The organism is Dictyobacter formicarum, assembly GCF_016587435.1.
In genome coordinates, this window is sequence record NZ_BNJJ01000016.1 from 1 (window position 1) to 115,343 (window position 115,343).

General features: G+C 51.2%; 79 protein-coding genes, 1 pseudogene and 1 riboswitch (1 of these 81 running past the window's edge). Of the genes and pseudogenes, 45 read left to right on the plus strand and 35 right to left on the minus strand.

Going from position 1 to position 115,343, the window contains the following annotated elements; all coding sequences use genetic code 11:
* From JMI88_RS25435 to JMI88_RS25455, 5 genes are all read right to left on the minus strand, one after another.
* Positions 1-816, minus strand: an 816-nt coding sequence (locus tag JMI88_RS25435; protein WP_201364769.1) for a hypothetical protein, incomplete at its 3' end; no start/stop codon positions are given.
* A 192-nt stretch (positions 817-1,008) separates the two neighbouring features.
* On the minus strand, positions 1,009-3,102 hold the full coding sequence (locus JMI88_RS25440; RefSeq protein WP_201364770.1) for a serine/threonine-protein kinase: 2,094 nt from the start codon (positions 3,100-3,102) through the stop codon (positions 1,009-1,011).
* A 113-nt stretch (positions 3,103-3,215) separates the two neighbouring features.
* Positions 3,216-5,579: a serine/threonine protein kinase gene (locus JMI88_RS25445; RefSeq protein WP_201364771.1), complete on the minus strand. Its 2,364-nt coding sequence runs from the start codon at positions 5,577-5,579 to the stop codon at positions 3,216-3,218.
* A gap of 713 nt (positions 5,580-6,292) precedes the next feature.
* A complete protein-coding gene (locus JMI88_RS25450) occupies positions 6,293-8,992 on the minus strand; it encodes a DEAD/DEAH box helicase (RefSeq protein WP_201364772.1) in 2,700 nt (899 codons plus the stop codon).
* Positions 8,993-9,078: 86 nt separating this feature from the next.
* Positions 9,079-10,050: a threonine ammonia-lyase gene (locus JMI88_RS25455; protein WP_201364773.1), complete on the minus strand. Its 972-nt coding sequence runs from the start codon at positions 10,048-10,050 to the stop codon at positions 9,079-9,081.
* Between the two features lie 606 nt (positions 10,051-10,656).
* Here JMI88_RS25455 and JMI88_RS25460 point away from each other — a divergent pair.
* A complete protein-coding gene (locus JMI88_RS25460) occupies positions 10,657-12,024 on the plus strand; it encodes a glycine--tRNA ligase (RefSeq protein WP_201364774.1) in 1,368 nt (455 codons plus the stop codon).
* A 321-nt stretch (positions 12,025-12,345) separates the two neighbouring features.
* Positions 12,346-13,359, plus strand: a complete 1,014-nt coding sequence (locus JMI88_RS25465; protein ID WP_201364775.1) for an endonuclease/exonuclease/phosphatase family protein — start codon at positions 12,346-12,348, stop codon at positions 13,357-13,359.
* Positions 13,360-13,734: 375 nt separating this feature from the next.
* Here JMI88_RS25465 and JMI88_RS25470 read toward each other — a convergent pair whose 3' ends face one another.
* A complete protein-coding gene (locus JMI88_RS25470) occupies positions 13,735-16,374 on the minus strand; it encodes a protein kinase domain-containing protein (RefSeq protein ID WP_201364776.1) in 2,640 nt (879 codons plus the stop codon).
* Between the two features lie 290 nt (positions 16,375-16,664).
* Here JMI88_RS25470 and JMI88_RS25475 point away from each other — a divergent pair, with 290 nt between their 5' ends.
* Together JMI88_RS25475 and JMI88_RS25480 are read left to right on the plus strand one after the other, a co-directional pair.
* Positions 16,665-18,650 (plus strand): DUF790 family protein, encoded by a 1,986-nt coding sequence (locus tag JMI88_RS25475; protein ID WP_201364777.1) that lies wholly within the window; start codon positions 16,665-16,667, stop codon positions 18,648-18,650.
* 241 nt (positions 18,651-18,891) lie between these two features.
* A complete protein-coding gene (locus tag JMI88_RS25480) occupies positions 18,892-19,689 on the plus strand; it encodes a hypothetical protein (RefSeq protein WP_201364778.1) in 798 nt (265 codons plus the stop codon).
* A gap of 125 nt (positions 19,690-19,814) precedes the next feature.
* Here the strand turns inward: JMI88_RS25480 and JMI88_RS25485 are convergent, their stop codons facing one another.
* Entirely contained in the window at positions 19,815-20,108 is a 294-nt protein-coding gene (locus JMI88_RS25485) for a hypothetical protein (RefSeq protein ID WP_201364779.1), read from the minus strand.
* A gap of 505 nt (positions 20,109-20,613) precedes the next feature.
* Here JMI88_RS25485 and JMI88_RS25490 point away from each other — a divergent pair.
* A complete protein-coding gene (locus tag JMI88_RS25490) occupies positions 20,614-21,897 on the plus strand; it encodes an AI-2E family transporter (RefSeq protein ID WP_201364780.1) in 1,284 nt (427 codons plus the stop codon).
* A gap of 487 nt (positions 21,898-22,384) precedes the next feature.
* Here the strand turns inward: JMI88_RS25490 and JMI88_RS25495 are convergent, their stop codons facing one another.
* Positions 22,385-23,044 (minus strand): potassium channel family protein, encoded by a 660-nt coding sequence (locus tag JMI88_RS25495; RefSeq protein WP_201364781.1) that lies wholly within the window; start codon positions 23,042-23,044, stop codon positions 22,385-22,387.
* Between the two features lie 183 nt (positions 23,045-23,227).
* Positions 23,228-23,659 carry a potassium channel family protein gene (locus tag JMI88_RS25500; RefSeq protein ID WP_201364782.1) on the minus strand — a complete coding sequence of 144 codons (432 nt, stop codon included), beginning with the start codon at positions 23,657-23,659 and terminating at the stop codon, positions 23,228-23,230.
* Positions 23,660-23,818: 159 nt separating this feature from the next.
* Here JMI88_RS25500 and JMI88_RS25505 point away from each other — a divergent pair, with 159 nt between their 5' ends.
* The 13 genes from JMI88_RS25505 (at position 23,819) to asd (ending at position 42,421) form a co-directional block, all read left to right on the plus strand.
* Positions 23,819-24,889 carry a lipid II:glycine glycyltransferase FemX gene (locus JMI88_RS25505; protein ID WP_201364783.1) on the plus strand — a complete coding sequence of 357 codons (1,071 nt, stop codon included), beginning with the start codon at positions 23,819-23,821 and terminating at the stop codon, positions 24,887-24,889.
* 383 nt (positions 24,890-25,272) lie between these two features.
* Entirely contained in the window at positions 25,273-26,496 is a 1,224-nt protein-coding gene (locus JMI88_RS25510) for a TolB family protein (RefSeq protein WP_201364784.1), read from the plus strand.
* A 63-nt stretch (positions 26,497-26,559) separates the two neighbouring features.
* Positions 26,560-27,840: a peptidoglycan DD-metalloendopeptidase family protein gene (locus JMI88_RS25515; protein WP_201364785.1), complete on the plus strand. Its 1,281-nt coding sequence runs from the start codon at positions 26,560-26,562 to the stop codon at positions 27,838-27,840.
* Positions 27,841-28,069: 229 nt separating this feature from the next.
* Positions 28,070-29,494 carry a sensor histidine kinase gene (locus JMI88_RS25520; RefSeq protein WP_201364786.1) on the plus strand — a complete coding sequence of 475 codons (1,425 nt, stop codon included), beginning with the start codon at positions 28,070-28,072 and terminating at the stop codon, positions 29,492-29,494.
* 205 nt (positions 29,495-29,699) lie between these two features.
* Complete coding sequence (locus tag JMI88_RS25525; RefSeq protein WP_201364787.1) at positions 29,700-29,969, plus strand: PLDc N-terminal domain-containing protein; 270 nt, start codon at positions 29,700-29,702, stop codon at positions 29,967-29,969.
* A 260-nt stretch (positions 29,970-30,229) separates the two neighbouring features.
* Positions 30,230-31,561 carry an acyltransferase family protein gene (locus JMI88_RS25530; RefSeq protein ID WP_201364788.1) on the plus strand — a complete coding sequence of 444 codons (1,332 nt, stop codon included), beginning with the start codon at positions 30,230-30,232 and terminating at the stop codon, positions 31,559-31,561.
* Between the two features lie 124 nt (positions 31,562-31,685).
* Entirely contained in the window at positions 31,686-32,852 is a 1,167-nt protein-coding gene (locus tag JMI88_RS25535) for a thiolase family protein (RefSeq protein WP_373323980.1), read from the plus strand.
* Between the two features lie 176 nt (positions 32,853-33,028).
* The gene (locus JMI88_RS25540) at positions 33,029-33,988 is read left to right on the plus strand and encodes an aldo/keto reductase (RefSeq protein WP_201364790.1); all 960 of its coding nucleotides are present in this window, start codon (positions 33,029-33,031) and stop codon (positions 33,986-33,988) included.
* Positions 33,989-34,889: 901 nt separating this feature from the next.
* Entirely contained in the window at positions 34,890-36,275 is a 1,386-nt protein-coding gene (locus JMI88_RS25545) for an acyltransferase family protein (protein WP_201364791.1), read from the plus strand.
* 357 nt (positions 36,276-36,632) lie between these two features.
* A riboswitch (SAM riboswitch) is annotated at positions 36,633-36,750 on the plus strand.
* 438 nt (positions 36,751-37,188) lie between these two features.
* Complete coding sequence (gene metX, locus JMI88_RS25550) at positions 37,189-38,334, plus strand: homoserine O-acetyltransferase MetX (protein WP_201364792.1); 1,146 nt, start codon at positions 37,189-37,191, stop codon at positions 38,332-38,334.
* Between the two features lie 20 nt (positions 38,335-38,354).
* Positions 38,355-39,683: a homocysteine synthase gene (locus JMI88_RS25555; protein WP_201364793.1), complete on the plus strand. Its 1,329-nt coding sequence runs from the start codon at positions 38,355-38,357 to the stop codon at positions 39,681-39,683.
* 88 nt (positions 39,684-39,771) lie between these two features.
* Positions 39,772-41,253 carry an aspartate kinase gene (locus JMI88_RS25560; protein WP_201364794.1) on the plus strand — a complete coding sequence of 494 codons (1,482 nt, stop codon included), beginning with the start codon at positions 39,772-39,774 and terminating at the stop codon, positions 41,251-41,253.
* A gap of 97 nt (positions 41,254-41,350) precedes the next feature.
* Entirely contained in the window at positions 41,351-42,421 is a 1,071-nt protein-coding gene (gene asd, locus JMI88_RS25565; RefSeq protein WP_201364795.1) for an aspartate-semialdehyde dehydrogenase, read from the plus strand.
* A gap of 62 nt (positions 42,422-42,483) precedes the next feature.
* On the opposite strand, the gene JMI88_RS40225 is transcribed toward asd, so the two are convergent.
* From JMI88_RS40225 to JMI88_RS25580, 4 genes are all read right to left on the minus strand, one after another.
* Positions 42,484-42,612, minus strand: coding sequence for a hypothetical protein (locus tag JMI88_RS40225; RefSeq protein WP_268906023.1), 129 nt, complete (start codon positions 42,610-42,612; stop codon positions 42,484-42,486).
* 50 nt (positions 42,613-42,662) lie between these two features.
* The gene (locus JMI88_RS40230; RefSeq protein ID WP_201364796.1) at positions 42,663-42,989 is read right to left on the minus strand and encodes a DUF2207 family protein; all 327 of its coding nucleotides are present in this window, start codon (positions 42,987-42,989) and stop codon (positions 42,663-42,665) included.
* Complete coding sequence (locus tag JMI88_RS25575) at positions 42,974-44,293, minus strand: DUF2207 domain-containing protein (RefSeq protein ID WP_201364797.1); 1,320 nt, start codon at positions 44,291-44,293, stop codon at positions 42,974-42,976. The genes JMI88_RS40230 and JMI88_RS25575 overlap by 16 nt, the downstream gene beginning before the upstream one ends.
* A gap of 223 nt (positions 44,294-44,516) precedes the next feature.
* Positions 44,517-45,815, minus strand: coding sequence for a S53 family peptidase (locus tag JMI88_RS25580; RefSeq protein WP_201364798.1), 1,299 nt, complete (start codon positions 45,813-45,815; stop codon positions 44,517-44,519).
* A 388-nt stretch (positions 45,816-46,203) separates the two neighbouring features.
* Here JMI88_RS25580 and JMI88_RS25585 point away from each other — a divergent pair, with 388 nt between their 5' ends.
* The 3 genes from JMI88_RS25585 to JMI88_RS25595 all read left to right on the plus strand — a co-directional run bounded on the left by JMI88_RS25585 (position 46,204) and on the right by JMI88_RS25595 (position 49,957).
* Complete coding sequence (locus JMI88_RS25585) at positions 46,204-47,289, plus strand: CHAP domain-containing protein (protein ID WP_201364799.1); 1,086 nt, start codon at positions 46,204-46,206, stop codon at positions 47,287-47,289.
* Between the two features lie 535 nt (positions 47,290-47,824).
* Positions 47,825-48,775, plus strand: coding sequence for a CHAP domain-containing protein (locus JMI88_RS25590; protein ID WP_201364800.1), 951 nt, complete (start codon positions 47,825-47,827; stop codon positions 48,773-48,775).
* A 225-nt stretch (positions 48,776-49,000) separates the two neighbouring features.
* On the plus strand, positions 49,001-49,957 hold the full coding sequence (locus tag JMI88_RS25595) for a CHAP domain-containing protein (RefSeq protein WP_201364801.1): 957 nt from the start codon (positions 49,001-49,003) through the stop codon (positions 49,955-49,957).
* Between the two features lie 56 nt (positions 49,958-50,013).
* Here the strand turns inward: JMI88_RS25595 and JMI88_RS25600 are convergent, their stop codons facing one another.
* A complete protein-coding gene (locus JMI88_RS25600; RefSeq protein WP_201364802.1) occupies positions 50,014-50,352 on the minus strand; it encodes a DUF5522 domain-containing protein in 339 nt (112 codons plus the stop codon).
* Positions 50,353-50,466: 114 nt separating this feature from the next.
* Positions 50,467-51,387: an eIF2B alpha/beta/delta subunit family protein gene (locus JMI88_RS25605; protein WP_201364803.1), complete on the minus strand. Its 921-nt coding sequence runs from the start codon at positions 51,385-51,387 to the stop codon at positions 50,467-50,469.
* 283 nt (positions 51,388-51,670) lie between these two features.
* Between JMI88_RS25605 and pdxR the strand changes: the two genes are divergently transcribed.
* From pdxR to JMI88_RS25620, 3 genes are all read left to right on the plus strand, one after another.
* Entirely contained in the window at positions 51,671-53,254 is a 1,584-nt protein-coding gene (pdxR, locus tag JMI88_RS25610) for a MocR-like pyridoxine biosynthesis transcription factor PdxR (protein WP_201364804.1), read from the plus strand.
* Positions 53,255-53,437: 183 nt separating this feature from the next.
* Positions 53,438-55,024 carry a gamma-glutamylcyclotransferase family protein gene (locus tag JMI88_RS25615; RefSeq protein WP_201364805.1) on the plus strand — a complete coding sequence of 529 codons (1,587 nt, stop codon included), beginning with the start codon at positions 53,438-53,440 and terminating at the stop codon, positions 55,022-55,024.
* Between the two features lie 261 nt (positions 55,025-55,285).
* Positions 55,286-55,582 (plus strand): GYD domain-containing protein, encoded by a 297-nt coding sequence (locus tag JMI88_RS25620; RefSeq protein WP_201364806.1) that lies wholly within the window; start codon positions 55,286-55,288, stop codon positions 55,580-55,582.
* A 62-nt stretch (positions 55,583-55,644) separates the two neighbouring features.
* Here JMI88_RS25620 and JMI88_RS25625 read toward each other — a convergent pair whose 3' ends face one another.
* Positions 55,645-56,676: a gluconeogenesis factor YvcK family protein gene (locus JMI88_RS25625; RefSeq protein ID WP_201364807.1), complete on the minus strand. Its 1,032-nt coding sequence runs from the start codon at positions 56,674-56,676 to the stop codon at positions 55,645-55,647.
* 839 nt (positions 56,677-57,515) lie between these two features.
* On the opposite strand from JMI88_RS25625, the gene JMI88_RS25630 reads away from it, so the two are divergent.
* Complete coding sequence (locus JMI88_RS25630; protein ID WP_201364808.1) at positions 57,516-58,652, plus strand: tetratricopeptide repeat protein; 1,137 nt, start codon at positions 57,516-57,518, stop codon at positions 58,650-58,652.
* 107 nt (positions 58,653-58,759) lie between these two features.
* Here JMI88_RS25630 and JMI88_RS25635 read toward each other — a convergent pair whose 3' ends face one another.
* Together JMI88_RS25635 and JMI88_RS25640 are read right to left on the minus strand one after the other, a co-directional pair.
* Positions 58,760-59,725: an aromatic ring-hydroxylating dioxygenase subunit alpha gene (locus JMI88_RS25635; RefSeq protein WP_201364809.1), complete on the minus strand. Its 966-nt coding sequence runs from the start codon at positions 59,723-59,725 to the stop codon at positions 58,760-58,762.
* A 177-nt stretch (positions 59,726-59,902) separates the two neighbouring features.
* Complete coding sequence (locus JMI88_RS25640; RefSeq protein WP_201364810.1) at positions 59,903-60,757, minus strand: hypothetical protein; 855 nt, start codon at positions 60,755-60,757, stop codon at positions 59,903-59,905.
* 225 nt (positions 60,758-60,982) lie between these two features.
* On the opposite strand from JMI88_RS25640, the gene JMI88_RS25645 reads away from it, so the two are divergent.
* The gene (locus JMI88_RS25645; RefSeq protein ID WP_201364811.1) at positions 60,983-62,368 is read left to right on the plus strand and encodes a calcium:cation antiporter; all 1,386 of its coding nucleotides are present in this window, start codon (positions 60,983-60,985) and stop codon (positions 62,366-62,368) included.
* Between the two features lie 224 nt (positions 62,369-62,592).
* Here the strand turns inward: JMI88_RS25645 and JMI88_RS25650 are convergent, their stop codons facing one another.
* Entirely contained in the window at positions 62,593-64,872 is a 2,280-nt protein-coding gene (locus tag JMI88_RS25650; protein ID WP_201364812.1) for an inactive serine/threonine-protein kinase VRK3, read from the minus strand.
* 456 nt (positions 64,873-65,328) lie between these two features.
* Between JMI88_RS25650 and JMI88_RS25655 the strand changes: the two genes are divergently transcribed.
* The 7 genes from JMI88_RS25655 (at position 65,329) to JMI88_RS25685 (ending at position 73,915) form a co-directional block, all read left to right on the plus strand.
* Positions 65,329-65,853, plus strand: coding sequence for an NADH-quinone oxidoreductase subunit J family protein (locus JMI88_RS25655; RefSeq protein ID WP_201364813.1), 525 nt, complete (start codon positions 65,329-65,331; stop codon positions 65,851-65,853).
* Positions 65,854-65,858: 5 nt separating this feature from the next.
* Positions 65,859-66,182, plus strand: a complete 324-nt coding sequence (nuoK, locus tag JMI88_RS25660) for an NADH-quinone oxidoreductase subunit NuoK (RefSeq protein WP_201364814.1) — start codon at positions 65,859-65,861, stop codon at positions 66,180-66,182.
* Positions 66,183-66,189: 7 nt separating this feature from the next.
* Positions 66,190-68,340, plus strand: coding sequence for an NADH-quinone oxidoreductase subunit L (gene nuoL / locus JMI88_RS25665; protein ID WP_201364815.1), 2,151 nt, complete (start codon positions 66,190-66,192; stop codon positions 68,338-68,340).
* A 13-nt stretch (positions 68,341-68,353) separates the two neighbouring features.
* Positions 68,354-69,961, plus strand: coding sequence for a complex I subunit 4 family protein (locus JMI88_RS25670; RefSeq protein WP_201364816.1), 1,608 nt, complete (start codon positions 68,354-68,356; stop codon positions 69,959-69,961).
* 77 nt (positions 69,962-70,038) lie between these two features.
* Positions 70,039-71,532 (plus strand): NADH-quinone oxidoreductase subunit N, encoded by a 1,494-nt coding sequence (locus tag JMI88_RS25675; RefSeq protein ID WP_201364817.1) that lies wholly within the window; start codon positions 70,039-70,041, stop codon positions 71,530-71,532.
* Between the two features lie 277 nt (positions 71,533-71,809).
* Positions 71,810-73,165 (plus strand): FAD-binding oxidoreductase, encoded by a 1,356-nt coding sequence (locus JMI88_RS25680; RefSeq protein WP_201364818.1) that lies wholly within the window; start codon positions 71,810-71,812, stop codon positions 73,163-73,165.
* Between the two features lie 15 nt (positions 73,166-73,180).
* On the plus strand, positions 73,181-73,915 hold the full coding sequence (locus JMI88_RS25685) for an SDR family oxidoreductase (RefSeq protein ID WP_201364819.1): 735 nt from the start codon (positions 73,181-73,183) through the stop codon (positions 73,913-73,915).
* An 85-nt stretch (positions 73,916-74,000) separates the two neighbouring features.
* Here the strand turns inward: JMI88_RS25685 and JMI88_RS25690 are convergent, their stop codons facing one another.
* The 5 genes from JMI88_RS25690 to JMI88_RS25710 form a co-directional block, all read right to left on the minus strand.
* Positions 74,001-74,963, minus strand: a complete 963-nt coding sequence (locus JMI88_RS25690) for a hypothetical protein (protein WP_201364820.1) — start codon at positions 74,961-74,963, stop codon at positions 74,001-74,003.
* Between the two features lie 130 nt (positions 74,964-75,093).
* Complete coding sequence (rlmB, locus tag JMI88_RS25695) at positions 75,094-75,846, minus strand: 23S rRNA (guanosine(2251)-2'-O)-methyltransferase RlmB (RefSeq protein ID WP_201364821.1); 753 nt, start codon at positions 75,844-75,846, stop codon at positions 75,094-75,096.
* Between the two features lie 160 nt (positions 75,847-76,006).
* Positions 76,007-76,702: a hypothetical protein gene (locus JMI88_RS25700; protein ID WP_201364822.1), complete on the minus strand. Its 696-nt coding sequence runs from the start codon at positions 76,700-76,702 to the stop codon at positions 76,007-76,009.
* 196 nt (positions 76,703-76,898) lie between these two features.
* A complete protein-coding gene (locus JMI88_RS25705) occupies positions 76,899-78,662 on the minus strand; it encodes an ATP-binding cassette domain-containing protein (RefSeq protein ID WP_201364823.1) in 1,764 nt (587 codons plus the stop codon).
* A complete protein-coding gene (locus tag JMI88_RS25710; RefSeq protein ID WP_201364824.1) occupies positions 78,659-80,413 on the minus strand; it encodes an ABC transporter ATP-binding protein in 1,755 nt (584 codons plus the stop codon). The genes JMI88_RS25705 and JMI88_RS25710 overlap by 4 nt, the downstream gene beginning before the upstream one ends.
* A gap of 675 nt (positions 80,414-81,088) precedes the next feature.
* On the opposite strand from JMI88_RS25710, the gene mscL reads away from it, so the two are divergent.
* Both mscL and JMI88_RS25720 read left to right on the plus strand, forming a co-directional pair.
* Positions 81,089-81,616: a large conductance mechanosensitive channel protein MscL gene (mscL, locus tag JMI88_RS25715; protein ID WP_236023071.1), complete on the plus strand. Its 528-nt coding sequence runs from the start codon at positions 81,089-81,091 to the stop codon at positions 81,614-81,616.
* Between the two features lie 245 nt (positions 81,617-81,861).
* Positions 81,862-82,395 (plus strand): adenine phosphoribosyltransferase, encoded by a 534-nt coding sequence (locus JMI88_RS25720; RefSeq protein WP_201364825.1) that lies wholly within the window; start codon positions 81,862-81,864, stop codon positions 82,393-82,395.
* Positions 82,396-82,464: 69 nt separating this feature from the next.
* Here the strand turns inward: JMI88_RS25720 and JMI88_RS25725 are convergent, their stop codons facing one another.
* A complete protein-coding gene (locus JMI88_RS25725; protein WP_201364826.1) occupies positions 82,465-83,040 on the minus strand; it encodes a nitroreductase family protein in 576 nt (191 codons plus the stop codon).
* A 318-nt stretch (positions 83,041-83,358) separates the two neighbouring features.
* Between JMI88_RS25725 and JMI88_RS25730 the strand changes: the two genes are divergently transcribed.
* Both JMI88_RS25730 and JMI88_RS25735 read left to right on the plus strand, forming a co-directional pair.
* A complete protein-coding gene (locus JMI88_RS25730) occupies positions 83,359-83,766 on the plus strand; it encodes a WD40 repeat domain-containing protein (protein WP_201364827.1) in 408 nt (135 codons plus the stop codon).
* 117 nt (positions 83,767-83,883) lie between these two features.
* On the plus strand, positions 83,884-84,981 hold the full coding sequence (locus JMI88_RS25735) for a lipid II:glycine glycyltransferase FemX (protein ID WP_201364828.1): 1,098 nt from the start codon (positions 83,884-83,886) through the stop codon (positions 84,979-84,981).
* A gap of 104 nt (positions 84,982-85,085) precedes the next feature.
* On the opposite strand, the gene JMI88_RS25740 is transcribed toward JMI88_RS25735, so the two are convergent.
* Genes JMI88_RS25740 through JMI88_RS40235 form a run of 3 tightly spaced genes read right to left on the minus strand, consistent with a single transcriptional unit; the run spans position 85,086 to position 87,909 of the window.
* On the minus strand, positions 85,086-86,369 hold the full coding sequence (locus tag JMI88_RS25740; RefSeq protein ID WP_201364829.1) for an argininosuccinate synthase: 1,284 nt from the start codon (positions 86,367-86,369) through the stop codon (positions 85,086-85,088).
* Between the two features lie 2 nt (positions 86,370-86,371).
* Positions 86,372-87,781 (minus strand): argininosuccinate lyase, encoded by a 1,410-nt coding sequence (gene argH / locus JMI88_RS25745; protein WP_201364830.1) that lies wholly within the window; start codon positions 87,779-87,781, stop codon positions 86,372-86,374.
* Positions 87,778-87,909, minus strand: coding sequence for a hypothetical protein (locus JMI88_RS40235; protein ID WP_268906024.1), 132 nt, complete (start codon positions 87,907-87,909; stop codon positions 87,778-87,780). Before JMI88_RS40235 ends, argH begins: the two co-directional genes overlap by 4 nt.
* Before the next feature lie 648 nt (positions 87,910-88,557).
* Here JMI88_RS40235 and JMI88_RS25750 point away from each other — a divergent pair.
* From JMI88_RS25750 to hisG, 4 genes and pseudogenes are all read left to right on the plus strand, one after another.
* A complete protein-coding gene (locus JMI88_RS25750) occupies positions 88,558-89,448 on the plus strand; it encodes a mechanosensitive ion channel family protein (protein ID WP_201364831.1) in 891 nt (296 codons plus the stop codon).
* Between the two features lie 177 nt (positions 89,449-89,625).
* A pseudogene (locus tag JMI88_RS25755) lies at positions 89,626-89,838 on the plus strand (nitroreductase family protein); the annotation flags it as partial.
* Between the two features lie 184 nt (positions 89,839-90,022).
* A complete protein-coding gene (locus JMI88_RS25760) occupies positions 90,023-90,592 on the plus strand; it encodes a GtrA family protein (protein WP_201364833.1) in 570 nt (189 codons plus the stop codon).
* A gap of 608 nt (positions 90,593-91,200) precedes the next feature.
* On the plus strand, positions 91,201-92,082 hold the full coding sequence (gene hisG / locus JMI88_RS25765; RefSeq protein WP_201364834.1) for an ATP phosphoribosyltransferase: 882 nt from the start codon (positions 91,201-91,203) through the stop codon (positions 92,080-92,082).
* A 606-nt stretch (positions 92,083-92,688) separates the two neighbouring features.
* On the opposite strand, the gene JMI88_RS25770 is transcribed toward hisG, so the two are convergent.
* From JMI88_RS25770 to JMI88_RS25790, 5 genes are all read right to left on the minus strand, one after another.
* The gene (locus JMI88_RS25770) at positions 92,689-94,053 is read right to left on the minus strand and encodes a phospholipase C (RefSeq protein ID WP_201364835.1); all 1,365 of its coding nucleotides are present in this window, start codon (positions 94,051-94,053) and stop codon (positions 92,689-92,691) included.
* Between the two features lie 367 nt (positions 94,054-94,420).
* Positions 94,421-97,654, minus strand: coding sequence for a carbamoyl-phosphate synthase (glutamine-hydrolyzing) large subunit (gene carB, locus JMI88_RS25775; RefSeq protein ID WP_201364836.1), 3,234 nt, complete (start codon positions 97,652-97,654; stop codon positions 94,421-94,423).
* Positions 97,654-98,739 (minus strand): glutamine-hydrolyzing carbamoyl-phosphate synthase small subunit, encoded by a 1,086-nt coding sequence (gene carA, locus JMI88_RS25780; RefSeq protein ID WP_201364837.1) that lies wholly within the window; start codon positions 98,737-98,739, stop codon positions 97,654-97,656. The genes carB and carA overlap by 1 nt, the downstream gene beginning before the upstream one ends.
* A gap of 110 nt (positions 98,740-98,849) precedes the next feature.
* Positions 98,850-99,902 (minus strand): N-acetylornithine carbamoyltransferase, encoded by a 1,053-nt coding sequence (locus JMI88_RS25785; RefSeq protein WP_201364838.1) that lies wholly within the window; start codon positions 99,900-99,902, stop codon positions 98,850-98,852.
* Between the two features lie 30 nt (positions 99,903-99,932).
* Positions 99,933-100,997: a P-loop NTPase family protein gene (locus JMI88_RS25790; protein WP_201364839.1), complete on the minus strand. Its 1,065-nt coding sequence runs from the start codon at positions 100,995-100,997 to the stop codon at positions 99,933-99,935.
* Between the two features lie 798 nt (positions 100,998-101,795).
* On the opposite strand from JMI88_RS25790, the gene JMI88_RS25795 reads away from it, so the two are divergent.
* Positions 101,796-103,670 (plus strand): hypothetical protein, encoded by a 1,875-nt coding sequence (locus JMI88_RS25795; RefSeq protein WP_201364840.1) that lies wholly within the window; start codon positions 101,796-101,798, stop codon positions 103,668-103,670.
* Between the two features lie 469 nt (positions 103,671-104,139).
* A complete protein-coding gene (locus JMI88_RS25800; protein WP_201364841.1) occupies positions 104,140-105,213 on the plus strand; it encodes a sialidase family protein in 1,074 nt (357 codons plus the stop codon).
* Positions 105,214-105,313: 100 nt separating this feature from the next.
* Here JMI88_RS25800 and ppc read toward each other — a convergent pair whose 3' ends face one another.
* A complete protein-coding gene (gene ppc / locus JMI88_RS25805; protein ID WP_201364842.1) occupies positions 105,314-108,232 on the minus strand; it encodes a phosphoenolpyruvate carboxylase in 2,919 nt (972 codons plus the stop codon).
* Between the two features lie 741 nt (positions 108,233-108,973).
* On the opposite strand from ppc, the gene gltB reads away from it, so the two are divergent.
* Positions 108,974-113,509 carry a glutamate synthase large subunit gene (gltB, locus tag JMI88_RS25810; RefSeq protein ID WP_201364843.1) on the plus strand — a complete coding sequence of 1,512 codons (4,536 nt, stop codon included), beginning with the start codon at positions 108,974-108,976 and terminating at the stop codon, positions 113,507-113,509.
* Between the two features lie 172 nt (positions 113,510-113,681).
* Here gltB and JMI88_RS25815 read toward each other — a convergent pair whose 3' ends face one another.
* Entirely contained in the window at positions 113,682-114,377 is a 696-nt protein-coding gene (locus tag JMI88_RS25815; protein ID WP_201364844.1) for a DUF6062 family protein, read from the minus strand.
* Positions 114,378-114,473: 96 nt separating this feature from the next.
* Between JMI88_RS25815 and JMI88_RS25820 the strand changes: the two genes are divergently transcribed.
* On the plus strand, positions 114,474-115,343 hold the 5' portion of the coding sequence (locus JMI88_RS25820) for a J domain-containing protein (RefSeq protein WP_201364845.1). Its footprint extends 36 nt past the window's final position; the window shows 870 of its 906 coding nt (coding positions 1-870); the start codon lies at positions 114,474-114,476; the stop codon falls past the right edge of the window.

Consider the following 115,343-nt stretch of genomic DNA (forward strand, 5'->3'; position numbering starts at 1 on the left):
GCCCGGTTTGCCGGGGATGGGAATGCGTACGACTTTGACGGCCTGGTTGAGTTTGAGCATACCTGTGTCGCCGCTATATTCGCCCGCTGGATGCATCAGGGTGCCTGTGTTGCCAAGAGCACCAGTTGGGCTGGGCACGAGACTCAGGTTTTGGGTAGCGTCGGAATGCATGCCACTGTTGCCGAGGGCACCAGTCGGACTCCTAAACGTGCCGCTATTGCCAAGGTTCCTGGTGGCGTTAGGATGCATACCACTGGGCGAACCATTAACAGGTGGGTTGGGGCCTGTCTGTATGTTGTTCGCTGGCGTGCCCGCATTGCCCCACTGCTGATTATTGTTCCTGGGGAACATTGGATTATTGAACAGTGAAGAGCCATGGCCTAATTGGCCGCTGGGTGTCCGCTGTGCAGGTTGAGCCGGTGATGAGTGAAAGCCCTGTGCACCTGCTTCATTCCATGGCTGCTGGGCATCCTGAAAGGCCTGCGTCGCCATCTCGTTCCAGGACGATTGCTGTGGTGTTGCAGATAATCCTGGATTGTTCCAGGGCTGCTGCGGTGGCATAAAGGATTGCTGTCCATTTGTTCCCCACGACTGCTGTGACGGGGCAAATGATTGCTCCCCATTATTTACTGCATTATCTGCAGAAAAAGAAGTGTGCATGGGTCCTGTATTTTGCTGCCGCAAACCACGCAGGCTTGTTTTGTGTCCCAGACGGCCATTTGGATTGGCCGACTTTGTATTTTCAGATGGCTCTGTTTCTCGCTCTCCCATCTTTGGGAAAAACGGCGAGTTAAAAGGTCCTTGTTGGTTATTCATAATCTCTCACCGGTAGTAATGGCGTATGTTAACAGTAAATAAAGAAGGTTGCCTTTACATCAACCACTGATTCAGTGGTGATTGGGATATTGTTTATGGTCGTTCCTGTCTGGTTCATCCATTTCCCTGGCATTTGCTTCATTCTGATACTTTATGGCATTTGCTGTCATACAAAAGTAGTTAACTCGCTGGTCAGTAATAGTCTGGTTGTTTAGACCACTGTTGTGTCTTCGTGTATGCGCTCTCACTTTTGAGATCGACTGCTGATGAGCAATCCTGTTCAACTCCTTGCATCCAGTTGTGAATGGGTACATTTAAAGGGTCGCTCAACGGGATAGTTGTCTCAGCCGTGGCTGCGGACCATGTGTTGACGTACGCGGTCACTGCGAACGTACTGTTGTTTGACGATCTGTGATTGCCTGATGCTGGTGTGCTGAAAACTGACTGCATAAAAGTGTATATGATTGATCCTAGAACCAATAGAATGACCACAATGGCCAGCAATGCGGTTTTCTTATAAGTTTTAATCAACGTCGCCAGAGCATCCTGCTGAGAGAGCAATGATCGCGCTTCGGTCAATTTTTGCTTTGCCACCTGAGAGAGCAATGATCGCGCTTCGGTCAATTTTTGCTTTGCCGCTTCCTGTTGATCTGCTAAGAGTGTTCTGGCCTGGCCATGTGTTTTTTCAGGCAACCGGGCCAGCTCATCAGTTGTTGTGGTCCCTATCTGCATACCCGTAACGAGACCGAAGTTCCGTGTAATCCTTTTATTGCCCGCCTCGGATTGACTCTGATCTGGATTGACTGCCAATAGAGGCTGTGGTAGCGTTGGCGCTGTATTCTCAAACTCGCCAGGTTTGCTTGCTCCCTTGTGCAGTTCACGCAGGTTTGTTTTATGCCCCAGCTTTAGACGCGGCGGCATAAACATCTTTCTGGCGTTGGCCCCGATACCATTTTCAGCTTTTCTATCTGCGTATAGGGCAGGTCGTATGTGTTCTGCCACCGGCGGCAAGGGTGTGTGCCGGGGCGAGGATCGCTGGCTGCCCTGCCGGGTTTCCGTTCCAATGGTTGGTGGCAGTGGTGTCAGGCCTCGGTTTGGTGTTTCTGGAACCCCTTCGGTTTGGAGCAGTGAGTCATCACCTGGCAATGCCGCTGGCTGAGCACTAGCTGAAATATCGGCCTCGGTAAAAATGCCAGAGAATGATGGTAACGTCATTCTGGTCTGGGCCACAATATCACGGCGCGCAGTGAGTGACTGGGCGGCTTTTGCAACTGTCTCCTGGGGCGCCTGTTGTATTAATCCTGGTACGGCCTTCATCTGCTCCTGTTGAGGAGTAGCGGCGGCAGGTATTGGACTTTGCCAGACCGGATCAAAGAGTCCACGGCGGCGATTGCCGGCTTCCGCTGATCCGTCGACCTGTACGCCGGCCGCTTCCAGGGCTAGCCGGAAGGCGCTGGCGAGATCGCGTGTCCGCAGATAGCGATCGGCCGGACTTTTAGCCAGGGCGCGCAAAATAACCTGTTCAGCGGCAGGCGGTAAATCAGGGCGATACATCCTGGGTAGCGGTGGTGGCGTATGTAGATGCTGAAGAGCTACCTTCATCGGCGTTTCGCCTTGAAATGGCGGCGTACCCGCTACCATGTGATAAAGTAAAACGCCCAGGGAATAGATATCCGCACGCGCATCCACCACTCCACCCACTACTTGCTCGGGGGCCATGTAGTCTGGCGTCCCCATTGGCATGCCAACCTCGGAAAGCGGATTTTGACTCCTCTGCTTCCCATCTGTAATGATTTTGACCAGGCCGAAATCGGTAAGCAGGAGGCGTTTTTCTGGCGTCATTAAGATATTGGCTGGTTTGATATCGCGGTGAACAACTTTGTGCTCATGCGCAAAATCCAGGGCAGCCGCCATCTGTTCCAGATAGCTCACCACTCGCGTCAACGGTAATCTGCCTTCTGTATCCAATTCATCACGTAATGTTCCACCACTGATATAGGGCATGACAAGATACGCCAACCCATCTAATTCACCATACTCATGGACTGGTGTAATATTCGGATGTTCTAACGAAGCCGCCGCATCGGTTTCTCGCCTGAAGCGTTCCAGAAATGCTTTATGTTGCTGCGGTTTGAGAGTCGTAATGGGTAGAAGAACTTTGACCGCAACCTGGCGGCGCGGACGAGACTGCTGAGCCAGATAAACTGCTCCCATCCCACCCCGTCCAATCACCTTTTGTAGCGTACAGGTGCCAAGCACCTTGCCGCATAACTCTTCTGCGTTCATGAAACTTTACCCCTTTGCCGACCAAAGCTGGCTATTTGGTGTGACTGATCAAAACACCGTCCCAGAGGCTGTCCCCTTTCTGTGAGGTTACAAGACAGTTATAATAGATGGTGTTAATTACTCGTAAGCAAGAGATTTTTAAAGGCTACTTCAGTGCCATCTTTGTTGACGATCATACCCACGGTACCATTTTTATAGGCTCCATCCTGGAAGACTTTAGCTAATTTTTTGCCATTGACGGTGACCGTAAATTTATCACCATTCATCGCGATCGCGATGGTATTGGCCTGTTTGCCCTGGTGGAATTCATTCCCAGTTGGCAATGTGCCGTTTTTTATCTGTGTCCAGGGATCTGGCTGGCTATCGTCATAGCGCCAGAACTGGTACTCTTTCCCTTTTACGTTCACTACTTCAAAGGTATAAAAAGTCGTGTTGAGTTTGCCATTCTTTTGCTGCTGATTAAAGCGCAGGATCATGCCAAAGGTGTTGTTTGGATTATTATCATCACCTTTGATTTCTTGCATGGTTAATTGATACGTCAGCGGGCCATCAAATGTTTTTTGTGGCAGGATGACGCCGTTGCCTTTAGTCCCTTGTACTGAAATATGATATGCGCCATCTTTGAAGGCATAGAGATTGGCGGGCTGGGTGCGCCAGCCGTTGATATTTTTGTTCAGTGGATCGGAAAGCAGCACATTGGTGTTCGCGGCGGCAGGATCATCGCTGGCGGTTGTATTGCCTGAGGCTACCGTGGTCTGTTGCTGGTTATTCTGTGCGTTATGCTGATTTTGTGAGAACCAGAGCCATCCGGCTATGGAAGCCAGAATCACACATATAATGACCAGTGCAATGATGTTTTTCATCCATGGCTTTAGCCCTTGTTTGGCTACCACCGGCTCTGCCGGCTCTTCTGGTTGTCTTTCAAAAGGTAAGATGCCAGTGATATAGTGTCCAGGCTGGCCAGCGACCGGGACCTTCACTACTTTGACCGGTTCATTTAGTTTGAGTGTACCCGTCGAGCCATTTTGTACTGGTGAGATCAGAGTGCCGGTTGGCGTTTTAGGAAAGGCCTGACCCTGAGGCAGGTTATTGGGTGTCTGGGGAGGCTCTTTACCCCAGGCTGCGTGCGGTCCGCTGCCCGTTGCCGCGGTGGCCTGACTTTTGTCGATCGTGGGCATCATACCCGTTCCGACCTGCGGAAATTGACCCGTTTTTGAGAGCAAGCCGTTGCCAGTAGCTCTGGGCGCGCTCACTGAGCCAGGTGCCCCCACCGAGGGTATGGCACCTGAACCTGCCCGCGGAAATTGACCGGCTTTTGAGAGCAGACCACCAGTTGGCTGTTTGCTACTTTCCACGGGCATCATACCAGTGCGACGCAGTAATCCACTGCTCTGGTGCGGTTGCATATGTTCCGCGACTGGCTGCCGGGGAGCCGGATTGATCGCAGACTGATTGAAAAAGCCACCCGTTGGGTTGGCCTGTACATCTGCTTTCGTCACTTTAGGCATCGAAGCCGTCTGGCGCATAGGATCAAACTGCCCTTTGGGAATAGCCAGGCGTGATGCGGTCGAACCGCTCAACAGGCCAGCCCATGTCTGTTCGGGATCAAGCTGGATACCTGAATTGATGACGGCTGAACGAAATGCCCTGGCCATGTCCTGGGCGCGCATATAGCGATCTCCAGGGCGTTTAGCCATCGCGCGGAGCACCACCTGTTCCGCCGCGATAGGCAGATCCGGGCGTAGCATCTGTGGCGAAGGAGGTGGTATCTGCAAATGCTGTGCTGCAATCTGCATAGGCGTCTCGCCCTGGAAGGGGGTTGTCCCGGTAAGCATCTGGAAGAGTATAACTCCCAGCGAGTAAAGGTCGGCACGGGTATCTACCTCTTCACCAATAACCTGTTCCGGGGCCATGTAGTCTGGTGTGCCAACGGGTGCCCCTGCGCCGGTCAGGCGTGCTTGCGGCGTCTGCCCCTCGGCAATAATTTTGACGAGACCAAAATCGGACAGTAAGAGACGACCATCGTTGGTGACCATGATGTTGGCTGGCTTGATATCGCGGTGGATTACGCCATGTTCGTGAGCAAAGTCGAGGGCAGCAGCAAGTTGTTCTAAATAATTGACGGTACGTTGTAACGTCAAAGGCCCTTCGCGTTCCAACTCGTCGCGCAGGGTACCTCCAGACACATAGGGCATTACCAGATACGCAAGGCCACCCTGTTCTCCATATTCATGCACAGGCATAATATTCGGGTGCTCCAGCGAGGCTGCAGCATCAGTTTCGCGGCGAAAACGTTCCAGGAACGCGGCCAGCTGATTGGCATTCAATCGTGTTATCGGTAGAAGTACTTTTACCGCAACCTGACGCCGGGGCCGGGACTGTTGGGCGAGGAACACGGCTCCCATGCCTCCCTGTCCCACCAGCTTTTGGAGTGTGCATGTGCCCAATGCCCTTCCAATCAATGCTTCTGCGTTCATCAAAACTCTACCCCTCTATTACAACTGGCGCTCACTTTGCCAGCCGATACTAAGCTTAACCTTTTCACCCCGCCTTCCCGACATACTTGTACCTTTGTACATATTAGTCAACTTCCATGCGTCTGACAATGAAATGGCAGGGCAAGCATGACCAAAGTAATGCCTATTACTGCGTCAATTTGTGCTTTCGTGCTACTTAGTAGTATTGGATTACATGCAGAATTGTTAGTCTCGCCAGGGATGTAAGACATGTAAACTGTTTCAGTGGATTTCAAGTTGCTGCTGATTGTGCGCGCATGAGCGAGGGGAGTGGCTGGCACCAGCGCCAGCCCGGAGGCGCTGGTGCCTTACAGGTATAGGTTTTTTCAGGGGCAAAGCCCCTGAGGCCCCCTAATGCCGCCCTGCGGACGGCCCGGGGAGAGAAGGAGAGGGGCCGGGGTCGTCCGTAGGTTCGGCCCTTGCGGCCAATACTTTCAACTTAAGAGCCCAAAGCATTGCTTATCGCGTCGATGTGAGCTCAAATGCGCCAGATGTAACGTCTTCATTTTGCTAAAGTTGAAAGTATTGGCCCTTGCGGCCGATTGTGCCTCGCCGGGCGAAAATGTACCCGTAGGCTCGGCCCTTGCGGCCGATTGCCCTTTCCTCCACGTCAATGCCACATCAAACACGATCTGGTTGCCCAGAAATCGGCCACAAGGCCGATTTCTCGCCTGTTAGAGGTCGCCGACAAAGGTGTCCGCGTCTGCGAGCCCCCGCGGGTCGCGATCCTCTTCTGCATCCAGTGGAATCTCTTCGGCTCCTATCTGGACTGCCATTGAGGGGACGGTGCGACTCTGGGCGATAATACCGTGGAGCAGCGATGCTGAAGCCTGGGCCAGCAAGGGGCGCAGACGCTCCATGTGCTCGCGCTGTTGCTGAAGTTGCTCATTTCGCTTCTGCTCATAGTTAGATGTATTGCTCTCACTATAGATGCCCTCGACCATGACCGGCGAGGTTTGCTCCCAGATATCACGGCTGTCCAATACCTGTCCGACCGCAGATTGTAACTGCTGAATGAGATCGATTGTCTGGTTGAGCAACATCATGATGTCGCCTTCGGCCAGGTCGATGCGCTTCATCAGACCACTGAGTGTCATGTTGCGGGCCCAGGAGAGGGCGAGGCCATGAAATTCGGGAACAAATCCGGGTGTGAAGCTGATTCCGGCACGTTCCTCAACGCCTCGTACGTGCTGAATGATATGCCAGAGCTCACGGCGTACCTGGATTAAGCGCGCGTGCATGACATGCCGATTATTCAAGCGTCGATCGTTGTCATACGTGAACCAGCTACATACCTCTGCCAGTTCGGCTGCCGAAAGCTCATCCAGGTGTCCGCTGGTAATCAACTCGACCAGAACGATGCCAGCGGGATGGAATATGTTGCGCAGCAGCCGACCTTTGAGAGTTAGCCGCTCATCCTGGCTAATGTGCCCCATGGCGCGCAGTGCAAAGATTGTCCCGTCCAGTTCGGCGGCACCGGCACGGCTGAGTGGGAAGGCCCCGATTTTCTCGCGCCGTCTCTCCAGCGCACGCTCCGCCTCAACAGAAGCCGCTCCTTTTTTCTTCTTGCCCGATTTGCTGGCCTTCTGATAGCGTTTTTCCAGGCGTTGTAGTTCATTGATCTCCCATAACAGGTAACGCTGGAACTCGCGCAGACTGGAGGCACAGATGCGGCGCAGATGCTGGATATCGTTGGATCGCCAGAGATTGAGCACCGAATTGTAGCGGATCACAAATGAACTGGTAACAGGTAACATGTCACCGGTAATTTTCTGGAAAGATGACTCAAATGGTTCCCAGGGTGAATAAGGAATAATCGCCGCACCGCGTGTATCCATGCCACGGCGACCAGCGCGGCCGGTTAGCTGGCGATACTCGTTGGGCGTTAGCAGCCGCATTTCCTGGCCATCAAATTTGCTCAGGCTTCCCACGATGACCGAGCGCGCAGGCATATTGATGCCCAGCGCCAGCGTATCGGTAGCGAAAACTGCACGCAGCTGTCCACGAGCAAACAGTGTTTCCACCAGCACTTTGAGCCCCGGCAACAAGCCAGCGTGGTGGAAGGCCAGACCACGTGGTAGTAGATTGAGCAGGGCGTGTACCTGTTGCAGGTTGCGATCTTCTTTAGGAAGGTGCTCCAGCCAGATGCTCGTTTCTTCACGAATTAAGGCTTCTTCTTCAGGTGTCGTAAAGTTGTGCAAAGCTGCGCTCATGGCAGCTTCTTCAACTACGCGTCGACCCGGGAGAAAGTAGAGGCAAGGCAACATGTCGTTATCGCGTAGAACCGTAAGGATCTCGCCCGGTTCGGGCGCTTTACGCTGCTGCGGACGGCGCCCACGCGGTTTCTCCTGGTGCGCCACGTCTCCATTTGTCTGTGCTTCACCGCTGGTGCTGGCCTGTGGCCTGCTTTCAGCGCGCTCAACCGTCGGACTGGATGCCTCTTTCACGGCCGCGCGTGGTCGTGAGCGCAGGCGTTCGCGCTCTTTGCGCGAGATACGATGATCCTGTGGTCGCGGCGCACGATTGCGACGACGGCGCTCTTCCCAGATATCGATCTCTAAGTCGCCATCCTCATCCTCATCCGTATCCTCATTTTCATCCTCAAACGTAAAGACACGGTTGCGGCCCAGCATTTGCGCCAGCTTGGCCTCGCCACCTGTGTGAGGAAACTTCTCAACCCGATTGCCATCCGCATCCTGTACCAGGTGCAGTTTGCCATCCAGGAAATAATAGTGTTCCAGTGGGACTGCGCGCTGCTCATGGGTGACAAGCGAGATCGGACGATGGACGCGACTGACCCAGCTAGCCAGGTCTTCGGCGTTGCTGACCGTGGCCGAGAGGCCAACGAGTTGGACATGAGGAGGGGAACAGACGATGGCTTCTTCCCATACCGGGCCGCGCCCTACGTCACTTAGATAGTGTAGCTCGTCAAAAACGACATAGCCTACATCCGCCAGAGTCGAAGGGCCGCTGCTGGCTCCGATATCGCCCCCTTCTTCAAGGAGCATATTACGATAGACCTCGGTTGTCATAATAACAATCGGGGCACGACTGCGCTCAACGATATCGCCGGTTACCAGGCCTACTGCGTCTGCACCATACACCTCACGCAGATCGCGATACTTTTGATTCGAGAGGGCTTTTAAAGGAGTCGTATAGATGACTCGCTGTTTCTTTTGTTGTGCACGCCAGATGGCGTACTCTGCTACAAGGGTCTTGCCTGTCCCTGTAGGTGCCGCAACGAGCACGGATTGTCCGTGCGCGAGCTGATCAATCGCTTCCAGTTGAAATGTGTCAATTGGAAATGTATAACGCGCGGCAAAGGCTTGTATATCAGCCTGTGGGTCGTGCTCGGTCACCACGTATTCTTCCATCTCTTCTTCAATTCATTGCCGACTATTTTTCGCACTATTGTAACACCTCTCTGTGGCCTCTACAAGGTAGCGGATGTCCATACAAGTCAATCAACCTGATCTAGCGCTTGTTTCAGGTGCGCCAGTGAAGTATTGCCACCGGAACAGACAATAGCGACCTTTTTGCCTGCCAGTTCTGCACGCAATTTGTATGCGGCCGCCAGCGTCGAGGCTGCCGCTGCTTCGGCCAGGGTATGCGCTTTCTCGATCATCCAAACCATCGCTTGGGCGATTTCTGCTTCACTCACTAACAGAAAGTCATCCAGATGTTCCCGCAGGATGGCCTGGGGAAGCTCAAAGCCCCGCCCTGTGGCCAGCCCTTCGGCAAAGGTCTGATTCTCGCATGTGACTATGGTGCCCTGGCGCCACGACTCGTAGGCTGCTGGCGAGGCCTGCGCCTGAACTCCAATCACCTGAATGTCGGGATTAATAGCCTTGGCGACGATGCAGGCACCGGCCGCTCCACTGCCTCCTCCTATTGGTACGATAATGCAGTCTATATTCGGTTCATCTTCGAGTATTTCCAGGGTACCAGTTGCGACGCCAGCAATAAGATAGGGTTCATTCCCAGAATGGATATAGCGGTATCCGTGCTGCCGGGTCAGTTCCTCGCAGTACTGTTTGGCCTGGTCAAAATTTGTGCCATGTGCAATGACTTGCGCCCCCATGCCTTTTATTGCTGCTACTTTGCCTGGATTGGCGCCTTCGGGTACAACGATGCGAGCTTGAACGCCAAAGAGCTGTGCCGCATAGGCCACCGATTGCCCATGATTGCCAGTTGAGGCCGAGATCACTCCGCTCCGCCGCTCTTCTGGACTGAGCTGTTGGAGCAGGTGGATACCACCGCGAACCTTAAAGGCTCCCACGGGTTGATAGTTTTCATGTTTGACGTACGTTGTGGTGCCCAGCAATTGATTAAGGGCTGGATAGCTATAGAGTGGCGTACGTGCCAGATATGGCCGGATAGAGCGCTGAGCGGAAAGCACATCTTGCAGGCCGGGAATCTGCATATCCTTCATCTTCTTTTCTCTTTTCTAAAAATGACCCATTTCCTAAATATAGATTATCGTTTATATTGCATGACTATGTGTCTGATTTGCATGCGCTTCCTGATCGCTGAGCATGCGCCCGTCCGCAAGGGAGCGGAATAAAAGAGGCATAAATTTTTGTTGTATATGGTAGTTTGTATCTCTTGCGAGTCACTATATACTGGCATTAGTATAGCGCAAAAAGTGTTATTGTTGTGGATTTTCTCACTTATTCTCAAGCAGGCCCAAGACGGCCGTTTGGGTGGTGTTACTTGCAACTTGCATAGTTCTCCGCTATACTAATCCTCATACAATACAATATCGAAACAATATCGAATGCCTTCCAGTGTTGAGGAAGAAGAGTAATCTGTACTAGATAACAGCGAGCCGGCGATTGGTGTGAGGTCGGCAATCTCAGGCAGGTGAAGGGCGCTTCTGAGTTGGATGCATTGAGAATGAGTGGCTTCACTGTTCTAGTGAAGAAGCAGGGTGGGACCGCGCATGTCGCTGTAAAACATAGTTGCCCCAGGCCTATGTTGGCACATTCGTCCCTGGGCTATAGATGCCTGGGGCTTTTTTTTGCGGAGGAAACCACTCATGACACAAGTTGAAAATCAGCCGGAGGTAAAAGATACCCCTCTGGTCCCTATTGAAAAAATTGTCTCCTTGTCTAAACGCCGCGGCTTTGTTTTTCCCAATTCCGAAATTTATGGCGGCGTGGCGGGCTTCTACGATTTTGGTCCTCTTGGCGTCGAGTTGCGCAACAATATCAAGCGCTACTGGTGGTGGTCAATGGTCCAGAATCATGATAACGTTGTCGGCATTGATGGTGCCACCATCACTCATCCTCGTGTCTGGGAGGCCAGTGGCCACGTTGAGAATTTTGTGGATCGCCTGGTCGATTGTAAAAAATGTAAGCGCCGTTTCCGCACCGATCACCTGGAGCCAGAGAATCTGGAGCAGCATAAGTGTCCCGTCTGTGGTGGCGAATTGACCTCGGAGCCCCGTGTCTTTAATCTACTGATGGAGACCTACCTGGGTGTGGTTGAAGGCGATCGCATGAAGACCTACCTGCGCGGTGAGGCTTGCCAGAACATTTATCTGGATTTTGATAATGTGGTGAAGTCGTCGCGCGTCCAGGTTCCCTTCGGTATCTGCCAGATTGGTAAGGCTTATCGTAACGAGGTTACTCCTGGTAACTTCCTGTTTCGCCAGCGTGAGTTTGAGCAGTGGGACCTCCAGTTCTTTGTTCACCCCAGCGAGATGGACAAGTGGTATGAGTACTGGAAGAATTTCCGCTTCGAGTGGTACAAGGGCATTGTGAACCACAAGGATCGCCTGCGTTTCCGTGAGCATGCCAGCGACGAACTGGCCCACTATGCCAAAAAGGCCTTTGATGTGGAATATAAGACGGTGCTTGGTTGGCAGGAATGGGAAGGTATTCACTGGCGCCAGGACTGGGATCTCTCGCGCCATGCTGAGTACAGTGGCCAGGATTTGCGCTATACCGATCCGCTGACGAAGGAGCGCTATATACCCTGGATCGTTGAGACTTCCGGTGGTGTTGACCGTACCTTCTTGAATCTGTTGCTGGATGCTTATGAGGAAGAACCAGATCCAAATGGTAAAGAGCCTCGTACCGTACTCCGTCTGCATCCCTGGCTGGCTCCTGTGAAGGTTGCGGTGTTGCCTTTGCAGAAGAACAAAGAAGAACTGGTCTCAACCGCGCAGTCTATTCACCATAATCTGCGCCGCTATATGGTGTCGCAGTACGATGATGTGGCCAATATCGGGCGCCGCTATCGCCGTCAGGATGAAATTGGTACGCCATTCTGTGTGACCGTTGATTTCCAGACCCTGGATGATCAGACGGTTACCGTGCGTGAGCGCGATGGCATGACCCAGATCCGCCTGCCGATCAGCGAGTTGACCATGTACCTGTTGGATCGTGTCACCTGGAAGTAGTTGTTGTACTTCCAGAGGAAGCACCTCGCGTTCTACATACAGCAGATCGCGCGTAGGTACCTCAATCGGCCTGATAGAAATGTGCGTTTAACATATAGTGCATCTCTGTCGGGCCGCTTTTTGCGTTGTTGCCTTTTCATATCCATATATTCTTCTCACGAGTAACTCCCAAAGTCCTTGTGGTAATCGCTTTGTTTGTTCAATGTTGTATGCTAATCAGTGTAATAAACGAAAAATTACAACTTATTGAAATGGGCAGAACTGGCCTCAGCTGATATTATTATTGGAGGCTAGTTGTTTCTGATAAAAGGATCAAGTTCAATGACGCGTATCGTTTCATATAATATTCTTGCTGGCGGTTATAGCCTACGAGAAAAAGGTGCGAAAAGGACGGAGCAGCTATTAAAAATCATTCACTCGGCCGACCCAGATATCGTGGGATTGCCTGAGGCGCTTAATCCAATCAAGTTCGCAGGCCCGACGGTAGTTGAAGAGATGGCACAGGTGCTGGGTATGCAGCTGATCAAAGGCGGAGAGACCGGTAGTAGTCGCGATTATCAGACGGCTCTGATGACACGTTTGCCGATTATCTCTGTGAAAAATCATGCACGGCCCGGCATACTGGCACGTCCCCTGTTGGAAGTGTGTGTCGAAGAAAGCTCGGGCCAACAATTAACTATCTTTGTTATCCATTTATCGGCCGCGTTTAATCGCCGCTGGGCCGGCAATCACATCCGTATGCGTGAGGTGCGCGAGATCCTCCATATCCTGGCTCCATTCAGGGCCGAAGGCAAGCCGCACATATTGATAGGCGATTTTAATTCATTGGCGCCCAAAGACGCCTTTACAGCCAGCGCGCTGCTCAAATATGTTATGCGTATGGACACCAGGCGTAAAAACTTGACGCTCAATGATGGGCATCCGCATCTAAATTCTGTGGTACCTCCCAAATTGCGCTTCCTCAATCCTGTTTTACGTACGGTTGCGCATAGCGAGGTGCTTTGTAAATTATTTGACCTGGCCGCCTATTTCTATGCTCCACGTGGCACTATTCGACTCCTGACTGAACACTATATAGATTGTTTCCGCCACTTACATCCTCATGAGGACGGCTTTACCTGTCCGGCTGCTGCCCCGGCAGGCCGTATTGACTACATCTTCGCCGATCCCACGCTGGTCGAACGGTTGCAGATGTGTCGTGTCCTGGTTCGTGGCGAGGATGATTTTCTGGGCGAGCATGCCAGCGATCATCTGGCTGTCGCTGCCGAGTTTGGGTTGAGCGTGGCACCTCAGGTACCATCAACTCCTGTCGATAACGCTATCTCTCACTCCTGAGTTAGAAAATGCTTGAAATGCATGCGTTTCGCGCCTGCGGCCCCTGACGTGCCTTTACAGGTAGAGATTTTTTGTTGTTCTGCTGGCTGATGAGGGGAAACATGACATCGTCTCTTGAACATATTCACGCGTGAGCGAAAAAATCGGGCGCAAGGCCCGAACCTATAAATATCATTATTTTTGATGTGTTTCGATGGTCCATGCGATGGAACCTTCGCAAACATGATAATAATAGGTTCGGGCCTTGCGCCCGATTTTACCCTTGACGAGCGATACCGTTTCCTCGCAGAGAGGATATTCGAGCCCAGGTGCCATGATACAGGGGTGTCGCCCCAAAAAACCTACACTTGAAGGGCGTCAGCGCCTCCAGGCTGGCTATTTGACTGCCTGTAAATCCAGCGCTGCCAGGTATTGGACTTCAACATAGGTCTGGAGCGCACCTGCGGAACCAGGCGTTGGCTTGGGATTTGTGTCCGGTGGAATGGTACGTCCCGTATAGGCATAAGCCGCTAGTTGTTTCAATTGCAGGGCTGCACTGAGATTTTGATTGCCTGCGAGATTGTTGGTTTTTAAGAGCTGTACATCATTCTGGCGCATCTGTTGTAGCCACCCACGCAGATCTTGCAGACCGTTTTTGGCATTTTGAATGCGTTGCAATATGTTTGCATTATTGCCGGCAGACGCTTTCAATGTGTCCAGGTGCTTATCCAGGATATCCAGGTAACCCTGTTGTTTGGGTGAGGAGAGCAGGCCAATGGATGTATGGAGCTGTGGTGGGAGGGCAGCGGGTAGATCTCCACTCTCACGGGCATAGTTGGTGCCATCGATCATCTCAATCAGGCGGGTACTTTGCCGTTGGACCAGGCTATAATCTTTGGCTTGTTGCATCGAATCAACGATGCTGGCCGCCTTATCGTTCATGGATTTGACTGTTTCAAACATATTCACGATAACGGCGGACTTTGGTGGTAGCTCGGGTGTCGAGTAGAGAATATTTTTGATTTCTGCCAGCGTTGCGGCTGCGAAACTGGCCCGGTAGACGATCTGGTTGCCCGGTGTTTTGGGCGCTGACCCTGCAGGTTCGAGGGTGATTTGCATACCCAGAGTATGGGCCAGTAGATTAGAATGGTTGGCATCCCCTCCATACGTGAAATCTATCGCTTTGTTCTGGACTTGCAGTTCTCCCAGTGACACAAATGCCTGCGTATCCATTTGTAACCAGGCATAATAGCTTTTTCCCTGTGCTGGCGCGGCGATATGCTGCATGTTTAAGTGTAGCTGATCATTATGTCCCAGGGCATCATCCTGAAAGAAGAGTGTGCCTGGAACCTGCGTTAACCCGACGGGAGGAATGGTTGGCCGCGTGGCCTGGATTCCTGCTGCTTGTCCGACGTTGTTATGGGTGACTGCGTTGGTGATACCAATGGTGCCAATGATCATTGCAACCAGCAACACCAGCGCAATCGCGACGACATATTTATTTCTGTATACCGGCGCGGCTTTGGTCGGGGCTGTCGGTAGAGGTAATGGCGTCGGTGTTGGATTTGGTGTTTGCATATCAGACGCGGACAATGGTTGATACGGTCTGGCAGCCTCAGGCGCGGCTTGTGACGCCTGGAGATCAGGCAATGATGGCGTGGCTGGTAGCGCTTCCATGTGCGGCATCGAATTACTCCTCCCCATCGCTGATGCGCTATCCGCTGATATTTGCCGCGTCTGGAACAGTTGGTTATCAGGTTTAGATAACGGCCCCGATAAGGTGGATGGCCTGGGAAACTGTGGCTGGTCTGATTGTGTAGCAGGAACGAGGTGGGTGGGAGCCACCACCGGTCGTTGTACCGAGATTGGGCCTGTTACTGAGTACTTGTTGGTGGCTGAATGTTTATTGCTGGGTGTGACAGCAGATAAAGGTCCCGAGTTTGGGAAAACGGCAGACGCAGAAACATTGGGATTGGCATTGAGTGAAATTGGTTGTGCCTTTTCTGCCTGTGCCTGCTGGCGTGCCGAGAGATCCTGCAGGGGACGCATAGATATCGGCGATTCCGGCGTTAACGGCTGCGATACGCCTAGAATAGATTGTGTATTAGGCGGTGTTGTGTTGGCGGAGAGCTGCAATTGTAGTCTGCGCGCGGCTATCTGTTTTACCATCGGGTGGGTCGGCTGTACCGCGCAGGCCTCGGCAATGGCATATGCCAGCAGTGTGGCCTCCGGGAAACGCGTGGTTGGATCTTTGGCCAGGGCACGTAAAATTACCTGGGCCAGGGCTGGAGGAATATTGGCGTTGAGCAGGGTCGGAGGTGCCGGTAGCGCATTGATATGCTGGGACATAACGGCGAATGTATTATCTCCTCGGAATGGAACCGTACCCGTACACAGCTCGTACAGTATAATGCCCAGAGAATAAATATCGCTGGCTTTATTGGCCGGTTGGTTCTGGGCCTGTTCAGGAGATAAATAGTGGGGAGCGCTAAGGTAACTATCATTGCCTGCGATCTGCGTGATGCCGATGTCTGTGAGCATCGGCTCACCAGCGGCGAAACGGCTGCGCTGCTGCTTATGCAGCAAAATATTTGTTGGCTTGATATCACCATGCACAATATCTTGCTGATGAAGATAATCAATGGCAGCCCCCAGACAGGAAAAGAGATAGACGATGTCTGTGGTTGCCGGAAAGATACCGCGTTGCGCTGTTGCCTTGATGTAATCCTTGAGTGTATATCCTTCAATGTAGTCCATTGCAATGAAGGTAGCCGTCTCACGGGCCTCGTTTGAGCGCGAAACCGCGGCCGAGTAGACGCTGACCAGATTCTCGTGGCGCAACGTCGTCAGTACCTTGTTCCCACTAGTCAGGCGATGTAAAAAGTTTGGATCGGCTTGTAGATCACTGTGTAGTAGTTTGATGGCAATATCGCGACGTTGGGCAAAATCATGCGCCTTCCAGATCTCCCCTAAATGCCCGCTGCCGATGTGTTGCAACAGCTCATATTGTCCAATGCGGCGTGGCGATGTGCTCACGGCCCCCTCCTGTTCACCGATAAATGTGATCGGCAAAGTCTATACTATCCCATTAGTACCATAGCAGAGTCAGAACAGATACTCAATTATTTAGGACCATTATCCTACATACCGTTTGATTCCTACTGCTAAAGAATAGGACGTGGAAAGGGCTTTTATTGTAAATGAGCGTCGGCGGAGAGATTAGGGAATCTGGTCAGATTATGGTCTGGTGAGCTGAACTACGCAACCGATGAAATTTCCCGCTATAATAAAGGGCGGTAGACGTCATTTCTAGTCAGGAGTTGTTTGTGCGCTTTAGTTTACAGGATATCAGGAAATCAGTGCAGCGGCGTGGAGGCAAACTGGCTGTGTCGCTCCATTTTTTGCGAGGTGGAGAATGTCAGGATGAGATTGCGCGCCTCATTGCTTACTATGAGCGCTTGCTAGGTCAGCCGCAGCGATCATTCGCACAGGATGAAGCCAGAGCTATAGTCGGAGAGTATCGCCTGGCTTATTGTTTGATGGCTACACTAAGCCACTGGTATAACTGGCGTTCACGCGAGTGGAGCGAAACCGTTGCACGGATGGGCGGTAATGAGGAACTGCTGGCCCTGGGCTCCTCAACCCAGTTACGCCTGGCCCTCTATACCTACATCAATGAGCACTATCATGGATTTTTGCGTGTCGCACAACGCGCGCAGGCGCTTCAAACAGTTGCCAGTCAGTATGCGCTGTCGGCCAGCGACCTGGAATACTTGCTGGTGCTGGATAGCGAGGACGAGGCCCTGTTGGCGCGAGAGGTCGATCACCCTCCGACAGTTCAGGAAGTGACGACGCTATACAACCAATGGACCTTTGAAGCGGCGCTGTTTAATGCTTCCAGCGTACATTTTGTGATCGATGTGATGGCCTTTAATCAGGCTGAGGGCCAGCAGGCTGACCAGCGGACACCTGCAGCGGGTGTCGGTGCAGTTATCAAGCGCCTCTGCTTTCTAGCACGTCGCCTGGGCGTTTATTACGATCTGGAGTACGAGCAGCACTCACAGCCTTCACTGGCTGGACCGGCTACGTTGCCCTTGTTGCACCTGACGTTGTATGGACCCCAGGAAGTAACGGGCGCGCCCCAGCAATATGGTTTACGCTTGGCACGTCTGTGTCGTTTTTTGTTGGGCTATAGCCAGAAGGGGACCATAAAAAAGCCGCAGCTGACGCCGGGAATTGTAGAAGCTGAGGCCCGGGTGCATTTCTTACAGCGCGCGTATACTTTTGCGATGGATGCCAAACTGCTGCAATTGCTGCCACAGACAGGCGAAGTGGTTTCGTCCCAGACCTTGAACGAGCCTTCGCTGCTCTTCGATAGCAGTATTGAGCAAAACTTCTCCGAAGCATTTTTCTCTCTGGCCAGAAACCACGGTGTCGATGGCTGGCAATTAGAACGCGAGCAGGAGCCGTTGTTGCTGGACAATGGGATTTTCCTGCCTGATTTTGCTCTGACTCGTGGCGCGCGGCGGATTTACTTTGAAATTCTAGGCTTCTGGACGCCGGCCTATCGCGAGCGTAAGATCCAGAAATTGCAGTACTTGCGCGGGCGTAAAGATCTGGTTCTGGCCATACCCCAGGAAGCAAGAGAGGCTTTTAGTCCCATTGCTGCCGACTTTCCCGTGGTGTATTATCAGGGGCAGCTATCCGTGATGGATGTATTACAGCTCTTGCAAGAGCGATACGATGATTTCGCGGATCGCCTGAAGCTGCTTGATGTGGCGCAGATCCAGCGCCAGGTCCAGCGACAGGGCTTTATTGCCGAGCGGCAATGCTATGCCCTCCTGCATTGCTATCGTCGCTCTGAACTACTGCAGGCGGTGACCTTATCTGGCGTGTCCGACAAGGCTGATATCTCTTTTGTTTCTGGCCTGGGCTTTTATTCCCATGATTGGCTGATACAACTCAAGCAGTCATTTTTGTCCTGGCTAGAACAGCAACCAGGGTGTGCAATCGGTTGGCATGAAGCTTTGCAGGAGTTGCGCCGACTCTCTCCAGTGCTCCAACAGGCCGAAGATGCAACGCTGGAGACATTGGTAAACCTGTGGGATGAGGTGCATATCCAGCGCACATCTATCTTTGATGTCACTATTGAGTTGCAGACAGGGCATCTAGAGACAACTACTCCTATCTTGTCCGGCACTGCCGAGCCAGTAGAGAAAGAGCCACGCAGGCCAGTGCGCGAACGGCGTGCCGTGGCCAAAAAGCGTTCGACTACACCTCCAGAAATCGTACAAGGGGATTTATGGGGATGACTCCGTCCAGAGCCATCCCATAGCCCTTTTTATCTGCTTATCGCGCCTGCATCCAACGTGCGTTTCTGCCAACCTGCCAGCATTTGAGGCGCTCAAAGACCTGCTATATATACAGATTTTCTGAACTATAGTATTTTTGTTCCAAAATTGGTTGACAGCTCAAAACGTTTCGTGTACTATGGAAGAGAATTAGAACAGAAGTTCAGATCACTGTAAAATTTGATGAGAGGACGGTAGCAATGTGGAGCAGAATTCGTATGTGCGTACAATCAGGCGCGGGTCAGGCCAGCAGAGGCCAGTTAGCCCGGATATTTTCTCTGAAGAATATGATGACATCTGGCCATCATCGCGACCGGCGAGTAGCGTAATACGCTATCGCTGTGACGTGCAGACAGAGACTGGACGTCCGCATGGAGATGAGCAATGGACTGAAGCCCATGTCATTCGCCCCGCAGGAAGAAATGCCGTGCCCGCTCGCCGGACCGCAAGTCATCCTCCCGTACCTGCGGCCAGTCGGCGCCAGGTAGACACTGAAGATGTGGTGGCCTCCACCCAGCGCTCACGTCCTGCCTCCGCTTATCATGAACCTCATCATATGCATTGGACTGTCTATGCTGGCTTTGCTATGATTATCATGATGATGGGATGGATGATTGTGAGCAGCGTTGCCCACTGGTGGCAGGGAGTAGAAGACGACTGGCATTATGGTCGTCCACGGACATTCCAGACCGATCAGGTGGTTGGGCATCATGATTCAACTGCCAATCCCAGCCATTTTATTGCTATGAACCTTAACCGCCATATTCAAGTTATCGAGTTCCAGGGTGGTGATGCAGCGAACGCCAAAGTATATGTTGGGCCTGTTTTAGTGGGCGCGGATCAGGATCTGGCACCTGTGACACTGACGTTTAAAGACGTAAACGCCGACGGCAAATTGGATATGATTGTGAATGTGCAGGAGAGCCATTTTATATTTTTGAATGATGCAGGTCAGTTCCGTTCTCCGCGCACCGGAGAGAATATACAATTTACTACCTGATCAATCCTATGCCGCCTTTTTCTCTTAACTGACCCGTCTGCTCTTTCTAGTTTACACAATTGGCACCAATCTCGCGTATCTACATGCGGATTGGTGCCATATTTTGTGTTTATTTTGCATAAAGGTTAGCGCAATGAATTTTCTAGCACAGGTTCTTTTGCAGACTTTTCTGAGAACGCTACTGCTGCTTGAAGGGACGCTGGCTTCATCTTGGGAAGCTGTGATGGCACGGCCTGTGCGATAGTTGGTGTGATAGCGGAAGGAACCGGCTGCACTGTTGCTGGTGTGCTGGCTTCTATTTGTGGCTCGGCTGGTCGTTTCAATGCTAGATAGGCAAAAACGATGGTCCAGGCCACTAGAAACAGCAGTAAAATAGATAGTAATAGTTCAGTAGGTGTGATTGCTACGTGTATACCCACGGGCACATCCTCTTTCACGTTGCTTCCAATCGAAGCAAGATAAGATTACCGTTTTGTAATAAAACAACAAAAGTAATTTAACGACTTTTTCTGGCACAAGCCCATTGTTCGAGCGGTTAGCCCAGCAATTGGCTCTGCGTCGTCCTAATGGAATGACGACTTATAAATAAAGAAAGTTTCAACATATACATAGGCCTTCAGTGGTGTCCTCTGCTTTATATTGTTTCTCGAATGCCACTTATTTGGCAACTGAACCTTACTTTATGGCTGTTTTTGCGATTTTTTTCTATGCGATTTGGTATGTGACGTTTTTTGATCGTTCTAATACTGTATCTCCTCCTTGCGATGAATAATTAATTAATATTTTTTTATTTTTATGACAGAAATTTCATATTTTTGGCTCACATTTATGCGTGTGGTATGCTTGTCCTTTTGTAGGAAACCTGTCACAATGACACCGAGGGATACTTTGCTGAGGTTTATCAACTATGAAGGTTAAGGGTATATGGATCACATTAATTGGCAGAGGACGCGCGATATACTTCTGAGTATAGTGTGTCTGGGTGTCATATTCTGGGCGGTCTGGATATTACTGGGTCAATTTGTCGAGGCAATTGTGGTTCTCTTACTGTCCATGGCTGTCGCATTTTTGTTAACTCCTATTGTCAACTTTCTGGGAAAATATGGTGTTCCGCGCCTTGTCGCGGCAGTGATTACGTATATTGTTGTCTTAGGAGCAATTGTTGGTCTGGCTTATGAACTGGTGTTCTCACTGGTGCAGCAGATCAATACATTTTCAACGACTATCTCTGATTTTGCCTTCTCTCTTCCTGACACTTTTAAAGTGACCATCAACTCACTGGTAAAGGTGGGTATACCCTATTCGCAGATCCAGGACGCGATCGGGCAGATACAAACGCAGGTTTATGGTTTTGCCACTTCGCTGGCCAGCAATGTAATTTTAATAGTAACCAACGGGGTCAGTGTTTTTCTCAATGTATTGTTAGTAACTGTATTGAGTTTCTATTTAACCCTGGATGGTAAGCGTATCCGTGATAGTTTGATAAGCATCTCTCCCAAATCCTGGCTACCAAATGTACTCCTGTTTGAAGATGCTTTAAACCGCGTCGTAGGAAATTATATTCGTGGGCAATTGACCCTGGCCCTCATTATTGGTGTGGGTACCAGCTTGATCTGCCTGGTCTCAGGATTAGGCAATTATGCCCTGATTTGCGGAGTGCTGGCGTTCTTGTTTGAGACCATTCCGATGGTTGGGCCTGCTCTGGCCTCGATTACGCCTATCCTGCTCTCTCTGCTGCTGGGTGAGCCCCAGTTGGCCCAGCGCACCATCTTGATTATTGTGCTATTCGTTATCATGCAGGCCATAGAGAGCAATGTGCTAGGTCCACGTATAGTTGGCCATGCGGTTGGCCTCCATCCAGTCGCGGCCATCCTCTCTTTACTGGTTGGTGCCAAGCTCTTTGGTGTCTTCGGTGCTCTACTGGCGACTCCTATTGTTGCGGCTGCCTGGGTAGTTGTGGCCAGCATCTATCGTTCGGCCAGGGGCGAGACCGCCGATCAGATTCTAGCGCGTAAACGGGCTCCCTGGTCGCTTCGGCGTCCACATATTATGACGCGAGGAAGGCGTGAGCAAACGAAGGACCAGTTACGTTCACGGATACGTGTGGATGAACGTTTAGAGGATGAGAGCGTTCATGACGGTGGTATGCATCCAGATTATACACCTGCCAATAAAGCCGATGAGCCCGCCTCTGATGGAGCGCGTTGACAGCGCTTACAGGTATAGGTTTTTCAGGGGTTGCGCCCCCGGCATGCTCGCCAACCCCCCAGTCAAGGGGCTCGCCGCCCCTTGCATCCCCGCTCTCCTGGCGCGAATACAAAAAACCTATACCTGTAAGCGCTGACATCCCCTATCTCTTTTTTAGAATGTGTCTGAAGCCCATCCCTATGGGAAGCAAAGCGCCCCCGTACGGGTGGGCGCATGCGCGCCCGAGCCCTTTTTATTTGTTAGTGCAGTATGAGCGCTTTGCGCTCATACTGCACTAACAAATAAAAACCTTTTGAGCGCCGTAGGCGCGTACTGTCAGGGGCCGAAGGCACGAAACGCATGCTTTTCAAACACTCTCTGTGCGCATTGTTTGCACCAACAGAAATATTTACTTTTGAGCTTTGAAAGAGCAAAACGTCATGCAGCGAGTATTCTCCTGCTCGCTGCATGACACATATTAGTATTCACAAGCTATATGGAGGAATCTCTATGCGTTGCCAAAAGTGCGGCGCAGCTCTTCTTCTCCTTCGCGATTGACCAGAGCATAAATCTCATCGTTAGCTTCGATGATTACATCGGCTGTTGGGATGATTGGTTCGTTGCCACGAATAATCAGGGCTATATTACTGCGACGTGGCAGATTAATCTGGCTAAGTGGTTTACCAACCACAGGCGATAGCGATGGTACCACGATCTGGATAATCTCCAGTCCAGCTCGTTTTAGATTCATCAGCAGCACGAATCGCTGACCGGGTAGTTCCGACTCAATCAACGAAAGAATGGCTTTGGTTGGGCTGACCGTTACATCAATACCCAAACGCTGGAATAGCTCCTCGTGTTTAGGATTATTCAGGCGAGCAATGGTGCGGGCAACATTAAAGCGTTTCTTGGCCATCTGGCAAATGACCAGATTATCTTCATCTTCACCGGTGACCGCGATTACCGCATCCGCTCGGCGAGCCCCGGCCTCTTCCATGGTTCTTGCCTCGCAGGCATCTCCCTTAAGTACTGATTGGCCAAGCTCTTCCGATAGAGTCTGAAAACGCCCATTCTCTTTTTCGAGAAGCAGGATTTCGTGACCTTGCTGGAGCAAATACCGTGTGAGGTAGTAGCCGACATCGCCACCCCCCCCGACAATAATATACATGTGTATGCCTCTCTTATTCTCTTCCTGTGTGATAGATTATGGGGTACGCACCACTGCATACTGTAAAATCTGTAAAATGCATTTGGAAACACCGCTTGATCGCGGCTAGCTCCGCTCATTTGGATGAGCGGCAGGCTGTCAATGTGATGCACTAGTTCGTACTCATAGACTGCTGACCCTCCTTTAGCTTCTCTGGGTAGGTGCAGAGGCCTTTGTCCCGATCAGCGCGTCGGCGACAAGGCTTGTGATGACTTGAGTGGGACAGATTGTCCCTAACCCAAGTTCCTCTCTAAAGGTTTGCTCACGGAGGGGATCATAGATGCGGCAAACAACTTTTTTTATGTTAAAGATTTCTTTGGCGATCTGGGCGGCCATAATATTGCGATTATCGCCATTAGTGACGGCCACAAATGCATCAGCTGTTTCCAGACCTGCGCGGCGTAGTGTCTCTTCATCTACACCATTCCCGACGATCTTATCTCCTTTAAACTTGGGGCTCAGGCGTTGAAAGGAGTCACTGCTACTATCGATGATTGATACTGTATGTCCTGCTTCATCCAGTTGTGTGGCAAGTGTTGCACCAACACGACCACATCCCAGGATCACTATGTTCACGGATTGCCTCCTATCGGTCAAATGACCGCTTCTTAGGAATGTTTGGTTGTAACTCAAATATTATAGCATGTAAGGACATTTCTGTTATGGCTAGTTGCTACTATAGTTGAGGACAATGTGGAGTATGATATATAACAATGCCTAAGTGAAAGAGTTGATATGATGGTAACAGAGTCTAAGTCTCAATTTACGTCGGATTCCTTGCGCTACGTATTACGGTCAATGTCCGAGACGCAGAGCGTAGAGTGGGATGCTTTTGTGGAAAATCATCCCAATGGTCATTTTCTGCAAAGCTGGGGTTGGGGTGAGCTGAAGGCCACGGCCGGTTGGTCTCCTTTGCGCCTGGCTTTATATGCTGGCGAGCAGATAGTGGCCGTGACCCAGATATTACGTAAGACAGCGCCTCGTGTACCTTTAGCCCTGGGACACCTGGCATATATTCCGCGCGGTCCAGTATTGGATTGGCAGCAACCCGATCTGGTCCATACCTTTTTTACGCAGCTGGATCGCTATGTGCGCAAGCAGGGAGCCCTGGCCTTGCGCTGGGAGCCAGATGTAGAGGTTGGTAGCGCTGATGGCGAGACTGCGGAACGTTTTACAGGGGCGTGGGGAGCGGCTACGGTGCCAACTGTACAGCCGGGTCGGAGCATTGTTCTGGATCTGGAGCCAGATGAAGAGCGCTTGCTGGCCCAGATGAAGGAGAAGTGGCGCTATAATGTTCGCCTGGGAACGCGTAAGGGGGTGCAGGTGCGCCTGGCAAGCTCGCCCGCAGACGTGGAGGCCTGGTATACATTGCTACAAACCACCGGCGATCGCGATCAATTTGGCATCCACAGCCTGGCTTATTATCAGCGCGTCTGGGAGCTCTATGCGCCCGCGGATAACCTGCGCCTGTTGTTAGCCGAGTACGAAGGTCAATTGCTGGCGGGTATCATGGTTGTCATCATGGCCGGGCAGGCAATCTATCTTTATGGAGCCTCTAGCAATCAGCAGCGGCAACTGATGCCTAATTACGTTTTGCAGTGGGAGGCTATTCGCTGGGCCAAACAACGCGGTGCCCGCCTCTATGACTTCTGGGGCATCCCGGCGAGCGACGCTGAGGACGAAGCCATGGCTGGCGTCTATCGCTTCAAGCGTGGCTGGGGTGGACGTATTGTCCAGTATCCAGGTGGCTATGAACATGTCTACCGGCCACTATTAATGCATATCGCACGCCGTTTCCTCTCATAATACTATAGGAGACTGCCTCTCCACTCTATATTTAACTGTTTTTAATTGTATGGTGCCAAGCATATGTTCTGCGCCATACAATAAAAACAGTCCATTCGACCTTCCCATAAGTCCCGCTTCGCCTGTAGAGTGGGACTTTCCCTGTTCTGCTTTTTTGTTCGGTCGATTGAGATTACATGAGTCATTCCAGGCTTATTCATGCTATGTCTCTGTCATATAATCTCAGGATTTTCCTGCTATCAAGCAGGGGGTGCAGGGGGACGGCAGCCCCACTGCCGGGGTGTGGGCGCCCCCACAAACTCCCCTCCGCTGCAGGCGGCAAAAAGGAGCATTGGAAAGCTCTGCATACAACCTGTTGATCTATTGCAGAATTGGGAATACTTATGAAAAGAAAAATATTGTTACCTTTTCTGATATTGTGCATCGTGACCGTGATTGCTGGAGGCATCACGGTGTGGAAACTCTCTCCATTGCTACAGGCGCCTTCTAGCACCTCTGCCAATGCCTATATCTATTATACCTTGAAGGACCCACGTGGCTTTGTGCTGGCTCGTGCTCCCAAGGGACCCGATGGACAACCGATGAGGAGCCCTCAGCCATTATTACCTCTAGGCAACAACTTTGGGTTAGTCGCATCCGATATGGTGCTCTCTCTGCAATTGTCACCAGATGGTAACTACCTGGCAATCGATGGGAATCGGGATCATGGCGAGCAGGTATGGATGTATGCGGTCCAGGCGAATACCGTTTCGTTTAAGCCGGAAGCTGTGATGGGAAATTTTTTGCGCTGGCTGCCAGGTGGCAATGGACATACCTTTCTCTATCGTCCAATGTTGCCACAGGGACCCGATGCGCCGCTGGATGGTGGCAGCTGGAATCCTGGCCTGTGGACGGTCGATGCCGCTACGGGGGCGCATGTCAATATCGATATTGGTACGGTGTCCGCTAATTTGATCGATGCTGTTCCCTCACCAGATGGCTCGCGCATCGTTTACTCTACCACGACTGGCCTGGGCCAGGGAAGCGACACCTACATGATGCATAGCGATGGCACTGCTCGCACCCATCTTTTTGCTACCACTGGCCTGGAATCTGTGGCGGGCCTGTTTGCCTGGTCTCCCGATGGAAAAAGCATTGCCTACGAACGCCTGGCCGATAGTCCTGCCCCTTTCCTTTCCGCCGGTCTCTGGACTATGAATAGCAGTGGCGGTCAGCAGCAGCGGCTAGCCGATGTAGACGGTGGGCATGGCTATCTCCCCTCCTGGTCGCCAGATGGGCAGAAGCTAGCGTTTGTAGTACGCACGAATACGAACGATCACCGGGCCGATAAATCATATCAAGCTTTACAGTGTGGTATTGGTGTCTTTAATCTACGCACACATCAAGAGCGGCTGGTCGCGACTGCTGCCCAGACGGGCCAGCAGTGGAATATTAATCCGACCTGGTCTGCCCTGAGTGACCGCGTCATTTTCACGGCCATGAACCCAATGAATAACGTGTTAGGTGGCACGCCGCGCTATTGGTCTGCCCAGGTCAATGGATCAGATGGCGAGACGCAAGTAATACCCATATCACCCATTTTCTCGCATGTGGTGGCGTGGGGATAGCAGGTCGTAGTGCTGCGGGAACATGCTCCATGCGCTTCCCTAGTATAAAGAAGATCGATAACTATGAAGTTTCTACACTTTCAAAGATATATATCCCTGCTATGTCTGTTTATTCTATTGATGAGCCTGCCTGTGCTGGCTTCCTGGCAAAAAAATAAAGCCTGGCCTGGTTTTTTGCCAGGAAATAGAGCCGAGGCGGCTCCATTGCAATATCAGCGTGTACTGCCCTTTATGCATCGTCCTTATTATGGCTATCGCACCATTATGCAGCGTACCGTCTCGTTTGTGGATCACGATAAGCCCTGGTATGCCGATGACGGCATCTTTGTACGCTTTGATGGCGTCTCCTGGCGCACCTCAGTCTACGACTGTGTTGCTCGCCTGAGTTGCTATGACGGCCACAACGGCTATGATATGGATATGCGCTTTGAGCCTGTCCTGAGTGTCGCCTCCGGCAGAGTCATTCGGGCCGGTTGGTACAATGCAGTAAATCATAATTCCTCCTTTGGACTATGGGTAGCGATCGATCATGGCAATGGGATTGTCACTTCATATGGACACCTTAGTTCAGTGCTGGTCTCAGATGGAGACCAGATAGGCACCCAGTGGCAGATCGGTACCAGCGGCACGACTGGTGCATCTACGGGTCCGCATTTGCATATGTCGGCCTATTATCTGCCAAATTGGCGGGCAACCGATCCTTTTGGCTGGCGTGGTCGCACGCGTGACCCCAATATCGTGCGCGACAATTACCTCTGGGTAGATGCGCCGGCAACGCATACAGCGGTTCCTTACCTGGGAGGATCTCATGTCTATCCCGGTGCTATCCTGGTAGACGATAGTGGTCCTGGATGGAGTGCAACAGGGGCGTGGCGCAAGAGCTCTTTCTGGACTGATATTCGTGGGAGCTTGCATTGGACCACTACCGGGAGAGCGTTTGCTACGTCTACCTGGCGTCCGATGATCCCTGCCGATGGCTACTATGAAGTTGGTGTCTATGTCGATGATACCCATGCCACGAGTAGCTGGGTTCCTTATACCGTGCATAGCGCCAATCCTGCCAATCCGATGCTACAGGTAAGCCACACCGTTCGCGTCGATGAATCGCATATCGGCATCTTTGGTGGCCCCTTTGGCACGGTTAGCACGGGAACCCAGTGGGTTAGCCTGGGGACCTACTACTTTCGCCGTGGAACGACTGGTGGCGTTGTGCTGAGTAATTTTACTGGCGAGTTTGGTACCGAGGTAGCTGCCGATGGCGTTGAATTTGTGCCCACCAGAGGTATCTATAACACTCCCAGTAGTGGCGCATATATTGGCGGCAACTTTGATGTGCAGCCCTGAGCAATGCACAACATATATGATGTCGCTTTACATCTGGAGTGTAGTCAATCCCTGTAGACTGAACATACTTGATAAGCGGCCTCTGGCTAATGGAGGCTGCTTATCGTTTCTATGGAGCTGAGCATCTCTATTAGTAAGTAGCTGGGAAGTACGCAAATAATAGAGATAATCTAACACCATTATGTGCCATCTGTAGACTATAAATAGGTAAAAAATAAGGAGTAAAACTATGAGCAGAGATGGCAAAGACCGCCAGCATACCGCACATACGAACGGCTCCAGGCTCTCTGTTGATAAAGCGGAACAGGAGGAGGTGGAAGAGGGTAGGGGGCAGTTGGCAGCACAAGAATCATGCTCATATATATCAGACGTGCAGCGAGCGAGGCATGCACTGGAATCACTGGAAGCTCTATCTTTAGCGCTGGTCCAGCAACAGGCTGTTGTTGTTGCCGGAGATAGTCTGACAAGGCTGAATGAGTATGAGAAGGATGGTGAAGAAAGCTCGCTGATGGCGCAATGCAGCGAGTGTATTCGTAAATGCCTGGGTTGCCATTTTGTCATGCTGGCTGAGTTTAAGCAGGAGCATAAGCTATTCACCCCTCTTGGCTGTGCAGGTGATGTTCCAGCGTACGCTCAATACTGGAGCGAGGACGTGCCTGTTGATATGTTGTTTCAGGATATCTCCCAGTTCCAGCGACTGTGTAGAGGCGAGGCGATCGTGCCGGATAGGGCTCATATACCGGCTAGCGAACATGCTATGTATCGCATGATCGTGCCCATGCTGTATCAAGACGATTTGATTGGCATTCTTTTTTTAGATTATGGTCGCGTGCTACTTCCGTTGCCAGATGCTGAAGTGGCGCTCATGCGGTCGCTGAGCCGCATGCTGGCCCTGGTGATACAGCGTGACCGTGAACTGCGAGCGTATGAGGGTATGCTGTGTAGCCTCCAGGCCTCCAATGAAGAATTATTGTGCACTAGCACCATGAAAACCAATTTTATGGCCACCATCAACAACGAATTTCGTACCATCCTGACGGGCATTAGAAAGTGTAGCGAGATTATTCGTGACCAGGAACTTGGTCTGGATACCCTCAAAGAGTTTGCCATGGATATTCATACCGACGCCCGGCGCCTGTTACATATGATCAACGACATGCTCGATTTAGAGCGTATCGAGTCCAGTCAGAGCGACATCTGCCTGGAATGGGTGAATTTGAACACCATTATTGCTGGTGTTGTCAAAAGGATGCGCTTTATTGCACCCCATCATCCTATTGCTCTCAGCCTGGCTATTGCCGTCCCTATTCTGCTTGGGGATCGTGAAAAGCTTACGTTGATGACTTCCCATTTATTAAGCCATGTGATCGAAAGCACACCTAAAGGCAGCCTGGTTACCGTGAGCAGCTATGTGGCTGAGAATATGGTTCGTGTAAGCATCCATAATCAAGCATGGAATTTGTCTGCTCATGGTTTTACGCATCTCTATGTCAGCTCCAGTCAGACTGAACCTGCTCAAAAGAATTCTGACGGCGAGAGTCGCTACGACCTTTCTATCGCTCAACATATTGTGCATATGCACGGGGGCCAGATATGGGTTGAGCGTAGTGCAAAAAATGGCCTGGCTCTACACTTTACCATTTGCTTTGCCTGAATATCGGTGTGACCTGCTTCGCAACATCCAGTTAAGGATATAATCAGGTTTCCTGTTTGCAACAATTTACTTTCTTTGACCGTACTATTATTGATAGCATCTTACAGATAATGCTAATGGAAATAGGCGTAGAGATTCGCATATTGATGTGAATGCATGCCAAAATAATCAAACATACTATGTATGTAACAAGGAGATAAAAAGTATGTCCAGAAGTCGAGGCTGCGCCACAAATTCTATATTGTTTTTAATCATTGTCTTTTTGCCATTAGTTGGACATATTATTGAAACCATCTTTGTCCTTGAAGATGATCACTCCGCTCTGGGTAAAGTTTTCTGGTTACTGATCATCTGGGCTATCCCATTTTTAGGCCCATTCCTCTACCTGGTGTTTGGTCAGCGCCCGGTGAATCGTCCGCGCGTCATGTTTGGCCAGCCGGGCTACAATCCCGATCTCTATCAGCGGCGCTACTAACTCTATAAAACATAATGACGACGGCACTATCTATAACATGGATAGTGCCTTTTGTGTTTATGGGCAGATTCAGCAACCATGCACGTGAGCGTGACTTTTTGACTAACCCATACACCCTGCCTGTTTGACGCTACTCATTTTAGCTGCAATATATGTAAAAGTAACTTATTTCTAATCTATACGCTGCTTAGCTGGACGATCGAGATCAGCGAGCTGCATTTGTTATAAAGAAAGGTTGAATTTTGCAGGATAGAGCAAATATGTCGGTTGTAGCACTTGATAGTCATAGCAGTAGTGTGGAGGTTAGCGAACAGAAGGATAAAGCCAGCTTACAGACTGGTCATAAAAAAAATATCGCGGTGTTAGATGGGGTAAGGGCGTGCGCGATCATAGCTGTTATCATGTTTCATATCAATTTACTAGCCCTGCACAATTTATGGGATCTGCCCGATCACCCTATTGCCAGTGCTCTGGCCACCTTTGGCGGCTCAGGTGTGACGCTTTTCTTTGTCCTCTCGGGTTTTTTGTTATTTATGCCTTATGCTAAAGCCCTGTTGTTTCAGACTGCATGGCCATCATTACGTCAATTTTATCTAAAGCGGGCGCTACGTATTATTCCTGCTTACTACATAGCGCTATTTGTAATTATTTTGTTTTTTCAGCGGCAATATTTACAGCCAGGCAAATGGAAGCAGCTGGCCCTCTTTCTGACATTCTTCATGGATTCATCCCATGGCACTTTTCGGAAATTAAATGGTCCATTCTGGACACTGGCCATTGAATGGCAGTTTTATATGCTGTTGCCCCTGCTGGCACTGGGTTTTCTGCTGCTCGTCCGGCGCCTGCCTGATGCGCCCAGGCAGCGCCTGCGTATGCTGGTTGGTTGCTGTGGGTTAATAATTATCTGGGGTTTAGGACTGCGGCTGCTCGGCAGCACTCCTGAGGCACGTACTCCCACATCTTTTATTGTCAGGCTGGCAGTGTTTGTTCTGTATGGGATCCAGGGAAAGTATCTGGAAAATTTTGCGGTTGGTATGATTATCTGCCTCTGTTATACCTATGCCTGGCATGCTGAGCACAGCGTGGACATTCGCCAGCGTCTGAGACGAGCCAGTCTGCTGCTGGCTGTGATCGGGCTGGGCCTGTTGTTTTTTACCGCTATCTGGCATTTTAATGTGCTGCACATGCGTTTGCCCATCTTCTCCTTTATGAATGTGCTTACTCCTCACTTCGACTGGCTGAATGAAACGGTTATCGCAACAGGTTATGGTGCCTGCGTGATGGCGATCCTTTTCGGACCCACCTGGATGCAACGACCATTCGCCTGGCGACCACTATGCTGGATCGGCTTCATCTCTTATGGTCTCTATATGTGGCATCTACCGCTCCTGGATTTTTTTGACCAGCGGATCATGCCCCATCTGCCTACATCCAATAATGTAGGCACTTATCTACTGTACTGGTGCTGGCTTGTCTTGACTGTGGTGCCCATTGCTGTTGTCTCGTATCGCTTGATTGAGAAGCCCTGTACGCAAATGGGTGCACGCCTCGCCAGCAAGCTTACTCATCATGGATCAGGTAAAGGTGCGTAAGCGCTGCTTGTTCTATCAGCATCTTTGTGGCTTACTATATTAAGCAAGTAATACAAGCGCGAGGACTGTCAGATGGTTATGAGCAGTCAAGGTAAGGAGAAATGCGATGGCGCAAGGCACAACGCTGCGAGAAGCAGTCATTGTCGAAGCTGTACGAACGCCGGTTGGTCGTCGTGGTGGTCAGTTGAAGGATTGGCATCCAGTTGATCTGTTAGCCCATGTATTGTCTCACCTGGTTGAGCGTACGCAGATTGATCCCGCCTTAATTGATGATGTCATTGTTGGTTGCGTGAGCCAGGTTGGGGAGCAGAGTTGGAATATTGCCCGTAACGCTGTGCTGGCGGCTGGTTTCCCGGAATCAGTGCCAGGAACGACGGTGGATCGCCAGTGTGGCTCCAGTCAACAGGCCATTCACTTTGCCGCCCAGGGCATTATCAGTGGCGCCTATGATATTGTTATCGCGGGGGGAGTCGAATCGATGACGCGCGTGCCGATGGGTTCCAGTGCCCAGGGAGTCACCTCTCCATTTGGCTCGCGCATGGAGCAGCGCTATGAGGGCAAGCTGGTACCTCAGGGCATCAGTGCTGAACTGATTGCCCAGAAATGGGAGTTGAGCCGCACTGAGCTGGATGCATTTAGCCTTGAGAGTCATCGGCGGGCCGCCCAGGCAGCCGCCGAAGGCCGCTTCTCTGGACAACTGATACCGGTTCCGGTCGTATCTCCTGAGGGCACCAGGCAGTTGTTTGAGCGCGATGAGGGGATTCGCGTGGATAGCAGCCTGGAGAAGCTGGCAGGCTTGAAAACAGCCTTTAAACCAGATGGTGTGGTGACGGCAGGTAACTCCTCTCAGATCAGCGATGGGGCCGCGGCCACCTTGATTATGGAGCGTGCCACCGCAGAACGACTAGGGCTGCGACCCCGCGCTCGCTTTGTCTCTTTCGCCCTGGCCGCCGATGATCCCATCTTTATGTTGACTGCTCCTATTCCTGCCACCCGCAAGGTACTGGCAAGGTCTGGCTTAACATTGGCTGACATCGATCTGATCGAGATTAACGAGGCCTTTGCCAGTGTTGTCCTGGCCTGGCAGTGTGAAACCGGAGCGGACATGCAAAAGGTCAATGTCAATGGTGGCGCGATCGCCATTGGCCATCCTCTGGGCGCTTCCGGAGCGCGTTTGATGGCTCACCTCTTATGGGAGCTGGAGAGGCAGGGTGGACGCTACGGTTTACAGACTATGTGTGAGGGCGGCGGCATGGCCAATGCCTTGATCATCGAGCGTATCACAGCTTAAAAGCTGTTGAGATGCCATTGTGCGCCGCACAATGGCATCTTTTTTGTTAACCAGCGGGCGTCTGGAACGTGCTAATTGAGTGCCTTACTTCGATGCCAGTCTACCTGTCGTGGATTCATGTAGCGGCATTGGAGTAGGTGTTTTCAGTCTGACCGCTGGCAAAGGAGAATACAGCAATGCGCTATCGAAAATTAGGCCGTACCGGCTTGAAGGTGTCGGCACTATGCCTGGGAACCATGCAGTGGGGGTGGACGGCAGATGAGAATACGGCTTTTGAGGTTATGGATGCCTTTGTCGAAAAAGGCGGCAATTTCCTGGATACTGCTGATTTCTATTCGCGCTGGCTCGCTGGCCATGAAGGTGGAGAATCAGAAACTATCATTGGTCGCTGGTTGCAGTCGCGTCATAAGCGTAGTGAGATTATTGTGACGACTAAAGTATATCAGCCAATGAGCGATGACCCTAATAGCTGTGGACTCTCGCGCAAACGTATTCTAGAAGGCGTAGATGCCTCCTTACGCCGTTTGCAGACCGATTATATAGATCTTTACCTTGCGCATGCCTTCGATGCTGATACTCCCATTGACGAGACCCTGAAGGCCTTTGATGATTTACAGCGCATGGGCAAGGTGCGCTACGTTGGTGCATCCAATTATCCAGCCTGGCGGTTGATGGAGAGCCTGTGGAGCGCAGACGTCCACGATACGGTGCGCTATGATGTGCTGGAGCCACATTATAACCTGGTCCATCGGGCCGAGTTCGAGAGCGAACTCAAATCGATCTGCGAACATTACCAGATCGGAGTCATCCCTTATAGCTCTCTGGCCGGTGGCTTTCTGACTGGCAAGTACACGCGTGGAGAAAATGGTCAGGGTGGGCGTGCCGGCTCGATTGCGAGTAATTATAACTTTGAAGGTGCCTGGCGTACCATTGATGTCGTCAAACGTATTGCCGAGGAGCTTGAAACAACGCCGGCCGCTGTCTCACTGGCCTGGCTGCTTGCCCAACCTATAATCAGTGCCCCGATCATCGGCGCTAACAGTGTCGATCAGTTGATGCACAGCCTGGAAGCCGCCGATATAACGCTGGCCCCCGATCAGATCGCGGCCCTCAACCAGGCCTCCTCCTGGGATTAAACGAGCGATGGAGAGGTAGTACTCTGGCAGGAACAGAGCTACCTCTTTTCTTTTTTCGATTGGTAGTTGTTTTTTCCTTGTATATGGGAAGAGAAACCACTCGCATATCAGCAGTATCCTACCTTACAAGAAATCTTGTGCGAACCACTCTTTTTTCATAGCATAGCAATAGCTTCCTAATTTTTGGGAGTTTCTCATACGAAATGCTAGAAAGATGCTATATTAGTAAAAAAGGTTAAAAGATAAAAACCGTAATCACGATTCTTTGTTTATCTATGTTGGGCAAGGGACGTTTCTCACTATAAGAGTGTCAGATTCCCGTAGCAACCGCATGCACAGTGCATGCGGTTGCGCTCCTCCCGTACTCAAGATATCCTTTCATGGCTGGTGCAGCAGGTGCGCATGCGCACCTGCTGCACCAGCCATGAAAAAGAGCTTGGGGAACGCAGGCGTCCCCACTCTCTTTTTTATGTTGGTGCAAAACGTGCGCACAGCGCACATTTTGCACCAACATAAAAAACCTCTTTTGAGCTCCGCAGGAGCGTAGCGTGAGGCAAAGAGACCACGATGGGCGTGGGAATCAGACACGCTCTCACAGCGTGTCTGATTCTCATGATCATCGCCTGCGGCCTGTATGTGTTTTCGCACCTGCGGTGCTCACAGGTCATTTGTGAGTAGGTGCAACAGGGGCGCATCCGCGCCCCTGTTGCACCTACTCACAAAAAGAACATGGGGACGCCTGCGTTCCCCACGCCTGACGTATGCTGATTCCCAGCGTGCTGGGAATCAGACACGCTGTGAGAAGCAGTGTTCAGCAGTTTTTATCTTTGTTATGAACAAGCGTTAAGAGTTATTTTACGCATTTATATTTATTTATTGTGAAGAGCAAGTGAGGTTAAATTTGGCAGTCAGTCTATCCGCCGATCGTATCCAGGCAACGAGGCCTACAACGGAAAAGCAAGCACCGAAAAAACACAACACCATCCAGGTTCTGGATGGCTTTCGTGCCATTGCGATTTTACTTGTTATCAGCTACCATATCGAGCAAAAAAATCCCAGCTTCATCCACAAATTTCTCCATCCCCAAATTGGGGCGCCCTGGACCTTTGGGACTTCTGGAGTCAATCTTTTCTTCGTTCTCTCGGGTTTTCTTCTTTTCATGCCCTATGCTCGTGCACTTATATTTCAAGCCAAATGGCCTTCTATCCGCCAATTCTACTTACGACGTGCGCTTCGTATCCTTCCTGCATACTATATTGCATTGGCCATCGATGTCGTTGTGTTTCAACCACAATATTTACAACCTGATCACTGGAAACAGTTGTTTCTGTTCCTTATCTTATTCATGGATTCAACAACAACAACTTATCAACAACTCAATGGACCCTTTTGGACCCTGGCCGTCGAATGGCAATTTTACATGTTGCTTCCATTGGTTATGCTGGGATTCTTGTTTGTGCTCAAGCGATTGAAACCCACTCCTCGTTTGCGTCTTGGTGGTGTGCTTGGTCTGTGTTTCCTCCTCATTATCTATGGAATCGTCATGTGCTATATTGGTGGACTCTACGCTCATAAGCCCGGAGAAAACATTATCGCCACGATTGTTCTCGATCTTCTCTATGGTACCAATGGTAAGTACTTTGAAAACTTTGCCATCGGTATGGCCATTAGTGGCTGCTATATCTATGCACAACAGATACAAAGTACCTTCTTTGACCAGTGGATGAAACGTCTCAGTCCACTCATACTTGGTGCAGGTTGCCTCATCCTGTATTTTGCCGCTGTATGGACCTTTCGCATCGCCAATTTATCAAAAGGTGGTGCATTTTTTCTGCGCCTCGCACTATTAGATAATTTCTACAGTGTATGGGCTTCAACTGTGATTGCTCTGGGGTATGGATGCTGTATGTTTGCCCTGCTGTTTGGGCCAAAAATCTTGCGCTCCCCGCTGGAAATCTCGTTTTTGCGAAATTTGGCGTTGATCTCGTATGGGCTCTATATGTGGCATCTCCCTTTTATCATCTTTTTTCACGATCACATCCTACCAACCCTTGGGAACCTTGTAAATGAGCGATACAAATTGTATGCCACCTATTGGATCTGTATGTTCCTGGTAGCCTTTCCCATCGCTATCACGTCCTATATCTTTATCGAGAAACCCTGTATTGCTTTCAGTCATAAAAAGCGAATACAGGATAGAAAGGCACAATTAGAACAAATACCAACCACTCCTATGCTAACAGTACAGATGCAGGAGCAGAGTGCCTCGAGTCTACCATCTAACTGATGGATAGAAGAATCTGTATTGATGTGACTATCCTATAGCGCTACATCTTATGCGAATGAGATATGGGCGTTAGCAATGATATAACTCTCGTATCCTGCTCTCTATTTCCTCACGTTCCAGAGAGGAAGAGGAGCTTGATTGAGCTTAAAATTTCTGGATGATTGCTGCACTCGTGCTTGGGCCTAAAATTTGTGCAAATTTGCCGATATGTGTACTTTGCACACACGATTGTAATGTTTGTGCCCTTGACAGCGTTTGTCTGGCTTGGGTATACTACTCAATAACGTTAAGATACAAATCTCAAACCGAAGCAATAACAAAAGAACATACTATAACTGAATAATGCAGTGATAACTGCTCTCATCAAGAGAGGTGGAGGGATACGGCCCTGTGAAGCCCGGCAACCCGTTTGCAATGCAGCAAGCAGGGTGCCAATTCCGGTGGAACGTGCATCGCATGTTTCGCAAGATGAGGGGAACAGCAATGTAGCGGCCCCCCCCGAGTGAGGGGCTTTTTTGTTACCTGTTTCCTGGAATCTGGTGTACCTTACAATTGAAAAGTAGAATTGCGTTGAAGAGGAAGAGTAAATGTGAATGGGCGGCTACAGAGAGTTGACGGAGATGAGATGTCAGCGCCGTACCGGCATTGAATATGGCCTCTGAGTTGCAGGTTGAACCCTTTTGCGAGGTAGTAGATTGTGCCGTGAGCTACGTTATAGCTGTAGTGTTATATGTGCCATTGGCTGTTGGTATGTGGGAGGTTGGTAGTCAGGGTAGCTAGCAGGCAGGATAACACTCGTAAAGGTTGGCGCCGTGAGGTGTCAATAGATCAGGGTGGTACCGCGAAGACGTTTACCCCTCGCCCCTGCAGGGTGAGGGTTTTTTTGTTCCTTTTTCCAGGAAGGGAGTATTGCATGGTAGCGCAATTAGAATATGTGAATAGAGTAAAGACGCAGACAGAGAATGAAGTGTTGACATTCACCTTTGATCAACTTTTGCTGCAGCGCGGCGGGCGTCTGGCTCCTGTGACGCTGGCGTATGAGACCTGGGGTGAGCTCAATGCCACAGGCGATAATGCGATTTTGGTTGCGCATGCGCTGACCGGTAGTTCACATGCTCATGATGTTGAAGATCCAGAAAATCCCAAAGCTGGTTGGTGGAATCCTCTGATCGGCCCTGGAAAATACTTTGATACTGCGCGCTACTTTGTGATTTGCGCCAATATTATTGGCGGTTGTTATGGGAGTACGGGGCCCTCTTCAAAAAATCCTTTGACGGACCGCCCCTATGGTATGCGCTTCCCCGTGATTACGATTCGCGATATGGTGCGGGCCCAGTATATGCTGATTAAGCATCTGGGCGTGCGGCGGTTGGCGATGGTGGCTGGCGGCTCAATCGGGGGACAACAGGCCCTGGAGTGGGCGGTCGCATATCCCGATCTGGTGGAAAAAGTGGCCGTGATTGCGGCCTCGGCGGCTGTAACGGCCCAGGCCATCGCTTTTAATGAGGTGGCGCGCCAGTCGATTATGGCGGATGCTGCCTGGCAGTGTGGGGATTATCTGCCCAACCAGGGACCCGCGACGGGTCTGTCGATTGCGCGTATGCTGGCGATGATTACGTATCAGAGTGAGGAGTCGATGGAGCAGCGTTTCGCACGCAAGCAGGCGCAACGCGAGCCCGTGACGACTCCCACCTTTTCGCCTGATCTGGGTGGCCGCTTTGATGTTGAAAATTATCTCTATTATCAGGGCGATCAGCTCGCCCGTCGTTTTGATGCCAATAGTTATCTCTATATCAGTCGAGCGATGGATCTTTATGATGTAAGCGAAGGCTATCCTTCTCTCGAAGATGCTCTTGAGCGCATTCAGAGTCAGATGTTATTTGTTGGTATTAGTTCAGATTTTCTCTTCCCGGCGACACATGTGCGCTGGCTAGCAGATAAAGTACAAGCAGTTGGAGGCGATGCACGCTATGTGGAGGTAAATTCTCCCCATGGCCATGATGCGTTCCTGAAGGAATGGGACAAATTAACCGCCGCCCTCCGTCAATTCTCACTATAAAAAAAGGAGAAAGAAATCTCATGGCGTTAAATAGTAATCGAAGCTATGGTTTTGAAACGTTGTCTTTGCATGCTGGACAGGAAACCGCTGATAGTGCGACCGGAGCGCGCGCTGTGCCTATTTATCAGACCTCTTCTTATGTCTTTGATAGCCCTGAACATGCGGCGAATCTATTTGCTTTAAAGCAATTTGGTAATATTTATACTCGTATTATGAATCCTACCCAGGACGCCTTTGAGCGCCGTATCGCTGCTCTGGAAGGTGGCGTTGGTGCACTGGCGGTTTCGTCTGGACAGGCGGCCGAGTCGTTGGCGCTGCTCAATATCGCTGGCGCGGGTGATGAGATTATTTCGTCTGCCAGCTTATATGGTGGTACCTACAATCTGTTCCACTATACTTTTGCTAAGCTCGGCATTAAGGTCCATTTTGTGGATAGCCGCGATCCTGAGAATTTCCGGGGTCTGATCAATGAGCGCACCAAAGCGATTTATGCGGAGACGCTGGGTAATCCACGCCTGGATACCCTGGATATTAGCGCGGTAGCTGATATTGCCCATGAGCATGGCCTGCCTCTGATTATTGATAATACTTTTCCTACCCCTTATCTGGTACAGCCTTTAAAGCATGGCGCTGATATTGTTATTCATTCAGCGACCAAGTTTATTGGTGGACACGGCACATCCATTGGTGGTGTGATTGTGGATGGTGGCAAGTTTGACTGGGCGGCCAGCGGTCGCTTTGCCAGTCTGACCGAGCCCGATCCTTCTTATCATGGTGTGCGCTATGTAGAGGCCGTTGGCCCACTGGCCTATATCATCAAGGCGCGTGTCCAGTTGCTGCGTGATCTGGGTCCGGCCACCACGCCTTTCAATTCCTGGCTCTTCCTGCAGGGTCTGGAGACCTTGCCATTGCGTATGGAGCGCCATAGCCAGAACGCCCTGCGCGTGGCGGAATTCCTGGAGCAGCATCCTGCCGTGAGCTGGGTCTCCTATCCTGGTCTGAAGAGTCATCCCCAGCATGAGCTGGCACTGAAATACTTCACGCATAGTGGTTTCGGCGCTATCCTGGGCTTTGGCATCAAGGGCGGCCTGGAGGCCGGTAAGCAGTTGATTCGCCATATTGAGTTGTTCTCGCACCTGGCTAATGTGGGTGATGCGAAGTCGTTGATTATCCATCCTGCCAGCACCACTCATGCCCAGTTGACGCCTGAAGAGCAGATTGAGACAGGTGTCACACCTGATTTTATCCGCCTCTCAATTGGCCTGGAGACGGTTGATGATCTGATCGAGGATCTGGATCAAGCTCTGAATGCTGCGTTGGCCGATGTCAGTGTCGCTACGAATGCGTAAGTAAATCTCGCTTCAGGGCTGGCTGCTGATTTCGGTATGCGAGGTGATGTGGTCTGTCCTGAAGTCGTGTTGTGAATGGTGGTTTGTTATGGAACAATCTGTCTGTGTCTTAAAATTTGGTGGTACATCGGTCGGTAGCGGAGAGCGTATTCGTCGCGTCGCGTCCATTATTGCTGATACTCTGAATGATCCTACAACCCCGTTTCCCGTTGTCGTGGTCTCGGCTATGTCTGGTGTCACCGACCAGCTATTGCGTATTGCGCGTTTCGCTTGCTCTGGCGAGAGCGAGTCCTGTGACCAGGAACTGAGTGCGCTACGCCAGAAGCATCTGGATGCTGCCAGCCATGTTACCCATGTGGGTGAGGAACACACGCGTTTGCTTGGTGAACTGGAGAGTGCGCTTGAGCAACTGGCCGAGGATGTGCAGATCTTGCGTAACGCCGCGGCTAATAATGATATGGTTCATCTGCGCACGGCAACGGTGGCCTCCTGGGGTGAGCGGCTTTCTATTTTACTGGTTGCGGCTGCTACACGTACGCGCGGAGTGCTTGCGGAACCAGTGCGGAAAGAGGTCATTATTACCAGCCATCCTCCACATGATCCGGCGCAGCCTTTCGGGGTGGTAGAAGGTGCCGATCCACTGGCTGAGGAGACGCGGGTCAATGCCCAGGCACTGATTCATCCGTTGGTGCAGAACGGCGTGGTGCCGATTGCCGCTGGTTTTATGGGGCGAACGATCACAGGCTTTGTCACGACCCTCGGACGCAATGGATCAGATTATTCAGCGTCGGTGATTGGCGCGGCCCTCGATTGCGTGGATATTTCGATTTACACAGACGTTGATGGCGTGTTGACGGCCGATCCTCGCCTGGTTGCCAACACCAGATTGTTGCCACAATTATCATATGCGGAGGCGGCTCGCCTCTCCTGGTTTGGTGCCAAAGTGCTGCACCCGCGTACCCTGATTCCCATTGCTCATCGTAACATACCAGTTCGGGTGCGCAACTCGTTTCGCCCACATATCCGTGGCACGATCATTGGTCCCACCGGGCATACACCGAGTGGCGCAGGTGCGATCACCATCCGGCGCAACCTGGCCTTGATTACGGTGGAGAGCACGGACCTCTTTGGCGCTCCTGAGAATGCTGGACAGGTCTTTGACCTGGCTGCTAAAGCAGGCGCGGCCCCGGCAGCCATTTGTTCTTCTTCTGGCCATCATTTATCCTTTGTAGTAGATGAGAAGGCGGCTGACTCGGTTGTGGCATTATTGCATCATAATATGGATAACTCGCTCTGGCGTGTCTCACTGCGCCGTGGCCTGGCGGCCTGCGCCTGTATTGGTTCAGGTTTTACAAATGATCCGATGAGCTCGGCCCGCGCCATTACTGCCCTGGCCAGTGAGCGCATCCCGGTTATTTCGCAGGGGGCTTCCGAGCAGGGTATTACATTAATTGTAGAGAACCGTTCGAGTGAGCGGGCGCTGCGCTGTCTGCATCGGGATTTGATTGCGCCGGTGATCCCGCTGGTGCGCCATCCAGCAACCGCCAAGGAGGCGCGCCGCCAGGCCTGATATACTTATTTCAGGCAGAATGTTAGGAACTGAGGGACGGGCTTTCGCATGTATGCAGCCCGTCCGTTTTCATAAGAGTCAGTGGAAGAACGAATATATGGAAACATCGCACAAGAAGATTCCAGTGGGCGTGCTGGGGGCGACCGGTATGGTTGGCCAGCGCTTTATCGAATTATTGCAGGAGCATCCCTGGTTTGAATTGGTGGCTCTGGCGGCTTCGGATAAGCACAATGGGCTCCCTTATGCTGAGGTGACTGGCTGGCGTTTGTCTGGTAGCGATATGCCTGCTGCGGCGGCGAACCTACCAGTGGTGTCTTGCCGCCCTGATGCTATGCCCGGCGTCAAAGTGGTATTTTCGGCTTTGCCTGGAGAGATCGCGGGCGAGATTGAAATTGATTTTGCCCGGGCCGGTGTGGCCGTCTTCAGCAACGCCAAGAATCATCGTATGGGGGCTGATGTGCCCTTATTGATACCCGAGGTCAATGCGGGACATATCGCTGCTATTCCTCATCAGCAGAAGCAGCGTGGCTGGTCAGGGTTTATTGTAACGAATGCCAACTGCTCTTCAACGCCGCTGGTGATGGCGCTCAAACCACTACAGCAGGCCTTTGGTGTTAGTAAGGTGCTGGTTACTACCATGCAGGCGATCTCTGGCGCCGGTTATCCTGGCTTACCTTCTTATGACATCCTGGATAACGCTATTCCATATATTGGAGGCGAAGAAGAGAAGGTGGAAAGCGAGACGCTGAAGATGCTGGGCGAATGGCAGGAGGGGCGTGGCTTCGTAGATGCGCCGCTGGTCGTGAGCGCCCACTGCAACCGTGTAGCTACGCGTGAGGGACATCTAGAGTGCGCCAGCATCCAACTGGAGCGTCCGGCCAGTCCTGAGGAGATTATCGCGGCCTGGGAGAATTATGTACCGGAGTCGCAAGCTGCCCGCTTACCCAGTGCGCCCGAACGGGCACTGGTCTATCGCCGTGAAATCGATCGCCCGCAGACCCTGCGCGATCGTGACGCTGGCAATGGCATGACCGTTACCCTGGGCCGTCTGCGCCCCTGTCCGCTTTTTAGCTATAAGTTCGTGATGCTCGGTCACAACACCATCCGTGGCGCGGCCGGTGGCTCTGTGCTAAATGCTGAATGGTGTGTGAGCAAAGGTTTGCTCTAATTTATGTTGTTTTGCAAGCCATGCGTATAGCGCATGGCTTGCAAAACAACAACCATATTGATTTAGCCAGCACCGCTGGAGCCGCCACCGGCCGCTCCGGCGCCGCCGCCAAAGCTGCCGCCGCCAAAATTGCCAGAGCTGCCCCCTCCATAATTAGCGGGCTGGTACGAATGTGTATTTGTAATCACCATTATGCCTGCCATGTGATGATTATAGCTATCGTTGTCATAGCTATCGCTATCTATATTATTGGTTGCAGGTTGATTGAAGCCCAGGAACCATGGGGGAGGGAAGTAATCCCTAGTTGCTGAAATTTCCGTATCCAGCTATTTCCCCAGCCGAAACTGGTGGCGTAGGGCAGATAGCGCGTAAAGATGTCTTGCTTCTGCTGCATCGCGCTGTTTTTTATGCTATTGTTCCGCTGCAGGCTGTGCAGGTAAGAGTTGAATGAACGGCACTGTGCTACGGCTTGTAGACCTTGGGGTGAGAAGTAGCGTAGCGATCTGCGTATCCCCAGGCAGATGATGGCCGCCAGGATAAATCCCAATGGAATCAGACCCAGGGCCACATATACAGATTGGCCGCTACAATTAAGCCGGCGATGGTACCGAACAGGCCAATGGCGAAGAAAACCAGGCTGAGCCGGCCCAGTCCTTTGTGCGCGGGGCTATAGGTGGGCTCTACAAAGCCTCGCTGCTGGTACTCTTCCCGTATCGGCGCATCAAATTTGCCTGCCTGTGCCTGGTAGCGGCTATACACCTTTGAAAAAGGTATGGGCTCTACACCATTGGGCTGCTCTCCAAACAGGCAGCTAATCAAAACGCTTTCATAAGCCGAGAGCTGATCGGGAAGTGATTGTAGCTGCACACTGAAATCGGCTGGCGTCCTGGTTGCGTGGCCTGTTGCCTGCTCATTTTCTAGGATAGTGACAGCACCACGATTGGCCAAATCAAACAGGGATCCCAATGCCTGATTAAAACTCACCTTGCCACGATCAGGCGAGTTTACCAGCGCCCCCGCCACAGCCGGTGATAGATCAGCGGGTGGAGCATTGACGCTACCTGCTCGAACTGCTGGTGTAACTACTTTTGGTTGACTCTTGCGTTTATAGAATAGCATGCCTAGTACACTCAGGATTGTGATGCCAAGCGCACCAAGCAGGCCAGGTGCTAAAAATGTCTGGATCTCCTGTTGGTTGATTTGCCATTGTGGCGCAGTTTTAATCAAGCTGCCAGGCTGGAACTGCATCCCCACCTCTATCGGAGTACTGGCGGTCAAATTGTTAGCATGGTAGATGACGCCGCCAGGCGCAAATGGAATGGTAATGGTTGCAGGCCCCTGAACGACGGCTGGTGAGCCGATCAGGTGCGCATAAGTGGGATAATTGACCATCACTGTAGCTTTTTGGATAGTGTAGCTGTAATCGGTTGGCAGCGCATTCCAATCGAGCAAATTGGCCTTTGGGGTTTGTTGAATAGCTCCCCGGACGTGATATGTCAGCAGGAAGGTATGGGTCGCATCACTTTGTGGTTGAAAATGCCAGGTCACTTTGAGAGGATTGCCCGTTCCTATTTCATAGCTGCCTGCCGTTGTGCCTTGGTCCATAGCCTTGCCATCAATGCTGGCACCAACTACTGAGATGTTGTCTGTCCTATCGGTTGGAATTTCGCGATAGACAAAGCTGAAGGGGCCTCCTACAAAGCGGAAGGTTACGGCTTCAGTGATAAAAAGATCGCCATTATTTTGTATATTAATCGTGACATTAAAGTTATCTGCGGAGTATGTTTTGTCTCCTGCCGCCAGTGCTGGCGGCGCCAGTGTAGCGAGGAATAGCAAGACTAATGGAATTACTACACAGAGCCTGCGGATCATGTGACAACTCCTTATCTGATAGTGCATATATACATAAAAGTTCAATCATAAAAGTTCAACAGCGATATGTTTTTGCGTAAAAATAGTGCCGCATTAAAAATAGTGCCGTATAGTACGACGCTATAAATGGTCGTGATTCAAATATAAAGAGGCGCCAGAGAAAAGCCAGCCCGGCATCAATGATACCGGGCTGGCTTTTCTCTGGCGCAAATGCGACCTGGGTTTATGGGATCTCTTTGATCAGGGCTGGTACCAGGTATTCTGCGTTGGGCGTGCCCAGGCCAGTAACAGCATCCCAACCCGTTACGGCCGGATAGCCTTTGACTTTAGCGGACAGGTTATCGTTATTGCCCTGGGTGATATCGCGAAAGGCCTGCTGATAGTTGCCTGAGGTCGCGATCTTATAGAGGGCCGGATTAATAAAGCCAAGCGGCCGGCCAGCCATCTGATTGGCCAGGGCCATAACCGCGCTCCATACTGGCGAACTGGCACTGGTGCCACCAGCTTGCGTCCAATTGCCGTTGATATAAACAGCCATACCGGTGAAAGGATCGGCTACCGCTGAGACGTCGGGCACGCCGCGTCGATTTTTAAATTGTTCCTGGGTCGCCGGAGGTAACAGTTTCTGGAAGTCAGGCATGCTAAAGAACCGGCTGAAGCCGCCGCCACTGCCTGTCCAGGCCACCTCTTTGAATGTACCATGATCATTGACTAAATTAGTTCCTCCTACGCTGGTAACCCAGGGAGAAGAGGCCGCAAAACTGGTCGTAGGTACATTCGCGATCTTGGTTGCCTGGAGATCTGCATAGTCGGTCGCTCCATTATCACCAGAAGAAGAGAAATAGGTCATACCCTGCTGCGTTGTTCCTTTCTCCAGTAGCTGATCCCAGGCTTTGAGCTCGGCTTGTCCTTTCGCATCCTGAAAGGTTAGTTCTGAGGCACCCCAGCTATGCGAGACAATGTTGCCTAGCTTGTGATCGATGGCGTACTGTTCCAGCTGGCGAAATTCTGGGAGTCCAATGGTACCCTCAATTTCAGCTACGGGGCTGACCAGGAGCACTATGTGGGCGTCAGGAGCCAGAGCATGGATAATTTGTACATCCAGAGTGGTTTCGCTAGCCCAACCAGATTTGTCATGGTGGGGATCATATTCTGGAACATGGAGCGGGGCGATAACCTGTAGATTGACGGGGGGCAGGTTAAAGGTTTGATCAAATACTTTCATATCTTGTTGAATGGTGGGGCTGCCAAAGGAGACGATATCAATTACCGTTTGCCCCTTGCCAGTATAGCCCTTCTCATATAACGATTGGATACCATAGGCCTTGCGCATCGCATTGGGTGTCAGGCAGGTCGGTAATTGTTTGATGCTGGCCGGACAGGCGTCATCCGAAGCATTGCTTGTTGCTACTGTGGAAGTAGATTGTACTCCGTCCCCTAATACTGATTGGGGACTACAGGCTGCCAGCAGCAGGATCATTGAGAACAAAGAGAACAAAAGACGCAGGGTGGTGCGTTTCATCTTAGCTCCTACTTGTACTATGTTGTGTGAATGGCTAGGTCCGTTACGATTCTTACTATATCCTATCATGAATGATGTTTTTTTGACAGCAAACAGGTATCGTAGAAGAAGAGAATAATATGTATTTAGTGTAAAAGATGCCTGATTTTGAAATATAGAATGATCATCATAGAACAAATCATGCTAAAGAATGGAAAGCTATGTTGTGATATATAAAATTATACATCTGCTTTTAGTAATTACTGATGTAGGAGTATTTTCCTATGGAACGAGAAGGCATTTTGTCTTTTGACATTGTATGGGTACAGTTATGATTATAAGTTGAGTACGTCTGGGGTTGGGTCGTATTGTAGTAGTGCAGCTCAGCTGAATTATGAAGGTATTACGTATGTTGTCTTCTGAGCGTTACCATAAGCGTCGAAATAGCTATCGGCAGCGTAGTCGTATAGCTCCATTGGTAAATGAAGCTGTTCCGCATAGTGCTCCCATTGAGCAGTTGCCATTTCCTGAGAATATGCAATTCTTATCTTATGATGCCGTCCATACACCTCCTCTCTTTCCACCCGTAGAGCCGGGTGAGTATGCCGTGCCGGCGAATGAGCCTTTTCAGCATGTAGCTCCAGGAGGGCAGCCATTCCCTTTCGCCACCAGCGCGCCTATCGTACCGCCTGCCGAGAGCCTTTCCAGTTCTATACAGCAGTTTCTGGTCGAGCAAAAAACCGAAAAGATTGCGCTAGCTTCTGTCAAGCCTCAAGTGAGCGCTTCTCCTGCCCTGGTTATTCCAGCCAGGGGCCTCAAAAAAGCTCCATCTGGACAGACTCCATTACGAGGGAGGAGACTGGTTGTACATAGTGCTCTCAGTTTTTTATTGTTATTTTTAGCGCTGGGAGCAACTATGGCTTTGATGCCAGTAGATAATAGTAATGACCACGCGAATAGTAATTTTTCCTTTACTTTCCACATTGCCTCTGTACGCAAAAATGATACGGTCCTGATAACGGCCCAGGCTGCTACAGCGACCGCGGTAACTGTAGACGGCTATGATCCGGGAGGTGGACATATCTATGCAGGCGTTAAAGCGGCTCCTGCCAATATTCATCTTCCTGTTGCTGATTATGGCAGGTTGAGCCAGTTTTTTTACGGCCAATGTACGTATTGGGCCAACATGCGCTATCACCAGATTACCGGCCACTGGATACCCTGGCTGGGCAATGCTTATCAATGGGCTTATCAGGCCCCTGCTTATGGCTGGACAATCTCTGATACTCCTAATCCACAGGGTAAGTCGATCATGGTTTTTAGCCCATATGCTCAGGGAGCTGGTTCTTATGGACATGTGGCGGTAGTGGAAAGTGTCAATGCGGATGGCAGTGTCTTGACCAGCAACTGGAACTGGAATGGGGACTGGGCCACCTTCTCCTTGCGCACCTTCTATCCCGGTCGCGGCATCAGTTTCATCTGGTACCCCAATTAATCACCCAAGAAATGCTGTATACGATTTAGATATATTTTAAACTTGTGCAGAGAAAATACGGCTATCCAGGGGACGCTGACGCCCCTCATTATTTTTTTATGCAGTGGTGCGAGCCGTGCGCCCAGCGCACGGCTCGCACCACTGCATAAACTTTTTTGAGCGCCGTAAGCGCGTACCGTCATAGGTGCTGACGAGGATGTCGGGGATATCATCTCCTTGCCTCAGCTTGAAGGCATGATGTGCATGCATTTCAAACACGCTCAAAGGGTGGTTTTGTGGCGTGTTAAAAAGCCCCAAAGGGACTAAAAATAATGTTCATCTCTATGTAAACGCTTCTCTTGATACTCGGCAAGAGAAGCATTGTGCCATATTAAAAATATTTATATCCAAATGCATGATAGTTATATGGTCCTACAAAAAGTCTGATTAATTGACTGAAGCACTGCCATTTAGGTAAAGTCAGGTTGAGTATTTGAAAAAATCTATTTGGAGCGTCATCTTTTGATGCACCCTTATAAGACTGAAGGTAATGCGTATGTTATTTCGTGATCGTTCCCGTAATGCCGATACTGAGCAACACAATGGCGTTACTCCTCCGGCATCCAGAGGGGGAGGCGCTCCGAGCATGTTGATGGAACAGGAGAGTCTTCCTGACTCAAATACTCCAATGCCTGTTCCGGGTGATGCACAGTCTCCTCTTGTTCCCATGCCTCTCGATACCGACGCAGTCCCTGGTATAGCGCATAAAACAACCGATGCTTTGCGTGGACCAGTGTTTATTCCCTCCACCGGCAAGAAAAGCTCGGGCACGTTGCGCGCTCCGGCTCCTCCACAGGGAAAGCGAACTATGGTGCATATTGGTGTAGCGGTTGCCTTGATTTTTGTTGTAATTGGAGCGTTTGCCGCCGTTCTTCCCACCGGCAATGGTCAGGCCAGCAGTGCCCTGACAAAGATATTTAACCCTGGCACCGATACAAAGACTTCTCATACCAATGATACCGCTCTGATTGCCGCTCAGGCGGCCACAGCCACCGCAGTAACTCAGGATGGTTACGATGCTGGTAACCAGGTTTATGCTGGTGTGCAATCAGCTCCCACCACCAATATCCCTGCTCAAGATCAGGGGAGTTTGAACCGTTTCTTCTACGGTCAATGCACGTATTGGGCCAATATGCGTTATCATCAATTAACTGGTCACTGGGTGCCCTGGCTGGGTAACGCCTATCAATGGGCCTACCAAGCCCCGGCTTATGGTTGGAAAACATCTTCAGTTCCCAATCCAAATGGACCATCGATCATCGTGCTGGCCCCTTACACGCAGGGCGCGGGATCTTACGGTCACGTCGCGGTCGTTGAGACGGGTGTCACTAATCCCTATAATGGCGTCTCAACCAGCAACTGGAACTGGAATGGCAGCTGGGGTGTTACCACCTACGTGACCTTCTATCCTGGCTCTGGTGTGACTTTCATCTGGTTCCCAGGTTAATCGGCAATTTTAAATGAGTGGAGATAGAAATACTCTATCTCCACTTTACTTTTTATGCAGCGATTTTTGAGAAAAAAGTAAAAACTAGATGGGTACATAGTCCTAATACGTATCAATAAATTGACTCAGATAGGTGTAATTAGATAAATTGGAGATGGAAGTCTAGAGAAACGCAATTGATTGCGGCTCTTAAAAGATGTTTTTATCCAAGTGAAGGAAGTATACATGTTTTCGAATGAACACACTGCTACGTCGTCCGACGTAGAACAACTGGATTTTGACGCTCCTGCCCAGCCTAAGGGCGGTGTTGCCACATCCCAGGCCCCAGTTGAGCAGATGCCAACGGCGGTGAAGGAGAGGCAGGCGGGAGAAGCGAAGCCAGTCGCAGTTTCCAGTGCGAAAAAGGAACTTACTTCCCCTCAACGCGGACCAATCTTCATTCCTGGTACTGGCAAAATAAGTTCCGGCACATTGCTACCTCCCAAAGGGAGAAAGGCTGTCATTAATATTGGAGCTACGATCGCCCTGCTGGCGGTTACAATTGGCGCTCTGGCAGCTGTGTTACCGATGAGTTCTGGTTTGGCGAATAGTTGGGGAACAATATTTCATCCAGGCTCTAGCACAGTTATGTCCCAGCAGAATAACACGGCACTGATTGCGGCCCAGGCGGCCACGGCCACCGCAGTAACGCAGGATGGCTTTGAATATAATGGTGCCGGCGGTAAATACTCTTTTGCTGGCGTACAGAATAATTTTACCTTGCCTGATGGCTCACAAACAACTTCTACCGGTACGACCGGCGGTATTTCTTCTAGTACCGGTACCATTGCTGATAGTAGCTTCAACAATCCGTTTACTCCCGGGCAATGTACCTATTGGGCTGACTATGAGTACCATCATTTGACCGGCTACGCGGTTCCCTGGAGCGGCAATGCCTCGGCCTGGGCGGCGAATGCCAGTGCCTATGGCTGGAATGTTTCTTCTCAACCCCATGTGCCCTCAATTATCGTGCTGCAGCCAGGCGCTCAATATGCTGGCTGGGCTGGACACGTAGCTGTGGTTGAGAAAATAAACTCCGATGGCTCGGTGGCTACCACTAACTGGAACGTTGTCGGCTGGGGAGTCTTTTCCTGGAATAACTATCGACCAGGTCCTGGTGTCTCTTTTGTCTGGCACCCATAACCTGTATCTACCTGGTTAAAACTATGAGAGAGGACCAACCATTTGTTGGCCCTCTCTCATTTTTTATGCCCCCATCGTGCTAGCAGTAAGCTATAGTGGGCAATCATTTCTTGATGTCTGGCGATCTCTTCTGGTGAATTATCCTGGTGGAGTGCTTGCTCGTGGTAGGCCAGTAAAGCCTGGGCGCCATGTATCGATTTAGGTGAGACCCGTGTGCGCTTGATGCATTCAGCGGGGAGAGGCTGCCAGTGGGGATTGTTATGCCAGTTGATGTAAGGACAATTTCGGCAGCGGTTGGAGCAACAAAAGCCTCGACGGATAAGATAGCCTCGCGTTGCCACATATAAGCCATTCGCTGTTACCTCCCAATCCCCTTCTTCTTTCCTCAAGTACATGGTTAGACCTTTCCCTGTACCTGCTATGTACGGTTAGCTGGCACAGTTTTGCTGAGAATGCATCACTTGTTGAAGTATTGTAACTGAAAAAACTCGAACAAGGCAAGGTTGTCTCTATGGATGCCACTTTGCCAGCAGGCGTTCGTTGGCTCTGGTGGTGACTGCAATCTCTCGGATACCCCTCCGCTCCAGCAGACCATTCTCGGTAATGATGTGTGTCAGTAGTCGATAGAGCGTATGGTCGAAATAGAAGTTGCGCACCTCGATACCAACTGGAGCAGCGGCAAAGACTTCCTCGGGCTCTTTCTCCTCTAATAGTGCCATATTGCTGTTTATGCGCGCTGGATCATGTTCGTACCAGCGTTTAGGTGAGATCTTGAGTGTCTCACTTAGAACATAAAAAGGGATGCCATGTCCACGAGCGGCCCAGGCCAGCAAGGCGGTACCAGCTTTATTCAGGATATCGCCGTTGACCAGGATACTATCGGCTCCCACCACCACTCCCTGGCATTGCGGTAAGAAAATATCCGCCTGGGCATCGGTAATGATGGTGACGGCAATCCCTTTTTCATGTAAGGCTTGAGCCATAGCACGACCTTCGTAACGAGGACGGCCTTCGAGCACCGTCACGTGTTCGATCTGTTCATGCAGTGCCACTAAGACCTCCAGAACAGTTCCTGAGATACTGCAGGTCATCAGGTGTCCCTTTAAGTATGGGCGGCTATGTTCGGCCATGCGCTTGGTTGCTGTCTCATAGTCGTTTAGTAGCTGTTGGGCCGCCGCGGCCATGGCTTCTAATCCTTCTTCGTGTACCTGGATGACGCGGCCGACCGCGCTGGAGAGGGCTCCCATCGCTGGTCTTGCCTGGACCAATTGCCTGGCACTGATGGCTAATACACGTAAGCGCTCGGATGCAGGACGCTGCTCATCCTGAGCAATATCGCGGAGAATCGTAATCGCTTCTTTGACCAGCCAGCGAGAGCCATGCTCACGATCTGCACACACCTGCTGAATACGTTGTTCAACTGTTTCCATATACAAATTACTTTGCTCTCAGAAAATGATAAAGAGAAAAATTTAACTGATCCTGGTTATCGTTCGTCTTTTTGTAGGTTAGACGATGCGATTTAGTGTAGCATAATCTCCAGCCCCCTGGATACTCCCGACTGGATCGCATCGTTATTTTCAATTCCGCCGCTTCTGACTGTTCCCTTGCCCTGACAATTGGCTGGATGGATGTTGCTCTCAATTGGCTCTTGTGAATTGTCGATTGGATTGGTTACACTGTGAGTATCAACAGCCAATTGGGGGGGGAAATATGGGACAAGATCATGCAAGCCATCAGCCATTACCATTGTTTATGGCATCCATTCGTTCGTTTATTCGTCTTGAGCGGTCAAATGGCACTCCACTATACCGCCAGATCAGTCAGGGATTGCGCGAGGCGATCCTTTCTGGCGAACTGCCCGAGGGCACGCGTCTTCCTCCTGAACGTGCGCTGGCACAGGAACTGGGGGTGAACCGCACGACGGTGATGAATGCTTATAACGATTTGTCTTCTGAGGGCTTGATTGAAGGGCATGTGGGACGAGGGACGTTAGTGAAGCGCAGTTCTTTCCGGCCCGAGGAAGACTACTTTGATCAGACGACGCCTTCCTGGTTGCTGGGCCTGGCGGCAAATGAGAGTGCATTAATCGGGCCCGATGCGCGTGTGGTGAGCGAGCTGACCTCGCTTAAGGAGCGAGAAGAAATTATCTCGCTGGCTCAGGGGACCCCTCCTGTGGATATGTTGCCGGCCGAGTTGATTCAGTCGATTATTGCTGATAGCCTGGACGAAGCGCGACTGAGTGCGCTGGGTTACTGTCCGGTTGATGGTTTATTGAGCCTGCGGCGTAATATCGCTGCCCGCATGCGTAAGCGTGGCGTGCGCGTGGATGTGCAAAATATTTTGATCCTTTCTGGTTCTACACAGGGTCTGGGATTGTTAGGGCGTTTCTTGCTTTCACCTGGTGACGAGGTGGTGGTAGAGGTGCCAACCTATCTGGGTGCGATACAGATGTTTCGGGCGCTAGGTGCGCGCATTATTGGTATTCCCACCGATAGTGAGGGGATGCGTGTGGACTTGCTGGAAGCGATCCTGGCCCGCCGTCAGCCTCGTTTCATCTATACCCTGCCGACCTTCCAAAATCCTACTGGTGTGTTGATGTCCATTGAGCGTCGCCGCCGCTTACTGCAATTGGCGAAGCGCTATCAGGTTCCTATAGTTGAAGATGATGCCTATGGTGAGATCTACTTTGGCGAGGAGTCTCCCCAACCACTTAAAGCTCTGGATAACTATGGCAATGTATTATATTTAAGTACCTATTCGAAGATGCTGGCTCCCGGCTTGCGCGTAGCCTGGCTGGCTGCTCCCGAGCCTGTGATTGAGCGTATGGGCTTATATAAGCAAACCTTTGATCTGAACACTAATGCCATCGGGCAGTGGATTATTGCGGAATTGATTCGCCGCGATCTGCTAGATGAGCATCTGCAGCGGGCACGTCAGTGTTATCAGCGCAAACTGACTTTGATGCTAGACGCTATCGAAACCTATTGGCCGGCAGGCGGGCGCGTCTATCCACCAGCCGGTGGTATGCATCTCTGGTATCGCCTGCCCCAGGATATGCGAGCACGTCATTTGTTGCGTGAAGCGGCCCATGAGCGGGTTGCGTTTGTCAGTGGCGAATTATTTCACGTCGATGGTGGCGGGCACCACTATATACGTTTGAGCTTTGCCTCTCCGGAAGAAAAACATATCACCGAAGGGGTGCGTCGTATTGGCGTTGCTATGAGACGCTTGATGGCTCGTAGGACGCATTCAGAGGAGCAAGACCTCCCCATCGAACGCCTGCCGATGGTTTGACCCATCTGATCCTGACAATGCAGGTATTGCTGGCTCCTGATCATTTTTGTCATCCCGTTTTTTCTTTGCCCCATTAGTCCTATTGATTTGGTGGAGACGGGCATTATGAGTATCTTAGCATGATAGAAGCTGTAATTTTGATTGAACTGGTGGGCATGTGAATGGAAGGAGTTTGCAATCAAGATGGAGCATGAGCAGCATAAAAAAAACAACGAGGCGCAGGAGCAGCAAGAGGAAACGCAGTCGACAACTGTTGAGCAATGTGAGCAATCCGGTGCAGAGGTTGTGCCCGGTGTGCCAATTGTGCGTGGCAATACTCCGCGCCCGCTTTCTTATGAGATGATGATATCATCGGGGGGCCAATATCCAACTGGAATTCGATCCGAGGCCGTACCTGTGCCTCCTTTTCCTGCTAAAGCGCCGTCGGCCCCGCCGCTACCTGAAGAGATTAGCGAGCGCGATACAGAGAAAGCCCTGGCTCCTGCCTCTACCGGCCAATCCAGGCCCGTCGAAGAAGAGCAGGAATTTATCTGGTTATTTGAATATGGCCTGGAAATGGATTCCGCGATTTTAAATAGCCCTGAGCGCCTGGATGGCCTGGCTTTATTGTATGGTCCAGCGGTTCTCAAGGGCTATGCATTAGTGGTTGGCGCCCAACGTATTCATGGTAGCACTGGACCCACAATCGTGGCGATCAGTCCCAGTTTGGAACCCGACGCAGAGGTGTGGGGCGTGTTGTATCGCATCCCACGGCGTGTGTCTGAGCCGAATGGGAATGATCCATCTTTGCTTGATACTATTCATGCCGCGATAACGCCACAAAAATTTTTTAAGGGAGTCCAGGTTGTGGTATATGAGACCTACCGGGAACGTGAGATAACCAGTATTACCTACGTCGCGACTGATGTGGCATATCAGCAATTGCACTTTTCGCTGGCTGAGCAGGGAGATGGCGATCAGGCTTTTATGCAGCGCCTGGCAGTGATCGCGCGCAAGCATAAATTTCCCGAGAGTTATGTTGAGAAATTATTAGGGCCGCGTTTGAATCCAGAGGGCGAACACTTTGTCGGTCAGCGCTCGCGACGCGTCAGCGCCATTAACAGTGCTTCTGAAGAAAGTACCCTGCACAATAGCGCCCTCGGTCAGTATTTATCCCATTCGTCTCAGGTGGCTGGCCTGCATTCCTCGCATGTTTCGGAAGTACGTTCCACACACATACCAACAGATGTGTTACCTGTGCCGGGCAGGGAGACAATGTCCACGGATGAGCATAATACCGAGCCCCTGCCCGTTTTTAAAGAGCCTCTTTTACCCTCGGCAAATCTTATTCCACGCTCATTTATGTCGCAGTCTGCGTTGCAGACCCAGCGCTGGTTAATTACATTTGCTCTCTACCTGGTTTCTCTGTTGCTGATCGTGTTGATGGTAGCAATTATTCAGGGATTGGGCCTGGCCAATGGAATATTTAACCATAACTTTGAGCCTCTGGGTGTGCCCTGGTTGGTGATAATGTATGGACTTCTGGGAGGCTGCATCAGTTGTATTGTGACCCTGGGCCGCCTGCAGATAGATCGCCCACCTACTTTTATTGTCATCACCTGGTTTACACGCCCTTTTATCGGATCGGTGCTGGCGATCTTGAGCTATATTTTATTGACCAGCGGTATATTTGCCTGGAGCGAAAGTATGAGCCGCAATATTGCCTTTTTTTCCCTGATTGGTGCTCTGGCCGGTTTGTGTGAAGGGCGGGTATTTTTTCGGCGCTCATGATAGATTAGCGCAACTTGTTATATGTTTCTGTTCCCGTGTACAATTGGCATAGTCTGTGCTCTTGTCAGTCAGTCACGATCAAGCGTTCCACCTGGAGCAACACTATCTAGCCAATGCCATGTACAGATTGTTTATTACTAACCGGCCTGGTGACATGGCCGGGCGCCGCGACGCCGCACAGAAAGCAACAAGCACCGCAGGCGCGAGGCGTGAGAGCAAGAATCTGCCCGTGGCATTATTAGCTATGTTGGGAGAGGATGTATGCCAACCTACATCAGCTTGATGAATCTATCAGAACAGGGTGTGAAGGAGGCCAAATGTGCTCCCGAGCGCCTGCGAACCTTTGAAGCCGCACTAGAAGAGGCAGGAGGGAAACTCCTCGGTTTTTATCTGGTGATGGGGCAATATGACTACATCGTAGTTATTGAAGCGCCAGACGACCAGACGGCAGCGCACCTGATCCTGAAAACACTCGCCCACGGTAGCTTACGCATTCAAACGATGCGGGCGTTCCCACGCGAAGAGTTTGAATTAATCTCCCATGGATTAGGTTTTTAGATCAGCGATAGCCAGATAGCCTTCAATGTGCTGTCTGGCTGTCACTTATGGTCGTAAATAGCTTAGTCGAGTGTAGTATCAAAAATAGCCTGTACGACGCGCTCGGGATCGTGGCGGGCCAGGGAATCTCCTTCCAGGTTAAAGCGTCCAATGACTACGCTGGGCACCATGCGCTCCAGTTGCTCTTGATCGACTGGAACTGGTTCGCTGCCTTTCTCCCGATAGGCCGTTAAAACTTCTGGCAGAAATGCACCATCATTGAGCAAGACACGGTCTACTCGTGCCCCCAGGTAATGGTGAATTACATTGACAAAATCTGATGCTTTGTAGTGGTCAGTCTCACCATGTTTTGTCATGAGATTACAAATATAGACTTTTTCCGCATCAGACTCGCGTACCGCACGGGCAATCTCTGGTACCAGCAAATTAGGTAAGAGGCTGGTATAGAGGTCTCCAGGACCAATGATGATGGTATCGGCTCGACGAATGGCGCGTACTGCTTGTTGGCAAGCAGGAGCATCTACCGGTACCAGGCGCAAGCGTTGAATGGGTGAAAGTGGACCAGGATGTTTTTCTCCCCGTGTATCTATCTCTGTTTCACTGCATACTATCGTGCCGTCTTCTAGATCAGCGCAGATCGTGGTCTGCGCCAGGGTTACAGGCACTACATTGCCAGCGGTATCCAGCAACTCCTGAGCATCTTCAATAGCCAGCAAGAGATCTTCATTATTGATGTCTTGTAGGCCCTTAAGGATCAGATTACCCAGGCTGTGTCCGCCAACACCACCGACTATGTTGGATTCATTGGGGTCTTCGGATTGTTCAAAGCGGTGCATAAATACTTCTCGCCACAGGGCTCCATTGCGTGCCAGCGCGACCAGCGACATACGTAGATCGCCTAATGGAAGTTGTCTGCGGAACTCGTCCATGAGTCGGCGTGAACTACCACCACTATCCGACATATTGACTACGGCAGTGATATTAAACGGATATTTTTTGAGATGGGAAAGGAGTGAAAATGTTCCTGATCCTCCGCCGATAGTTACAATACGGCGTCCTGCAAATTGGTCTCCTGTGCGAAAATTCCTCGGCACTAGGTTTCTCCTTCGGCTGATTTCAGGTTCTTTATCCACAATATGTTCCTCTACAAAAATACGCATTATGTAAGTGCACAGCACAAGTTTTTTCAATTACACTTGGAGTGCGCACTGTATAATACGTATGGCGCTGTTGTTTTTTCGACATATATTTGATAAGCAAACATTGTATTATAAACAATCGGCGAAAATGATAATGTCAATATTTATCATTTTCAAAACAATGCTCTGTTTTCTTACGACAGTCTATCACGACAATATACCTCATGCAAGAAGTATTCTAGCCTGTCCTCTTCAGGAACTCTTTTAAGTAGGAGTTTCTGGTTACTAATGCAGAATAAATAATACTCATCTATAATCTATGTTGTGCTATTACGCAGCAAATATAGTTGCAAGTCAGCATTTCCTTTTATCTTATTTGAAGGATTTATCCTTCCATAAGTCCTATCTTCTTGTGTAAGGAATAGAACTACGCTATACTGTTGGCAACGGGAATCTCTTCGACACTTTGTGGGCGCGGTGTCGGGGGCGCAAGACTCCCGTTGTATTTTATATATCATCTCATTTTCCCGTGTAATTTTTCTTCTTCCACTCTAATACAATGTATATTCTCTCCTTGAAGGCTAAAGTTTCGATGAAAAATTAATAATCCTCATTTTTTTCTGTCTCTTAATAAGATAAAAATATACCTTTAGGATATTTTATTTTGCATAACGGTAGTTTGTTACACACATTTTCTCAATCCATTGAACAATATATCGCATCATAAGTGATATGTATACCTATGAGATTAGATGTGCTATAATTGCTCTTATTTTTGAGGGAGGAAAGCGCTTGTGACACAGAATGCGGATAACAAGATGTTGCTTTATCGTGCCAGACTCTTGGTGGAAGAGGGTAGATATGAAGCGGCTCTGGACGTATTGATCAATGTGCAGCTTGACAATGAGAAGCAGCGACAAGAAGTAGCGTATCTGCTTGGCTGGTGTTATGTCCAGCGCCAGCAGTGGGAAGATGCGCTTAATACACTTTCACCACTTCTAGTGGGAATGGATGAACGTTTAGCTGTAGAGACACCTCAGGAACGAGAGCGTCATGCGATGGCTTTGCTACGTTTGGGAATGGCTGCTGTGAACCTTTCTACTTATGAGGACGCCTCTCTTCATTTTACGCGCTGTTTGAAGGTGCTGCACGATCGGCGTGTGCATTTACCGGTGGTCCGTATCCATGCGCGCTATTATCTGGCAATGACATGTCTGATGCGTGGGTTGTATACGCTGGCACTTGAGCATTACGAGGAAGCTATACGCCTCTGTAATCATTATGGCAATGAAACCGCGCTACCCGATATTTATTATGGTCTGTGCGATGTCTATCGCTGTACCAACCAACTGCTTGAGTCGTATGCCGCTGGCCAGGAAGCATTGCGTCTATATATGGCGCGTGATGATCAGCAGATGGCGGCCCGCATGCATAATATGCTAGGGCATGTCTGTATGCAACTGGGCAATTATCGTGAGTCTTCTGACCACTATACCGAATCACTGGCGATGGCGACCAGCTATCAGGGGCCTACCCTGGCGATGCTAAACTGTGCTGCTCTGGCTGAAGTACGCCTGGCGGAGAAGCGCTTGACGGAGGCCAGGCGTTATTGTCAGCTGGCCCTGACTACAATGGAGCAGACTGACGATGTGCATATGCAGGGGCGTGTATATCATGTAATCGCCAGGGTGACTTATGAGGCGGCGCGCCAGGAGAAAGGGGCCCAGCACCGCAAGCTGTTAGAGGAGACTGTTTCCTGGTATGAGAAGGCAAAGACCTGCCTTGCTGCAACTCAGGCTTACGCCGATGAGGCTGAGATTTATGGTGGTTGGGCGCAAGTACTGGAAGAATTGGGCCGGGACGCAGAGGCCATCGAATGCTGGCGAGCTGGCTATACTGTGCTACACCAATCGAGAGAAGATGGAAAATAGATTGGCATCGGCTGCGGATATGAGCGCTGTTTAAGCAGATATCTGGCAAACAGGTTAGCTCATATCCTATATGGCTCTTTCAGAAGTGTATGATCAATGGCTGCGCATCAAGCTGTGCCAAAGCTCAATCCCAACTGGCTTAACCATTTGCGGTAGGCAATGGCCGTGCGGTCGGAGCGCAAGTGCAACTCCGCCTGCAAATCCAATGGCAGCAGTTCGGGTCGCTGCGATTCTACAATCGGCACATCTTGCATGGTAATCAGGTTTTGATATTCCTGGATCGCGCTCTCAGTGAGATTGTTGTAATCCACGGCTACATAAGCCCAGGCGTGTGAGAGATGGGGAGCCACTGGCGTGATAGTAAAGAACATGGCAAAGTGGGGGCCTGCCGAAGACTTAACAAAGCCTGCTGTTAGTGGTCGATACACGTGATATGTATAGGAAACATGCGCTCCCTGCCCGCTCCCATCCGGATCGGGTTGCCAGACAGTAATGTTGCTGGCGGTGATCCCATCCTCATGAATTTCCACCTGGTAATCGTTGACTTCAGTGTGCGCAGGATCACCCAGATATGACTGGTGCACAAAAGGAAAGTGCGTAATATCCAGAAAGTTTTCAATGGCTCGGGGGGCGCTGGCTTTATATGTATATGGTCCACAATGGACCTTGCGGTAACTGGCGTCATCCCATTGAGGAAAAAGCGGGATGTCGTTGGCGGGTTCTCCCAGGCAGACCCAGATCCAACCATATTGTTCGCGGGCCTGGTACACTTTGACCCGGGCGCGCTCTGATGGTCGCTGGCTGGGATGTGCCGGGTAACGTATGCATTGACCATCTTGATTGTAAACCCAGCCATGATAGGGGCAAGCCAGCGTCTCGCTCTCTACTTTGCCAAGTGAGAGCCTGGTGCCACGATGTACGCACAAATCCTGCCAGGCGCAAATCTTTCCTCTTACGCGCCAGAGGACCAGGTCTTCTTCCAACAGGCGGACCGCCATGGTCTTTCCTTCCTGGAGTTCTGAGCCCAGGGCGACGACATGCCAGTCGTGCACCAGTACTGGATCATTGAGCATGAAATTCCCTTTCCTTCCTCATAAGGATCGTCAAATAGGTTCGGACGAGCATGCCGGGGCATGACGAGCATGCTGGGGGGCATGATCTCCTCCTTGCCTCCGATTTCTTCCCTCGACGAACGATACCGCTCCTATCGTTTCGGAGCTTGCCTCCAATTTATCTCTCATCGTGGTCGCTTAAGGTTCTGGTTTCAGGCGTACCAGCATGGTGCCCAGCCAGATAATCCAGATCGCGAAGAGGAGAGTAGCAATAGTTGTCAGAGTGCTCTGACCACTGCCAGCGGCGCTGATTACGGCTATCGCGCTGATGCAGAGCATGGCTCCGATGAAGAGTGAAGCATAACCAAAGGCTACCCAGGCTCCTGGCCAGAGATTCTTGCCGGTGCGTGCGATCATGCCACCAAAGAACAGGCAGCCCAGACCAAGCATGCCAGTACCCAGTACATTGGTGATGATGGAAAATATGGGGGCGATCGTGATGACGCTGTTCTGTATGGCGGCCCCTGTGCTGCTGGCGACCAGGATGAAATAGATTGTGCTGGCTGCGGCGCCAATGAGATAAATTGAGAGCCCAATTAAGCCCAGCCAGGCCGCCAGCACAACAAAGCCCTTACCGCGCCAGGGATGCTCTGGCAGTCCATCCCCCTCTTCATCACCTTCGTCGGTGTTTTCTTCGCTATCCGTGTTGCCTTCCAGATTTGTTGCTGCCAGGCGCTCTTCTTCCTCACGCTCCTGCTGTGCCATCAATTCCTGTGCTACAATAATGCGATGCAGATTAAATGGAAACGAAATCAGGAGGAAAAAGGCGCAGAGCAAGAGTGCGCGATAGATCAAAAACGGCAAGCCATGGGCACTGATCCAGGTCAGGTAGGCCGTGTACCGTCCGGAGCCAGTGGCGTCGAGGGCGGCGCTAAAACCAGTGGGACCCAGAATGAGTACCTGGTAGAGCGGTATGACTAATAACAAAAGCAGGCCAGCGATGATGTAATAGATACCATTTGAGCGCAGCCTGGCTAATAAACTACGTTTCATTAGAAAAAACCTTTAATTAGTAAGTAATAAAGACAATGCTTGATACTTTTTTGTCCCCATTGAAAGTATGGCAAAAGTTTACTACTTCTGACAAGGGTCTTCAGAGATCTGTCGGTTTCCTGTCTTTTTATACCCCAACTGGCCAGGACCGCTGTAACTCTACAGCCAGGATGCGCGTATACAACGTATGGATTTTTATATCCAGGATTATTTGGGAGGAACGGAATGCCGCGTTGGTTATACTTTTTATTGATCTTTGCTGTTCTGGCTATTGCTTTTGAGTATTTACCTCTCCATGTGCCTTCATGGCTGCTCTTTGTGATCGCTGCTCTGGGTATCGTTCCACTGGCTGCTTTGATTGGTCAATCGGTAGAAGGGGTGGCAGAGCATACAGGCGAGCGTATTGGTGGCCTCTTGTTTGCTACTTTCGGCAATGCGACCGAGCTTATTATCGGCATTATCTCGCTCAGTAAGGGCCTGGTAGATGTGGTCAGCGCCACGATCATCGGTACGGTGCTGGGTAATCTCCTGCTGGTCTTTGGCGTCGCCGTCTGTATAGGAGGCTTTAAGAATGGCCGTTTGCACTTTGAAACACGGCCGGCCAGTCAGTATGCTTCATTGCTGGCGCTCTCGATTGGTGGCCTGTTGTTGCCCACGATTGCGGAACTCTTTGCGACGCGTGCCAATCAACCTATGGTTGTTGAGCGCGGAGTGTTGCTGTCGGACGTTATTGCGGTGATGTTGTTGATCGGTTATGTTACATCTATTCTCTTCAGTGTATTCCGCCTTGGCGATAAATATCAAGAGGATGAAGCTGAGATTGATCCGCTGGTGGGCGCTCGTTCGGCGGCTGCCATCCTGCGTTTGCTCTCTTACCGCCAGCATGTAGCTCAGAGCTCGGTGGCGGGCAAAAGTGGTGTATTGCGGCGTATCGATGGTACAGTAGATGCGATCGTTGCCCATGAGGCCAAACAGACCGCTGGTGTAGCCGGAGCCGAGCCGACCGAGGCGACAACTACCAGGGATGGTAAAAACCCTTCACTAGAGGCGACGCTCGCTCTCCATAGCAGTGAAGGAAAGCCAGCCGCACCTGCTAAAGAGGAGAAGAAGCCTGCTGAAGATGCTAAGAAGGTACCGTTGTGGCGAAGCTTGCTGTTGCTGGCTCTGGCCACTGTCGGCGTGGCCATCATTTCTGAGATCCTGGTGGGGACGATTGAGCCAATGACCGCGGTATTGCACTGGAATGCTGCCTTTGTGGGCCTGATCTTTATTCCTTTGATTGGTGGCCTACCGGAGTATTTCAATACCATTTCCATGGCTCTGGATAAGCGTATGGGCATGGTACTATCTGCCTCTGCGGGCTCGTCAATTCAGATTGCTCTGCTGATGGCCCCTATCCTGGTGTTGATCAGTATCTTTATGCCGCACCGCCTGGACCTGATCTTTAGCCTGGTTGAACTGGCCGTGCTTGCGCTGGCGGCTTTCCTCTTCAGTGAAATCACTAAAGATGGTGAGTTGGTATGGCTGGAAGGTCTGTTGATGGTTCTGCTGTATGCGATGATGGGCGCGACCCTTTTCTTGTTCGGAAATTCGCCGATTATCCCCGCCTGAACATTCTCTCCCATAGGGAAGAATATCGCTCGTCAAGGGCAAAATCGGGTGCAAGGCCCGAATCTATTGGCATCATGGTTCTTGAAGGTTCCATCGCATGGATCATCAAAACTCACAATGGATGATGACACCAATAGATTCGGGCCTTGCGCCCGATTTCTCGTTCGACGCATGAAAATGTTCGTGAGACGATGTTACCCTATAATGATGAGAGTCAGCCACTCTTATAGAGGAATTGAGAGTACATTATGTCCTTCGCGGCCGCTCTGGACGAGGTGAGAGACGAACAGTTCGATGACAAAGGGTTTTTCATACAGCGGACTGCGATTGTTATCCATGAAGAAGATGTGCAGTCGCTCGCGTCTTCCGCTGGGTCCACTGCTGAGTGCTTGCATCGGCATTGTTACCTCGGCGACATAGCCAGCTCCCGGAATGGTAACGTCGGCCTGCTGCACAATGTAGGCGTAGTTCTGATAGAGGGATGAACGCACCTCGATATGGACCGTTTCGCCCTCGCCTAAGGCGCTCAGTCCACCACTATGCTGATCGCTGTTGTCCTTATGGCGTCCCAGTATATTGACGCGAATGGAGTAGCCCTGGTTGGGTTGGATACGCATCGGCGTTTCAATCAAGGCTGCAGCGGAGGTGCTCTGCTGCGGCTCTCCCAGAATAAAGCGTTGGACCCGTTTCAGCAGCGATTCGTCCGGGTTTCCCTCGACCGTTCCTGTGCTATCGCCGCCCAACAATGGTGTTTTGGGTATATGTAGCTTTGGCAATGACGGCAGGGAACCGGTGATCAAATTCTTCAAGTGTGAAATTGAGGAATCTTTATGTCCGTGCTCGGTCTCATCATCTCTTTCAGCCTGGTCGGTTCTGCTGGTCAGTTCATCATCTGCTGGCTGATCGGCCACAGCGGCCCGAGCAGCCAGGGCTACTGTAATCGAGTCGCTCTTAATCAATACCGTCGACATCTGGGTAATATCCAGGGTAGGTGGAACTTCCGCTGGTTGCTCGTCCGGGTTCGCAGTCGCTGTGCTCTGCTGCTCCTGATCATCCGGCTTAGTAGTGGAGGCGCCCTCTTGATTGGTTGCAGGCTCACTGCTCTCGGACTCCGCAGGTTGTTCTTCTATGCTTATGCTCTCGTCCGTAGCTATGTGCTCATCCGCAGGTAGTTTCTCATCATTTTGCGGTGTAGGTTGGTTGGCTACCTCATCCACTTGAAACTGTCTCTGTTGTGCCGACCCTTTTTCCACTATTGCCTCCCCGGTTGGTATTTCTGGCAACTCTAGCTTATTTGTTTTGATCCTGGATAAGTAGCGCCGGGCCATACGGGCCTGAAGCGGAATCATCGAAATGGTTAGATCATCGGCTTCCGCATTGTCAGCTGCTCTGTTATCTACGTCAATTTTATTATCGGCCATGTGCGAAGAGATAGACATAGCATTTTTCTCATTGCTGGCTGATGTGTCGTTTGGTCCCGGCGAGCGATTGGTGATGGTTTGTGGTAAGAAACGCTGCAATGTTTCTGAAAACTCACTGGCACTTTGATAGCGAAGTTCGCGTTCCATGGCCAGGGATTGCATGACCACCATATCCAGCGCGCTATCGCTGTGTGCATCCAGATCGCGCAATGCCGGTAATGGGCGATGACGGCGTTTATTGGCGTCATCAGGAGTAATGCCAGTCAATAAAAGGTAGAGAATAGTACCCAGGCTGTAGACATCTGATCGTGGTTCGACATCACCCAACAGGACTTCCGGTGCGCAAAACGGAGAAGGATTGGCATGGTTCAATGGCTGGGGAATTAGCTCACGCAGTAGATCAGGTAGCCAGGCAATGACGAGTAGTGGTTCCCCGCTATAGTCATGCTGACTGACCAGGATTGTCTGAGGCTCAATCTGGCCGAGCAGGATTTCTGCGCGATGTAGTTGTTCGAGCGCTCGACTCAGGCGATAGATCCAGGCAATAGCCGTTTGCTCATCTGGTAAGCCAATGCCGCTCTGGAGTATATCTTGCAGGGTTGAGACCCGCAGTTGTGGCGCGCTGTTTTTGTCAGCCTCATCTTTTTTGGCCAGTGCGAATGGCCAGCCAGAGATGACATATAAGTGACCATTAAAGTAGCGAAGATCGACCAGAGGCATTACCGCTGGAATACGCTGGTGGCGTAGCACATCGTATTCATTTTGTACCGCCGCGATAGCCTGGGCTCGCTTCTCATCATCCAGAGCACTGATATCAATATCGTGGATGACAACCGGGCGTTGCTGCTGGGTGTCGATGGCCAGTAAGACCTTTGCTGGATGTTGTCGCCGCAGCAATGAAGTGATACGATAGCGGTCAGTGATATCGGCGTTTTTAGGAGAGGACTTATCTCCGCTATTTTTCTCGACGCGCTCACCACATTGCCCACAGAAAGTTGCTGAAGGCGGCAGTTCTGCATTGCAACGTTTGCATCGTACTATTTCAGGTTGAGTTTGGTCGAGAGATGTATGTGTTAAGCTCATGCCACAATTACGCCCTTTTAAATGAAACTATGTATGCTTACGACAAATTATAGCACACCTGTCGTACTCTCGTGTTACTTCCCGTAAGTTTGTAGGTACGATAGTAGTATACTTGTATCTGGCTATAGTAGTGCTTTTTTGACGAGGGACAGGGATAGCGCAAGGAACGGGTAATTGAAGATAATGCTGACCTGCTATCAAAAGGTGGAGCAATGGAACTTTTTTCCCCTTGTCACCAGCCTCTGGTTTTGTTAGAATCCCAAAGGGACTATGCACGCATTCTATCCTCCCCATTTAGGACATAGGCTTAACTTGTCATGTCCAGGGCGTCGTAGAATGAGATACAATACAATTAGCAGAATAAACCAATGTAAGGATGTGTAATCTTCTCCCTCTGGTTTGAGTCTGAAATTACGATCCAATAATATCTGATATAATCCGGAGGTATGTTTTTTTATGGATTTAGCCACCCTCTTGTTCTGGATCTTCGCCGTGATCCTGGTGGGTGCCGCATTACTGGTGGTGGGGCTTCGCAATATTGTGCATAGCGCTTTGGCTCTGGTTATGGTCTTCGCCATGGCCGCCGGTATTTATGTCTTGCTCAGTGCAGAATTTATTGCTATTGTGCAAATCCTCATCTATGTGGGTGCGGTAACGATTTTGATCTTATTTGCGCTAATGTTAACGCGCATTACAGGACAGACACGAACTAACCCGGCCAATAAGTTATGGCCTGTGGCTGCTGTGATTTGTGCTGCCGTTGGCGCGACGATCATCTACGCGGTGAATACGAGCCAGCATGCTGTAAAAAATGTTGTCAATGCGTCAGAGGTAGCAAAGCAGTTTCCCAACAACGTTGTGCGCATCGGCCAGTTGTTATACAGCCCTCATGATTACAGCTATGTGCTCCCGTTTGAAATTGCATCACTGGTATTGCTGGTTGCAATTGTTGGCGCAATTGTCATTGGCAGAGAGGATTAATGGGGATGCAGCTTACAGTTAATCATTTTGTTGTTCTGGGGGCCGTGCTTTTTTGTATTGGCCTGTATGGCGCCATCACGAAGCGCAATGCCATTGCCGTATTGATGGGTATTGAAATTATGCTGAATGCAGTCAATATCACAATGATCGGTTTTTCGTACTTTAATACTGTCAATGCTTATAAAGAGCTTTTGACTGGACAGATCTTCGCTATTTTCATTATCACTGTTGCTGCGGCCGAAGCTGCGGTTGCACTGGCAATGATTATTGCCATCTATCGCAAACGTGCTACGGTAGATGTTGGCGAGATCGATATGATGAAGTGGTGATCAGAAGATGTTGTATCAATTATCCTGGACAATCTTGTTTGCACCGCTCCTCGCTTTCGCTGTAATCATCTTCGGTACACGGGTATGGGATATGCTGAGCCGGCCTAAGGCGGCTCCTGCTGCTCATGCTGGTGGTCATGGGGACCATGCTGGTAGCCATGAGGTTGAGGTGCAGGGCACCCATGGGGATGAGCATGTCGGACATGGCGAGGATGACGACGAAGATCCCAAGGTTCCGCGTCTTACCGCCGGTGCAAAAGCCAGCGCCTATGTTGCGCTGCTGATTATGTTTGTCGCTTGTCTTTATTCCTGGGTTTTGCTGTTCAGTTCGGCAGCTTCTGCTGATCTGGCTAAGTCTGGTATTACAGTCTTTTCTTATAACTGGTTCAATGCAGGCACTCTGCATTATAATATTACTTTCCACCTGGATCGCCTGGGAATCGCTATGCTGGTGGTGGTGACCACCATTACTTTACTGGTACAATTTTATTCACAAGGCTATATGGAGAACTCGGCAGGGTATGCGCGTTTCTTTGCCTACCTGTCGTTGTTTGCGTTCTCTATGCTTGTGATTGTTTTTGCCCAGAATTTCCTGGTGATCTTCTGTGGTTGGGAACTGGTCGGTTTGAGTTCTTATCTGTTGATCGGCTTCTGGATCAATAAGCGAGCCAAACCTGAGGAACAGCGTCCTTCGCCTGCCAGTGCCGCTCTGCAGTCCTTTGTGATGAACCGTATTGGTGATGTCGGTTTCATCCTCGGTATCATGATCCTTTTTGCCAATACCGGATCTTTCGATTTTGCGACGATTCAGGCACGCATTCCTACCAGCCACCTGGAACATTCCACCTTGCTGGGCGTGGCGATGATTCTGGTGTTCTGTGGCGCTATTGGTAAGTCGGCTCAATTTCCTCTGCATACATGGTTGCCCTCCGCTATGGAAGGTCCTACCCCTGTTAGTGCGCTGATCCACGCGGCCACTATGGTTGCTGCTGGCGTTTACATGGTTGCCCGTACCTTCCCTCTCTTTAGCGCGGCCCCTGCTTTTGCTTTCGAGGTTGTGGCTTCGATTGGTGCGTTTACCGCTTTCTTCGCCGCAACGATTGCGCTGGTACAATCAGACTTCAAACGCGTACTGGCCTTCTCGACCATTAGCCAGCTGGGCTATATGTTTGTGGGTCTGGGCGTGGCTGGCCAGGAGTTTGGCGCTGGCCCTGGTATGTTCCATCTCTTTACACACGCCTTCTTCAAAGCTCTGCTCTTCCTGGGTGCCGGTAGTGTGCTGCACGGTCTGCATCATGCCATGCATAAAGAAGTTCAGGATGTACGTTTGATGGGTGGCCTGGCTACAAAGATGCCAATTACTGCGGCTACATGGTTGATTGCTGTACTGGCCATTTCGGGCTTCCCGTTCATGTCTGGCTTCTATAGTAAAGAAGAAATTATTGGTCTGTCACTGGAGAATGGTCATCCAGTTATCTATGCTTTGGCCCTGATTACCGCTGGCCTGACTGCCTTCTATATGTTGCGCGCCTTCATCCTGGCCTTTGGTGGTAAGGGTGGCAAATTCATGGGTCTGTGGGGTGGTCCGTATCGCGGCTCCGGTGAGGTTCATGAGTCTCCTTTGACCATGACTATTCCGTTGATGCTGCTGGCTATCCCTTCAGTCATTGGTGGTTACTGGACTGATTTTTACCAGTATGTCAACGTTGGTGCGGAGGCTGTGAAGAACTTAAGTATCCCAACCTTGCTGGTGACTCCTGATACCTGGATTGGTGTTGTGGTTTCCCTGGCTGGTCTGGCTGTTGCCTGGGGTATCTACGGTCGTGCCGAACTGGTCAAGATCAGCCAGGTTGTACAGTCAAATGCTGTGCTGCGCACTCTCCATCGCATTCTGCTTAACCGCTACTATGTCGATGACCTGTACAACTGGATCACCAACTATCTCATTGTGGGTGGTGTCTCCAAGCTGGCGCAGTTGTTTGATACCTTTGTTGTGGATGGCATCGTCAATGGTGTGGCACGTGGTGTGACTGACCTGGGTGCTGGTGCTCGTCGCGTGGAGACTGGTCGTGTACAGACGTATATGCTCGGCTTCTTTGGCGGTGTCGCTGTGTTAGCGATAGTCGTAGTTGTCCTGATCACCACAGGCATGAAGTAAAGGATAAGAAAACATGTCGATTTTCTCTTACGATCTCACATGGATTCTCCTGCTGCCCGTGCTTGGTGGATTGGGAGTCTATGTAGTGCCGACGAAAGCAGCGCGCTGGGTGGCGCTGGCTTTCTCTGCGGCAACGTTCGCTCTTTCAATGTTCATTTTCTTCCGTATTCTCAATACCAATGGGATTAACGGATTTGGCGATCTCAACCACCTGGCCGATCAGGTGAAGATGAATTGGATTGATCTGAGGGCTGGCTCGTCTCGCTTTACGGTCCAATACTTTTTAGGGGTGGACGGCCTGAGCCTGCCGATGGTGATCTTGAATGCGTTACTGACGATGCTGGCCGTAATTGGTGGCTGGCAGAAGAAACGTGTCAAAGATTATATGGCCATGATGCTGATCCTGGAAGCCGGTGTGATGGGCGTCTTTATGGCGCTGGATATCTTCCTCTTCTTCCTGATGTGGGAAGTTGAGTTGGCTCCAATGTTTATCCTGATTGGTGTCTGGGGAAGCGAAGCGATAAAACATGGTGTCCCCGGTCGTATCTATTCGGCCTGGAAGTTCCTGCTCTACACGTTCTTTGGTAGCGCGTTTATGCTGGCTGGTTTCATCCTGCTCTACTTCCATGTCGGTAGCTCCGATATGCAGATCCTGTCTCATCACTTGATCGGTGGCAGTACGATGATCCTGGGCATCACTGTTCCCTTCCAGTTGCTGACCTTCCTGCTAGTCTTTATGGCCTTTGCGGTGAAGATTCCGATGTTCCCGTTCCATACATGGTTGCCAGACGCTCACACAGATGCGCCAACCGAGGTCAGCGTGCTGCTGGCTGGCGTGCTGCTGAAAATGGGCGCTTATGGCTTGATCCGTTTCTGCTTTACCCTGTTCCCTGGAGGCCTGCAACAATTCGCGGGCTGGCTGGTCGTGATTGCGGTTATCAATATCCTGTATGGCGCGGCGATCTGTCTCGTGCAGACGGATATGAAGAAGTTGATTGCTTACTCTAGTGTGAGCCACATGGGTATCATTCTGCTGGGCGTGGCCGCTGCGGCTGGCGTGGGCAATCAGTTCTTTACTGGTGCGCTGGCCGGTGGCGATCAGGCATTCCGCCAGGTGGCTTTGACCGGCGCGGCCCTGCAGATGTTTAGCCACGGTATCATTACCGGTATGCTCTTCTTCTGCGTCGGTGTCGTCTACGATCTGGCTCATACGCGTGAGATTGCGATCTTTGGTGGTATTGCCAAACGTATGCCGATGCTGGGCACGCTCTTCACGTTCGCATCCCTGGCTTCACTGGGCTTGCCTGGCCTGGCTGGGTTCGTCGCTGAATATATGGTCTTTACCAGCAGTTTCCGCGTCTGGACCATTCCGACCCTTCTGGCTGTCTTTACCATGATCCTGACCGCTGGTTATCTCCTGTGGATGATCAAGCGTGTCTTCTTTGGGCCATTCAATCAGAAGTGGAACTGGCTCCAGGATGCCTCGCCACGTGAACTCATTCCGTTGTTCGCTCTGGCTGGACTGATTGTGTTTGTTGGTGTTTATCCAGCACCCCTGATTAACGTGATTTCGAGTAGTCTCACGCCGATTGTTCATGCGGCCGTGACCATGATAAAGTAGGAGAGGTCCCCCGAGCAGCCTAGGCGAGCCGTCAGGTCAAAAATTGGGTCGCCTCGCTGTGGGGGTAAGGAGTTATTATGATTCAGCCATCTGATCTCTACCTGCTAGCACCGCAAATTAGTCTGACGCTGTTAGCTCTGGTGGTGATGGCCGTTGATCTTTTTACGAAGAAACGTATTGTCATTGCGGCCACCGCGCTGGTAGGTTTGATCGTGCCTGCGGCTTTTACAATCGCGCAGGTTATTACCTTTAATGGTCCTCAGACCGCATTCTTTAAGATGCTGGTAGTGGATCAATATTCTCTCTTTTTTGAGATCATCTTTTTGATCATCGCCGCCGTCATCATTCTGGCTTCCTATGACTATATTGGGAAGTATGTCCAGGCGGATGGCGAGTTTTATTCGTTGATGCTCCTGTCTGTTGTGGGTATGATGTTTATGGCCAGCACGGGCGAGTTGATTTCGATCTATATCGCTCTGGAACTGACCAGCTTCCCACTGTATATTATGGCGGGCTTAATTCGTTCGGATGCCAAGTCGTCTGAGGCGGCTGTAAAGTATGTCTTGCTGGGCGCTATGTCCTCGGCCATTCTGCTTTATGGTTTTGCTCTGCTGTACGGCTTGACCGGTACGACAGATCTGCAGGGTCTGGCGCATACCTTTAAGAGCTTTAGCGATGGCAACCTGATGGTGATTGTGGCGGATGTGCTGGTGATTGCGGGCTTTGGCTTCAAGATCTCGGCGGTTCCGTTCCATATGTGGGCGCCTGATATCTATGAGGGCGCGCCGACACCGGCGACTGCCTTCTTCTCGGTCGGCTCGAAAGCCGCTGGCTTTGCCGCCCTGATCCGTGTCCTGGTTTATGGTGGTCTGTGGCAGGTGGACCTGGTACCCCTGGTCGCTACCCTTTCAATCGTCGCGATCCTGACCATGACGCTGGGTAACTTTGTGGCCGCGGTACAGACCAACATCAAGCGCATGATGGCTTACTCCAGTATCGCCCAGGCCGGTTACATTCTGGTGGGCGTGATTGGTACCGTGGGCATGGCGTATAAGAATCCTGCGGCTGCCGCTACTGGTACTGCTGCGGTACTCTTCTTTATCCTGGTCTACGTTGTCACCAACCTGGGAGCTTTCTCTGGTATTATCGCCCTGGCTAATTTGACCGGCGGCGAGAAGATCGATGACTTCCGTGGCTTGTGGAGGCGCGCTCCGCTGCTGAGCGTTGGCACCGCCCTGTGTCTGCTCTCACTGGCAGGTATTCCACCTGTGGCCGGCTTCTTCAGTAAAGTGTTCATCTTTACTGCGGCCTGGCAGCTTGGTCAGCCCTGGCTGGTAATCATTGCTCTGCTGAATAGCATCGTCTCAGTAGTCTACTATGGCCGTGTCATCAAAGTAATGTTCTTTGACGAGCCACAGAAAGAGGGTCGCCTGGTTACTTCAATGAGCCTGGCCACCTCGATCACACTGGCATCGGCCGCTTTGCTGGTTCTGACCGTTATCGTGCAGCTGGTGATCAACGCCGCCAATCCTGCGGCCTTCAATCTCTTTGCTTCGCTGGTTGGTCGCTAAACAAGAAGCAAGCAATCGGGCGCGAGGCCCGAACCTACGGAGACGGTATTGTTCGTCGAGGGAAGAAATCGGGCGCGAGGCCCGAACCAATGGGTATCATGGTTCGGGTTTCGCGCCCGATTTCTTGCTTGCTATGTCTATCTTCTGGCCGAGGGCCCCTTACCTATACATTTGGGCTGATTCGTAGCGTGAGTTAGGGCCTATGCGTTATTATGGACGTAAGAACAATTTGAAAGACACTCATTCGCAGTATACTCAATAAGGAATAGATAACGTTATGGGATCCGCAAATAAACAGCCTCAATCCTGGGGGCGCTATCCATTGGTCAAGAATAACCAGGTCGTACCAGTATACTGGCGCGATGAACTGCCAGATCTTAGTACTCTGGACCAATCGATCCTCCCTTATGGCTATGGTCGCAGCTATGGCGATAGCTGCCTGAATGAAAATGGCATCTCTATTGATACAAGTCACCTAAAAAACTTTATTTCTTTTGATACTGAAAAGGGTATTATTCGCTGTGAAGCCGGTGTTTCGCTGGCTGATGTGTTGCAGGTGGCGGTACCTCGTGGCTGGTTCTTGCCGGTAAGCCCAGGTACCAAATTTGTCTCGGTTGGCGGCGCAATCGCTAATGACGTGCATGGTAAAAACCATCATGCCGCCGGCACTTTTGGCTGCCATGTGATCAAGTTTGAGTTAGTGCGCTCAAGTGGTGAGCATCTTATTTGTTCGGCGGAACAGCACAACGAGCTTTTTCGAGCCACGATCGGTGGACTAGGCCTGACCGGCGTGATCCTCTGGGCTGAGTTCCAGTTGAGAAAGATTGTAAACCCCTTCATCGATATGGAGTCGATCCGCTTTGAATCGCTCGACGAATTCTTCGAGCTCTCGGCCGCATCGGATAAAGATTACGACTATACTGTGTCCTGGGTGGATCTCTTGATCGGTGGCGACAAGCTGTGCCGTGGTAAGTTTTCTCGTGGTAACCACAACCAGGACCCTGCTCTGGCGAAGAGATATAAGCCGAAGAAGTTGCCGCTGGCTGTGCCGATCGATTTTCCTTCGTTTGCCCTCAATACTTTTACGGTTAAAGCGTTCAATGAGGCCTATTACCACGTCCAGTTAGAGAAATATGTTAATAAAACCGTGCCCTATGATCCGTTCTTCTATCCACTGGATGCTATCCACAATTGGAATCGTATCTATGGTAAGCGTGGCTTTTTCCAGTATCAGTTTGTGGTACCGTTTGAGAATGGTCGTGAGGCGATGCACAAGTGTATCCACCATATCCAGCAGGCTGGTGAAGGTTCGTTCCTGACCGTTTTGAAGCAGTTCGGTTATATTAAATCGCCCGGTATGCTGTCCTTCCCGCGTCCCGGCATTACGCTGGCCCTCGACTTCTCCAACCATGGTCAGCGCACACGTTCATTTATGAATGAACTGGACCGTATCGTTGAGGATAATGGTGGCGTTCTCTATCCAGCGAAAGATGCGCGCATGAGCCCTGAGTCCTTTAAGAAGTTTTATCCGCAGTGGCAGGAGTTTGAGCAGTACATTGATCCTAAGTTCTCCTCCAGCTTCTGGCGCCGTGTGACCCAGGGAACCGATAGCAACATTCCGACATATATCTAAGAAAGTACGATAAAGATGAGAGTAGCAATTGTGGGGGCCACGTCTGCGCTGGCCCATGAGACAGCCAAGTTTTTTGCCCGCGATGGGGCCGATTTTTTCCTGGTCGGGCGCTCCGCCGATAAGCTGTCGGTGGTGGCAGCCGATTTAAAGGTGCGTGGGGCACAAGCCATTGAGACGTATACGCTGGATCTCAATCAGTTGGAGCACCACGATGAGATGCTGCAGCAGGCGATCGCGACTCTGGGTGGTCTGGATGTGTTGTTGATTGCACATGGTACCCTGGGCGACCAGCGTGCGTGCGAGCTGAGTGTGGCCGAGACGTTGCAGGAACTGAATACCAACGCGCTGAGTGTGATTTCGCTATTGACGTTGAGCGCTAATTACTTCGAGCAGCATAAGCGTGGTACGATCGCGGTTATTTCTTCGGTGGCCGGTGATCGTGGACGCCAGACGAACTATGTCTATGGTACGGCGAAGGCCGCTGTCAGCACTTTCCTGCAGGGCCTGCGTAACCGCCTATCGAAGTCTGGCGTGGCTGTGATTACGATCAAGCCGGGTACTGTCTCTACTCCAATGACCGCGCATATGAAGCAGGGCCTGCTCTTTGCCCAGCCGCAGGCGGTCGGTGAGGGCATATATGAGGCGATCAAGAAGCGCAAAGATGTCGCCTATACCCCTGGCTATTGGCGCATCATCATGCTGGTCATCAAAGCGATTCCCGAGAATATCTTCAAGCGCTTGTCTCTCTAAAGACCCAAACTGGCAACAAAACAGAAGAAGGGCGCGGTGGACATCTTGTCTGCTGCGCCCTTCTTATAGTTGAGAGAAAAAGTTTTTAGCTATGGGTATGTGAGAGGTACATGGTCAGGCCAATGATGACCAGTACCACACCGAGACCGCCTAGCACGAAGATGAGCCAGGTTAAACCGCCGCCTCCACTGGAACTGCCGCTGTTACTCGGTGGTGTGGGAGTAGGTGTGGCTGTGGGCTGGAGCGTGGGGGTAGGTGTGGCTGTGGGTTGCGCTGTTGGCGTGGCCTGCGCGTTGACCGTAATTGCGTTATCTAGATAAGTTTTTAAGTTGGGATCATTCTGGCCGACGACGCTAATACCGTAATTGCCGGCCGGGGTGTTTGCGGGAATAGTCAGGTCCAGCGTAAAGGTACCATTTGCATCTGGCGTAACCTGTCCGCTCACAATGGCATTGCCGCCCTGGCCGGCGGTAATGGCTACATTCAATCCTTGTTGGGGTAGCCAGTTTTGCCCTGTGATGGTTACTTTGTCGCCCGCATTAACCGTTTGATTGGAAGTGGCGACCGTGGGCTGTCCGAGCAGCGTAAACGGCGTGGTAGCCACTGCATTGACGTTGGCCGCATTGGCGCAGACATAATACTTTGCGTTTGGCTGGTTGGCACCATCAGGCCATTTGGCCTGGACCATAAATCCGCCATTTGCATCGGTTTTAGCTGGCTGCTGGGGTTGTAGGGCCGCTACACCTCCATTGCCAGTAGCGCATTGGTTAGGATCTGTTGCGATGGAAAAAGTTACATCGCTATTAGGAGGGAAGCCGGTACCCGTCAATTGAATAACGGTCCCTGGTCGCCCGCTGGGTGTTCCTCCTGTGGGCAGTGCAAGCATTAAACTAGGATTATATGATGGCGTTGCTGTTGGGGTCGGATCATCCTGCACATTATATGGGCTGGCAAATACTGCTGGCTGTGTATAGATACAGGTAAAGAGTGCAAACCCGACCATTCCGCAAAATAAGACAATAAGACACCTGGTGAAAGTTTTGAACACTAGAATTACTCCTGAGAACACAACATTGCATTAAAATAGACGTTGACGGATGAATCGGCGTAACGAGATAAGTCCTTTATAATTTATACGTCTATATTTCCCCTGTTGTTATCGTTTTATGTGCCATGTCTTACTTTTTTCCGTTCCGGGCGGTACGCTGACGTAATGCTTCATATAGGGAGATGCTGCCGGCAACGGCGGCATTGAGCGAATTGACCTGTCCAAACATGGGTAGCTTGATGAGCACATCACAATGTTCGCGTACCAGGCGGCTCAAACCCTTACCTTCATTGCCCACCACGATAGCCAGTGGTCCGGTTAAATTGGCTTGCGTGTAGAGGGTCTTCCCCTCGCCCGCCAGGCCGACGACCCAGATATTCTCTTTTTTGAGCTGGTCGATGACACGGGTCAGGTTGGTCTCCTGCGCAATCAAGATATGCTCGGTGGCTCCCGCCGAAGTTTTGACCACGGTGGCGTTGACTTCCGCTGCCCTGTGTTCTGGGATGATCACGCCATGGACGCCAGCCGCCTCAGCTGTGCGCAGCAAGGAGCCCAGATTATTGACATCTTGAATCGCGTCCAGGATCAGGATAAAGGGGTCTTCTTGTTTCTGTACGGCATGGGCCAGGATATCGTCGGCGCTGGCGTAGGTGCGTTCCTCGACCTGGGCAATGCAGCCCTGGTGGACGGCTCCGTGGCTGATCTGGTCCAGGCGGTGGCGCGGCACGGTTTCGACCGGGACCTGGCGTCGCCTGGCTTCTTTCAAAATGGCAGCGATGGCTGGAGCTTCACGGACCCCCTCTGCCAGCAGCAGGCGTTGAACATGGCGACCGGCCTGTAGTGTCTCTGAAATGGGATTGCGGCCCCATATATATTCGGGCATAGTACCTCTTTATGTATCATGGTGACAGTGAAATATTCCCCCAGAGTATAGCACACCTCTGCGCTGGCCTCTACTGCCTATAGCTAGCATACTAAAAAAACCTCTTGCATGAAAATGCTCATGCAAGAGGCCAGTTCGTTAAGGCGAGCGAAAAAGAAAGTTAGTATTCTTCGCGGTGATGGTGGTGATGGTGTTGGGGATTCTGGTAAGCATTTCCTTCCAGGCGTTCGATCTCGCGTTCTTCCTGTTGCAGCTCGCGGCGCAATTCCTGCTCGCGCTGTCGCTCCTGCTGTAGCTCTTGCTGCATGTACTGCTGATCTTGATATTCCTGTGGATTGCCATAGGGCTGTTGGTATTGAGCATTGCCGTAGGGTTGTTGCTGGAAGCCGTAGGGTTGCTGTTGTTGGAAGCCATTGTTTTGCTGGAAACTATTATAATATGGCTGTTGATTTCCGTTGTCCTGATATTGTTGATGATATGCCAGCATATGCTTGGCGACCAGGCCAGTTAAGGCCACGGCGCTTCCTAGCAGGAAGGGATGGCTGAAGACGCGTTGGAGCAGGTGAGGCTGCTCGTGGCCCATATGCACCAGCCCCTGAGCCATCGACCAGGTATTGTCTGGATTAGCTCCATATTGCGGCGGAATCCGCTGGGCCAGGATTGCACGCTGTTCATAGGGCATCTGCTCAAAGTGCTGCTGATAAATATTCTGTTGCATCTCAGATGGTGCACCCTGAATAAACTGGCGTAAATGGTTGATGGCTTGTATGGGATCAAAGGCATCGAAGTTTCCGGTATCATAGGCCTGGGCGTACTGTTGATACACCTGGTGTTGATTCTGGTCAAATGGCCACATAATATACCTACTCCTTTCTGAATATATCTACTCCGTTATGTATAAAGATGGTCGCCAGGGACCTTGTATTATCTTCCATGCAATTATTTTGTCTGCTTGCTAAATCAGCTATCTCCACCATATGTTACCTCAAAGGTACCACGTTCTCTGTGTAAATGTCAAAAAACCCTGGATGTACTCACTGGTTTTGGTGTTGCTAAGCGTTATTGGCTCCATGCCAGAGATACTGGAGTTCTGCGCTTGTTTCCAGTAGCTCTGCGAGAGTGCCGATGGCTTCGATCTGTCCATCTTTGAGCACGATAATCTGGTCCGCCCGTTGCAGGACGGTTTTGCGGTGGGAGACGACCAGGCAGGTTGGTGGCTGTGCCTGAAATAGCCGCTCCCAGAGGAGATGCTCGGTCTCGATATCCAGGGCACTGGAGAGATCGTCAAAGACCAGCAGCGCGGCCGGGCGTACAAACATGCGTGCGGCTGCTGTGCGCTGTATCTGTCCGCCAGAGAGCTTGACGCCCCGACTGCCGATGACGGTGTCAAGACCATTTTCCAGCGTGGCGATGTCCAGTTCCATTACTGCTGTGTGCAGGGCTTTGTGCAATCGTTCAGGATGAGCAGGCTGGTCGAGCAATATGTTTTCCTGCAGGGTGGCGCTGAAGAGGCGCGGGATCTGCGCGGTATAGGCGCTGCGTGGAGGCACAAAAAAACTGGCTGGATCCTGTACCACTTCACTATTCCAGTAAATCTCCCCATGATTCTTCGGGAGCAGGCCCAGCAGCGCTTGTAAGAGCGTCGTTTTGCCGGAGGCGATGCGCCCGGTGATGACAGTCAGCGATCCTTCACGCAACTGAAAGCTAATGTTGGCAATGCCACGTCCACTATCTGGATAGCGGTAGCTGAGTCCCACAACCTGGAGCGTTGTCAGCTGAACATTCGCGGCTGGCAGCGTGTTTGTGGTGGAGGTTGGAAGCGGGCCACGCAGGTAGAGCGGTTGGTGAGCAACCAGCTGCTCAGGTGGCGCACCCTGTAGCAGTGCATCCATGCGTTGAAATGCTACCCCCGTTTGGATGTAGTGGGCCAGAAAATTGCCAAAGAACTGGGTAAAATCGGTTACGAAGGTAAGGTAGTAGATGAAGAGGGCCAGATCACCGATTCCCAGTTGCTGATTGTGCAGCGCCTGGGCAGCCAGGATTAAAATCAATCCGGTGCCCAATCCCACCGTGTTGCCAAAAATGGAGTCGAGGAGCTGTTCAAGCGTCCTGTCCTTGAGCATGGTGCGCCGGCGCTGTTCGTTCAGGCCCTGAAAGTGCCGCACAACATGCGACTCTGCGGTTGCCACCTTGATCCCCTGCACGCTGCTGAATATTTCGCCGATGGCGCTGGTAACTGCTCCGGTAGCCTCTCGACTGGCACGGCGGTAGCGTTCCAGGCGCGCATGCATGGCCTGGGCGATAGCCACCACACAGACCAGCGGCACAAACACAAACAGCGTAATGGTGACGCTAATCCTGAAGAGGATAATGATAGCGATCGACGAAAAAATGATCGTGCCGATAGTATCCAGGGTCCAGCTAACAGCATCTTCGGCCTGGCGGGCATCATCGCGAAAGCGGCTGATCGCCTCTCCTGGTGAATCTGGTACCGCGTGGGCACCGGGTCGCTCCAGGATGCGCGCCAGCATATTGCGTCGCAGCAGGCTATTCATATTGAACCGGTGTAGCGTATCCACTGCACCACCAAACAGGATTAAGATCACCCTGCCCAGTTCGGTGGCTACCAGGAGCATGATGATGAGCCAGAAGTCATTAGAAAGATGTGTGACGTGTTGCAAACGATTAAAAAATTGTTGCGCCAGCAGGCCTGGTAGCAGGGGCGCAATATGAATGATGGCCCACAGCAAGGCATTGAGCGCATAGAGTAGTGGGCGATAGCGAAACAAGCGCCAGAGATATTGATATGTTTTCATGCAAGCACCTCTTCTAAACCGGTTTGCAGCAGCTGGTAAAAGCGCGAGTGTGGATTATTGGCGAGCTGCGCACGCGCCCCATATTCTAGCGCCCGTCCGTTTTCGATGATTAAAATGTCATCGGCGCGCTGAATGGTGCCTAGTCGATGCGCAATAATGATGCCTGTACGCTCGCTCAGCAAGGTATCAACGGCGCGCTCGATGAGCTGTTCTGTCGCGGGATCCAGTCGGGATGATGCTTCATCCATAATAATCAGGCCGGGATTGCTGAGGAAGACGCGCGTAAATGCTAGCAATTGGGCCTCACCTGCAGATAAACCTTCGCCATCTGAGCCAAGGATGGTATCCAGGCCTGTGGGCAGGCTATTATACCAGCCTGTTAATCCAACCTCTGAGAGAACTTTGAGGATCTGCTCGTCATTGATCGCACGGTTGAAGTAGGTCAGATTGTCGCGTACCGTGGCATGAAAGAGTTGGACATCCTGGGTGACCATGCCGATGTGATGGCGTAGCTCACTCAAGCGGGTCTGGTGCAGGGGTACACCTCCTAGCAGTATCTCTCCTTGCTGGATATCATATAAACGCAGTAGCAGGCGTGCCAGCGTCGTCTTGCCGCTGCCGGTACGTCCCAGAATGCCCAGTACGCGACCGGCTGCTAGCTGGAGGGAGAGTTGCTGCAACACAGGCTCATCTGGATTATATCCAAAGGTCAGATCTTTGATTTCCAGCGCCAGTGCTCCAGAAGGCAGAGCAGGGCCTGTGCCATCTAAAATGGTGGGTTGAGCCTGTAAGAGCTGGCGAATACGTTCAATGCCAGCGCCCGCCTCCTGTAGCTGTTGCAACTGGGTGCGTATCTGCTCCATTGGCGCGCTGAGCAAGTTGGTGTAGTAAAAGATCAGGTAGACGCTTCCCGGTGAAATTTCGTGCTTACTCCAGAGGTAAATAGAAATGCTCAGGGCCAGGGCATTGCCAACGCCGAATAAAAGTAGCGTGCTACTCCATGTCGCATAGCTAGCCACGCTGGCCCGCATATTAATGGGTAGCCAGCTACGTAGGAGCTGATAGAAGCGGCTCATCACATAGCCAGTGGCTCCATTGGCTCGCAGGTCCTCTGTGCCAGCCAGTTGTTCGCCCAGGAAGCCAAAGAACTCGGCATCTTTCTCGCGCGTTTTCACCCAGAAGGGAACAGCAACCTGGCGCACGCGAATCAGGATGAACAGGCCGGCGAGCGCAAACAGGCTGATGGCAATGCCCACCTGCCATCGCTCTTTGAAGAGTAGGAGCAGTACACCGATAATCAGCAAACCATTGCCGAGTAATTTGATGATCGCCTGCGAGAAGAAATTTGCCAGCGTATTGACGTCACCATCGATGCGCTCAATCAATTCGCCAGACGTGCGGGCTTTATGGAATGCCAGGTCGAGCTGCAAGCAATGGCTCACCAGGTCAGTCCGTAGTTGATTGGTGGCGGTCCAGGCCACATTCTCGCTGACATATGTATTGACAACGGCCAGCAATTGATTCAACAATGAGAGTCCAATAAACAATGCTCCCGCCAGCACGAGCGGCGCGGTACTGGCTCCCTGCAAGGCATTATCAATAAACTGGCGTAAGATCTGAGGATTGACCAGTTGCAGGACGATGCTGCCTAAAAGGAGCAGCACCATCCAGCAGACACGCTGCCATTGCGGCTGCAGATAGCGCGTCAACAGCTCACGATAGGTAAATGAATGTTTGAGCCTGGTGCTCATGAGTGAATCCTTTCATCACAGCGATGTTATCAGAAGCCTCGCGAGCCTGGCGCTAAAGATGCCGAGCTCTTATCTGTATGAGCTGGAGCGCACAAATTATGGCAGGTAGTATGCAAGGCCACGAGGTGAACAGACAGACCGCACCCATGGCTTTATTGCATTGGCGGATGATAAAAAAAAGAGAAAAAAAGCCACAGGTCAGTGTGCACCCATGGTTATGCAGTCTAAGTGAGTGGAAGATGTGCTCTGATCAGATAGAGAAGCGAGAGCAAAATTACAAACAGCTAGCGGCTTCAGGGCGCACTTATAGATAGGTTTCCACCAGATGGTGGGAAATCTTCTTTGAATCAAATGCAAATGTTACTATCATTTGGCTCTAAATGCTCCTTTCAACCGATCTTTTATGAGCGTACCATAAACTTATCCATAAATCAAGTTTCATGTACTCATCATAATCTCTAGAATACTGCCCTGGTTTATGCTACCCTAAGCATTAGCTGTATATAGTTGCACATTTGTCAGTGCCGCATAGTTTTGATGCCAGTCAAAACAAATGTCTCTATTATGTAGCGGATTATTCCTGACATGCGTATTACATGCGTGGTGCATGATGCGTGTGTCGCAAACTGCAATTATATTGTAAACTTATGGTTTTTTGACAGAGAAGGAGTATGCATGGCTCGGGACTTATTTGATCGAGATAATATTATGGAGTATGGGCGCCGTGGTTTAAGGGGTGGATTGAATACACTGGGCGATTTCCGGAAGTTTTTGTTGCGTGGTAATGTTGTTGACCTGGCCGTTGGCATTGTCATCGGTGCTGCATTCAATGGCCTGGTTCAGGCTTTCGTTAGCGACTTTCTGCAGCCGTTAATTGGCTCGCTGGCTAAAAAATCCACTTTTGATAAAGTTACAACTCCACAGTTTGGGCTTATCCCTCCGTTGCTCTATGGGCATTTTATTGGTGTCCTGATCAGCTTTGTCTTGACGGCGGCGGTTGTTTATTTTCTGGTGGTGAAGCCGATCAACGCTTTGCATGACCGCTATACTCGTTTGCGCCCCAAGAAGGAAGAGGCCCCCACCACACGCGATTGTCCGTTCTGTTTGAGCTCTGTGCCTTTGAAGGCTACGCGCTGTGCCTATTGTACGGCCCAGTTGCCTCCAGTTGAGGAGACACCTGCGGAGGCTGCGGAAACGGTTTAAGTCTATCTGACTCCATCTCCCATTTGCCCCTACGGCAAATGGGAGATCATCTCTCAAATTCTTGCATGTGAGAAATGGCTAGCGTATACTTCTAACGGAGAAAATATTGATTGTTATTCATAAATCTAATGGATGCGATTAATGTGTTCTGTGAAGACAAGGGGCAGTCAAGGGAATACTGTAAATAGCTTGACCAGCCCCTGTGTTATTGCCAATTTCATACCATACAGAGGAGAACATAACTCATGACGTCAACATCCGAGCCTGTACGATTGGAAGATTGGGTTCGCGATATTCCTGATTTTCCCCAGAAAGGTGTCCTGTTTAAGGACATTACCCCTTTGCTGCAAGATCCCAAAGCATTTCATATTGCCATGGATCGTTTAGCCGCGCATTATGCGGGGGCTGGTATTGAAGCCGTGGTTGGCGTTGAGTCTCGGGGGTTTATTTTCGGGGCGCCACTGGCCTATTTGCTCAACTGTGGTTTTGTGCCCGTGCGCAAATTTGGCAAACTGCCATCTGATACTGTCAACGTTGAATATGCACTCGAATATGGTACCAATGTCGTTGAGTTGCATACCGATGCCATTAAACCGGGACAGCGTGTCCTGATCGTTGATGATCTGTTAGCTACTGGTGGTACAGTTTCTGCGTCCATTGAGCTGGTGGAGAAGGTGGGAGGCCATATCGCTGGTATTGCCTTCCTGGTGGAACTGAGCTTCCTCAAAGGTCGCGAACACTTAGAGGGACACGACGTCTTTGCGCTGATCCAATACTAAATCTGTCTGATACCAGAAAAAAACAAATATGAGCGCTCCTGACATCAAAACAGGAGCGCTCATATTTGTTTAGCATCCCAGCCAGGTAGTTTTACTGGCTGTTGGTATGTGTTGGCGTTCGGCGGGTTGAATGGCCGGATAGCCGAGGTAGATGAAGGAGACCAGATGATCTTCGGGTGTCAGGCCGAACCAGCGTTTGATCTGAGGATCATATGCCGCGTCTCCGGTGCGCCACATGGCGGCCAGTCCTAGTTCTTCGGCGGTCAGCAGCATATTTTGTACGGCCGCTGCGGTCGCCTCGATGTTTTCAATGGCGAGTACATTGGCCTGTTTGGGGGCTTCGGCCGCCACCGCGATCAAGATAGGTGAGCGTAATGGCTTGTTGCGCTCCTTATCAAGGCTAGCCTGACTACACAAATGTGGATTATCTTTGTGACGCTCAGCCAGGGCCTGGGCCATCACGTCGCCTAGCTCCACACGTGCCCTACCACCCAGCACGAAAAACTTCCATGGCTCGGTTTTATGATGATTAGGGGCGTGCGTGGCCGCCTCCAGAATACGCTCAATCTGCTCATGCGTCGGGACCTGGTCCGTCATTTTACCAATACTGCGACGCCGCTTGATAGTTTCAAAAACTGTTGTCATCTGCTCTAAACTTTCTTTCCCGCAGCAATGGCGTTGCCGCCTGGGAAGGTTCTTGGCTGTCTGCACGTTTGCTATTGATCTGCTGAAATGTATTATAGCTTTTCCCCCCGCTTTATGAAAGGGGTGGCACTGAATAAGAACATATGCGACATAAGTTTTAATTGGTAGCGATTTACCCCTCTGCATGATAAACTGGACGCGATAACATACCTTTCAATCAGATAAGAGAAGGCAGCGCAAATTCATCTGGAGTGTTGCAACGCTACTTGTCAGGTGCATACATTACTGCGATTGATTGGTCGAAGATGAGGTGTGGGTGTGGGAAACTTTTTTGCGTGGCTTGCCTCGATCGCGGGTGCTAGTCCAGTCTATGCGGAGCAGTTATGGGATTGTCGCGCTGGCCTCGATCCCTCTGTGGTTGGTAATCTGAACTACTATAGTCATGCAGAAGGGATAACAGCTCTTACATGCTCTTCTGATACGTGGCTGGTGGCTTCAGCCAGTGAAGACCATGCTATCCATATATGGAATGTGCAGACGCGGTATGCTGTCTTGATCTATCGGGAAACTGTAAATGCTGTGCTGGCCTGGCTGCCCGATGCAACCCTGAGTATCTTTACCAGCACAGATCGAGTATTGTATATCTGGGACGTCTGGACGAATAGTTGTGTCCAGACACAAAAACAGTCTGGCGGGAGAATACTCTCGTCAGGATCTGCTAGCTAATGCTCTAGCATGGCTGTTGTGTGTCTCCTCTACTTATTTGTCTGAGAGGGTGCCCTGGCCTTTGCTAGTCGTAATAAGACTCTCAGCCTGATCAGGTTGCTATAGAGGAGAAGAAAAATGGAAGCACGTTTCATTACTGATCGGCAGCAGTGGAACGACTTCGTGGAGAAGTCTCCATACGGAAATATCACTCAATCCTATGAGTGGGGGGAACTATCGAAGGACGTTGGCTCACAGGCTTTTCGCATCGGTGTAGTCGACGCGCAGGGCAACCTCTGTGCCGCCATGCTGCTCCTGCTGGTCAAGATGCCACTCTTGCGTAGCAGCTTCTTCTATGCGCCACGCGGTCCCGTGATTGATGACCCCAATTCTCCGGCTATGAATGTGCTGCTCAATTTCGTCAAGAGCGAAGCCCGCAAGCAGGGCGCATTTATGCTTAAGCTTGAGCCAGGAGCCGACGTAGGTGATACCGTATGGATCTCGGCGCTGGTGCGTCGAGGCTTCAAACCATCGACACAGTTTTTGCATATTCGCAATGAATGGATTCTTGATATCCGCCCGGCGGAAAAAGAGATTCTGGCGAACATGAAAGAGAAATGGCGCTATAATATCCGCCTGGCATCGCGTAAAGGCGTAACGGTGCGTGAGGCCCAGGGGCGAGAGGACATGGAGGCTTTCTATCGTATCCTGCAAGAGACCAGTGAGCGCGACAAGTTCTATATCCATAGCATCGAACACTTTGAATTGCTGGCAAAATTGTACTCTGAAGGCGATCGCTATGCGATGTTGATCGCCGAGCATGAAGGCAATCCGATCGCCGCCATTGTCCTGATGCGTATGGGCAAATGGTGCTGGTACCGTTATGGCGCATCATTAACGAAGGGTCGCAATGTAATGCCCAATCACTTGCTCCAGTGGACCGGTATGCAGTGGGCCAAAGCTCGCGGTTGTGAATACTACAACTTCCTGGGTATTCCCACTTCTCTTGAAGAGCCAGCCGCCCAGAAAGATCCGCTGTGGGGCGTCTATACCTTCAAGCGTGGCTTCAACGGCTTCGCGCGCACTTCCATGGCTGGCTATGACCTGTCCTACAATCCAATCCTCTACCAGGCCTATAAGAGTATGCTCGACTTCAAAAACTGGCGTACCGCTCGCCAGAGCCGGAAAGAAGAGGCCCGGCAAGAGAACCCCGACGAGCAGCCCGCCCGCGCATAAAATAACCATGGGTTCGGAGCTTGCCTCCGATTTGCGGAGCGTGCCTCCCGATTTAAATCGGGAGGCACGCTCCAAACCTATGTATTACGTGATTATTGGTGATTTTATTTGGCTGGGGTCTCATTTTTGTGATTGCTGGAGATCTGCACCTTTCCTTCACCGCTGTTGAGCAGGTTGCCTTCGAAGCCGATGGAGGGGAGCAATTGGGCTTGCGCCTGGGTGCTCAGTGGGAGTGCCCACAGTTTGATGAAGCCCAGAGCGGCATTGTGATCGAACTGATCGCCACTATCGTAGGTAGCCAGGGCATGATCATAGAGCGAATGGTCGGATTTGCGGCCAACGATCTGGCAGCGACCGCGCGACAGTTTGACGCGTACAGTTCCGCTGACGAAGCGTTGCGTGCTCTGGACATACGCGGCCAGGTCCTGGTGCAGGGCACTATACCACTGTCCATTGTAGATCAAGCGGGCGTACTCGGAGGAGATCGTCTCTTTGAAGCGGATCTGCTCACGACTCAAGGTCAGGCTTTCGAGGGCACTATGGGCGGTATGCAATACCACGGCCGCCGGTGCTTCGTAAATCTCACGCGACTTGATGCCGACCAGGCGATTCTCAATGTGGTCGATGCGTCCGATGCCATACTTGCCGGCCTCGCTATTCAACGTCTCGATCAAGACATAGCCAGGTATCTCTTCGCCATCGAGGGCAACTGGAATACCGTTCTGGAAGCTGATCTCGTAGTATTTGGGCTCCAGGGCGTCCATGGTATCGGGATCATCGGTCCAGGCAAAGACATCGGCCGGTGGCTCGGCCCAGGGATCTTCCAGGACGCCGCATTCGATGCTGCGGCCCCATAGATTCTGGTCTACCGAGTAGGGGCTGGCGTTGGTTACTTTGATCGGTATATTGTGCTCGGCGGCATAAGCGATCTCATTGTCGCGCGTCATGCTCCACTCGCGCACAGGGGCGATGATTTTGAGATCGGGGGCCAGCGTATTGATTGAGACATCAAAGCGCACCTGGTCATTGCCCTTGCCTGTACAGCCATGGGCCACAGCCACCGCACCCTCCTGGCGCGCTACCTCAACTAGCAGGCGTGCAATCAGAGGGCGGGCCAGCGCAGTGGCCAGCGGATACTGCCCTTCGTAGATCGCGCCGGCCTGTAAGGCTGGCCAGACAAAGTAGCGCACAAAATCTTCACGACCATCAACGATTATTGACTTGATGGCTCCGATCTGGGTGGCGCGGTCGGCAATCTCTTGCATGTTGCGTTCATTGCCAACATCGATGGTTACAGCGATTACGTCCAGGTCATATTTCTCTTTGATCCAACGAATGGCCACTGAGGTATCAAGTCCACCAGAATATGCGAGTACAACGGATGCCATAGTTACTCCTCCTCTAGAATAGATATCTGGGATGTTCCAACAAGCTGTTGAATTGCGGTTGTAAAGGTTGTGGCGCGCTGCTGCCAGTTTTCTTGCGCTTGCGCTAGACGTTGTCGGGTCTGTTCTAAGCCTGGATTTCCGGTGCCCCCCTGATGACTGCGGGCCTTGAGGCGCGCGGCCAGCTGCTCTTGACTTTCAGTTGGCAGGGGGAGGTGCTGGTCAAGCCGGGCCGTCACCTCTTTACCGACGATGCGATAGGCATCGCGGAAAGGCATGTGATCCCTGGTGACCATGTCGTAGGCACGGTCGGTGGCGAAGAGTTCAAACGTGCAGGCTGCCATGAGCCGCTCGCTATTGACGCTCACCTTACTGATGACCAGGGAACAGATATCGATGCTCTCTTGTGCCAGGTCCAGCGCCTCCATCAGTGGGCGCTTGGTTTCTTGATAATCCATATTAAAGCCAGATGGCAGGCCGCAGACGATCCCTAGAATGTGTTGTTGATGGGCCAGCATCGTCTGGGAACGAGCTCGTACCAGCTCCATAATGTCCAGGTTGCGTTTTTGCGGCATGATGCTGCTGCCGGTGCGTACTTCCTGTGCCACCTGGAAAAAACCATACTCGGCCGTGGTAAAGAGCAGTAGATCCTGGGCCAGCTTGCTGAGATCCAACATGATTTGTGCCAGCGCCTGTACGATCGCGGCCTCGATTTTGCCACGGGCATTCTGCACATAGATGACGTTATTTTGTACGCGCGCAAAGCCAAGCAGATCCGAGACCAGCTGGCGGTCGATGGGCAAAGGCACGCCATAGCCAGCGGCTGATCCGAGTGGAGACTGATCATTGATCTCATAGGCTGCCGAAAGCAGACGCTCATCATCGATCAGCGCTTCGGCGAAGCTAGCGGCCCACAGTCCAACCGAAGAGAGCATGCCGCGCTGCATGTGGGTATAGCCGGGCATGGGAGTAGACATATGCTCTTCAGCAAAGTTCAACAGTGTTGTTGTCAGATTGAAGAGTTTCTTGCTGGTCTGCGTCAGCTGCTCTTTACTATAGAGGCGCATATCTACCAGCACCTGGTCGTTGCGCGAACGGGCTGTATGGATATTCTTGCCCGCCGTGCCAATCGTTTGTGTCAGATAGTTTTCGATGCTGGTGTGCACATCTTCATCCGAGGGTTGGATGACAAATTTATCAGCTTTCTCTAGCTCAAGAATCTCACTCAGACCTTTTTTGAGGGATTGGAGTTCTGCGTCGTCGAGAATGCCAATCTGATGCAACATGATGGCGTGGGCCAGTGAGCCCCAGACGTCATGTCGGATTAAGCGATTGTCAAGCAGGCTATTTTGCGCAGCCGCATAGCGCTCAACCTGCTCATTGATACTATAGCCTTTTTGCCAGATTTTGGTCATTGAGCACTCTCCTTCGCGCCGATGGGGGCGCTGAGATGAGTATGCCGACTGGCTGGCTGGTTGAGGGCACGAATGGATCTTGTTGTGGTGCCGGGCAATATTGGGCACTCCTGTTGAGCCATTACCATTGTGTGATCTCCTTCGATTGTGCTATGGAAGAAGCTGCGAGGCAATAAAAAACCCCCGCCCCTTCCGTCAATCTTGAAGGGACGAGAGTGCAGGGATAGTATGTTTGCCCTATCACACCCGTGGTGCCACCCTAATTGTCTTTCATCCGATTGCTAGAAAGACCACTTTTCCTGGTTATTGTTTCGACATGGGAACCACCCACCTGTCCTACTTGTCTCCTGCTGGCTTTAAACATAGGGCAAACAGAAAACTTTCTTCGGTCAGTCGCTCACAAATGCGTTCTGAGAGAACACGACCATTCCGAACTTTCACTCTGCTTCGGATCGCTGTTGGCTGTAACTCTCGTACTATTTTCGTTCAACGCGAGTCTTATTTGGTATGTGTATTAGAATAACAGTCCTCTCTTGAAATGTCAAACCCATGACTGCACATAAAAAATGATGTTTATGAGGATAAGTTTCACATGTCAACAGACTGACATGTAAAACTTACTCCTATTTTGTTGGATATACTTATGGTCGTGATTTTATACATGTAGAGTATAGATATGTGATAGAAAAGTAGCAACAGTTTGCATATATAATTCGTATGTTATATAGGGTTGATCCAGGCAGTCAGTAACACTTACCCTGCGAAAGGAGCATCTCATGAGCGTCATTACGAATTGGGGCGTTGCCATCTATTCATCGTTGGCGACTGCCCTGGCCATGGTTTTTGCTTTCATTCCGAAGCTGGTTGGATTCTTGGTCATTTTGCTGGTAGGTTGGATTGTAGCGTCGTTGCTTGCAAAAGGGCTGACATTATTGCTCCGCCGGGTTGGCTTTGATCGTCTGAGCGATCGCATCGGTTTTACCCGTTTTGAGCAACAGATGAACCTGCGTATGGATCCAGCAAGTTTGTTAGGAAGAGTCCTCTTCTGGTTCGTTTTCTTAATTTTCCTGGTGCCTGCTTTCAACGCTCTGGAGTTGACTGCGGTCAGTGTCCTGATTGGACAAATTGTCGGCTATATTCCAAATGTTTTTGTGGCGATTATCGTTCTGTTCCTGGGTACGTTGCTAGCTACCTTTGTTGCTGATCTGGTGCGAGGAGCCTCAGCCAGTGCGCGGATGGCTAACCCCAATGTCCTGGCCAACATTGCACGCTATGCGATCCTGGGTTTTTCTGCTCTGATAGCTTTAGAGCAGCTTCAAATTGCGCCAACCCTGATTACTACTCTATTCACAGCCGTTGTAGGTAGCATTGCGCTAGCCTGTGGATTGGCCTTTGGCCTGGGTGGACGCGATAGTGCCAAGCGCGTGCTTGAACGCAGTGAGTACCGTATGAGCGCGGCCATGGCACCTGCCGGGCAGTCGCAGATAGATATGTCTCAGCCTTTTAATCAGCCCCCGCCGATGGCGGGCAAAGCTCCCAGTGAGTCTATGCCTCCTGGACAAGGACAACCGGCACAACCTGTTCAGGGCCAGGGATATCCCTCGCAGACGGCTCCGGGTCAGGGATATACATCACAAACGTCTTCTGGTCAGGGACCAACTGAGTAGTGGCGCACCAATCAACCATTGTAACGCTTACAACTTGTCTGTTATGCCGCTTTACTTCCATGAAGCGAGCTATAGATTGGTAGCCTGATAGTCCAGATTGGAATATCTCTATCTGGCATCTGTTTATCTCTCTTGTAGCGGTAATCAACCGGCTGCAAGAGAGCTTTTATTTTGAGGAGCTTTATGCTAGCTGCTCGCGAGCGTGGCCTGGGAACTGCCTGGACTACCCTGCACCTGGACTACGAAAAAGAGGTTGCCCAGATTATCGGCATTCCTTACGAACAGGTTACTCAGGTCGCTATCATACCCGTTGCCTACACATTGGGGACCGATTTCAAGCCCGCTCCACGCGAACCCCTGGATACAGTCCTACACTGGGATCAGTGGTAACCAGCCCCATCCCCCGAACGTTAATATAAGCAGAATTACAAAAGGCAATCTTTCCTTTGTGGTTTAAAAAATTAAATTAAATATAGATCTGAGATTGGAAAAATCCATAGGCATTTCTTCACCGATGAGGTATACATAGTAAAGATGCAATGGTAATGAAGTCCAATTTTGGATCTGGTATATTATGCAATACGTAACAATAGCAAAGACACCTGCCAACCTGTGCATTCTGAAGAAAAGGAGATCTTCTATTTTTGCTTTTTTCTCAACTTTAGTACGCAAAAAATTTGTCCGCTTTGCCGTTATCGGCGGAATCGGCATCCTTTTCAATGATCTGGTGCTGGCTGGATTTATGTGGTTGATCCATTTCTATCCAGCCGCCTATGTCTTTGCTTTTGCTGTCAGTAATGGCCTCAATTTTGTTTTGAATCAGGTCATTACTTATCCCGAACACCTCCCCAATCGCGCCTCTATCTGGTTTCAGCGTCTGCTGAAAGCCGAGATTACCAGCGTTTCTGCCCTGGTGATTTCTTTCTCTGTGGCGTTGATCTTCCACTATATATTTCATATGAGCGAATACCTTGCCAACCCGATTGGGCTCTGCTTCTCGTTTGTCTACAAGTATCTGGTCTCGGATCGTTTTGTTTATCGACCAGGGCCGGCTAGATCTGTGGCACCTGAGGCTGAGCCGGTGACCGATCCAATGACGCCACCAGTAGTAGACGAGGACGCTGCTACCTCGGCTGCCGACTAGCTCCAGCACCGCACCGCTAACTGGCGAGTCATCCTATCCCGATGGCCATGTGCGTGAAACGCGCTCTTTTGCGGATATATATTCGCATAAAGCCACGCTGCTATTCTCTTTTATGCTTGTGTTAAAAGATCTTTAAATCTCTAAATTTCTCTTGACAATGGTATAGGCGATTTATATACTAAGTACAAAGCTGGATAAACAAATTGATTTCGTAGTTGTAACAGGATGGGTAAATGTGTTGCAACCACGAAAAAGAATAAATGACAATACAATGTATCCAAGTAGAGGCGAGTGATCGAGGAAGAGTAGGCGGGTGTGGTATATATAGCGACCTGGAGGTTGGTGCAAATCCAGGTATACCTACCGACTGAACACACCGAGAGAGCCTTGTGCGAGCATACCCAGTGCCAAAGCACACCGGATGGCCTCATCCGTTATCATGAGCAACTCTTAGTTCTGAGCCCCTCTGTAGCAGGGACCAGGATTATGAGACCGAGAGTCTGTCTGTTTGACAGAAATGAGGATGGGACCGCGGATTGACCTTCGTTCCTCGAGTAGCGAGGAATGAGGGTTTTTTTATTGGTAAAACCTGAAGGAGAAAACTGGCGATGACATCAAAATTGAGTGGTGATCACATTAAGTTGGCGATACAGAAGGATGGTCGGTTGACTGAAGATACGCGCAATTTGTTGCGTACCGTAGGCTTGCATTTTGAATCGTATAAGCAACGCCTCTTTAGTATCTGCCGCAACTTTCCAATGGATATTCTCTACGTACGCGATGACGATATTGCGGAATATGTAGCTGAAGGTGTGGTAGATCTGGGTATCGTGGGTCGCAACCTGGTCGTAGAAGCTGATAAGCCGGTTGAAGAGATTATGCCGCTCAATTATGGCCATTGTAGTTTGAAGGTGGCTGTTCCCGCTGAGAGTGGTATTTCACGTATCGAGCAACTGGCAGGCTGCAAGGTCGCTACTTCATATCCTGTCACTACCAGTCGCTTCTTCGAGGAACGCAACGTGGATGTCAACGTGATCACTATCAGTGGTAGCGTTGAGATTACGCCCGCGCTGGGCGTGGCCTCGGCCATTGTTGACCTGGTGAGTACCGGAAGTAGCTTACGCTTGAACGACCTGATCGCGATCGAAAATGTGCTGGACTCCCAGTCGGTCGTAATTGCCAACCGCGACTCGCTGGCTGACAATCAGAAGGCGGCCATTGTCGAGCGCTTGTTGACGCGTTTCCGCGGCGTAATGGCCGCCTCAGAATATAAATACGTCATGATGAACGTCCCGGCGAGCGCGCTGGAATACATCTCGACCATCATGCCCGGACTCAAATCCCCCACCGTACTGCCAACGGCGGACCCCTCATGGATGGCCGTACATACCGCCATCCGCGAAGACATGTTCTGGGATGTCATCGAAGAGCTCAAAACGCTAGGCGCCCAGGGCATTCTGGTCTCCTCCATCGAGAAAATGTTCGTCTAACACGGCCGCTGCGGTAGGTGCCGGGCTCGCCCCGGCTTGCCGCAAAGCGGCCGACTCCCGAGCGGTTCACGTTTCCCAAACACGTTTCCATTCCAAAAAACGTACGACAATGCATCGGCGAGCACATCCGTTGGAGTAACGCTCGCTGGGGATGTGACGTTTCTAGAGAACGCACGCGCCCGGGCACGGGGCCGCTTCGCGGCAAGCCGGGGCTGAGCCCGGCACCTACGAGGATTCGTTCTTGTTTCTTCTTGCATTGCCCTTTTGCAACAAAATGAATGACTCCCTGTGCTGCATGAACCATTGACACAACTCTCTGTGGTTGGTTATACTTCATTTAGGTAAAATGTGTTAAAAGCCTCAAAATAACCATCAACAGGAATATGCTAGCGTGATAATGCAAACGTGGCACGGCCCAAAGACAGATCAATAACTCCGCTGTCTTTGGGCTATGAAGGAAACAAACATAGAGACTGCCAATTTTTAAGGTCGGGCATCGTTGTGCGCGTCGATTTGGCGATAAACAACTAAAGCCAGACGTGGGCACTTGTTTGCCTTCCTCTTTCGGACGAACAGTCATCAGTGTGAGTGAACCATACTGGTCCGTTATGGGCACTTCCTGATTGGAAGTGTCACTGGCGGAACTGGTGACGCTGCAAAATTTAGATCATCTCCAATACTAGCTACTTGCAGCTCTCTCTGACTCAGCCGAGGTGGAGTTGGGCCTAAAAACGTATCCTCAGCGAACTTGAGGGTACTGGTGAGGTCGTAGCGTCGGTTGCTGATGGCATGATGGGCAAAAGGTGAAATGATAAGCAATGGTACTCGAAATCCGAAACCAATAGGCTCATTGTGTAGCAGTGGCGGAGCAACATGATCATAGAAGCCACCAAAATCATCCCATGTCACGACAATCACGCTATGCGCCCAGACCTGTGGGTTGCTTTCTACCGCGTTGATCTGTTCACTGACCCAATTTTCTCCCTGACAAGAAGTAGATTGTCCGGGGTGCTCATTTTGTGTATGATCAGCAGACAGCCAGGAGAATTGTAGTAGGGTATTATTTGCTATATCCATTTGGAAACCATTCAATCTGGTGTCAATTCCATTGGGGTGGGTTGGTGTGGATGGCACATTCACATCTGAAAATGAGGCCAGGGAATCATTAGAATCCGTTGTATTGGAAACATAATATTTCCAACTTTTGCCAAAACGATTCATTTCAGACGCCAGCGTGCCTACCTGATTGTTGGTCCAGCAGGGCGGGGGAGAGATAAAGTTTCCTGTAAATGGTTCTGTATTTGAGGCATGGGTGAAGGTCTCCACCTTTGAATTCTTGGGTGCCTGACATCCCCACCTGATCGGTTCTGTTGGGTTGTTAATCATACTGCCAACGAAAATTGGCCCTGACCTGGCCGCGACGGCATAGAGGTGATTGGGGAAGCTAGGTCCCATGACCGATGAAAATGCGTTGTCTCCGAGCACAAAGTTATCTGCGAGTTTCCAGTAATTGGGGATCTCACGCCGATGCGCAGCAACGTAGCAGGCTAATGCAGCGCACTCCATCGAGTGATTAAACTTATCCATTTGTGCGCTATCATAGTCTATGTGTGCTGAGCTCCAGGAGTGTTCGAAATCAGGAAGCATGCTGCCTGTCGTCTCATTAAGGGCTCGAAGCGGCACTGTTTTTGGATTAGTGCATGGTTGCAGCGTCAGCGTTGCACAATATACTCCTTGCACATTGCCATCTCCCGGGTAACGTCCAAAGTAGGAGTCAAAGGAACGATTCTCCTGCACAATATAGATGATGTGTTGGATTGGTGAGGTCTGATTTATTGGTGGTTGCGGCGGCCTTGGGTATGGTGGTTTTGGCCAGGCAAAGGCATCACCTTTGAAAATTGTCAGCAGGAATATCCCCAGGATCAGGCTATTACGTAGATGTCTTGTCAACAACACGCATTTCAATTGCATAGGATTGGACCGTCCTTTCTCTGTTACCTGTGTCTTGCTAGTGATCAACAATGCGCCATACAATTTCAGACTGGGCAGCAACGTCGAAAGAGCCGGATTTGATGAAAGAAAGAAGAAGATGCATCCATTGACGTCCCTTTCTACCTACCTACCCATCCACAAAAGGAATATAATTTTATATTATAGCATAAAATATTGAAAAATTATATATTAGTGCAAAAATGTTTGTTTGATGTTTTTAAATATATTTTAATTTAAAAGAAACTAATGGAAAATTATGGTTTTTCATGCACTGAGGTAGTAAAAAAGAAGACATGAGACATCCCAAACATTCGTCTCATGTCTTCTTGCCAGGTTGGTTGTGCGCCTATGGCTGGCGGCTCATCAAGGTGGGCTCAGGTAGGTATAGTTCCTCGAGCGGCTGCTCGTGCTGGTACTCGTCCCAGGCTTTGATGGGCAGGGCGGCCAGGTTTTTGCTGGCCAGGGCGCGCAGGAAAATGCGCATCTGCTTGATCTTGGTGATCAGGTGGATGTTGCAGTCGATGGCCAGGCGCCGCAGGGTATAGTTCTGGTCGAAATCGCGCTGCAGGCGGCCTGCAACGATGATGATCGCCAGATCGATCTGCTGCTGGCGGAAGGCTTGCTCTACCTCTCCATTATCCTCTGAGAGCAATGTTGCCGTGATATGGTGCTGCCGCAAAAATTGCCAGGTTTCTGCCGTGGCATAGAGTGGCAGCTCCAGCGCCTCTAGATGCTGCAGGCTGGCTAGCAGGGCGTCTTGCTTCTCTTCACCATGCAGGCTCAGGAAGATGCCTTTCTGTGGCAGCGTACCGCCCGCAGCCAGAATAGCCTTCAGATAAGCCTCCTCCAGATCCTCACCAAAGCAGGCAACTTCGCCGGTGGAGGACATCTCTACGCTCAGGACTGGATCGGCTCCGATCAGGCGCGAAAAGGAGAATTGGGGTGCTTTCAATGCCACAAAGGCCGGTTCCGGGACCTCAATGCAGGGAAGCTCTTCTTGCGAGAAGATGACGTCCACAAAGATGTCCATGAAGTTGATACCGGTGACTTTGCAGATGAATGGGAAGGTACGCGAGGCGCGCAGGTTGGTCTCGATCACATAAAGCTGACCATCTTTGAGCAAGAATTGAATGTTGACTGGCCCTGTCACATCCAGCGCCTGAACAATCTGACGTCCAATCGCGGCAATGTCCTGCTGCAAACTTTCGGAGAGAGTTTGTGGCGGCAAGACGATCGTCGCATCACCCGAGTGGACGCCGGCATTCTCAATATGCTCTGAGATGACATAGGCCTTGACCTGTCCATGCTGGGCCACGGCGTCGAACTCCACCTCGCGAGCATATTCAAAGAACTTTGAAACGGTCACGGGATGATCGGGCGAGAGCGCGGCGGCCTGGCATGTATACAGTTCCAGTTCTTCGGGGGTGTCGCAGACCTTCATGGCGCTTCCCGAGAGTACATAGGATGGTCGAACCAGGACGGGATAGCTGACTCGCTCGGCAAAGGCAGTTAGCTCGCTCAGGGTCGTGAATGTATTCCATTCCGGTTGCTGTACACCCAGCGTATCCAGGAGTCGTGAGAAGGTGCTGCGGTTCTCGGCGCGATCGATATTTTTGGCCAGCGTGCCCAAAAGATGGCAGCCATACGCCGCCAGCAGCTGGGCGCGATTATTTGGCGTTTGTCCTCCTACCGAGACAATCAACCCGTCCGGCTGTTCAAAATCATAGATGTCCGCGATGCGCTCAAAGGTCAGTTCTTCGAAGTAGAGTCGATCCGAGACATCATAATCGGTGGAGACGGTTTCTGGATTGCTATTGATGATAATGGTCTGCCTGCCATGCTTTTTCAGTGCCTCGACCGTGCTGACGCTGGTCCAGTCGAACTCTACCGAGGAACCAATACGGTATGGGCCAGAGCCCAGCACGATAATCCCATCGCCAGCACAGGGACTGACATCGTGGTGCTGTGCATTGTAGGTCAGGTAGAGATAGTTGGTCTCGGCCGGGAACTCCGCGCCCAGCGTGTCGATCTGGAAGACCGAGGGCAATACGCCCAGTTGCTGGCGCAGCTTGCGTATACTCATCTCGTCGCTACCGTGTAGTTCTGCGATCCGCTTATCTGAAGTTCCAAGCTGTTTCAATTTCCACAATTGGGCTGCCGTCAGCTCGCTGGCCGGCGTCACAGCCTGCTCATGCTCAATAATATTGTTAATACGCGCCAGAAACCAGGGATTGATCCCGGTCAGTGTATAAATTTCTTCAACTGTGATGCCCTGCTGCAGCGCCAGCGCCAGCGCAAACGGGCGCTTAGGGGTCGGTATAGAGAGATAGTGTTGCATTTCGGTCTGGGAGGAGAAGAAATCAGCGGGTGGGAGCACACCCTCGAAGTTCTGCTCCAGCATACGTAGTGCTTTTTGATAGGCTTCTTCAAATGTGCGACCAATACCCATCACTTCACCCACAGATTTCATACCCGTCCCAATTGTTTCCTCCACCCCTTTAAATTTGGCGATATCCCAGCGTGGTATCTTCACGACCAGGTAGTCGAGGCTGGGCTCAAAGCAGGCGCTGGTTACGCCGGTCACCTTGTTGGGGAGCCGGGTTAGATCATAGCCAAGCGCCAGTTTGGCGGCGATGTATGCCAGTGGATAGCCTGTGACCTTGCTGGCCAGGGCCGAACTGCGCGAGAGGCGCGCATTGACCTCGATCACATAATATTGAGTGCTCACCGGGTCCAGAGCAAACTGTACATTGCATTCGCCGACAATGCCCAGACTACGCACGATCTGGATCGAAGCTGAACGCAGCAGATGATATTCTTCATTGCTCAGGGTCTGGCTGGGCGCGACCACAATGGATTCGCCGGTATGGATGCCCAGCGGATCCATATTTTCCATATTGCAGACAGTGATGCAGTTATCATGATGATCTCTAACTACTTCATATTCAATCTCTTTATAGTGATGAAGATATTGCTCAACCAGCACCTGCGGGGCAAACGAAAGTGCGTGTTCAACGATATGCTTAAGTTCTGTTTTTGTATAAGCGATCCCGGAGCCCTGCCCACCCAGGGCAAAACCGGCTCGCACCATGACGGGAAAGCCGATTTGCTCTCCCAGTTCAAGCGCTTCGGCCAGGGTGGTGGCGCTCTGACTCTGCGGAGTCGGAATGTGGATGCTGTGTAGATGTTCGGCGAACTTCTGGCGATCCTCGGTCAGAATAATGGCCGAGATTGGCGTGCCCAGAATACGCACGTTATAGCGGGCCAGAATGCCCTGTTCATAGAGCTGGATGCCGCAGTTCAAAGCTGTCTGGCCACCAAAAGACAGCAAGATGCCGTCCGGCCGTTCGCGTTGGATGATCTTCTCCACGAAGTAGGGCGTAACGGGCAGAAAGTAGACCCGGTCTGCCAGCAATTGTGAGGTCTGGATTGTCGCGATATTGGGATTAATCAGGACAGTCTGGACCCCTTCTTCCTTCAACGCCTTGAGGGCCTGTGAGCCAGAATAATCAAACTCACCGGCCTGACCAATTTTCAATGCACCAGACCCCAGCAGCAGCACTTTGCGTAGTTGTTTCATTAAATCTTCTCCAGGAAGTAATCAAAGACCCACTCAGTGTCCACTGGTCCAGGGGCTGCTTCGGGGTGAAATTGGACCGACATGAAGGGTTGCGAAACATGCTTGATACCTTCGTTGCTGCCGTCATTGGCATTGATAAACCAGGGCTCGAATTCAGGCGGAACCTCGCTGACCACAAAACCATGATTCTGAGTCGTGATATAGCAGCGTGGGCTATCCTGCATGATGCAGGGCTGATTCTGACTGCGGTGTCCGAACTTCATCTTGGTGGTATCACCGCCGGCTGCCAGCGCGAGCAAATGGTTTCCCATACAGATGCCCAGAGTTGGGATTTTATGCTCCAGCGCCGTGCGAATAGTCTCGATAGTAGTGGTCGCTGTCTTTGGATTGCCTGGTCCATTGGAAACCAGCAGACCATCGAAATGGAATGCCTGATTGTTCGCAAACAAATTATAATCCCAGGGTACCGTCACGATCTGCACATTGCGCCGGAGCAGGCAACGCACAATATTCTTCTTGGCCCCACAGTCCAGTAGAGCGATCGTCTTTGAACCCTGACCAAGTGTTGTGACCTGTTGTGTTGAGACCTGTGCGACGAGGTTGCTTTGATTGGGATCAAAAAAAGGCACATCTTCATCGAAGACAATTTTTCCTAGCATTGCGCCATGATTGCGAATATGCTGGGTGAGCAGGCGGGTATCTTTAATTTCGAGCGCCGGAACCTTCTCCTGTATGAGCCAGTTGCTCAAGGTCATCGTGCTCTGGGCATGTGACGGCGTATCGATATAATTGGACACGATCAGGCCAGTGGCGTGAATATGATCATCTTCCCATCTGCTCATGGTGGGCACACCATAGTTGCCGGCTAATGGATAGGTCAATACCAATAGCTGTCCCGCGAACGAGGCATCTGTCAGCGCCTCTGGATAGCCCACCATGCCGGTGCTGAACACGATCTCGCCGGATTTTCCTTCTTCATAGCCAAAGGAGAGGCCCTCGAATTGCGTCCCATCCTCCAGGATTAGTTTGCCGTAGCGGGCTGGGCGCTGTATTGACTCGGGTTTGGATAGTACTTGCGTGTGCATGGATCATCCTTTCTACTGCTAACCCCTGTATGCTGCCAGGCGGTTTAAGCAGAATATAATGACAGGTCAACCGAAATGGATCAGAGGCCTGGTACGTGCCACATACTGGCTTAATCTCCTAACAGGGTCGCCAGCAGGGCCATCTGGGCCCACATTCTATTTTCGGCTTCGTCAATGACGATCGAACTGGTACCATCCAGTACGCCTTGCGTGACCTCGACATTTCTACGCACCGGCAGGCAGTGCATAAACTTGCCATGTCTGCTGCGAGCCATTTTTGACTCATCAACAATCCAGTGCTTCAGTTGCGCCCGCGCCTGTTTTTCAGCTTCCCAGTTGCCATAATAGGGGAGGGCGCCCCAGCTCTTTGCACACACGATATCCGCGTCTTCGACGGCTTCATTCTGATCATATGAGATCGAAAATGAGCCTCCACTCTGTATAGCACGTTTCTGGGCTATTGCAAGGATCTCAGGATCTAATTCCCACCCCTGTGGATGTGCCAGCACGACGTCCATACCCAGGTCGCAGGCGGCCAGTAACTGTGAATTAGTCGTGGCCATCGGCAGCGCCTTGGGATGGTAGGCCCAGGTGTGCACATATTTTTTACCTTTGGTCTCGCCCAGCTGCTCTTTGATCGTGACAGCGTCTCCAAGGCCCTGGCAGGGATGATAAACATTAGACTCCATATTTATTACGGGCACACTGGCATATTTGGCGAAGCTATTGAGTACAATATCTTGTTTGGACTCGGCCCAGCTGCCGGAGCTGGCGCTTTCGGCCGATTTGGTGACCAGCTCACTACAACGAATGGCCAGGCCATCGCAATAGCGCGAAAGCACCGGGGCAACCTCTTTCACATGCTCGATGGTCGAGCCATCCATCACCACATCATCTGCATATTCAAACGACCACACATTATTGCTGCTGATTTCCAGCGCCTGTCCACCTAATTTAAACATGGCCGTGGCAAATGAGACCCGTGTCCTGACTGAAGGATTAAAGAAGAGCGTGGCCAGCGTTTTACCGGCCAGACTCTTCTGCGCTTTGCCCTGTTTTAAATCTAAGGCCAGCGCTATTAACGCCTGAACTTCTTCCTGGGGCAGGTCGGCCGTATTCAGGAAATGGGGCCGTGACAGGCCATTAGTTTGCTGTTGAAGCATACGATTTCCTCCTGTACGTACGAACTCTGCTCAGGACCGCGCCGCGACGGCCTGCGCGTGGTGTTTCTGCTTGATCGCAACCAGATTCTTCTCGATCAGATGCAGCGTTTTCGGCATGGCGTGCTGATTACTTTCGGCGGGTACTCCAAAGTGGTTCTCCACAAACTGGACGCCGGTATCGTTGTTTACTGCAGGGCCGGTAATCAAGGTGACCGGGACTCCATACTGGTTCATGATTTCCTGCGCCCCCCATGCTCCGACTAGATCGCCAGCTCCAACAATGAAAGAGCTGATATGCTGCTGAATCTCTGGCGACTTCAGAATATGGCCAACGTTGTACTCGCCCAGAATGCCATCGCCAAATTCAGCAATGATCAGATCGGGATTTGATTTATTGGCCTCGTGCAACACACTGATCGCGGCCTCCACCACTTCCTTCGGATTGCCACAGGTTGATGGCAGGCCAGCATCCATAAAGCCGATTACTGGAGAAGCGCCCGCGTCCGCGATCTTATCCAGATCCTGCGTAGAAGCGACGCCTGATAGCTTGACGCCCGCGACCTGGAGGCCCTGTTGCGTGAAATGTTTGATGATCTTACAGATGGCGGTGGTCTTGCCTATATTCATGCAGGTGCCAACCACACCAATAATAGGAGCACTCTTCTCTAGCGTTGTATGATGGGGGAGGGCGGCATCCTTAATATTGACCTGGCGACCATTTTTCACCAGGCTGCCCAGAATTCTGACCTGCATTGGGGCTCCCCACTGCTCATTGAGGCCGCGAATCTCACCCACGACACCACTTTCGCAGAGATAATAGAGCAGGTCACCCACGGCGACATGTTTGGGGATATCGCCACTATACTCGCGCAGCGCGCGCCGTTTACCGAGGACGACTGGCAGGATATCTCCCTCAACCAGAAAACCGATGCGCCCGGTCGTAAATTCTAGTAGATTGTTTTTGCCCGCATCCGACAGCGCCTCAGCGATCAGCACCGCTCCTTCTTCAGCGATAATCTGCTCACTGATCTCAACAACTGCAGGCACGTGAAGTTTGCGCACCGCTGAGGGAACCTTTGTAAGTTGCATTTGCATAGTATTGCACCTCTTCTTCCTGACTGTTTTGTCCTCATTGAACGTGTGCCTGGCGCTAGCTCTCATCAGCAGGCCAGCAACATACATAAGAGAGGACAAAGAAAAAGTTGGAATGTGATAGATGGAAGGTGCAAAGGGGTAAAAAAATCCTCGCCCCCTCCATTCTCTTTGAAGGGACGAGAATAGTCGCGTTAGAAGTTATCAAACTTCGCGGTAGAGCTATGCCCGTGGTGCCACCCCAATTGTCACTATCTGCAATATAGTTTGTTCACGTCCTCGTGACAAAACTGACAGTGACCACTTTTCCTGGTTAATCGCGACATGGGAACCACCCACCTGTCCTACTTGCCTCTGGCTCAGAGAACCAGTTAACTTTCTTCGGTCAGCCGCTCACGAATGCGTTTTGAAAGAGCTTTCCTATTCCGAACTTCCACTCTATTTCGGATCGCTGTCAGGTGCTTCTCTCATACTAATTTCGATCAGCGCGGGTCCTGTTATTTATTTGTCTTTCAAAAAGATTACCATCCGACTTGTGAAATGTCAACGAATAAATGTCCTGAATGAATGTGAGTCATGCATACTATTTACGAGCACTTTATGTGGAACTCTTACAGCATCATGCTTTTGCATATGTCACTACCTATCTTACCGCTAGACTTTATCTCTGTTAATAGCACATCTTTCCTGCGAAAAATCTTGACAGGATAAATAACATTATGCTATAAATTGAATAGCAAAATGTTATTATTGCATTGAGAAAAGGAGACCTCTACTCCCTGAGAAAGAGGAATAATCCCTATGATCATTCTGTTGCTGGCACTGATTGGGACCCTGATCGTCATGGCCTGCTTAACCATTGGACGACTGGGTTTTGGACGCAAGGAGCCTTTCGAGGCGCGTTCATTTGTGCGCTGGTTTACGGGCTTTACCATTTTCAATTATGCGTTTTGTCTACTGATCCTCTACTTTTCTGAACCTGCCTTCACCGGACCTTTCTGGGGCTGGCAATGGGTGCTCTGGCCGCTACTGATTAGCAGTATTCTCAATTTGTTTGCTATCGCCGGGGGAGCGCGTGAAGCGCTAGAGATGGGCTTGAGCGCCAGTCAGGGCCAGGTCTATACCCGAAGCAGCGACGCTGAGAAGATCTCACGTCGCTCGATTGCCGCGGGCATCTTTGGCTTGATTATTGTGGCCGTCTTTGGTATCGCGGCCACCTTGCTCATCAACATCTTTGCCACCTGGTTTGATGGCAATGCCAAAGCACTGGCGGCGATTCCTCATGTTACCATTCAATCATCGCCGAACTTACCGCCGACCGATGCCAAAAATATTGTGCTGGTGAGCCAGAGTATAGCTTCATATAAAGGTCAGCAGATTCTAGGATCAACGGGCCAGAATCTCGGTTCAGCCTATCAACTGAATCCTGCCAGCTATACTTTGCAATCCATCAACCATCACCTCTACTACGTTGCACAGTTGAGCTATAACAACCTGTTTATTAATCTCTCTAATCCCGTCACGCCCGGTTTTGTCATGGTCGATGCTGAAGATCCTCAGCAGCCGCCACAACTACATACCGAGCCGCAATCAACTATTCGCTACCTGCCAGGAGCGCTACTAAACCAGGATCTGCTGCGCCACGTCTATCTCAGTGGCTATACCTATGGACGGTTGGTCGATCCGACCCTTGAGTTAGATGATAGCCTGCATCCCTATTGGACCATCTCTCTGATGCAGCCATCGCGTGGCTATACTGGTGATGTGCTGAGCAAGGTATTGCTAGTGGACGCCCATACCGGCGAGATCAAAGAATATAGTCCTCAGAACGTGCCCGACTGGGTCGATCGTATTATGCCGGCAGAGACCGTCTCGCAGTATCTTAGCTGGTGGGGACTCTATCACGCGGCCCCCTGGTTTAATCCCTCCGGACTGGGTCAGCAATCTCCTGCCAGTTCTCCAGAACTACTCTACAATAACATTGACCAGCCGGTCTGGCTGATTCCAATGACCTCGGCCTCAACGAATGATAACTCGAGCACCGGCGTGTTCTTATTCAATACCCACAAGAACCAGGCCAACTTCTACAGCAAAGCGGCTGGTCTGGGTATCGGGGATAACGTTATTAAGACGTTTCAATCTACCCGCGCCAATATACGCGGCTATGATGTCGCCTCGGTACAGCTCTATCAGATCTATGATACGCCGACCTGGGTGGCCATCTATGTGCAGCACACGGCGAGCGGCGATATCTTCCAGGCGGTTGGCCTGGTCGATGCCCGCGAACTCAATGGTAACAACGTGCAGTTTGATCCCGATCTGGGTTCGGGCTTGCGCGATTATCAGCAATGGCTGACCGCACTGGCCAGTAGTGGTAACGCGGGCGGTAATACGAATGGTCAGGTGCAAAGCGCCACCGGAAAAGTACTGCGCATCTCCTCGGTCCAGCAGGGGACCAGTACCATCTATTACCTGCAGATTTCGGGGCAGCCGTTCATTTTCACTGCGAACCTGTCGCTATCGCCCAAACTGCCGCTAGTGCAGAGCGGCGACACCGTAACCATCACCTATAGCGGAGCCAGTGGAACCGTAGTTAACCTCAAAACGTTTGATGATACCAGCATCAATCTGGGAGCGAGCGCAACCCCAACGCCCACCCCGACACCAAAAAAATAACCCATAATAGATTCGGAGCTTGCCTCCGATTATCTCTCCGCCGATGGGAATAATCGGGAGCATGGTCATGTATCCGATTATTGCCCTCCGGGGAAGGATAATAATCGGGGGCAAGCTCCGAACCTATGTGGTTTCCTCCTGCTTGACAGATATACATAAATGATGTTATGTTTACTTTAGTTCAACGTTGAACGGAAATAAATATAAAATTGTGTTCATTTCATAAATGTTCAGAGCAATGTGCTTTCTCTCTTTTTCTTACAGAGTATTGCGACAGGCAAAGGAACGGAAGTGAACATGGCATTTTGAGAAGGGAGGTCCAGGCTCACAGGAAAAAGATGATGAGATGACTATTTTAGCATCATCGATCAATAGTAGTACAAGGAAGATACTATTACGAATAGGTAACAATCGGGCAAAATACCTACATACTACTTCAGTATATTTAACAAGGAAGAGAAGATACACAATGAAGATGTTCATTTCACACTGGAAGCTAGTTGTAGCCGGGTTCATGAGTATTGTTGCTTGCTTGCTAGCAATTACTCCTACAGTTTATGCCTTTTCCCCTGGTGGTCCCATTTCCTGGTCTGATGCCACGACGATTAGCAACACAAGAAATCCTGCCTGGGGGCGTATGTTGCCCTGGAATAAGCAGGGGGAAAATTTGATCACCTATACAGAATACCCAAGTAGCGGACCTTTCGTGATCAAAGTAGCCACTGTTGATAAGACGGCACAACATTACAACGTTATTGCCTCCATACCTTCGCCCGATGGCTATATTCAGGAACAATCACAAATCGCGCAATTACACGATGGCACCATTTTGATGGCGACGCGTAGCCGTCGAACTGACCTGAACTGGTTCGGTCTTCCAGTCTTCAAGAGCACCGATGGTGGACATAACTGGACGCTAGTGAGTCAGTTAGATACGAACCCTTATTCCGCCGGACGTTTTAATCGCGGCCTATGGGAGCCATTTTTGTACGTCCTGCCCAATGGCTGTGTCGCTGGCTTCTACTCCAGTGAAAAGCATGCCGACGACAACCCGTCTTACAACCAGGTTGTGTCAGAACGCGTCTCCTGCGATGGAGGGACCACCTGGGGACCGGAAATATTTGCTGCGGCTCAACCTGGCGCAGCCCGTCCGGGCATGCCTGTCATGGCGAGAATGGCGAATGGTGAGTATATTCTTGTTTTTGAGCTATGCGCGACCGATAACTGTAATGCCCATTACAAAATCTCCAAAGATGGCGTGACCTGGTCAAATGATCTGGGCACAGCGATTCCAGATCAGTATAATGGCCCTTATGTTACGGTCCTGCCGAGTGGGCGCGTTCTGGTCACTTCGGCTGGTTCCAATCAAGTCTCGATAAGTGATGACAATGGTGCCACCTGGTACAAAAATGATCAACCAGCCTGGTATGCCGGATGCTGCACCTGGCCTGCTATTTACCAGGTCGGCAGTGATCCGAAAGAAATTGGAATCATTGTGGGATTAAATGGCGCGCTTATGATGAGGTTTGGGCGCGTAAAATAAGCTATCGGGAGAGGCCCATAACCCATAGGTTCGGAGCTTGCCTCCGATTGCTCCGTGCCATTATGACGGGAGCAAATCGGAGGCAAGCTCCGAACCTATGTTAGCCGGTATTGCGGACACCGGCGGCAATGCCGTTGATGGTCAGGAGCACGGCGTAGGTGAGGCGGGCGCGCTCTTGCTCTTCGGCTGAGGTATGTTTTTGTGCTTCAGTGTCCAGCGTCAGGGGTCCACCCAGGGCTCGTAGGCGCTTTAACAGGACAATCTGGAAATAGCTGAGCGGATCAACATAAGGATTGCGCCGTCGGATCGATTCCTGGAGAGTGGGCGAGTTATCCAGCAGGCTCTTGCCGCCGACTATGGCAATGACCGCCTGGCAGGTACGCTCATATTCAGCCTGAATCTCGTGGGCGATGCGCTCACCCAGCGCGCGATCTTCGACCAAGAAGTCTGCATAGTCATGGGCGATACTCATGTCCGCTTTGGAGAGCGTCATCTGCAAATTGTCCAGAAACGCCTGCCAGAACGGCCACTGCTTATACATCTGTTGCAACTGAGCCAGCCGGTTGGGATCCTCCTTCAGGTATTCCTCGAGTGCGCCTCCAACTCCATACCAGCTTGGGAGCACATAGCGTGTCTGCATCCAGGAGAAGATCCAGGGGATGGCGCGTAGCTCTTCGATTGCGCGCCCAACAGTCCGGCGTGCCGGGCGGGAACCGAGGTTTAACCAGCCGATCTCTTTGATGGGGGTGGCCTGCTCAAAGAAAGTCAGGAAGGCTGGATCTTCATAGATCAGCTTGCGATAGCGGCTATGCGCACTGGCGGAGAGCCGGTTCATGGTCTCAACCCAGTCCGTTTTAGGTTTGGGATGGACCTGCGACTCTACGATATGCTCGATGGGAATACTGGTTTGTACGGTGCCGGCGACTACCAGTTCCATGTTGCGCATAGCGATGTCGTGAATACCATATTTGAATGAGAGCATCTCGCCCTGTTCAGTAATGCGCAGGCGGCCATTGACCGAGCCCGGCGGTTGGGCCAGGATCGCCTCATAGATCGGTCCACCTCCACGCCCAATAGCTCCGCCGCGACCATGGAAGATAGTAATGGTAATGCCATGGCGCTGACTCAGCTCGGCCAGCCGACTCTGGGCCTGATAGAGCTCCCAACTTGAGGTCAGGATACCTCCATCTTTACTACTATCCGAATAGCCAAGCATCACCTGCTGCTCACGCTGGCAATTTTTCAGGTATTCCTGATAAAGCGGATGTGTAAAGGCTGTTTCCAGAATATCGGTACAGTGGCGCAGGTCATCTATGGTTTCGAACAGTGGCACGATCGGCAGATCATAGATACCCGTCTCTTTACAGAAGAACTGAACCTCCAGCAGATCACTGAGCGAATGTGACATGCTGGTGATATAGCAGTTCACTGCTCGCTTGCCAAAGGTTTCGCGTACCTGGCGAATCGTCTGGAAATTGGTCAGGATCTGGCTGGTCTCTGGACTCAACTCCAGGCCGGGCCGGGTCAGGATGCGTGGATCTTGCAGCAGATTTTCCAGAATCTGGATGCGTTCCGCCTCTGGCAATGTCCTGTAGTCATCTTTGCGCAGACCAGTCACTTGCAGCAGTTCTGACAGGGCGGTTGAATGTCGCTCACTATGCTGGCGCACGTCCAGCGCGGCAAAATAGAAGCCAAAGATCTCGACCTGGCGGATCAGTAAGTTCAGCGGGCCGCGCGCGATGGCTACCTCGCCATCGGCCAGCAGACTATCCTGCACCATACGTAGATCGGCGAGCAACTCTTCGGCATTTTTATAAGCAATGCCACTATGGGTGGTGTTCTCTAACGGCTCCGTGTTCTGGAAAGACCAGGATAGTTGCTGAGGAATAGGAGGTGTGACCTGATTCTCGCGCAGCCGCCGCCACATAAAGGAAAACTTGGCGCGGTACGGCTCCAGCGCCGTCTGGGGTCCCAGTTCTTCGGCGTATTCGGGCATAGCCGCCATATCACGGTCCAGCGAGGCCCGTAGTTCGGGCGTAATAGTTGAATGATCAATGGACTGCGAGCATTCGCGGGCCAGCTCAAAAAGGTTTCGGCGATAATGGATCAAGATATAGTTGCGTTGTTGGTTTAAAGCCGTCAGCAGGGTGTCGGCATGGATAAACGGATTGCCATCCTGGTCGCCACCGATCCAGGAACCAACGTGTAAAAAAGGTGGGATTACCAAATCAGGATATTCTTTATGCAGCAGATCCTCAAATTCCGCATACAGATCAGGCAGGGCATAGTAGATAATTTCATCCAGATAATAGATGCCCATCTTAATCTCATCCAATGGTTGCGGCCGCACCTGGCGCACTGCATCTGTTCGCCAGAGCAGATCAATGACGGCATCGAGATCGCGCTGCCATTGGGCACGCTCACGCTGCGTCATCAGGTCGGCGTTATCCCACTTGTTCAGGAGCTCGGTGATACGGCGAGATTTCGTAATCAAGCTACGGCGACTCGCCTCGGTCGGGTGGGCCGTAAAAACGAGATCGATAGACAATTGATTGAAGAGCTGTTGCAGCGTGGCACTATCTAGCTTGTTACGTTTAAAGAATTCGACCAGAGCCTCCAAAGAACCATGCTGCGGAGTGGACTGAGGGTCGAGCTCATGGGCGCGCCGTCGACGGATACGGTGGTATTGTTCGGCAGTATTGACCAGATGGAAATAGACGGTGAAGGCGCGAATTACATCGATGGCTGTATCCAGATCACTCTCGCTCACGATTTGCAAGATCTCTTGTTCCATGTCGCGGGTCTGGTGCTGGATAGTGATTTTCTCGGCACCATCTACCTGTTTCAGACGCTCACTATGGTCGCGCAGGCGGATGCAAAGGCCACGCAATTTCTCTACTGTATCAAAGACTTCGTGCCCTTCGTGCCGTTGAATAGACTGCCCCAATGTGTTAGCCAGGACGCGAATATCCTGTCGGAGCGAATTATCTTTTTCCCGGCGATATATTTGTTCTGACATAATTTGTCCTTCCTGTAAGCACATCAGATTAGTACAGGATCAACGTCGTTGCCAGATACTCTCGGTGTAGAGACGAGTTCCTTGACTTGTTCTTATGCGTGCGCGACTCCACTTACTGGCTTGATCTTGTGCACTTTGACTCCATTCTAGCACATTCATGGCAGGCTCTTTTTTTATTCAATGGTGCAAGCCGTAGATTTGTATGTAGAAACTGCACAGGACCGTTGGTGAGTGTGGATTTTTCTTTTGTGAGAAGAAGCGCTCTATTGAGCCAGTGAACGCACAAATCGCTTGCCGCAATATCTGGTTATGGCGCTGTTTTGAGCTCTTTTCGGCCAGAAAACCTGCTGGATTCACTATTGTCGTCAGGCTTATAAATGGTCGACATTTCGCGCTTGCCTTCTGTTGTGTTTAACAAAAGGGAGTTGAAAATATACTATCCCATTGGGAACAGTATAGGCATTTTCTACATATACAAAGCTTGTTTGGATGCTTATCTGTATGCTATACTCTCACCACAAGTGGTAATGTTACCAGATCTATATGAGCTATGACGCTCATCCATTCCAATGTCGCAACCGGCGTGCTCCATATGCCTTAAGCCTTAAACAACGTCCTCTTGCAAATACCCGAAACAGTGAAAATGATTTCGGCGGCCAACGACAGTTCGTCGAACTCTCCGGCTCCGGCGCAGGTGCCTCTTAGCATTGAGCAAGATAGTCTTTAATGGGAGAGCAATGCATGACGCACAAGCATGAAGCCATTGAATCTGCGTGTCAAATGTATCCGCTTTACGATAGTCGTTGGGAACATGATGCCTGCGGTACGGGTTTCTTAGCGCATGTTTCTGGTGAGGCTAACCATTCTCTGGTTCAACAGGCCCTCGAAGCATTAGCGCGACTGACCCATCGCGGAGCCCAGGATGCGGACGCAGAAGTATATGATGGCGCTGGCATTCTCACACAAATTCCTAGAGCATTGCTTCTTGAGGAACTGGAAAAACAGCAAGTGACAGTCGCCAACCCGGCTGATCTGGGTGTCGGCATGGTTTTTCTCCCTCCCAAGGGCAGTGTCCATACGCAACAATGTCGCCAGATCATCGAGCAAGTTTTGCTGGAAGCCGGTCTGGTCATTTTGAGTTGGCGTACTCCTCCAGTGAACTATAATATCCTTGGAGCGCGTGCCCGCGAAATTGCACCCGAAATTGCGCAAGTATTGATTGCTTGTCCCGCTGATTTTACTGTTGAGGCATATGGGAAAGCCCTCTACCATGCCCGGCGTTTGATCGAGAAAAAGCTCACTGAGGCTGATATTTCAGATTGTTACATCGCCTCACTTTCCAATACTATTCTCGTTCACAAAGGCTTGCTGGCACCCAATGACCTGGCAAACTTCTATCAAGACCTGGCCGATCCTCGCTTTACGAGTGCGCTGGCCGTCTTCCATCAGCGGTACAGTACCAATACATTCCCCGCCTGGCCTCTGGCCCAACCAATGCGCTTACTGGCCCATAATGGTGAGATCAATACTATTCAGGGGAACCGCAATTGGATGCAGGCCCGCGAAGGATCGATGACTTCACCGTATTGGAATGAGCAGATTCAAGATCTCTTGCCAGTGGTGCAGCCTGGAAGCAGTGACTCTGCCCAGTTGGATAATGCGCTGGAGTTTTTGGCGGCCTCTGGGCGGGATCTGTTACAGAGTATGCAGATGCTCGTTCCGCCCGCATGGGAGCATGATCCAGAATTAGATGCTGCCCAGCGTGCCTGGTGTGACTACAATGCTGGCCTGATTGAGCCATGGGATGGCCCGGCCGCGTTGGTTTTCACCGATGGCCGTACCGTTGGTGCGGCGTTGGATCGCAATGGTCTGCGTCCCGCTCGTTATGTATTGACCGCGCAGGGTTTGCTGATCGTTGCTTCTGAGGTCGGTGTAGTTTCAGTTGAGCCACAGGATATTGTTGAGAAAGGTCGCCTTGGGCCTGGTGAAATGATTGCCGTCGATTTAGAGCGGCAGGTTTTCTTGCGCGACCAGGATATTAAAGACGCCCTGGCTCAGCGCCAGCCCTATCAACAGTGGCTGGAGAACCATCGTGTAAGCTTGCCCCAGTCGTCCTCAGAGACTGAGCATGAGCCGAACTATGCGCCAGAAATCAGTGATGTGTTCGTACGTCAGCAGATCTTTGGGTATACACATGAGGATGTCGAGATGGTCCTGCGCCCGATCCTGTCGGAAAATAAAGAGCCGACCTGGAGTATGGGCGATGATGCACCACTGGCTGTGCTTTCCCACCAGCAGCGTTCGTTCTCGGACTACTTCCGGCAACGCTTTGCTCAGGTAACCAATCCACCCATTGACCCATTGCGCGAGCGCGTAGTGATGTCATTGGACACCTATATCGGTCGTCGTGGTAGCCTGTTGACGGAGACTCCCGATCACGCCCATCTGATCCATTTGAGCTCGCCAATTTTGACCGAGTCCCAACTGGAGTCATTGCGCGGCATCGATGATGAGCATTTCCGTTCCCGTACCCTGTTAACAACCTTTGATATCTCTGACGGCCAGGCGGGCGTAGAAAAAGCCCTTGACCGTCTGGAAGCGGAAGCGATCGCAGCTATCCATGATGGCATTACGCTGATTATCCTGAGCGATAGCGATGCTTCGTTGACGCGCCTGCCTGTACCAATGGTGATTGCCATTGGAGCGGTACATCGGGCCTTGATTGATAAAGGTCTGCGGTCGAGCGCTTCGCTGATCTGTGAAACCGGAAAAGTTTGTGACGTTCATCAGATTGCGCTTGTGCTGGGCTATGGTGCTGAGGCCATCGTGCCGACCCTGGCGCTGGAGAGTGTACGTGCCCTGGCCGGAGATCGTCGCCTTGAACACGTGACGCGCGAACTGGCCGTTGAGCGCTACATTCACGTTATCGAAGAAGGTCTATGTAAGATCATGGCACGCATGGGTATCTCAACCCTGCGCAATATCATTGGCGCGGGACAATTTGAGGTGCTGGGCCTGGTGCCAGAATTCGTTGAGCGCTGCTTTGCTGGTTCGACCTTCCATACTGGTAAGATCACCTATCAATTGGTGGCTGAACAGTTGATCAAGCAGGCCGAAGAGTTGCAGCAAGCGCAGTCCTCGCCTGAGACTGCTAACCCGAAGAAGCGCAAGCTGGCCGATCTGGGCCGCTATCGCTTCCGTCGCGACGCTGAATACCATGCCTTCAATCCTCTGATCGTGCGCGCACTGCAAAAGGCCGCGCAGTCTGGAGCAAAGGAAGATTATCAGCAGTTCACTGCGATGGTCTATCAGCGGCCAGCGACCGTGCTGCGCGACCTGTTGAGCTTTGTACCCCGCAATCCAATCCCATTGGATCAGGTGGAGTCGATGGAGTCGATCCGTGCTCGCTTCGTCATTTCGGCGATGTCGGTAGGCGCGCTCAGTCCCGAGACCCATCAGACGATTGCGGCGGCGATGAATAGCATTGGTGCGCGTAATAATACCGGTGAAGGTGGTGAAGATCCCGAGTGGTATCACAAGACCATCGAGGGCTATCCCGTTAGCAGTAAGATCAAGCAGGTGGCGTCGGCGCGCTTTGGTGTGACGCCTGAGTATCTGGTGCGGGCTGAAGAGCTAGAGATTAAGATGGCTCAGGGCTCGAAGCCGGGCGAGGGTGGTCAACTGCCTCCATTCAAGGTAACGCCATTTATCGCCAAACTACGTCATACGGCGCCGGGCGTACAGCTGATTTCGCCTCCACCGCACCACGACATCTATAGTATTGAAGATATTGCGCAGTTGATCTATGATCTGCACCAGATCAATCCGGGTGCTCGCGTTGGCGTGAAGCTGGTTTCAGCAGCGGGCGTTGGCACGATTGCCGCTGGCGTGGCAAAAGGCCATGCCAACTACGTTTTGATCAGTGGTCATGACGGCGGTACCGGTGCTTCCCCGATCCAGTCGATCAAGCATGTGGGCATGCCCTGGGAACGTGGTCTGGCCGAAGCCCAGCAGGTGCTGGTGAAGAATGGACTGCGCAAGCGCGTGAAGCTACGCGTTGACGGTGGCTTTAAGACTGGCCGCGACGTGATCATTGGCGCCCTGCTCGGTGCTGAAGAATTTGGTTTCGGTACCTCAGCCCTGGTCTCATTGGGCTGCGATATGGCTCGCCAATGTCACTTAAACACCTGTCCGGCTGGTATCGCTACCCAGCGTGAAGATCTGCGTGCCAAATTTACCGGTCGCCCCCAGTTCCTGATCAACTATCTGACCCAGGTGGCTGAAGAGGTCCGTGAGTTCCTGGCTGAGCTTGGCTTCTCACGTCTGGAGGACATCATTGGGCGGGCGGACCTGCTGGAAGGTAAAGTCGATTGTGATCTCGATGTGGCACCATTGTTGACCTCCTTGCCGGTCATCTCTGATCCCACTGCACAGACGACGGTACCACAATCGCAGGTGGCCGAGCAGTTGTTGCTTGATGCCGAGCCAGCGTTACGTGGTGAGCGCAGCATCATTACCCAGTATGAAATCAACAACTACGACCGCTCGATTGGCGCTAGTCTGGCGGGTGAAATCGCCCGGCGCTACGGCAATGCAGGGTTGCCCGGAGTCAGCATTACCTGTAACTTTACTGGCTCAGCTGGTCAGAGCTTTGGCGCCTTCAACGTGTCCGGCATGCGCCTGATCCTGAGTGGTGATGCCAACGACTATGTTGGCAAGAGCATGGGTGGTGGTCAGATTATTATCGTGCCGCCAACCGATTCAACCTTTGCCTCGCAGGATAACATCATACTTGGCAATACGGCCCTGTACGGTGCTACGGCTGGCTATCTCTTTGCGGCTGGTCGCGCTGGTGAGCGCTTCGCGGTACGCAATAGTGGTGCTGTTGCCGTTGTCGAAGGTGTTGGCGACCATGCCTGCGAGTATATGACCGCTGGTATGGTAGTGGTGCTGGGTGAAACCGGCCAGAACTTTGGCGCGGGCATGTCTTCTGGTGTGGCCTATGTGCTGGACCGTGAAGATCTCTTTGTGGGCCGCTGTAACACAGAGATGGTTGAACTCAACCGTATCGATGATGACAGCGAGCTCGAGGCCCTGCGTAACGTCGTTGAACTGCATGCTCATAAGACGCGCAGCAAATATGCTGAAGAGATTCTGGCGAACTGGGATCAGCTTAGCAGCGAGTTCTGGCGTGTCTTGCCCCAGGGAGCAACGACCTCGGCGCGTGATTTCGTGAGCGCCAGCGATTACGATGGCCTGCTGAGCGTCTCTCACTAGGAGCAAGCAAGCGCCCGCAAGGGGTGCATCTACGATAACCGTTTCTTGTGATCTTGAAAAGGAAAAGCAATGCCGCTTTTCCTTTTTTTATGCCTGGGGCCAGGCATCACGCCTTCGGCCCTGACGCCCCCAGGCTGGCTAGCCATCGCATCCCGGAGGGGTGAAACACGATTTACGAGAGGACGTCTTCGCCGGCGACGAGGCCTGCGGCGCGCTTCCACGCGTGCATCTCGCTGCCGCGCTCCTCTTCTTTAAAGCGATAGTCATGCTTGCGAATCAATTCACCCAGTTGGGCATCCAGCCGCTTTAAGCATGTGAGTTGAGCCTGGCGCAGGCGCTGAGGCCAGTTGCCCACGACCTCGCTCGTGCGTAACTCGCTGGCCAGCTTGAAATGATCCAGACAAAGTCCAGTGGATTGTGAGAGGGCGGCCAGAAATTCATCGTCCAGCAGCGCCTGGCGCAGGCTATGGATGTAGCGCTCTTCGGCCTGATTTTTTTGTTTGCAGGCGGGACAATTGGGTTTATTGGTGGAGTCGCCCTTACTTTCGAAGAGGCGGCGGAATAATCCTCCCCCAGGGGCAGCTGTGGATGTACTGCTCTGTTGTAGCTGATCAATAGTATCGGAGAGAATATCGCGATATGCCTGTGCAATGGGCAGGGTGGCACCCATGCGCGCCAGTTGCCAGGTATGAATGTGACAAAAGCCTTGAGTGTTACGCAATTCTTGTCGAATATCCACATCTGTGAAGAGTTCATACTTCCAGGAGTCCAGGTAGCGATAGATACTTTCATAAACCAGGTTACAAAGGGGACAACCTTCCCGGGCACAGACGCTGAGCAACGCTTGATATTCTCGTGTTTTTACCATGTGTACAACCTTTTGATATGTTATTCGTCTATGTACTAGAAGATACCTTGTTTTACAAAAAATTGCCAGCTTAAGTACTTATAACACGATTAGCAAATGAACACTTTTACTGATTATTATGCGTTGCTTGAGGTGCCAGCGGATGCAGATCCGAGCGTCATTAAAGCGGCCTTCAAGAAATTAGCGCTTCAATATCATCCCGATGTATACTCTGGGCCGGACGCCAATGAGCGTATGAGCCAGTTGCTACAGGCCTACCAGACGCTCAGCGATCCAACTGAGCGCAAACAGTATGATGCCAGGCGTTCCGAGCATTTGCTGGATGACCGTGGAGGCCGTAGCTATAAAGCCTCAACGGCCTCCGCCGCTACGCCCCGGCCGGCGGCAACGGCACGTTCCCAGGGCAACAAAGCCGCCAGAGGCGAGGTGACGCCCGGCGCTCGGCGCGATCGTCAGCGGCACTATGCCTTTCCCACGTTGATGACCGGCAAATCCGCCAGCATAAATCTAGTCGACATTAATTATACGCTCGCGCCCGCTGATGCCAAGCGCCTGGCCGTGGATGGCCTGTTGCGCGGCATTGCTCCCAAAGAGCCGCAAGGACAATATTTTTGCCATCGCTGCCATCATCGCTGGCAAGGGCAGAAGCAGCCCCGCTATTGTCCCAACTGCCATGCACTGGACTGGCCCGAGTTCTTGCTGTTGCGCTGTATCCATTGTAACGCCGTCTTTGAGAGCGAGCAGATCCGCTATGAAATTGGCTCGTACTCCTATGGTTCAGGCAAGCATGCAGAGCTCGGAGGACTCTGTCCACCCTATGAACTATTTCCTCTCTGCCCTTACTGCGGCCAGGCTCGCTGGTCACCGGCGGAAGATCAGCGTGTCACCGAGCTGCGCCAAAAAGCCTCGCAGAAGGCGTTACTGATGCGCGCCCTCTGGATCGGCGCTTGCTTGCTGCTGGTGATT

Excerpts from the sequence above, each read along its gene's own strand:
- JMI88_RS25440 (WP_201364770.1), bottom strand. The coding sequence starts at position 3,102 with ATGAACGCAGAAGAGTTATGCGGCAAGGTGCTTGGCACCTGTACGCTA.
- JMI88_RS25445 (WP_201364771.1), bottom strand. The coding sequence starts at position 5,579 with ATGAACGCAGAAGCATTGATTGGAAGGGCATTGGGCACATGCACACTC.
- JMI88_RS25450 (WP_201364772.1), bottom strand. The coding sequence starts at position 8,992 with ATGGAAGAATACGTGGTGACCGAGCACGACCCACAGGCTGATATACAA.
- JMI88_RS25455 (WP_201364773.1), bottom strand. The coding sequence starts at position 10,050 with ATGAAGGATATGCAGATTCCCGGCCTGCAAGATGTGCTTTCCGCTCAG.
- JMI88_RS25460 (WP_201364774.1), top strand. The coding sequence starts at position 10,657 with ATGACACAAGTTGAAAATCAGCCGGAGGTAAAAGATACCCCTCTGGTC.
- JMI88_RS25465 (WP_201364775.1), top strand. The coding sequence starts at position 12,346 with ATGACGCGTATCGTTTCATATAATATTCTTGCTGGCGGTTATAGCCTA.
- JMI88_RS25490 (WP_201364780.1), top strand. The coding sequence starts at position 20,614 with ATGGATCACATTAATTGGCAGAGGACGCGCGATATACTTCTGAGTATA.
- JMI88_RS25495 (WP_201364781.1), bottom strand. The coding sequence starts at position 23,044 with ATGTATATTATTGTCGGGGGGGGTGGCGATGTCGGCTACTACCTCACA.
- JMI88_RS25505 (WP_201364783.1), top strand. The coding sequence starts at position 23,819 with ATGATGGTAACAGAGTCTAAGTCTCAATTTACGTCGGATTCCTTGCGC.
- JMI88_RS25510 (WP_201364784.1), top strand. The coding sequence starts at position 25,273 with ATGAAAAGAAAAATATTGTTACCTTTTCTGATATTGTGCATCGTGACC.
- JMI88_RS25515 (WP_201364785.1), top strand. The coding sequence starts at position 26,560 with ATGAAGTTTCTACACTTTCAAAGATATATATCCCTGCTATGTCTGTTT.
- JMI88_RS25520 (WP_201364786.1), top strand. The coding sequence starts at position 28,070 with ATGAGCAGAGATGGCAAAGACCGCCAGCATACCGCACATACGAACGGC.
- JMI88_RS25525 (WP_201364787.1), top strand. The coding sequence starts at position 29,700 with ATGTCCAGAAGTCGAGGCTGCGCCACAAATTCTATATTGTTTTTAATC.
- JMI88_RS25530 (WP_201364788.1), top strand. The coding sequence starts at position 30,230 with ATGTCGGTTGTAGCACTTGATAGTCATAGCAGTAGTGTGGAGGTTAGC.
- JMI88_RS25540 (WP_201364790.1), top strand. The coding sequence starts at position 33,029 with ATGCGCTATCGAAAATTAGGCCGTACCGGCTTGAAGGTGTCGGCACTA.
- metX (WP_201364792.1), top strand. The coding sequence starts at position 37,189 with ATGGTAGCGCAATTAGAATATGTGAATAGAGTAAAGACGCAGACAGAG.
- JMI88_RS25555 (WP_201364793.1), top strand. The coding sequence starts at position 38,355 with ATGGCGTTAAATAGTAATCGAAGCTATGGTTTTGAAACGTTGTCTTTG.
- JMI88_RS25560 (WP_201364794.1), top strand. The coding sequence starts at position 39,772 with ATGGAACAATCTGTCTGTGTCTTAAAATTTGGTGGTACATCGGTCGGT.
- asd (WP_201364795.1), top strand. The coding sequence starts at position 41,351 with ATGGAAACATCGCACAAGAAGATTCCAGTGGGCGTGCTGGGGGCGACC.
- JMI88_RS40225 (WP_268906023.1), bottom strand. The coding sequence starts at position 42,612 with ATGGTGATTACAAATACACATTCGTACCAGCCCGCTAATTATGGAGGG.
- JMI88_RS25575 (WP_201364797.1), bottom strand. The coding sequence starts at position 44,293 with ATGATCCGCAGGCTCTGTGTAGTAATTCCATTAGTCTTGCTATTCCTC.
- JMI88_RS25580 (WP_201364798.1), bottom strand. The coding sequence starts at position 45,815 with ATGAAACGCACCACCCTGCGTCTTTTGTTCTCTTTGTTCTCAATGATC.
- JMI88_RS25585 (WP_201364799.1), top strand. The coding sequence starts at position 46,204 with ATGTTGTCTTCTGAGCGTTACCATAAGCGTCGAAATAGCTATCGGCAG.
- JMI88_RS25590 (WP_201364800.1), top strand. The coding sequence starts at position 47,825 with ATGTTATTTCGTGATCGTTCCCGTAATGCCGATACTGAGCAACACAAT.
- JMI88_RS25595 (WP_201364801.1), top strand. The coding sequence starts at position 49,001 with ATGTTTTCGAATGAACACACTGCTACGTCGTCCGACGTAGAACAACTG.
- JMI88_RS25600 (WP_201364802.1), bottom strand. The coding sequence starts at position 50,352 with ATGTACTTGAGGAAAGAAGAAGGGGATTGGGAGGTAACAGCGAATGGC.
- JMI88_RS25605 (WP_201364803.1), bottom strand. The coding sequence starts at position 51,387 with ATGGAAACAGTTGAACAACGTATTCAGCAGGTGTGTGCAGATCGTGAG.
- pdxR (WP_201364804.1), top strand. The coding sequence starts at position 51,671 with ATGGGACAAGATCATGCAAGCCATCAGCCATTACCATTGTTTATGGCA.
- JMI88_RS25615 (WP_201364805.1), top strand. The coding sequence starts at position 53,438 with ATGGAGCATGAGCAGCATAAAAAAAACAACGAGGCGCAGGAGCAGCAA.
- JMI88_RS25620 (WP_201364806.1), top strand. The coding sequence starts at position 55,286 with ATGCCAACCTACATCAGCTTGATGAATCTATCAGAACAGGGTGTGAAG.
- JMI88_RS25635 (WP_201364809.1), bottom strand. The coding sequence starts at position 59,725 with ATGCTCAATGATCCAGTACTGGTGCACGACTGGCATGTCGTCGCCCTG.
- JMI88_RS25640 (WP_201364810.1), bottom strand. The coding sequence starts at position 60,757 with ATGAAACGTAGTTTATTAGCCAGGCTGCGCTCAAATGGTATCTATTAC.
- JMI88_RS25645 (WP_201364811.1), top strand. The coding sequence starts at position 60,983 with ATGCCGCGTTGGTTATACTTTTTATTGATCTTTGCTGTTCTGGCTATT.
- JMI88_RS25650 (WP_201364812.1), bottom strand. The coding sequence starts at position 64,872 with ATGAGCTTAACACATACATCTCTCGACCAAACTCAACCTGAAATAGTA.
- JMI88_RS25655 (WP_201364813.1), top strand. The coding sequence starts at position 65,329 with ATGGATTTAGCCACCCTCTTGTTCTGGATCTTCGCCGTGATCCTGGTG.
- nuoK (WP_201364814.1), top strand. The coding sequence starts at position 65,859 with ATGCAGCTTACAGTTAATCATTTTGTTGTTCTGGGGGCCGTGCTTTTT.
- nuoL (WP_201364815.1), top strand. The coding sequence starts at position 66,190 with ATGTTGTATCAATTATCCTGGACAATCTTGTTTGCACCGCTCCTCGCT.
- JMI88_RS25670 (WP_201364816.1), top strand. The coding sequence starts at position 68,354 with ATGTCGATTTTCTCTTACGATCTCACATGGATTCTCCTGCTGCCCGTG.
- JMI88_RS25675 (WP_201364817.1), top strand. The coding sequence starts at position 70,039 with ATGATTCAGCCATCTGATCTCTACCTGCTAGCACCGCAAATTAGTCTG.
- JMI88_RS25680 (WP_201364818.1), top strand. The coding sequence starts at position 71,810 with ATGGGATCCGCAAATAAACAGCCTCAATCCTGGGGGCGCTATCCATTG.
- JMI88_RS25685 (WP_201364819.1), top strand. The coding sequence starts at position 73,181 with ATGAGAGTAGCAATTGTGGGGGCCACGTCTGCGCTGGCCCATGAGACA.
- rlmB (WP_201364821.1), bottom strand. The coding sequence starts at position 75,846 with ATGCCCGAATATATATGGGGCCGCAATCCCATTTCAGAGACACTACAG.
- JMI88_RS25700 (WP_201364822.1), bottom strand. The coding sequence starts at position 76,702 with ATGTGGCCATTTGACCAGAATCAACACCAGGTGTATCAACAGTACGCC.
- JMI88_RS25705 (WP_201364823.1), bottom strand. The coding sequence starts at position 78,662 with ATGAAAACATATCAATATCTCTGGCGCTTGTTTCGCTATCGCCCACTA.
- JMI88_RS25710 (WP_201364824.1), bottom strand. The coding sequence starts at position 80,413 with ATGAGCACCAGGCTCAAACATTCATTTACCTATCGTGAGCTGTTGACG.
- mscL (WP_236023071.1), top strand. The coding sequence starts at position 81,089 with ATGGCTCGGGACTTATTTGATCGAGATAATATTATGGAGTATGGGCGC.
- JMI88_RS25720 (WP_201364825.1), top strand. The coding sequence starts at position 81,862 with ATGACGTCAACATCCGAGCCTGTACGATTGGAAGATTGGGTTCGCGAT.
- JMI88_RS25725 (WP_201364826.1), bottom strand. The coding sequence starts at position 83,040 with ATGACAACAGTTTTTGAAACTATCAAGCGGCGTCGCAGTATTGGTAAA.
- JMI88_RS25735 (WP_201364828.1), top strand. The coding sequence starts at position 83,884 with ATGGAAGCACGTTTCATTACTGATCGGCAGCAGTGGAACGACTTCGTG.
- JMI88_RS25740 (WP_201364829.1), bottom strand. The coding sequence starts at position 86,369 with ATGGCATCCGTTGTACTCGCATATTCTGGTGGACTTGATACCTCAGTG.
- argH (WP_201364830.1), bottom strand. The coding sequence starts at position 87,781 with ATGACCAAAATCTGGCAAAAAGGCTATAGTATCAATGAGCAGGTTGAG.
- JMI88_RS40235 (WP_268906024.1), bottom strand. The coding sequence starts at position 87,909 with ATGGTAATGGCTCAACAGGAGTGCCCAATATTGCCCGGCACCACAACA.
- JMI88_RS25750 (WP_201364831.1), top strand. The coding sequence starts at position 88,558 with ATGAGCGTCATTACGAATTGGGGCGTTGCCATCTATTCATCGTTGGCG.
- JMI88_RS25760 (WP_201364833.1), top strand. The coding sequence starts at position 90,023 with ATGCAATACGTAACAATAGCAAAGACACCTGCCAACCTGTGCATTCTG.
- hisG (WP_201364834.1), top strand. The coding sequence starts at position 91,201 with ATGACATCAAAATTGAGTGGTGATCACATTAAGTTGGCGATACAGAAG.
- JMI88_RS25770 (WP_201364835.1), bottom strand. The coding sequence starts at position 94,053 with ATGCAATTGAAATGCGTGTTGTTGACAAGACATCTACGTAATAGCCTG.
- carB (WP_201364836.1), bottom strand. The coding sequence starts at position 97,654 with ATGAAACAACTACGCAAAGTGCTGCTGCTGGGGTCTGGTGCATTGAAA.
- carA (WP_201364837.1), bottom strand. The coding sequence starts at position 98,739 with ATGCACACGCAAGTACTATCCAAACCCGAGTCAATACAGCGCCCAGCC.
- JMI88_RS25785 (WP_201364838.1), bottom strand. The coding sequence starts at position 99,902 with ATGCTTCAACAGCAAACTAATGGCCTGTCACGGCCCCATTTCCTGAAT.
- JMI88_RS25790 (WP_201364839.1), bottom strand. The coding sequence starts at position 100,997 with ATGCAAATGCAACTTACAAAGGTTCCCTCAGCGGTGCGCAAACTTCAC.
- JMI88_RS25795 (WP_201364840.1), top strand. The coding sequence starts at position 101,796 with ATGATCATTCTGTTGCTGGCACTGATTGGGACCCTGATCGTCATGGCC.
- JMI88_RS25800 (WP_201364841.1), top strand. The coding sequence starts at position 104,140 with ATGAAGATGTTCATTTCACACTGGAAGCTAGTTGTAGCCGGGTTCATG.
- ppc (WP_201364842.1), bottom strand. The coding sequence starts at position 108,232 with ATGTCAGAACAAATATATCGCCGGGAAAAAGATAATTCGCTCCGACAG.
- gltB (WP_201364843.1), top strand. The coding sequence starts at position 108,974 with ATGACGCACAAGCATGAAGCCATTGAATCTGCGTGTCAAATGTATCCG.
- JMI88_RS25815 (WP_201364844.1), bottom strand. The coding sequence starts at position 114,377 with ATGGTAAAAACACGAGAATATCAAGCGTTGCTCAGCGTCTGTGCCCGG.